Below are 115,343 nucleotides of genomic sequence, written 5' to 3'. Positions count from 1 at the left end.
ACGTGTCTGGGCCGCGGCTATTACGGGCGCCCGGAGATGACCGCCGACCGATTCGTGCCGAGCCCCTTCGGTCCGCCCGGTGAGCGGATGTACCGCACCGGCGACCTGGCCCGCTGGAACGCGGACGGCCGGCTGGAGTGCTTCGGCCGCAGCGACGGCCAGGTGAAGGTGCGCGGCTTCCGCATCGAGCCGGCCGAGGTCGAGGCGGTGTGCGAGGCCTACCCGGGCATTCGCGAGGCGGTGGTGATCAGCCGCGAGACCCCGTCGGGCGGGCACCGGCTGGTCGCCTACGTGGTGCACGAGGGCGACGGCGCCGTCCCGGACGACGGGGCCGGCGGCGTCGGCGACGTGAGCACCCTGGCCGGCGCGTCGGCCGCCGAGCTGCGCCGCTTCGTCGCGGCCCGGCTGCCCGACTACATGGTCCCGTCGGCCTTCGTGACCGTCGGCCGGATGCCGCTCGGCCCGACCGGCAAGCTGAACCGTTCGGCACTGCCCGAGCCGGAGTACGTCGGTGAGGCCTACCGCAAGCCGCGCACCGAGGCCGAGGAGATCATCGTCGCGGCTTTCGTCGACGTGCTCGGAGTGGAGCGGGTCGGCATCGACGACGACTTCTTCGCGGCGGGCGGCGACAGCCTGCGGTCCATCCAGGTGGTGGCCCGGGCCCGGACCCGGGGGCTGAAGGTCACCACCCGGGAGATCTTCGAGTGCCGCACCGCGGCCCGGCTGGCCGAGGTGGCCTCGGCCCGACCGGACGAGACGCCCGTGCTCGCGGAGGAGTCGGGCGGCGGCGTCGGCCCGATGCCGCTGCAGCCGGTCGCCCGGCAGATCTTCGAGCGCGGCGGCGGGCTGAACCGGTTCGCCATGGCCATGGCACTGGAGCTGCCCGCGGGCATCGACGAGCGCGGGCTGACCGCGACGCTGGACGCCGTGCTCGACCGGCACGACCTGCTGCGCGCCCGGCTGGTGCGCGCCGACGGGCTCTCCCTGGAGGTGCGGCCGACGGGCACCCTGCGGGCGGCGGACCACCTCCGCCGGGTGCCCTGCGACGGCCGGTGGGACGAGCCGTCCGCACTGCTGACCGCGAAGGCGGAGCTGGACGAGGCGGTCGGACGGCTCGACCCGGAGGCCGGCACGACGGCCCAGTTCGTCTGGTTCGCCGCCGAGTCCGGCGAGGGCCGGCTGCTGGTGGTGCTGCACCACCTGGTGGTGGACGGCGTCTCCTGGCGGATCCTCATGTCGGACCTCGCCCAGGCCTGGCAGCAGGTCCGCACGGGCCGGGCGCCCGAACTGCCCGCCGTCGGCACGTCGGCCCGCCGCTGGGCCCTGGCGCTCCAGGAAGAGGCGCTGACCCCGGAGCGGGAAGCGGAACTGGCTTACTGGCAGCGGATGCTGGCCGAGCCCTGCCCGCCGCTGGGCGCGCGGCCGCTGGACCCGGCGGTGGACGTGAACTCCACGGTCGACACCGTGCGGGCGCAACTGCCCGCCGAGGTCACCGAGGCGGTGCTGACCAGGCTTCCCGCCATGTTCCGGGGCACCGCGACCGACGTCCTGCTCGCCGCCCTCGCCGTGGCGGTGAACCGCTGGCAGGGCACGGACCGCCCGATCCTGGTCCGGCTGGAGGGCCACGGCCGTGAGGAGGAGCTCGTCCCGGGCGCGGACCTCTCCCGGACCGTCGGCTGGTTCACCAGCATGCACCCGGCCCGCGTCGCCGTCACGGGAGCCGACCCGGCCGACCTGCTCAGGGGCGGTCCCGCCGCCGGCACGGCGATCAAGCAGGTCAAGGAGCAACTGCGCCGTATCCCCGACAAGGGCGTCGGCTACGCGTTGCTGCGCCACCTGAACCCGCGGACCGCCGGCGCGCTCGCCGCGTGCCCGGTGCCGGACATCGGCTTCAACTACCTCGGCCGGATCTCCGGGACGGACGTGCCCGAGCACCTGCGGACGCAGGGCTGGGTGCCCGCCTCCTGGTCCGCCGAGCTGATCCCGGCGGTCGACGGGGACCTGCCCGCGCTGTCCGCGCTGGAGGTCAACTCGGTCGCCACCGACGCCGCCGACGGCACCCGGCTGCAGACCGCCTTCATGTTCCCCACCGGGGTGCTCTCCCGCGAGCGGGTCCAGGAACTGGCCGAGCTGTGGGTCGAGGTGGTGCACGGCATGGCCGCGCACGCCGCACACCCGCGGGCCGGCGGGTTGACCCCCTCGGACGCCACGCTGATCGCGGTGCGGCAGGACGAGATCGAGACCTGGGAGGAGCGCTACGGCCGGCTGGCCGAGGTGTGGCCCCAGGCCCCCGGGCAGTCCGGCATCCAGTTCCAGGCCGCGATGGCCGAGGACTCCTACGACGTCTACCACATGCAGTTGGTGCTGCACCTGTCCGGGCAGGTGGACCCGGCGCGCATGCGCGCGGCCGGACAGCGGCTGCTGGAGCGCTACCCGAACCTGCGCGCCGCGTTCGGCACCACCGCCGCCGGCGACCCGGTGCAAGTCGTGCCGGAACAGGTCGCGCTGCCCTGGCGGCACGTCGATGTGTCCGGTCGCGGCGAGGACGAACAGGACGCCGCCCTCGACGAGTTCCTCGCCGAGGACCGGGCCGACCGGCTCGACCCCGCCCGGCCGCCGCTGTTCCGCCTGGGCCTGCTCACCTGCGGACCGGAGCGGGCGAAGCTCGTCATCACGGCGCACCACACCGTCTTCGACGGCTGGTCCTCGCCGTTGGTGATCCGGGACGTGATCCGGCTGTACGCCGGGACCGGCGAGCTTCCCCAGGTCCGCGGCTACGGCGACTACCTTGCCTGGATGGCCGCCCACGACCGCGCGGAGTCGGCCGCCCGCTGGGCCGCCGAGCTGGCCGGATTCGAGCAGCCGACCCTGGTGGCCCCCGATGCCGCGCTCCTGGAGGGGGCGTCCGCCATCGGGAAGGTCGAGGTGCCGCTGTCGATCGACCAGGGACGTGAACTCGCCCGGCGCGCGGCCGAGATCGGCATCACCCTCAACACGCTCGTGCAGGGCGCGTGGGCGGTGCTGCTGTCGAAGCTGACGGGTCAGCAGGACGTGGTGTTCGGCGCCGCCGTCAACGGCCGCCCCGGCGACCTGGTCGGCTCCGAGGAGATGGTCGGCCTGTTCATCAACACCCTGCCGATCCGGGTGTTCTGGCGGCCGGAACAGACCCTGGCCGAGATCGTCACCGAGCTGCAGGACCGGCAGATGACCCTGCTCGACCACCACTACCACAGCCTGGCCGACATCCAGCGGGAGAGCGGGCTGCCGGCCCTGTTCGACACGTTCGTCGGGTTCGAGAACTACCCGATGGACCGCGAGGGCATCGTCGACGCGAACACCTCGGCGGGGCTCCGCATCGACGCCATCCGGCCGATCGCCGGCGCGCACTACGCGCTCGCCCTCGCCGCCGCCGACCCGTACCTGCGGCTCTCCCTCGACTACCAGAAGGACGTCTACTCGCTGGCCGCCGCCGAGGGCATCGCCGCCCGGCTGGTCCGGATCCTGGAGCAACTGATCACCGACCCGCACGTGCCGGTCGGCGCCATCGAGGTGCTCTCGGAGGAGGAGCGGGAACGGCTGCTGCTGGACGTCAACGACACGGCGCACCCGGTGGCCGAGGGCACCGTGCCGAGCGGCTTCGAGGCCCAGGTGGCACGTACCCCGGACGCCGTCGCGGTGATCGGGGAGCAGGAGACGCTGACCTACCGGGAGTTGAACCGCCGGGCGAACCGGCTGGCGCACTGGCTGATCGGCCGGGGCGCCGGCCCCGAGCAGGCGATCGCCGTGCGGATCCCGCGTTCGGTGGACCTGATGGTGGCCGCCTGCGCGGTGGTCAAGTCGGGCGCGGCCTACCTGCCGGTGGACCCCGAGCTGCCCGAGGACCGGGTGCGCCACATGCTCGAGACCGCCGAGCCGTTGCTGGTTCTCGACGAGGCGCTCCCGGACGTCTCGGGCCTGCCGGACACCGACCCGGAGCGTGCGCTGCTGCCGGACAACGTCGCGTACGTCATCTTCACCTCCGGTTCCACCGGCCGGCCGAAGGGCGTGCAGGTCTCGCACCGGTCGATCGTGAACCGGATGGCCTGGGGCGTGGAGCACTTCGGGATCGGTGCCGAGGACCGGCTGCTGTTCAGCACCGCGCCGAGCTTCGACGCCTCCGTGCCGGAGATCTTCGAACCCTTGCAGGTCGGGGCCGCCGTGGTGATCGCCCGCCCGGACGGGCGACGGGACCCGGCCTACCTCGCCGAGCTGATCCGGCGCGAGCGGGTGACCGGCGCGGTCTTCGTCTCCTCCCTGCTGGCGGCGTTCGTCGACGAGCCCTCGGCACGATCCTGCACCAGTCTGCGCTTCGTCGAGGTCGGCGCCGAGCCTTTCCCGGTCGCGCTGGCCGACCGGTTCGCCGAAGCGCTGCCCGGCTGCGTCGCGCACAACCTCTACGGCCCCACCGAGGCGACCGTCGAGGTGACCACGGCCCGGCACGTGCCGGGAGCGGACCGGCTGCCGATCGGCGCGCCGATCTGGAACACCCGGATGTACGTGCTGGACGCGGCCCTGTGCCCGGTCGCCCCGGGCGTCGCCGGCGAGCTGTACATCGCGGGCACCGCGCTGGCCCGCGGCTACCTCGGACAGGGCGCGCTGACAGCCGACCGCTTCGTCGCCTGCCCCTTCGGCGCTTCGGGGGAGCGGATGTACCGCACCGGCGACATGGTGCGGTGGAACGAGGACGGTCGACTGGAGTACGTCGAGCGGCGCGACTTCCAGGTCAAGATCCGCGGCCGCCGCATCGAGCTGGGCGAGATCGAGTCGGTGCTGAACGTCCACCCGGACGTCAGCAGTGCGGTGGCCGTCGTACGGGAGGACCGCCCCGGCGACCAACGGCTGATCGCCTACGTGGTGCCGGCCGACCGGGCCGATCCGGCCGGGCCGGACGTCAAGGCCCTGACGGCCCTGCTCCAGGAGCGGCTGCCGGAGTACATGGTGCCCTCGGCGCTCGTCCCGCTGGCCGAGCTGCCCAAGACGCTGAGCGGGAAGCTCGACCGGGCCGCACTTCCGGCCCCCGACTACGCCGTGGCCGCCGCCGGACGGGCCCCGCGCAACGCCAGGGAGGAGGTCCTCTGCCGGCTGTTCGCCGAGCTGCTCGGCGTGGAGGAGGTCGGCATCGACACCAGCTTCTTCGACCTCGGCGGACACTCACTGCTGGCCACCCGCCTGATCGGGCGCATCCGCGCCGAACTCGGCATCGACGTGAAGGTCACGACGGTCTTCACCAGTCCGACTGTCGCCCAGTTGGCGGAGCGGCTCGACGAACAGCGGAGGTCGAACCGGCCCAAGCTGCGCCAGATGACCAACGAGGAGGAGCGCCGATGATCCCGCTGTCCTTTGCCCAGACCCGAATGTGGTTCCTCCACCGGCTCGAGGGACCGTCCGCCACCTACAACGGCCCGCTCGCGCTGCGCCTGGAGGGCGAGCTGGACACGGCGGCCCTGGCGGCGGCGGTCGCGGACGTGGTGACCCGGCACGAGAGCCTGCGCACCCTGATCACGGAGGACGCCGACGGCACGCCGTTCCAGCGGATCCTGCCGCCGGAGGAGGCCGCCGTCCCGGTCCGCGTGGTCGATGTGGCGGCCGGCGCGGTCGACGCCGTCACGCGGGAACTCATCCGCGAAACCTTCGACTTGACCACCGATCTGCCGTTGCGGGCGACCGTGCTGCGGGTCGGCCCGCGGGAGCACGTGCTGGTGGCCGTGCTCCACCACATCGCCGGGGACGGGGCGTCGATGGCGCCGTTCCTGCGCGACCTGGTGACGGCCTACGCGGCCCGCCGGCAGGGGAGCGCGCCGGACTGGGCGCCGCTTCCCGTGCAGTACAAGGACTACACGCTCTGGCAGCGTCGGCTGCTGGGCGACGAGGCGGACCCGGACAGTCTCGCCGCGGAGCAGTTGGCCTACTGGCGCGAGGAACTGGCCGGGGTGCCGCAGCCGGTGCAGTTGCCGCTGGACCGGCCGCGGCCCACCTCGACCGACCACCGCGGCGGCCATGTCGACTTCGAGCTGGAACCGGAACTCTTCACCGGGATCGCCAAGCTGGCCGCCGAGCACGGTGCCACCGCGCCGATGGTCGCCCAGGCCGTGCTCGCGGTGCTGCTGCACCACTTCGGCGCCGGGAACGACCTGACGATCGGCAGCCCGATCGAGGGCCGCGCCGACGAGCAACTCGACGACCTGATCGGGTTCTTCGTCAACACCTGGGTCCTGCGCGTCGACCTGTCGGGCAACCCGTCCTTCGCCGAGCTGCTGGAGCAGACCCGGGTCAAGGCCCTCGCCGCGTACGACAACCAGGACCTGCCGTTCGAGCGCCTGGTGGAGCTGCTGGCACCGGAGCGCGTCACCTCGTACCAGCCGCTGTTCCAGACCATGCTGGCCTGGCAGTTCGCCTGGGGGCGGCTGGAGATGCCCGGACTCGTGGTCACGCCCGTGCCCCTGAGCACCGGAACCTCGAAGTTCGACCTGTTCTTCAACTTCGTCCCGGACCCGGCCGGCGGTGGGTACGGGCGCCTGGAGTACGCCTCGGAGCTGTTCGACCACGCCACCGCCGAGCGGCTGATCGACCGCTACCTGCGGGTGCTGCGGCAGGTGGTGGCCGATCCGGGGACTCGGCTCGACGCGGTGGACGTGCTCACCGAGGGCGAGCGCGGCCGGCTGGCACTGCTGAACGAGACGGCCGCGCCGGTACCGGCGGCGACCGTACCCGAGCTGGTCGCCGCCCAGGCGGAGCGCACCCCGGACGCGACGGCGGTGGTGTGCGGGCCGACCACGCTGTCCTACCGGGAGCTGGACGCCCGCGCCGGCCGGCTGGCCTCCGCGCTGCGCGCGCGAGGTGTCGGACCGGAGGCCCTGGTGGCCGTGGCCCTGCCGCGCTCGGCGGAGCTGGCGGTGGCGCTGCTGGGCGTGCTCAAGGCCGGCGGCGCCTACCTGCCGATCGACCCCGAGTACCCGGCCGCGCGGGTCGGCCTGCTGCTGGACACGGCCGAGCCGCTGCTCGTGCTGACCGACCGCGCCACGGCGGGGCTGGTCGCGAACGGCCGGCCGCCGGTGCTCCACCTTGACGACCCGGACCTCGACGGGCCGGCGCAGGCGGCCCCGGACGTCAGCCTCGGCCCGGACCACCTGGCCTACGTGATGTTCACCTCCGGCTCGACCGGCACCCCCAAGGGGGTCGCCGTCTCCCACGCGAGCGTGGTCAACGGAGTGCGTGACCTGCGCCGGCTGGTCCAGGTCGAAGCGGGCTCCCGGATGCTCGCCGCGACCTCGGTGAACTTCGACGTCTCCGTCTTCGAGCTGTTCACCGCGCTGACCACCGGCGCGAGCGTCGAGATCGTCCGCGACGTCCTCGAACTGGGCGAACGCGCCCACTGGTCGGGCACCACCGTCAGCGCCGTGCCGGCGGTCTTCTCCGCCCTGCTCGACCGGAGCGCCGACGACCCGGGCGGGCTCGCGCTCGACGTGGACACCGTCGTCTTCGCCGGAGAGGCGCTCCCGGGCGACCTGGTCCGCAAGGTCCACGACGTCCTGCCCGGGACCAGGGTCATCAACGCCTACGGGCAGACCGAGAGCTTCTACGCCTCCACCTTCACGGTCCCGGAGCGGTGGACCGAGTCCGGCGCGGTGCCCATCGGGCAACCGCTGGCCAATATGCGCGCCTACGTCCTGGGGCCCGAGCTGGCCCCGGTGCCGCCCGGCGTGACCGGTGACCTGTACGTCGCCGGCCCGGTCGCCCGCGGCTACCACCGCGACGGCGGGGCGACCGCCGAGCGGTTCGTGGCCTGCCCCTTCGGCGCGCCGGGCAGCCGGATGTACCGCACCGGCGACCTCGCCCGCTGGGACGAGGACGGCCGGCTGCGCTATGTCGGACGCGCCGACGCCCAGGTCAAGGTGAACGGCATCCGGGTCGAGCCGACCGAGATCGAGGCGGTCCTCGGCCGGCACCCCGCCGTCGGTCAGGCGGCCGTCACGGTGTGCCCGGACCGGATCGGCAACCCGCGGTTGGTCGGCTACGTGGCCCCCGCCGGGAACGGTGGCGCGGACCCGGGCACCGTCCCCGTGCCGGAGCTGCGGCGCTTCGCGGCCAAGCGGCTGCCGGACTACATGGTGCCCGCCCGACTGGTGGTGCTCGCCCGGCTGCCGCTGACCCCGAGCGGGAAGCTGGACCGGGCGGCGCTGCCCCAGCCGGAGTTCACCGCCACCGCCTACCGGGCGCCGCGGAACGCGGTCGAACGGGTGCTGGCCGAGGTGTTCGCCGATGTGCTCGGTACCGAACACGTCGGCATCGACGACGACTTCTTCGCCGTCGGCGGCGACAGCATTCGTTCCATCCAGGTGGTCGCACGGGCCAAGGCCCGCGGTGTGGTCGTCACCACCCGGGAAGTGTTCGAACTTCGTACCGTCGCCCGGCTCGCCGAGCTGGTCGAGGCCCGCGTCGACGAGGAGCTCGTGACGCTGGCCGAGCTGCCGGGCGGCGGCGTCGGCTGGGCCCCGCTGCCCCCGACCGCCGCGCACATGCTCGCCCTGGGCGGCGGCATCGGCCGGCTCGCCATGTCCGCGATGCTCACCCTGCCCGGCGAGATCGACCGGGCCGAACTGGTGGCGACACTGCAGGCGGTGCTGGACCGGCACGACGTGCTGCGCTCCCGCCTCGACCGGGCGAACCCGGGCCTGGTGACGGAGCCGGCCGGCAGCGTGGACGCCGAGCCGCTGCTGCGCGAACTCGCGCACGAGGGCGCCGACCTGAAGGCCGAACTGGACGCGGCCGCGGACCGGCTGGACCCGGACGCGGGCGTGATGGCGCAGTTCGTGTGGTTCACCCCCGCGACGCCGGCGGACCAGGGCCGCCTGCTGATCGTGCTGCACCACCTGGTCGTGGACGGGGTGTCCTGGCGGATCCTGCTCCCTGACCTGGTGTCCGCCTGGCGGCGGGTCCGCGACGGGCGGGCCCCGGAGCCGGCCCGGACGGGCACCTCGCTGCGCCGGTGGACGCACGCGCTGGCCGACGAGGCCGCCACCCCCGAGCGGGTGGCCGAACTGGCCGGCTGGCAGGAGGTCCTGGCCGGGGACGACCCGCTGCTCGGCGCGCGGGAGCTCGACCCGGCGCTGGACGTCACCTCCACCGTGGACACGGTCCGCGTCCAGGTACCGGCAGACGTTACGGACGCCCTGCTGAACACGGTGCCCGCGCTGTTCCACGGCGGCGTCGACGACGGGCTGCTGGCCGGCCTCGCACTGGCGCTGGCCCGCTGGCGGCGGACCCGGGGCGAGTCCGCGACCTCGGCCCTCATCCGGCTCGAAGGACACGGCCGCGAGGACCACCTGGTGCCGGGCGCCGACCTGTCGGGCACGATCGGCTGGTTCACCGCGATGTACCCGGTGCGCCTCGACGTGGCCGGCATCGACCTGGCCGACGCCTTCGCCGGAGGCAAGGCGGCCGGCCGGGCGGTCAAGGCCGTCAAGGAGCAGTTGCGGGCCGTGCCGGACAACGGCATCGGCTACGGACTGCTGCGCCACCTCAACCCCGCGACGGCGCCGGCGCTGGCCGGCCGGCGGCAGCCGCGGATCGGCTTCAACTACCTCGGCAAGTCCTCCGGCGGCGACCTCCCCGCCGAGCTGCGCGGCCTGGGCTGGGGCCTGGACGCAGCGAGCGCGGACCTGATCCCGGCACCGGACGCGGACCTGCCGGTGCTGTCCGCGCTGGAGATCAGCGCGGTGGCCGACGGGACGGCGGACGGCGAGCGGCTGACGGCCTTCTTCGGCTTCCCCACCGGAGTGCTCTCCCGCGCGGAGGTCACCGAGCTGGCCGGGCTCTGGGTGGAGGCACTGTCCGCGCTGGCCCGGCACGCCGGCACCCCCGGCGCGGGCGGGCTGACCCCGAGCGACGCGCCCCTGATCGCGGTGCGCCAGAGCGAGATCGAGACCTGGGAGGAGCGCTTCGGCAAGCTGGCCGACGTGTGGCCCGCGACGCCGGCCCAGTCCGGGATCCTCTTCCAGGCGAAACTGGCCGGGGCGTCCTACGACCCCTATCACCTCCAGTTGGTGTTCCACTTGTCCGGCCGGGTCGACCCGGAGCGGATGCGCCGGGCCGGGCAGGCGCTGCTGGACCGCCACCCGGTGCTCCGCGCCGCGTTCGTCGACCGGACGGACGGCGACACGGTGCAGGTGGTGCCGGAGACGGTGACCCTGCCGTGGCAGTACCTCGACCTCACGGCCGTCGACGAGGCCGAACGGACCGAGACCTTCGAACGGTTCCTGGAGCAGGACCGGACCACGTACTTCGAGGCGGACCGCCCGCCGCTGCTCCGGCTGGCCGTCGCCGTCCTCGACCCCGAGCGGCCCGAACTGGTGCTGACCGCCCACCACGCGCTCTACGACGGCTGGTCCACGCCGATGATCCTCCAGGATCTGCTGCTGCTCTACGCCTCCGGCGGCGACGCCTCCAACCTGCCCGCGACCCGCGACTACGGTGACTTCCTCGCCTGGCTGGTCCGGCAGGACGGGGAGGAGTCCGCCCGGGTATGGGCCGCGGAGCTCGAAGGCTTCGAGGACCCGACCGTACTCGCCCCGGGCTTCGAGCCCGCGGAGGATCAGCGCCGGGAACAGGTCGACATCACGGTCCCCCGCGACCTGGCGCGGGACCTCGACCGGCTCGCCACCGAGCTGGGCATCACCGTGAACACGCTGGTGCAGGGCGCCTGGGCGCTGCTGCTCGGCGAGCTCACCGGCCGCCAGGACGTGGTGTTCGGCGCCACCGTCTCCGGGCGCCCGCCGGCGGTGCCCGGCGTCGAAAGCATCGTCGGGATGCTCATCAACACCATTCCGGTGCGCGTCGGGTACGCGCCCGGCGACACCGTGGCCGAGTTCCTCACCGGGCTGCAGAGCCGGCAGAGCGCCCTCGTGGACCACCACCACTACGGGCTCGCGGAGATCCAGCGGTCCGTCGGCCTGCAGTCCCTGTTCGACTCCCTGGTGGTCTTCGAGTCCTTCCCCGTCGACGCGGACGGCCTCAGCGCCGCCTCCGACGCCGAGGGCGGCATCGGCTATGACGGCTTCCGCCCGTCCGCGGGCAATCACTACCCGCTGTGCCTGACGGCGGCGGCCTCCCCGCTTCTGGAGTGCATGATCCAATACGCGCCGGGGGCCTTCGACCGAGAGACGGTGGAGGTGTACGCGGCCCGCCTGGTCCGCATCCTGCGGCAGATGGCCGGTGCGCCCGGTGCGCCGCTCGCCCGGGTCGATTCCCTGGAGCAGGCCGAACGCGACCGGATCCTGACCGTGCTGAACGCGGCCGGCCCGGGCCGGGAGGTCACGCTCACCGAGCTCGTCGAGGCGCGGGTGAGGCGGACCCCGGACGCCGTCGCGGTGGTGGCCGGGGACGAGTCGCTCACGTACGCCGAGCTGGACGCGGGCGCCGAGCGGGTCGCGCATGCGCTGGCGGCGCGCGGGGTGGGTCCGGAGAGCGTGGTGAGCGTGGTCCTGCCGCGGACCGCGAGGACCGTGGTGGCCCTGCTGGGCGTGCTCAAGGCGGGCGGCGCCTACCTGCCGGTGGACCCGGCCTACGCCGCCGCCCGGCTGCCGCAGATCCTCCCCGGTGCCCGGCCGCACCTGCTCATCACCGACGCCGGCACCCGGGCGCTCGTCCCGGACACCGATGTCCCCGTCGTCCTCCTCGACGACCTCGACCGGCCGGCGGCGGCCGTGGAGGTCGGGGCACGGCGGAGGCCCCGCCCGGCGAACCTCGCCTACGTCCTCTACACCTCCGGTTCCACCGGAGTGCCCAAGGGCGTCGGCGTCGCGCACAGCACCGTCGTCAACGCCGTGGACACCATGGTCGGCCAGGCCGCCATGGAGTCCGGCCGGAAGGTGCTGCTGGCCGCTTCGTTCGGCTTCGACGTCGCCGTCTTCGAGCTGTTCTCCGCGCTCACCACGGGCGGCAGCGTCGAGATCGTCCAGGACCTGCTGGCCCTGACCGAACGCGACAGATGGGACGTCGACGTCCTCTGCCCGGTGCCGTCGGCCCTCGCCGAGCTGGCCGAGCAACTGGGCGACCGGATCGACCCCACCGCGCTGAACATCTCCGGCGAGGTGCTGACTCCGGCCCTGGCGGAGCAGGTGCGCGGACTCTGGCCGCGGGCGCGTGTCATCAACAGCTACGGCCCCAGCGAGAACTACTATGCCGTGGCCCATCTGCTGGAGCCCGGGCGCTCGTACGCCGACGGCGTTCCGGTCGGCCGGCCGTTCCCCGGGGTGCGCGCCTACATCCTCGGCCCGGGTCTCACCCTGCTGCCCCAGGGCGCCCCGGGGGAGCTCTACCTGGCCGGGGCCGGGCGCGGCTACCACCGCCAGCCCGCGATGACCGCCGAGCGCTTCGTCCCGGACCCCTACGGTCCGCCCGGGGCTCGGATGTACCGCACCGGCGACATCGCCCGCCTCACCCCGGACGGCGAGCTGATGCACCTGGGCCGGATCGACACCCAGGTGAAGATCCGCGGCTATCGCGTCGAACCCGGCGAGATCGAGGCCGTCCTGACCGCCCATCCGCTGATCGCCCAGGCCGCCGTGGTGGTCCAGCGGACCGGGGAGAACACCCCGGACCTGGTGGCCTACCTCGTCCCCGCCCAGGGCGAGACCGCACCGCCCGCCGACGAGCTGCGCGAGTACTTCGCGGGGCGGCTGCCCGACTACATGGTCCCCGCGGCCTTCGTCCGGCTCGACCGGCTGCCGCTGTCACCCAACGGCAAGCTCGACCTGAAGGCCCTGCCGGCCGCCGACATCACCTCCACGGAGCCCTTCCGGGCACCGCGCACCGCCCGGGAGAGAGTGCTGGCCAAGCTCTTCGCCGAGGTGCTCGGCGTGGAGCGGGTCGGCATCGACGACGGCTTCTTCGAGCTCGGCGGGCACTCGCTGCTCGCCACCCGCCTGATCAACCGGGCCCGGGTCGAGTCGGGGATCGAGATCCCGCTTCGCAAGATCTTCGACCTGCCGACGGTGTCCGCGCTCGCCGCGTGGACGGAGGAGGCGGCTGTGCCCGTCCGTCCCAGCCTTCGCAGGATGACCGCAGAGGAGCAGAACCAGTGATTCCGCTTTCGTTCGCGCAGCGCCGCATGTGGCTGACCCACCAGATGGAGGGCGGGGCGGAGACCTACAACATCTCCCCGGCGTTCCGGCTGACCGGCGCCCTGGACCAGGCCGCCCTCGTCGCGGCGATCGGCGACCTGGTCGACCGGCACGAGACGCTGCGCACCACCATCGTGACGGACGACCAGGGCGAGCCGCACCAGGTGATCCTCCCGACGGCCGAGGCACCGACGGAGGTGCCCGTGGTCGACGTGACGCCGGACGGGCTGGCCGGCGCGGTGGAGGAATTCATCAACCACCGCTTCGACCTGGCGGCCGAGACCCCCTTCCGGGCGGGCCTCTTCCGCTGCTCCCCGGAGGACCACCTGCTGGTCCTCCTGGTCCACCACATAGCTTCGGACGGCGTCTCGGGCGGCCTGATCGCCCGTGACATCGCCACCGCCTACGGCGCCCGGCGGGACGGTCGGGAGCCGGGCTGGGAGCCCCTGCCGGTCCAGTACAAGGACTACGCCCTGTGGCAGCGCGAGCTGCTCGGCGACGTGGCGGACCCGGGCAGCCTGGCCGCGGCGCAGGCCGAGTACTGGCGTGAGGAACTCGCCGGAGTGCCGCAGCCGCTGAACCTGCCGCTGGACCGTCCCCGCTCCGCCGAGCGCGACCCGCAGGGCGACATGGTCGCCTTCACGGTGTCCGCCGAAACCAGGACCGGGTTGCAGAAGTTGGCCGACGAGCGCGGGATGACCATGCCGATGGTCCTCCAGGCCGGTCTGGGCGTGCTGCTGAGCAAGCTCGGCGGCGGCGAGGACGTGACGATCGGCGGCCCGATGGCCGGGCGCAACGACGTGGCGCTGGCCGAGCTGGTCGGCTTCTTCGTCAACACCCAGGTGCTGCGGGTGAACCTCTCCGGCGACCCCTCGTTCGCCGAGCTGCTGACCCGGGTGCGGGAGAAGACCCTGGCGGCCTACGAGCACCAGGACGTGCCGTTCGAGACACTGGTCGAGCTGATCAACCCCGAGCGCTCCACGGCCTACCAACCGCTGTTCCAAGTGATGTCCGCCTGGCAGTCCTTCGAGACCCCGGACCTCGACTTCCCCGGCCTGGAAGTGACGTTCGAGCAGCACGTCACGCAGACCTCGCTGGTCGACCTCACCATGTTCTTCGACGTGACCGGAACCGGCGCGCTGCGCTGCGAACTCCAGTACGCGACCCAGTTGTTCGACCGGAAGACCGCCGAGGGCATCGCCGCCCGGTACGCCGGCGTGCTGGAGCAGGTGGTCGCCGACCCGCACGCGCCGGTCAGCCGGATCGGGATGCTCGTCGACGACGAGCCGGAGCGGCTGTTGCTGGGCGTCAACGACACCGCGCACCCGGTGCCCGACTCCACCCTGCCGGACGCCTTCGAGGCCCAGGTGGCGCGCACCCCCGACGCCGTCGCGGTGATCGGCGAAAAGGAGACGCTCAGCTACCGGGAGTTCAACCGTCGGGCGAACCGGCTGGCGCACTGGCTGATCGGCCAGGGCGCCGGCCCCGAGCGGCTCGTCGCCGTGCGCATCCGCCACTCGGTGGAGCTGCTGGCCGCGATCTACGCGGTGGTCAAGTCGGGCGCGGCCTACCTGCCGGTGGACCCTGACCTGCCCGAGGACCGGGTGCGCCACATGCTGGACACCGCCAAGCCGTTGCTGGTTCTCGACGAGGCGCTCCCGGACGTCTCGGGCCTGCCGGACACCGACCCGGAGCGTGCGCTGCTGCCGGACAACGTCGCGTATGTCATCTTCACCTCCGGTTCCACCGGCCGGCCGAAGGGCGTGCAGGTCTCGCACCGGTCGATCGTGAACCGGATGGCCTGGGGCGTGGAGCACTTCGGGATCGGCGCCGAGGACCGGATGCTGTTCAGCACCCTGGCGAGCTTCGACGCCTCGATCCAGGAGATGTTCGCCAACCTCCGGGTCGGTGGCGCCGTCGTCGTCGCCCGCCCGGACGGGCGACGGGACCCGGCCTACCTCGCCGAGCTGATCCGGCGCGAGCGGGTGACCAGCGCGTTCTTCGTGCCCTCGCTGCTGTCCGCCTTCATCGCCGAACCCGCCGCCAAGCGGTGCCACACCCTGCGCTGGATCGAGTCCGGCGGCGAGGCCTTCCCCGCCGCGCTGGCCGACAAGCTCGTCGAGCTGCTGCCCGGCTGCGGGGCGCACAACCACTACGGCCCGACCGAGGTCGCGGTGGAGGCCACCGCGTGGCAGCACGTGCCCGGCGCGGACCGGCTGCCGATCGGCGTCCCGTTCTGGAACGTCCGGGTGTACGTGCTGGACACCGCCCTGCGCCCGGTCGCGCCGGGCGTCGCCGGCGAGCTGTACGTCGCCGGCGTCGGCCTCGCGCGCGGGTACCTCGGACAGAGCGGCCAGACCGCCGACCGCTTCGTCGCGTGCCCCTTCGGTACGCCCGGCAGCCGGATGTACCGCACCGGTGACCTGGTGAAGTGGAACAGCGACGGGCAGTTGGAGTACCTCGGCCGCAGCGACTCCCAGGTGAAGGTCCGGGGCTACCGGATCGAGCTGGGCGACATCGAGCACGCGCTGGCCGGGCACCCCGACGTCGCCCAGGCGGCGGTCGTGGTGCGCGAGGACCAGCAAGGCGAGAAGCGCCTGGTCGGCTTCGTGGTGCCCGATCCGGACGCCGTGAAGGTCGACGCCGAAGCCCGGGTGGAGGAGTGGCGCAAGGCCTGCGACGCGAGCTACGCCGAATCCGCCGACGAGCCCTGGGGCGAGGACTTCGAGCTCTGGAAGGCGGTGTACGAGGGCCGGCCGGTCCCGCGCGAGCAACTGGCCGAGTGGCGGGACGCGGCGGTGGCGCAGGTGCTGCGCTTCGCGCCGCGCCGGGTGCTGGAGATCGGTGTCGGCTCCGGCCTGCTGCTGGCGAAGATCGTCGCCGAGGTCGAGGAGTACTGGGCCACCGACATCTCCTCCGCGGTGATCGACCGGATCCGCGAGCAGGCCGAGAACGAGGGCCACGGCGGCCGGGTCCGGCTGAGCGTCCAGCCCGCCGACGACGTCTCGGGACTGCCCCGGGGCGGGTTCGACACCGTGGTGCTCAACTCGGTGGCGCAGTACTTCCCCGGCGTCGACTACCTGGACCGGGTGCTGGGCCAGGCCCTGGACCTGCTCGCGCCGGGTGGCCGCCTGATCGTCGGCGACGTCCGCAACGCCGCCACGCTCCGGCTGCTGCTGACCGCGGAGCAGAGCGCGGCGCAGCCCTACGCCTCGCACGAGGAAGTTCGGGCACTGGTGGAGCAGGCGGTCCTCGCGGAGCGGGAGCTGCTGGTCGCCCCGGAGTGGTTCGCCGAGTGGGCGGCGGCGCGGTCCCTCACGGCCGACATCCGGCTGAAGGAGGGGCGGGCTCACAACGCGCTGACCCGGCACCGCTACGAGGTCGTGCTGCACAAGGAGCCGGCCGAGGTGCTCGACCTGGCCACGGTGCCCACCGTGTCGTGGGGCCGGGAGGTGTCCGACCTGGACGCCCTGGCCGCCCGCGCGACGCTGGAGGACGGCGCGGTGCGGGTGGCCGGGATCCCGAACGCGCGGCTGGTGGCGGAGGCCGCCGCCGTGACCTCCGCGGGTACGGCGGGTGCCGCCCTCGCCGGTCCGCCGGTGGACCCGGCGGAGCTGGCCGCCTGGGCGCGCCGGCAGGGCCGGGAGGCCGTCGTCACCTGGTCGGGCCGGGCCGTCCACGCCTTCGACGCGATCCTGCTGCCCGCACCCGCGCGGCAGACCGTCACCGGTGGATTCGTCCCCGGCGCCACCACCGGGCGGGCCTGGGCGAACACCCCCTCGCTGGCCTCGGCGACCGGTCCGCTGCTCGCCGAGTTGCCCGACTACCTGCGCGGCCGGCTGCCCTCCTACATGGTCCCTCCCGTGCTGGTGGCGCTCTCGGAGCCGCCGCTGACCCCGGCCGGCAAGCTCGACCGGCGGGCGCTGCCGGCGGAGCACACGGACGTCCTGCGGGGCGGCGGACCGCGTAACTCCCACGAGGAGACGCTCTGTTCCTTCTTCCGTGAGCTGCTCGGCGTCGAGCGGGTCGGCATCGACGACGACTTCTTCGCGCTCGGCGGGCACTCGTTCCTGGCCACCCGGCTCAGCGCGAGTATCCGCAAGGAGTTCGGCATCGACATGCCGCTGCGGACGATCATTCAGTACCCGACGGTGGCCGAGCTGAGCGCGCTGGTGCTCACCGGCCGGATCCCCGGCGGCCACGACGACGCGTTCGACGTCGTACTGCCGCTGAACCGCGACCCGGGAACCGGGAAAGAGCCGGTCTGGTTCGTCCACGGCGGCGGCGGCCTCGGCTGGGCGTACTTCACCTTCGCGCCGTACCTGGACCGCCCGGCCTACGCCCTCCAGGCCCGCGGCTCCAACGGCACCGATCCGCTGGCGGCCTCGATCGAGGAGATGGTCGAGGACTACCTCGCCCAGATGCTGAAGGTCCAGCCGGAGGGTCCGTATTTCGTGGTCGGCTGGTCCTTCGGCGGCCCGGTCGCGCACGCCCTCGCGGACGCGCTGGACCGGCGCGGGCACGAGGTCGGCCTGCTCGCCGTCCTGGACGCCCAGCCCGCGAGCGACGACCCGAAGACCGGGTACAAGCAGATCGCCGGCCGGACCAAGGAGCTGTACCGGGGCGACCTCGAAGAGGTCTTCGGCAAGTTCATGAACACCAAGAACATGGACAGCCTGCTGGACAACATGTCGCGGGTGGGCGTCAACAACCTGAACAGGATGGCCGAGTTCCACTCGCCGGTCTTCCGCGGCGACCTCCTGTTCTTCAGCGCGACGAAGGGCAAGGAAGCGTCCTACGCCCCCGACTGGGTGCCGTTCGTCGAGGGCGCCATCGAGTCGTTCGACGTGCAGGCCTCGCACAACGACCTGCACATGCCGCAACCGGCGGGACAGATCATGCGGGTCATCGCCCAGCGGTTGGCGCAGCGGTGACGTGGCAGAGCGGCAAGTGGGCGATGGGAGGTGGTCGGGATGACCGAGCCCGGCGTGACTGAGGAAGGCCGGCCGCGGGCCGTGCTGCTGTGCGTGCCGTTCGCGGGAGCGGGAGCGTCGTTCTTCCACCCGTGGCGGGCGCTGTCCGGCGACCGGTGGCGGGTCGTGGCGGTCGAACTGCCCGGCCGGGAGCGGCGCATCCTGGAGGAGCCGTACCGCGACGTGATCGAGGCGGCCAAGGGCTCGGTGGACGACGTCCTCGCCGAGATCGGCGACGCGGAGCGGGTCCTGGTGTTCGGGCACAGTCTGGGCGCCGTGCTCGCGTACGAGCTGGTGCACCTGCTGACCGCGCGTGGCGTGCCTGTCGAGCGGCTGGTCGTCAGCGGCTCCCCGGGCCCGTGGACGCAGCGCGAGCGGCGCGCCACCGGGCTCCCCGACGAGGAGTTCCTGGCCCGGGTCGAGGAGTTCGCCGGGTTCCGGCACGAGGCGCTTGACCACCCGGAGATGCGCGAACTGATCCTCCCCGTACTCCAAGCCGACTGCGAGATGCACGAGAACTACGTTCCGAGCACCGACGACCCGGTGGCGGTGCCGATCTGCTCGGTCCGGGGCGACGCCGACGGCCTGGTCAGCGCGGAAGAGGCGCGGCAGTGGCGGGACGCGACCACGGGTGGGTTCAGCCGGGCGGAGTTCCCGGGCGACCACATGTACCTGGTGGACCGCGCCCGGGACGTGCTGGACCTGATCGAGGCGGAGTCCGCCCGCGATCACTGACGTCCGGCCGATGCCCGGCGCCGGAATCCTCCGGCGCCGGGCCCCCTGGCACCATCCGATCGATCAATGGCGTCACAGCACGTCAAGGAGACGCAGATTATGGCTGAGCCGTATGTGAGCCTGCTGGACCCCGAATTCGGCGACGACCCCAACGCCGCCTTCGCGCGCCTGCGGAAGATGTCCCCGCTCGTCCGCATCGGGTTCCCCGGTGGGCCGCCGGTCTGGCTGGTCACGCGGAACGAGGACATCTGGTCGGCGCTGAGCGACCCGCGGCTCGTGGTGGACTACCAGAACGTGCCGGGACACCGCGGGCCCAGCCTCGCCGACCAGGCGATCGAGGCCCTCGGTCTGCCGGACGAGTTCCGCGAGTACCTGGCGGCCAACCTGATGCTGGTGGACGGCAAGTACCACAGCCGGCTGCGCCGGCTGGTGACGCCCGCGTTCAGCGCCAAGCGGATGAAGGCGCTGAAGCCGCGCATCGAGGAGATCTCCGACCGACTCCTCGACGCCATGGTCGCCAAGGGCGGCGGGGACCTCATCGAGGACTACTCCTCCCCGCTGACCGGCTCCGTCATCTGCGAGCTCATCGGCGTCGACGAGGCCGACCGGCCGCAGGTGCGCAAGTGGATGAACGACTACGCCAACGCCGACGTCGACCTGGCCGCGAGCATCCGCAGCCTGGTCGAGTACGTCAAGGGGCTCATCGAGCGGCGCCGGGCCGAGCCCAGGGACGACATGATCTCCACCCTGGTGCGGAAGAGCGAGGAGGGCGACGACCGGCTCACCGAGGCCGAGATCGTCTCGCTGGTGCTCGTCGTGGTGAACAACGGACACCACTCCACCGCCCACTTCATCCCGAACGCGATCCTCACGCTCTTCGACAACCCGGACCAACTGGCCCTGCTGCGTTCCAAGCCGGAGGCCCTCCCGCACGCCATGTACGAGCTGATGCGGATCGCCAACCCCGTCCCGCTCGCCGGGCCGCGTTACGCGACCGAGGACATGGAGTTTGCCGGCATCCGGGTCTGCAAGGGCGACGCCCTGACGGCCTCCCTGCACTCCGGCAACTTCGACGAGGCCGTCTTCCCCGATCCCGAACGGTGCGACGTGGAGCGCGAGGCGAAGCGCGGGCAGGGCCACCTCGCGTTCGCCGCGGGCCCGCACTATTGCCTCGGCGCGGCGCTCGCCTACCTGGAGGGCGAGGTGGCCCTCGATCACCTGCTGATCCAGCGCGAAACCCTGGAGATCGACGGCCGCCTGACCTATCACGAGCCGATCGCCGGCGGTGGCAGGCCGCTGCACGCGTTCCCGGTTCGCCTCTGACCCTTTCATCGAAACCGGGGCCGCCGCGGCGACCGCCGCGGCCGGCCCCGGTCGACTACGCCCCCTGGAGGTGGCGGTGGACATCCAGACGATCGATCACATCGAGTACTTCGCCGAGAACGCCGAGAAGGCGGCCTCGGAGCTGTGCGACCGGCTCGGCTTCGTCGTCGCCGGTCGCGGCGGAGCCCGGACGGGCCTGCGCGGATGCGAGTCCGTCCTGCTCCGCCAGCACGACATCGCCCTGCTGGTGACCTCGGCCACCAGCCCGGACCACCGTGCCGCCGAGTACGTCGAGCGGCACGGCGAGGGCGTCGGCGTGATCGCCCTGCGGGTCGACGACGCGCAGGCCGCCTTCGCGGAGGTGGTCGAGCGCGGCGCGGTCCCGGTCGCCCCGCCGGAGGTCCTCGGCCCCGAGGGGGCCCGGGTCGTCTTCGCCTCGGTGGGCGGGTTCGGCGACGTGGAGCACCGCTTCGTCTCCCGCGACCTACCGGACGGCCCGTTCGCCCCGCTGATCGAGGAGACCGGCCGGGACCGCTCGGCCGAGGGACTGTTCACGGAGATCGACCACCTCGCGGTGTGCGTGCCCGCCGGCACGCTGGAGCAGACGGTGCTCCGCTACAAGGAGATATTCGGGCTCCGGCAGACCTTCGAGGAGCAGATCATCGTCGGGAACCAGGCGATGGACTCGAAGGTGGTCCAAAGCGATTCCGGACGGCTGACCCTGACCATCATCGAGCCGGACGTCACCCGGGCCCCAGGGCAGATCGACCGGTTCATCGAGGCCCACGACGGCGCCGGCGTGCAGCACATCGCGTTCCTGACCGAGGACATCCTGACCGCGGTGCCCGCGAGCGCCGAGCGCGGCGTGCGCTTCCTCACCACGCCGTCCGGCTACTACGACGTGCTGGGGTCGCGGCTCGGCCCGATCGGCGTCCCGGTGGAGGCGCTGCGCGAGCTCAACGTGCTCGCCGACCGTGACCACGTGGGGGTCATGCTGCAGATCTTCACCAGATCGGAGCACCCGCGCGGCACCCTGTTCTACGAGCTGATCGACCGCCGGGGCGCCCGCACCTTCGGCAGCAACAACATCAAGGCGCTCTACGAGGCCGTGGACCGCCAGCAGGAGGGCAGCCCGACCGGCCGGGCCGTGTCGTAGCCGCCGGGCGGACGCCGAAGGCCGCTGCCGCGCGTTGTCCCGCCGCTCACGGCGGGGACAACGAGCGGCAGCGGCCGTTGCGAGGAGTGCTGCCGGGAGTCACCAAGAGGTCAGTGAGAACCGTTCGCTGAGTCCGCGGGCCTCGATCGCGAAGTCCCGTATTTGTTCGGCCTTGAGGATCATCTGGTCGTCGCCGTTCAGCTTGGCGATCTCGACCAGCCAGTCGTAGGTCTCGCCGGAGTGCACTTCGTACTTGTAGTGCACCTTGGACAGCAGGAACAGGACGTCCCGGAAGTTCTCCCGCTCGATCACGTTCGAGAGGGACAGGATCCGGTCCCGGTTCTCCGAGGTGAAGGGGAGTCGCTCCGGCAGGTCCGGAACGGCGCCCGGGGCGTAGAAACCGGAATCCGCGAAGGCGTCCTTCTCGTCGAATTCACCGTCGAACACCAGGTCGACGCAGAGCGCCTGCCGGCTGAGCTCGGAGAGATTGACGGCCGAGTGTACCGTCGCGGCGTCGAGGAACCAGATTTCGCCCGGCCGCATATGGATGACCGTGTCCTCGTTGGAGTGGAGGGCGAACGGATTGTCCTCCAGCACCATGAAAGTGCGGAAGTACCGGTCGAGCCCGCGGTCGAGTTCGACGAAGTCGCGGTGGGGGATGACGACGGCGTTCTTCAGGTTCCGGCTCCGGGCCATCTGGAGACGGTCGCCGTTGTACACGGTGGTGATGATCTCGTTGAGGTACGGAACGCGGTCCGCGTGCTCGGTCGGTTTCGCCGAGGAACCGTCCAGATCGCGATAGAGTCGATCGTCGCCGCTTCCGCTGGCGTTCCACAGCGGGATGTTCTTCCAGAATCCGTTGGCGAACTCGTCGTACTCCTCTTCCGCGGTGGGAACGGCGGCGAGGTATTCAAGATCGGGTGCCAGGCGTGCCGGATCCAGGTCGATCTTGCCGAGGATGTGCGAGCGCATCTGACCTCTCAATTTCGCGAGACGTGTGTGGACAGTCGCGACCAGGGGGGGACGTGGGTATTTCCACTGTCCCGTCGACAGGACAGTGGACGGGCGGGCCGGTCGGCCGTTTATTCTCCGGTCCCTTGTCACGGTTGACCTTAGGACGTTCCCCGGCGGAACGTCCATTCCCGCGCAGGGGATCGAACTCGGCTCAGCAGCCCTCTCGGCACGGGCAGTTGAACGACTTCCCCGTTAGACTCGCATTCGTGACGCATGAGGGCCGGAATGGGGCCGTGAACACGCATGGCTAATGCCGGCCGGTGGATGGCAATTGTGGTTTCGGGATCCGGATGGCATCGATCAAGAGTGGGGCGAGTACATGACTGAGTTGGAAAAGCTGGTGCGTGGTGTGCCCGATCCGGTCGTGCGCGAATTCCTGCTGATGGTGGACGACAGCGTGGTCGCGGTGCTGCCGTACGCGCTGGCCATCGCCGCGCGGCTCGGTGTGGCCGACGCCTGCGCGGCGGACGGATCGTCACCCGAGGAGCTCGCGGCCACCGTCGGATTCGGGGCGGAGCCGCTCGCGAGCCTGCTGAACGCCCTCACCGGGGCCGGCTTCTTCACCCGGGACCACCGGGGCCACTTCACGCCCACCGAGCTGGGCGGGGTGCTCAAGGCCGACTCCGCGGTGTCGATGCGGGCCACGCTCTCCAATCTGGACTCGTTCCGGTCCTGGCTGCAGGCCGCCGACGCCGCCGCGGCCAGGCAGCCGCTCCCGGCCGCCCATGGCGAGACCTTCTTCGTGGACAACGAGACCAGGCCCACGCCCGAGGCCGACTTCAACATTCGGATGAAGGAGCGGGCCAAGCGCCTGTACAGCGGCCTGGCGGACCTGCCGGTGTGGGACGAGACCCGGACCGTCATGGACATCGGCGGCGGCATCGGCACCGTGATGTCCTTGGTGCTCCAGGCCCACGAGCGGCTGAACGGCGTGCTGTTCGACCGCCGTTCGGTGATCGATCGCGCGGATCAGGACTCCCCGCTCGGTCCGGTGCGGGACCGCTGCACGCTGGTGGCCGGCGACTTCTTCGAGGAGCTTCCCGGGGGCGCGGACACCCACTTCCTGGGCAGCGTGCTGCATGACTGGGACGACGAGAAGGCGGCCGAGATCCTGCGCGCCAGCGTCCGGGCGCTCGCTCCCGGCGGCCGGGTGCTGATCTGCGAACTCGTCGTCCCCGAGACCGACGAACCCCATCCGGCCCGCTGGAGCGACCTCGGCATGCTGGTGCTGCTCGGCGGCCGTGAACGTTCGCTGTCGGAGTTCGACAAGCTGTTCGCCGGCGTCGGCCTGACCCGGTCCCGGGTGTTCCCGGTCGGCGAGTCGAGCTTCAGCGTCATCGAGGCGGTTCCGTCCGGGCAGGCCCGTCAGGCGTGACGCGGGGCCTGCCTCGACGAACGTTCGTCAGGAGTGCGCGACGGCGGCGGGACGCCGTGCCCCCAGGGCGTCCCTGAGGTCTTCGACCATCCGTGCGGCGAGGTCGCGCGGACGGTCGAAGAGGTAGAAGTGGCCCCCCGGGAAGTGGTGCAGCCGGATCGGGCGATCGGTGTGCGACTCCCAACCGCGCAGGCCCTCGATGGGAGCGGCCGTGTCGTCCGTCCCGCCGAACACGCTGATCGGCACGGACAGCCGGACCGGGGGCACGGGCCGGGGGGCTTCCAGCAGCCCGAGGTCCGCCCCGAGCAGATCGAGCGCGTAGTCCAGCAGTTCCTCGCACTCGAACACCTCCTCCGGCGTCCCGCCGAGACGACGCATGAAGTCGATCAGATGCTCGCGGTCCCGCACCGAGCCGGCGCCCGTCGCCGGCCGACCGGTCGGCGGAACGGCGGCCGTGCCGTGCGGAGTGATGCCCGAGAGGCCGAGCCACACCGGCCGCTCGGCGGGGGCCGTCGCCGCCGCGACCTCATGGGCCACCATGCCGCCCATGCTGTGCCCGAAGAAGGCGCGCGGTCCGTCGGTGACGGCCAGCACCCGGGGCACGAGCTCCCGGACCACCTCGTCGATCGAGGTCAGCGGCCTCGCCTCGCTGTGGCGCCCGCGACCGGGCAGGTCGACGAGCACCACGTCGAAGTCCTCCGGGACCTCGGCCGCCAATGGCCGGTAGAGCGGCGACGAACCGCCCGCGTGATGAAAGACAAAGAGCGTGGCGGCCGAGTTCCGGGTTTTCTGCTGGACCGTCATCCAGGTGTCGATGTGCGTGCCGTTCCGATGCCTCATGGGTGTGGAATTCCCCCTCGTGAAATAGTCACCGCCGAGGTCAATTCCGGTCGGCGGCTTCTGACTGATCCTAACCTCAAGATTTCACGAAGTGGACTGTCCGGAAGGTGACCGGCCCAGCAGAAAGTTCCGCTGACCAAAGAGAACGAGTAATTGTCGAAGTGCCTGTTTCCTCCCAGGTCGGCAACGCTTTTCAGGCGAACAGGCGTGTCGGGTCATACCCGCTTGTGCGGGTGTCGGGTGACGGCAGCGGGGTCGTCTCGCAGGCCGACGGGGTCCTGCCGGCGGAGACAGCGCGCCGCACGGGCCCGGCCTCGAAGCTCACGCGGTTCGGGCACGACCTCGTTTCTCCGGGCTCCGGAGTGCTGAGCTCCATCTTCCGGGAAGACGTGAGGTAGGGCTCACACGGTCCGGGGCCGGCGGCGCAACTGCCGCCGCCCCCATGAGCATTGCTGACAGGACCCACCGTGCTCGCGCAGCTTCCCCTGCCCCGTTTGCTGCCGGCCGAAGACCGGCGCCTGGTCGAGGGGTGCTGCCGGACTGCCATCGAACAGGTCGGCAGGTCACTCGTCGATGGTCTGGTAGAGCGTGGTCCAGAAGTCGTGGATGGCCCGCGCCGAATCGGGGGTGGACATACCGGTCTGGGTGAGCAGGATGCCGACGAGCTGGTTGCTCGGGTCGGCGTACGTCGTAGTGCCGGCTCCGCCGTCCCAGCCGAATTGGCCGATGGGCGCGTAGTCGCCGCGGTAGGTGCGCACCGCCATCCCGAAGCCCCAGCCGCCGTGCTGTCCTTGGCCGTATGACAGATGGACGATGCCGCGGGCCCAGGCGTCTCGGGCGGCCATCTGCTCGGTCGTGAGCCGGTTGGTGGTCATCAGCTCGACGGCGGACCGGGACAGGATCCGTTCGGCGCCGTGCGTTCCGCTGTTGAGCAGCATGCGGAAGTAGGCGTGGTAGTCGTCGACGGTGGAATCCAGTCCGCCGCCGCTGGACTGGAATGCCGGAGGCTTGCTGTGGTGCCCCCCTTCGGCCTGGTCCTCCGTGGTGAACTCTCCGGTCCGCGGATCGGGGGCGTACAGGGGCGGCAGCCGGTCGATCTTGTCGGCGGGCACGTGGAAGCCGGTGTCCTTCATCCCCAGCGGGTCGAAGACGCGCTCGCGCAGGAACGCCTCGAAGGACCGGCCGGTGACCCTGGCCACCAGCACCCCGAGGACGTCGTCGCTGACGTTGTACAGCCACCGCTCTCCGGGCTGGTACATCAGTGGGAGCGTGCCCAGGCGGCGCATCCACTCATCCGGCTCCACTGCCGGTAACATCCATCCGTTCTCGCCGTAGACCTTCCGCTCCAAGTACGCCCTCATCATCGACGAGCCCATCGCCGTGGTGTCCAGGCCGAGCCCGCAGGTCGAGGTGAGCAGGTCCCGCACGGTGATCGGACGCCGTGCCGGCACGGTCTCGTCCAGCGGGCTGTCGGCTCGCTTGAGAACCCGCCGGTCGGCGAGCTCGGGCAGCCACCGGTCCACCGGGTCGTCCAGCCGCAGCCGGCACTCGTCCAGCAGGACCATCGTCGCGGCGACCGCGACGGGCTTGGTCGTCGATGCCATGCGGAAGATGGTGTCCCGGCGCATCGGCGCGCCGCCGTCGTGGCGCATCGTTCCGATCGCTTCGACGTGCGTCTCCTCGTCCCTGCTGACCAGGGCGACGAGCCCGGGTATCTTCCCGGACTCCACATGTCGGGCCAGGACCCCACGCAGCCTGCGCAGCCCCGCTTCGGAGAAGCCGTCAGTGCCTTTTCCCATCGTGAATCTCCTTGTGCGAGCGTTGGCCTTGTCGAGGCCTGTCCCCGGCATGGCCTTCATGGGTGTGCATGGGCACCTGCGGCGCGTCCGCTGCGCGCGGTTCCGGGGCAATTGATGAACAGCGCATGGCAACCGGAGCCGTTGTCGTCATGAACCGCCGCCGACACGCGGCGAGAGGCGGCCGACCAGGTATGGCGCCATGGTCGGCCAGAGCCGGCAGGCGATGAAGTGGTGCTCGGCGCCCGGCGTGACGCGCTGCGCCGTTGTCAGACTGTCCTGTCTTGTCTTCCGGTGTCTTCACCGGCGGTGCGGCACTCGATGCCGTCGGTGAGCCGCTTCCGCGCACGAGCGGGTGGGCAGCCGCCCTCCGAGTGGTTCTGAGCGAACGTCTCTACGGACTCCGCCGGGTCCGCCCCCACGATTTCGTGGATCGGCGTTCCGTCCGCCGCGGCCCGTTCGAACAGGTCGGCGAGGTCTTCGAGCGTCGACGCATTGCTGTCGCCGTCGGTCGGCACGAAGTGCGCCAAGTGCCGCTCGATCGCTTCGACCGCCGTGCGGTGGCCCCCAGGAAGCGCCTCGCCCCGCGCCTTGCCCGCCCTCCAGCGCTCCTCGGGCCCGATCACCTTCGAGGCGAGACCGCTCTAGTCGCCATCGGACATGGTCAGCTTCCCGCTTCGCGGAGCTGTTCCAGCCGTTCCGCCAAGAAGCTCCACGTCTTCCAGAACCCTTCGAGGTACTCCCGTCCCTGAGCGTTGAGGGAGTGCACCTTGCGCGGCGGCCCCTTCTCGGAGGGGACCTTCTTCACGTCGACGAGGCCTCGCTTCTCCATCCTGATGAGCAGCGCGTAGACGGTTCCTTCGGTGATGTCGGAGAAACCCTGCTCCCGCAGCCGTGCGGTGATCTCGTAGCCGTAGGCGGCCTGGCCGGACAGGGATGCGAGAACGATGCCCTCCAGCGTGCCCTTGAGCATCTCCGTCAACAGCTTGGCCATGGAACACCTCCCCGTGGATCAGGCAACGGCGCCACGTACCGGTACACTGTAACGCTGACTACCGGTACTTGGCAAGACAGACTAGTGAGAGCCGGGCAGCAGCCCGGCAGAGCCTGTCGGAGCCCGGGCGGCGGGGGAGACCTCATCGCCCAGGCGGCGGGTGAGGCGACCTTCCGCGCGTAGGCCGCTCGGCCACCCCACCACGTCACCACCCTCGTCCCGGAGGGTGGCGGGCCGCGCACGTCGCGCCGCCGGAAGCGGCGTAGGCCTGGCGACCGGTCCGTACAGGTGACGGGACCTGTGCCTTGCGGCGCTCCCGGGACGCTGAGGGGGGCCGGAACCGGACGGGAAGCATGCTGAGGCGGGCACCCGCGTATGTGTCCGTCCGGGAGCGCTCGCAGGGATGGCAGCTCGGCGAACCCCCTGTCCGGGCTCGTCCGCGGACACATCCGGCCACCCGACAGGCCAGGCGGGTCTTCGGCAGTCGGCGTCAGCGACGTGGGTGAACAGATCGGTCGGCAACGCGCAAAAGTGCCGTGGCGGCCTCGGGTACGAGGTCCGCCTGCTCAAGGTAGGAGACCGCTGTGTGGAGTGATCTTCTGGCCTGTTCTTCGGTCCGGCGGCGTCCACCGGCTTGTTCCGACAGAGCGGCGCATGCTTGTCGCCGCGTACCTGTGGGGGGTGCGTTGTCGCGGAGGAGCAGGCGCAGTTCGGTCGCTGCCGGATGGTCTTCGGCGAGCGCGGTGAGCACAGGGTAGGTGTTTCTGCGGGACCTGTTGCCGGAGTGATCGAGATCGGTTCGACCGTCGTGGCTTCCCCATAGGCTCAGCAGGTCGTTCGTCAGCCGTAAAGCCAGCCCGAAATGTGCTCCGAAATTGCGCAGGCACGTGGTCGTCTGCTCGTCGGCGTCGGCGAAGAGTCCGCCCAGCGCGCACGAGGTCGCGATGAGAGAGCCGGTTTCGGCTCGAGCCATCGCGAGGTACTCATCCGGCGCGACATCGGTGCGAGCCTCGAGGGCGACCTGGGTGTTCGCACCGTCGAGCATGACGCTGACGGTCCGGAGGAGTTCGTGTGCGGCCCGCACCGCCCGGCGCGCGGGCCGGGACTCCAGCAGAGCAGTCGTGGCCATGGCCAGGAGGGCATCGCCGGCAAGGAGAGCCGCCGGTGTCCCGAAGACGGCCCGAGAAGTGGGCCGATGCCCCCGCACGGTCTCTTGGTCGATGACGTCCTCATGCAGGAGAACGAACTGGTGGACGAGTTCGGCGGCGGCAGCGGCTTGGGCGGCGGGCCGGGCTCGCGTGGCACCGGCTGCTCGGGAAGCGAGCAGTACAAGTGCCGGCCGGAGCGCCCTGCCGTTGGTTTCACGGGTGATGTCACCCCGCGAGTCCCACCAGTCGAGGTGGTATTCGGCGACCTTCCGCAACGAGTCCGGCAGACGGTTCACGTAATCTCGGATGACCGGCTGGGTCACGGCGCGACCCCAGGAAACAGGGTCGGTCTCGTCTCCACCCGGACCGTACTGTGCCTCGTCGTCGGGGCGGGTGGAGTGGCCGTCGGCCATGGAAGCCTCCGGTGTACGTCGCCATAGATACACGGAGATCGCTGTCAGGGGCGTGCGGGAGGACTGCTCCTCGGAGCCGGATCGAAAGGTTTCCCCGGACACGGTCAGTGACGCTTCCCGTGACGCCGGAGCAGGGCCGCGAGCGTAACCGCGCCGACGAGTTTGGAGACCCCACCGTCCTGGATCGGCCGCGGCTTGACCCGATGGCCAAGGTTGGTGTGTGTCTGGACCGTGGTCTGCCGCGCGGTGAGGTCGGCGAAGGCACGCTGTATCTCGCCGGGGCTCTGCTCGGCCGCCGTGAGGAAATGCAGGGCGTATTGGCCCAGGTGCTCCTTGGAGATCAGGTCCCGGAAGAGGTCTGTCAGGATGTCGCTGAGACTGTCGCGTACCGCGTCGCTCAGTTTGAGGCTCGGGTCGATGTTGCGTATCGACCCTTCGACGTTGGCCACCGATTTGCCGATGAGCGAGATCGCCGGTGCCGTCCCGATCCCCCTCTTGGTGGAGTAGCGCAGCACCGCGGTGAGGGAGACGCCGAAGTTGAGCCGGTCGAGCGCCGCGTCGGCCACGATGGGCACGAAGCGGGCCAGGTCGCTGGTGAACCCCCCCATGTTGCTCCACGGGGTGGTGGTGCCGAGACGGATCCACGCCTGGGCGAGCCCGGGGCCGTCGTTGTGGGCCATGGCGATGAAGGCCGCGAGCAGGGCCATGCTGGTACTGCGGTCGACGCGTCCCACCATGCCCCAGTCGATCAGGTACGCCTTGCCGTCCGGGGTGAGGAGGATGTTGCCGGGGTGGGGGTCAGCGTGGAAGAAGCGCTCGCTGAAGTAACAGCGGAACATGAACGCCATGATTTCGCGGGCCATGGTCTTGCGCTTCTTCTTGGAGTACTGGTCCGGTTTGATCCGGTGCGCCGCTTCCCCCTCGACCAAGGCCTGGATCATCACGCGTTCGGTGGCGTCGATGACCTTCGGCACGCGCACGGTTTTCAGGTCGTATGTGAGTTTGCGGGCGTGTTTGCAGTTGTCGGCCTCCTTGGTGAAGTCGAGCTCGTCCTCCATCGCGCGGAAGAGGGTCTCCAGCATCGCTCCGACGTCCACGACCTCGTTGAAGTGCGGGGCGACGCGCGCGATGACCTTGCCGACCCGCTGGAGGACCACCATGTCGGAGGTGACCAGCCGGGTGGAGCCCGGACGCTGGATTTTCACCACGCACGGTCTGCCGTCCGCGAGCTCGGCCTGGTACACCTGGGCGAGCGAGGCCGAGCCGAGCGGCTCTTCGGTGCGGATCCAGTTGAACCGCATCCGCCAGTGCGGCCCGAGATCCGCCTCCAGGACCGGTTCGAACGTGCTGAACGGCGAGACGTTCGCCCGGTCGGTCAGTTGGGCCAGCTCGTCCATCACGTACTGCGGCACGAGGTCAGGCCGTGTGGAGAGGATCTGCCCGATCTTCACGTACAACGGGCCCAGTTCCTCCAGTGCGGCCCGAAGGGCCAACGCCCGATATTCCCGAGTCGACTCGGCGTTCGGGGGTCGGCGTCCGCGGCTCAAGCGAGTGCGTACGGAACGCGCTGCCTCGTCGGCGAGCAGGTGCCCGAAGACGCGTACCGTCTCGGTACCGCGGCCGCCCGGCACTGCCCCCTACGCCTTCGCCGTACTGCTGCCCTTGGCTGCCTGAGCGGTGCCGTGCTGCTGGTTGTGGGACAGGGCGATCTGCTGGGTCAACGCCTGCACCTGCATCGTCAGCGCTTCAAGCGCCTCGTTGTTGCGCCTCGCCCACTTGCGGGCACCCCCACCCTTGCTCTTCCTCTTGCTGTTGAACCCACGACGCGTGGCCCGCCGCAGGTCGCGGTCGATGTCCCACGCGCGATCGAGCACGTCGTCCAGCAGATTGTTCCTGCGCCTCCTGGCCATCAAAGAATCTCCTCAATCCGCCTGTTCTCTACAAAGGGCCGGTGAGTACCGGGGACATACCCAAGGTCTCAGCCCCACACGGGTTGCGCTACTCCCCAGTCGGCTCGCTCTGTTGAAAGCGTTGAAGAGCGGCCTTGCAACGGATCTCACGCGGGCTCCCGGCCAGGTGGTCGGGTGCAATGCGATCCGGCGCCAAGTGCTTTCACAGAAAAGCCCCTCAATTACCCCCGCGCACGCCCCACACGCAAGGGAAAACAAGCGTCGAGCAGGTCATATGATTGTCAGGCCGTCGCCTCTTGCGTCACGACCGCGTGTCGGCGAGACGCCCTACCGGCAAGCACTATACGGACGTATCCTACCGGGGCACCGACTGGCGCTATCCGTCATGCCCGCTGCCGCCTGGTAGTTCAACGACTGTCAGGCCGGCAAGCCGCAGCGGAAGTTCGCGCGATCGCGCATACGCGAGGCTCAATGGGAAAGAGCGGCCGTCTGCTCACGATCGCGGCCAACAGCTCGACGAGATAGGAATCAGGCGCTTGTTGCTTTCGAAGAAGAGAGGGAGTCGGTTCACGCCTTGGTGTTTTCGGCGGGCCCTGGACGTCCCGCCATGCTCCCCAGGAGAGGAAATCTCAGAGTGCCCGCAAAGCGTCGTCCCAATGAATTCCTGCGTTCAGCCCTGGCAGAAGCACAGTGGTCGCACGCCCGCTTACTGCGCGCTGTCGCGCATCTGGCCGCTGAAGCGGACCAACACATGTCCTATGACCGCAGCGCGGTTGCTCATTGGCTCACGGGGACCGAACCGCATCCCACCACCGCCGCGTTCGTGGCCGAAGCGCTCACCAGGCAGTTGGGTCGAGTGGTGACGGTCGAGGACTTGGGATGGAAGCGCAGGCCACCCACCCGTACATCGAAGCCGGGCGAACAACCTTGTGCCGTCGATGAGTTGCTCCAGTTATGCACGGAGCTGACACAGCCGGACACCAGCCAGTCATCGCGCTTCCTGCCCTACCACCTGGACCTGGCCCAGCCGATTCCCAGGCCCTCCACGCCGGCCCGCCCCCACCGGTCACCACGGCATCCCGAGGCCGGTTGCGCCGATCTGGCGGAAGCCAGTGCGACGGAGCAGATGGCCCGCAGGTTTCTCCACGCTTTCCTCAGCTTCGGCGGAGGTCACGCCTGGCGGTCGTTGACGTGCTACCTCCACGACGAGGTATGTCGTTGGCTGCGCACGGACAGCACGACGCCGGCACACCAGCGGTTGCTGCGCGCGGCCGCCCAGTTGACCCTCGTACTCGCTCAGGCGTGGCAGGACCAACTTCGCCACTACGCAGCCCAACGACACCACCGCCTGGCCATGCGGTTGGCCCTTGAAGCGGACGCCCTCGACACGTACGCCCAGACCGTCTGTGCGATGAGTCTTCACGCCCAGGCGCTCGGCCACCATCACTTGGCCCTCCGCTTGGCGCGGAAATCCTGCGAGATTCCCTTGGGCCGGGGGCAGTGTGGGGTCCGATCCCTGCTGCTGGCCCAGCGGTCTGTGGCTCTGGCCCAGGCCGGCGACCGGCGGGGGGCTCTGGCCGACCTCGACCAGGCGACATGGGAACAGCAAGCCCAACTCGCCCGCCCCGGCGCCGAGGAAGACCCCTTCCGCACCTTTCAACTGGCCGACCTGACCTTCCTGCAGGCTCGCACCTGGTCTCTGCTGGGCGATGCCAACGCCGCGGCCGCGACTTTGAAAGTTTCGCGAGAGCACCGTCCCGCCGACCAAATACGCCTTCGAGTACTGACTGATGCCTTTCTCGCTCGACTGTACCTACGGCAACGCAATCTGGAGCGGGCTTCCGCAGCGGCGCAGTCGGCCTTCGCGGAGGAGGGTCGGCTGCGTTCGGCTCGCGCGACGCAGGCTTTAGGAGGATTACGCCGCCACCTGATCGCCTCACGCCCGAACAAGGAGATCATTGAGGTGGTTCAACGCTTTCCGCGGAGGGCACGGGCAGGTGCGACGACTACTCGAAACACCCCCGAGATGCCATCGCCCGCGCCAGAGAACAGGCACCAAAGCATCGACTGAACAACCGACCGACGTCGACGGCAGTCCGGCGCGGGGCCCTCCGTCCCAGGTCTCCACACATCTCCCCACTTTGTCCGCCCGCGCGGACGAAGGAAGGCGAACCGGTCTGCTCTGCCCCCGGCCGCCGTTCAGCACCCCACCCATTACCGTCGCCAGGGGAGGCCTATGTCTTCGCGCCGACGTGGACAACCCGCCGTCCACGACGGCGGCACCCCACCGGAACGACCCGCCCACGCCGCCCGCAGCGCCGGGGCCGTCTCCTCCCGGGCCACGGCCACCGCGCGCACGTCCGGCCGGTGCGCCTGCTCGGCGAGCAGCTCGATCCGGCCGCCGGCGGCGGACAGGGCCGTCACCCGGAACCGGTCGGGGTTGCGCGGCACCGGATCGACGGCCTGGGTCCCGATCGAGCCGGTGGAACCGAGGATCACGATCCCGCGCGGGCCACCGGGTTCGACGCACAGCGCACGATGGGGCAGATGGGGGTGCACAGTGCGACGCTCACGTCAGATGTTCCCTTCTTTCCATGTCTTCCGGGCGCGACGTTCCCCCAGCCGGAGGGCTAGCGTGAGGGTGGCGTCCGCTCTCCGTCTGCCGCGGGTGACGAACGCGGCCACGCGGAGGTGTTGGGACCTGGTCGTGCCCACGGCCGTACAGGCGGACACCCTGCGGATGGCCCGCCCACCAGTACACACGACTGCGGGCGGCTACCGAAAGCCGCCGCGTCCGCCCGGGCGTGAACGCGCTGAAAGGGCCGCGGTCGGCATCCTCGACCGCGCGGGTCAATGCGGCACCGGCCGCGCACCGACGGGCGGACACCAGGGGCCCACCGTTCCACTGTGCCCTGGGCCGGCGAGTCGCGGACCGGTCGAGAACCGCGTGCCCGCAGAGGGTCACCAGGTAGCGCGCCTCTGCTTTCGCGCCGGGGTGCATGTGCCTGCGGCAGATGAAGCCGAGGGACAGTCCGCAGTGAGCCGGGTGTGATGAGCGGGCTTCGTGCCGGCCGGAGTACGCCTGGTCGGATCTCTTGTCATCGGCCGAAGGTGGGAATGCGACTTACCGTCCATGGCACCCTGGGCGCCGCACCCCCGGGATGTTCTCGCACATCCCCCTGAACTCGGGGCGTCCGCCTGCCACGTTGACGCGAGCCGCCACCGTCCGCTCAGTCGTTCAGCCGCCGCTCGCACAGGGATCAGCGGCTTCCGAATACCGGCGTGGACCTCCCCGTACCAGTCCGTGCCCGCTGCCTCTCCCTTGTGAGGTCGATCGATGAGTTCTTCGGCAACCAGCAGCACGAAAATCGTACCGCCACTCCTGGCGTCCGTCACGGATCCGGCATCCCTGCGCGCACTGCCCGTCAAGCTTCTCGACGACCTGGCGGACGACATGCGTCAGTTCCTGATCACAAGCGTGTGCGCGGTGGGCGGTCACCTGGGCCCGAGCCTGGGTGCAGTCGAATTGACGATCGCCCTGCACCGCGTCTTCACATCACCGCACGACACGATCATCTTCGACATCGGCCATCAGGCCTATGCGCACAAGCTGTTGACGGGTCGTCAGGCGGAGTTCACCACGCTACGGCAGGCCGGTGGGTTGTCCGGATACCTCTCTCGCGGTGAATCCGAACACGATGTGATCGAGAATTCTCATGCCTCCACCGCGCTCGCCTACGCCGATGGGCTGGCCAAGGCCCGGGTTCTGAAAGGCGAGGAGAGCCGGGCCGTTGTCGCCGTCATCGGAGACGGTGCCTTCACCGGTGGGATGGCCTGGGAGGGGCTGGACAACATCGCCGCTGCCGACCGGCCGGTGATCATTGTTCTCAATGACAATGGCCGGTCCTATGCTCCCACCACGGGAGCCTTGGCCGGTCACCTGGCCGTCTTGCGCGCCGATCCCGGCGACCGGCAGACCCCCGGCCATCTGTTCATCGATCTGGGTTTGGCCTATCTCGGCCCCGTCGACGGACACGACGTCGCCGCCCTTGAGCAAGCTCTTTCCGAGGCCCGCTCGCTGCGACGACCGGTCTTGGTACACGTGGTGACGGTCAAGGGCAAGGGCTACCGGCTGGCGGAAGCCGACGAAGCCGACTGCTTCCACGCCGTCGGCGTCATCGACCCGGCCACCGGCACAGCGACGTCCTCCCCGCGGCACCGACGGCAGGCACCGGCGCCGACCTGGACCGGCGTCTTCTCCGAAGAACTGCTTGCGCTGGCCGAGGAACGCGAGGACGTCGTCGCCATCACCGCGTCCATGCTCCGGCCGACGGGCCTGCACCTGATGGCCGAGCGCTTTCCCCACCGGGTGTTCGACGTCGGGATCGCGGAGCAGCACGCGGTCACCAGCGCCGCCGGCCTGGCGATGGGCGGCCTGCTCCCGGTCGTCGCCGTCTACGCCACCTTCCTCAACCGCGCCTTCGACCAGGTCCTGATGGACGTCGCCCTGCACCGCCTGCCCGTGACCCTCGTCCTGGACCGGGCCGGTATCACCGGGCCCGACGGCCCTTCCCACCACGGGATGTGGGACCTGAGCCTGCTGGCCATCGTGCCGGGGATGCGGGTGGCCGCGCCCAGGGACGCGCGCCGCCTCAGGGAACTGCTGCGCGAGGCCGTCACCGACCGCGAAGGCCCGACGGCTTTGCGGCTGCCGAAAACGACCGCGGGTCCCGACATCGAGGTGCTCGCGCGGATGGACGGCCTGGACATCCTGCACCGCAGTGCCAGCCGCTCCCTGGACGTCCTCCTCGTCGCCACGGGACCCACGGCGACCGCGGCCCTGACCGCGGCCCGGAAACTGGAGGAGGAAGGCATCGGCTCCACCGTCGTCGACCCCCGCTGGATCGCCCCCGTCAATCCGGCCCTCGTCCACCTGGCCGCACGCCATCACCTGACCGTGACCGTGGAGGACAACACCCGGACCGGAGGCTTCGGTTCACTGCTGGCCCAGAGCTGCACGGACGCCGCGGTGACCACCCCTGTGCACCGCGTCGGACTGCCCCACTCGTTCATCCCCCACGGCACCCGTGGTGCGCTGCTGGCCGAAGCGGGGCTCGACGCGGACGGCATCACCGCCGCCGTCCTGCGCGCTCGCACCGCGTTCACCACCTACGACGTCACTTCCCTCACCGGTCCCCTCAACGGTTTGAGGGGGCCGCGATGACCACCGAACTCGGCATGCCCGTCCTGCCCCCCAAGACGCCGGTGCGGCGTCCGACCCGGCGGATCCGTGTCGGCGATGTCCCGGTCGGGGGCGGTGCTCCGGTTTCCGTGCAGACCATGACGACCACCCTGACCGCCGACGTCGATGCCACGCTGCGGCAGATCGCCGAGGTCACGGCGGCGGGGTGCGACATCGTCCGGGTCGCGGTGCCGTCCCGGGACGACGCCGACGCCTTGCCGAAGATCGCGAGGAAGTCGCCGATCCCCATCGTGGCGGACATCCACTTCCAGCCGCGCTACGTCTTCGCCGCCATCGACGCCGGCTGCGCCGCCGTGCGCGTCAACCCCGGCAACATCAAACGCTTTGACGACAAGGTGGGGGAGATCGCGAAGGCGGCCTCGGCCGCCGGGGTGCCGATCCGCATCGGCGTCAACGCCGGCTCCCTCGATCCCCGGCTGCTGGCCAAACACGGCTCGGCCACTCCGCGGGCCCTGGCGGAGTCGGCGTTGTGGGAGTGCTCGCTGTTCGAGGAACACGACTTCCGCGATATCAAGATCGCGGTCAAGCACCACGACCCGATGACGGTCATCGCCGCCAACCGCATCCTCGCCGCACAGTGTGATTACCCCCTTCACCTCGGGGTCACCGAAGCCGGGCCCGCCTTCCAGGGCAGCATCAAATCCGCCGTCGCCTTCGGCATCCTCCTGGCCGAGGGCATCGGCGACACCATCCGCGTCTCCCTCTCCGCCCCACCGGTCGAACAGGTCAAGGCCGGCATCCACATCCTGCAGTCCCTGGGCTTGCGCCCCCGCAAACTGGAGATCGTCTCCTGCCCCGGCTGCGGCCGCCTCCAAGTCGACATCCACCGCCTCGCCGCCCAGGTCGAAGCAGCCTTCGACGGCTTCCCCCACCCCCTGCGCGTCGCCGTCATGGGCTGCGTCGTCAACGGGCCCGGCGAATCCCGCGAAGCCGACATCGGCGTCTCCAGCGGCAACGGCAAAGGACAGATCTTCGTCCGCGGCCAAGTCGTCGCCACCGTCCCCGAAAACAAAATCGTCGACACCCTCCTCGAACACGCCCTCCGCCTCACCACAACCGAAGAAGACGACCCACACCCCGCGGAGGCTCCGACACCATGACCGCCCCCACCCCGGCTCTCACCACCCCTCTCGACCTCGACGCCGCGCGCCACGCCGTGGACGCCTGTCTGGACGGCTTCCTCGTCGACAAGGCCGACGCGGCCCAGGCACAGCGCATGCCCACCGAGATCACCGACGTCCTCCGCGCCTTTCTCTTCGCCGGCGGCAAACGGCTACGGCCCCTGCTGTGTTTCTGCGGCTGGCACACCGGCCCCGACACCGCCCACCCCACCGCCATGGTGCGCACCGCGGCGGCGCTGGAAATGTTCCACGCCTTCGCGCTCATCCACGACGACATCATGGATCACTCCACCACCCGTCGTGGTCGCCCCACCGTCCACTGCGCCGTGGCCCACCGCCACCGCCCCGCGCGCGGGCCCAAGGCGGCGGACCTGGGGAACAACGCCGCCATCCTCATCGGCGACTTCGCCCTGGCCTGGTCCGCCGAACTGCTCCACACCGCCGGTCTGCCCACCGGACGGCTCACGTCCGTCCTGCCGCTGGTCGACCGAATGCGCACAGAGGTCCTCTACGGCCAGTACCTCGATCTGCTGACCACCGGGGACCTCAGCGGTGACGTCGACGCCCCCATGCGCGTGATCCGCTACAAGACCGCCAAATACACCGTCGAACGCCCCCTGCACGTCGGCGCCACCCTCGCCGGCGCGTCCGCGGACGTCCTGGACGCCCTCACCGCCTACGCCCTGCCGATCGGTGAGGCCTTCCAACTCCGTGACGACCTTCTGGGGGTCTTCGGCGACCCCGACGACACAGGCAAGTCCCGCCTCGACGACCTGCGGGAAGGCAAGCACACCGTACTGCTCGCCCTGGCCCTGAAACACGCCAACGCCTCTCAGCGCGAAACCCTTCGCGAAATGATCGGCACCCCTGACCTCAGCGAGCTCGGCGCCGTCCGCATCCGCAGCATCCTCACCGCGACCGGCGCACGGGCGAAGGTGGAACGCATGATCGAAACGCGTTGCGAACAAGCCCGGGAGGCCCTCACCCGCGCACCCCTCCCGGAACCCGCGACCCAAACCCTTCGAATGATCGCCGACGCCGCCACGGTGAGGTCCTCATGACCACTTCCACGGCTCAACTCCGCCGAAGGGTCCTGCTCGCCTCTCCGCGCGGCTGGTGCGCGGGGGTGGACCGTGCCGTGATCGCGGTCGAGAAGGCCCTGGAGCAGTACGGTGCGCCGGTGTACGTGCGCCATGAGATCGTGCGCGACAAATACGTGGTGAAGACGCTGGAGAAGAAGGGCTCGATCTTCGTCGACGAGACGTTCGAGGTGCCCGAGGGCAACATCGTCAGTACCGCGTCGAAGCCCGCACCTGACGGGGGTTCAACAACGTTGTCCCGCTCCGCCGGGTACGGCGGGACGCCGGCCCGATCGGAGGCGGCCTGGAGCCGAAGGTCCTGACCGAGTGGACCGGGTGGCTGCGCGAGCGGATCGGTCGCCGGGCAGGTGTCGCAGGATATTCACGAGGGCGAACCTTTCAGCACGTTCACGTGCTCAACCGGGTGAGGGGGTTCCCCCTCCCGCCACGCCCCAACATGATGGCTGTATGGAGCCTTCGGATTCATCCCGGGAGTGGGAGGTTCCTGTGGATCTCGCCCGCCCTGCCCGGCGCCACCCACGACCTCAAAGCCGCGCGCGAAGCAGCACGACATCATCGGCGCCTGTGCACGACTGGCCCTCGAAGTCCTCGCGGACAAGGGCGACGTCGGAGCCGGCGGCACCGTGATCACCTCGATCAAGCGCCGCTCGAAGACCGAGCTGTCCGACACACACCGGGCCTCCGACAAGGTGCGGCACTGCGCATCCCGCTCCAACCGGCGTCTCCCGGGTCAAGCAATGGCACCCCCTTCTGGTGCGCCCGCCCGAACTCACGTCAGCCGCTGCCGCGGGTCTCCCCCTCATCGCCCATACATGAAAAATGTTTCCGAGCTCTCGCCGTTTCCGAATCATTCAGGTTCTACCAACCGATTGAGTCGCTGCCCCCAGGCCGCAAGGGGCCGGAATGAAGGACTGCCAAGAATGAGCAACGCAAGCGACCGTGAATGGGTCTACTCGGCAGCCGAGCTTCAGGCGCGCACCGTGGTGGGAAAACGACCCACAGGACGCCAACCACGCCGCTACACCATGGATTGGCCTGGTAAGCGACCGCAGGGGCTGGACGAGGATCGTGTTTACGAATTTGTCCGGGGGTGCGGCGGAAAGCCGTCAGGAATCGTGGGCACCCGGCTGGAAGCGCTGACTGTGGTCTGGGGGTTCATGCACAGTCTTGCGTTGAAACCGTGGGCGTTGGTCCGAGATGAGGGCGACGCGCTGATGGGTGGAGTATCGCTGGACAAAGTTCTGTCTGCGGTTTTGCCCGGAGCCCGAGTGCGGCGAGAGGCCGGGGTCGGGCTTGCCGTCGATACGCAACTGATAGTCGACTCTTGCTTGAGGCTGGCGGATGAGCGGCCGGGGGCTGAAGAGGTCGCCCGGAAACTGCATGCAGTTTGGATCAAGCTTCATTTTGCGGCGGCCGGCTGGGCCGCCGTTTCGGAGCATGACTGTGACATGCTGAGCCGTGTGGCGTCGATTTTCAACCCAAGCCTGGGTGGATTGACAGCAGCATTCACGCCGGAGACGGATGTGGAAGCCGTCAAGCGTGACCGAGTGGATGTGATGGTCGCTAACGTAGCCGTCTTGGCCTATGCCATGTTGAGGGTCGACGAAAAAACCCGTCAATTGGGCCACCGGTACCTTGCCGGCAACATGGTGTCCGGATGCACCGACCCAGCCCGTGCGGAAGTCATCGAGTATCCCGAGGCGCTGGAAACCGCAATGCACCATCCCGGTTACGAACACTATGCCCACATCGCCCGCAGGTCCTACGATGCCAGTTTGGATCGCGTGATGGGCAGCCCGGCAGAATGCGAGTGTGCCAGCGAACGTTTCCTGTTGTGGCGGACAGTGACAGCCGACGCGGTGGATCGCCTGCCCACCGACTTCAAGGGCAGTCATACCGGAAATCAGACGCTGATGATGCAGGCTATCATCGGCGCCGTGAACTCCGCTCAGCCAGAACCTCAGTGGGGAACCGAGCCTATTGAAGCACTGGCGAATTTTTGGGCCTCGCTGACATGTTACTTGCTGTCGTACGAGGGCATGTACGCGGCGTCCAAAATCTTCTGCCATTATGCAAGTCTCGAAAAGTCCCGGGACATCGTGCAGGGCGTCTACAAAGACGCCCGGCCCGTAGCGGACCCGATCTCCGACCCCGCGCTCTGGGAACGACTGATGGACGGCTGGTCGGAACCGGCACGACGACAGCAGCGCAGGGCGCACTACGAATGTACCCGCCTCCGTGGCAGCACGACCTGCCGGGATTGGCCACCTGCCCCGCCTGCCCTGCCACGCGACCTCGGCCGGCACATGCTCGATGGCGAAACAGCCGATTTCCATCCGGGGCCGAATTACCAGAATTACGTGTGGGACAGGGCGCATGAGGGGTTCTGGGCTTCCGCCTTGGCATTTGATGTCGGAGAGCGAGGAGGGTCGGTCTACTTGCTGGAAGATCCCAATTTCTGGCTGGTGACCGACAGTGGTCTGATCTTCTTTGAACTGGCTTTCAGCCACCGTAGGAAATACGAGGACGCCGGACGGGGATTGCTGCTTCACCTAATCGGCCCGGACGAGGGACGCGCGCGATGGCTGTACCGGCGGGCCACGGATCTCTACCGGTCCGTAAACGCGATCTTCGAGACCGACACGACAAATTGTGGGGAAGAGTTCGGATTGCCTGCCTCCATCATCTTTCACAGTATGAGCTTTCCCGGAACTCCACTGTGGTACCACCTTGCTCATGAACGATGATTCCAGACCGCCGAACAGAAGACGCGCCGCACACTTCGGTGATCTGGCACCGGACGAACGGCCAAGGGCTGGTTGTTCTAGTGGCGGATCCAGGTGCGTGCCGCAGCGCAATGCATGCCGGTATGTACGCGCCGCCCTCGGACTGTGCATCGAGAGGGTTTCTCTCGCATGTTCGGAGCGTCGAGTCTGAAATAGCAACCCGGGCGAACCATTGGGAGGAGGCCCTCCTCGATGATCTCGGCATTGGACAGGGCAGTGGCCTACTGCGTTGAAACCCAGCGCGGATCGGGTGCGTGGGCAATGGCACCTGATCCGCGGATACTGGAGACGGCGCTTGTTTGCCAGGCGCTCGCACCTCACCCTGGCGATGCTTGCAATGGCGGTGCGGATGGCGCGGCAAACCGCGCCCGCGCGTGGCTGGCGACAGCAAACCCGCAGAGCCATCACCCCATCGCAGCATGCGTCGAACAGGCTCTGCGGGATATTGCTCTTGGTTGGGGTAACGGAATCGATTTGACGCACCGTGATTTCGATGACCCGGTCTACTCTTCGCGTCGACTGCTCGTGCACGTCGTCGCTCTCGTTGCAGGCAGAAAAGTGTACAGCAGTCTCGACGATAGCGGCTTACGGGCAACTATCGCTTCGAGGTACGAGAAGTACAGTAGCCAGCACCTCAAACCGTGGAGTGTCGTCGAGTTACTGTCGGCACGGGGGCTGATCGAGAAATACTTCGGAAATGCGCAGGCCGCCGCGGAAGCTGTGGTGCGTATGGTGGACCAACAGAATCCGGATGGTTCATTCTTCCAAAACCCGATCAGCACGGCCATGGCCGTACTGGCGTTCCGCTCGGCAGGCATCGCGCAACACGCACGACAGCGGGCCCGAGACTGGCTGTTGGCCAGTCAGTACCCAGATGGCACCTGGCGGTTCTGTATCTGCGACATCTGGGACACGTCATTGGTTGTGCGGGCATGTGGCCGCCACCAGACCTTCCGTGACCTGTCGCTTCCCCAGGCGTTGGACTATCTCGTCGCCGCACAGAACGCCGACGGTGGCTGGGGTTTCGGTGGCGGGGCCGAGTCCGACTGCGACACGACCGCCGGTGTGTTGCTCGCCCTGAAGAACGGCCGGAGCCATCCCGACGTGGTTCGGAAGGCCGTCGGCTATCTCGTTGATCAGCAACGTCCGGACGGGTTGTGGCGGACTTGGCAGTTCGACCAGGATCCGCCGGCTCCCGACGTCGTCGCCCACGTCCTCGCCGCGCTCCATAGCTGTTCTAACCACCACCGCCTCCGGCTGCGACCAGCCCGCTTGTGGCTCTCCGATCAGTACCGCATCGCCGACGGCAACTGGCCGGCGAGCTGGTATCACAGCGCCCCGTACGCCCTCCTCGAGATAGGCCGGGCCCTCGGATTCGACCATTCTCGGGTCAGGCAGGCAGCGGAACGTATGGCTGCTGCACAGAACCGGGACGGCGGCTGGGGCCAGACTGAAGGCCAGACCAGTTGCGCATCGGCTACAGGACTCGCGCTGGCTACGCTTTCTCGATGTGGGCAGGTGGACAGGCGGGCAGATGCGGCGGTGGCCTACCTCAGCCGCACCCAACGCGAGGACGGAAGTTGGCCCGGAATCCCCGAGATGTTCGGCCCGCGACCGCTGCTCACACATATGCCCATCGAAACCCAGGCCTTCACGGCCATGGGGCTTGCGGCCTTGGGCAGTGGGCGATCATGAAATTGGTCCTGGCCGCGACTGTCCCGTCTCAGTAGCCGTGGGCCGTTGCGAGGCGGTGACCTGGGGTGGTCCCAGGTGAGTGAGACAGGAATGCTCCGCGGCACCGAGGCGCGTAACGCCGACCCTGACGGTGTCACCATCCGGAGTCATGCCCACCACCTCCCGGGTGCCGGGCACTCCCGACGGCCCCGGGTACATGGGTAACCCTGTCCTGGCCTGCACGGGCGTCCTCTACTGACCGCGGTGGCCCAGGCACCCAGGGCCGGTTCAGGGGCTGGCGATGAGCTCGCTCAGGCGCGGGGCGAGCCACGGCTTGCGGCCGCCGGCCCGCAGTCGTCCGCGCATGATCTCCTTCCACACCGGCGTGCGCCGGAAGCAGACGAGCAAGAACGCGGTCGGCGCCGCCGTGATCCGGCAATCGTAGGAGCGCGGTGGCGCGTCACGGGTCACCGTCACCGTCCCGCCGTCGACGACGACCGCGAGCCGCGGACCGCCTTTGACCGCGAGATCGAACGCCACGCTGACGCCATGCGCCTTCACCTTGTTCACGGCCAGGGGCATCATCGTCGGCATCGACTGACCGAGTACCAGGCGCGCTTCCTCCGGTCCGATCCTCCACGGGAGCCGGGCGCCCCGGGCGATGTCGAGGCCGTGGACGAGGCTCTCGCTGAGTATCAGCCCGGTCGCCGTCGCCAGGGTCAGGGCGACCTGGCCCCCGTACCAGGGGGTCGCGACCGGGGTGCACGGTGGGAGCCCCTCGGTGGCCCGCAGGAACGTCTCACCGCGCTCGGCGACGAACTCGCCGAGGTGCTGACGTTCGTCCCTGCCGAAAAGGCCGATCGACTTGGCGTTCACGGCCGTGATCCGCTCGATGAAGGGGACGTCGCCCGGCGGCAGGACACTGGCCCAGTCCTCGAACTCATCGGTGAACGCGGAGCAGTACGCCAGGTACACCGCGCAGACATGCGCGCCGACATCACCCACCGTCCACACCGGCACCCCGGAGGGCACGTCCATGTCGAGAACGCTGCGGAGCAGAAGGGCCAGGCGTGGGATGGCGGCACGCAGCGCGGCGCGGGTCTTCTCGTGCTCCGTAACGGGATCGAAGCTGCCCACGGCTCCCATGCGGCGCTCCCTCCGACAGCGGACGGCCCCGCACCCTACCGCCGGGTATCCGGAGGCGGAAGGCGTCGCGTCGCCCTCCGCCTCCGGCCCTCGGTCGGTTCCCGCTTAGTGGGCCCTTGAGCGCCTTGTCGCGGTAGGCGCAGAAGACCTCCGCCGCGTTGGTTGTAGTAGCGCCACGGCACGGCGTTCACGTGGCCGTCCACCGGCCGGAACTGATAGAGGGCCGCCTCTGGTCGGCATGGGAGGGTTTCGGCCCCGGCGCGTCCGGGTCCGGGTCCGGCACCAACGCCGACGGCCGTATCGAGATCACGGCCGGGGCTGCCGACCGCCCGCTCAACGGCCGCTACCGGCTCGTGCTTCAGCGGTGACTGGTTGCCGTGGGCACCGGCCGGCGGCCCGCCCCCTGACGTGAGTCCGGTGGGGCACCACGGGTTTCACAGGGATTTCATCGGCCACTGCCACTGTCGTCCGGTGAACTCGGCCGGCCGACCGTGCACCGCATCGGACGGCAGACGCGTAGGCCCACTACATCGGGAGAATCGAATGCGAAGAGGAAGAATCGCGGCCGCGTTAGCCGCTCTTCTGCTGACTTCCGGGCTTTCACTGGCGCAGGGTTCCACGGCGCAAGCGGCGACAGCACGGGCGACAACGGCTCCGTGCGAGGGCACGTACACGATCGTTGTCGGGGGCACGTGGAGCAGGTGGGACAACGACCGTTTCTCCGGCAACATCCAGCAGCACGTGGGGTACATGAGTGACATCCCCACCGGCCTGGGCGTCCGGTCGGGCGTCAACGAGCTGAACCGGCTGGTCCGAGAACAGCGTGCCGCGTGCCCGGGACAGCACGTCAAGATGGGCGGGTACTCCCTGGGCGCCGCGGTGGTGCACGTCTGGATCAGCGAGAACTGGCGGACGTTCGGCGGCAACGTCAACGCGATTCTCCTCGCGGACCCCAAGCGTCAGGGCGGGCCCGGCACCAACGGAAGCACCTCGCCGTGGGGCCCCGTCGTCGGCTTCCCGCTCGCAGGCACTGACCGGAACTTCGGCAACGTACCGGTCAAGTCGATCTGCTACTGGGACTACATCTGCGACGAGTCCGCCGGCATCGGGACCTACCCGAAGAACCACAACGAAAACTACTGGCCGGACTTCAACATGGATCACCACAACGACGACGCCAACGAGCAGTGGTACAACGGCGCCTGGTATCCCTGGTAACCACAGGAAGGCCCGTCGAGCGGGTGCGTGACCGAGGTACCGCCATGGCGATGACGTGGCGGTACCCGGACCGTCTTCCGGCGGAGGACCGGGGCAGCGCCGGTGTGTCACGTGGCGGACGGTGCACGCGTTGCCGCGACGAAATCGATGGTGACGCATGGCAGGCCCGGAACTCGACCCGTCGGACACGCCTTGGACCCCAGCAACCCTTGATCGCGACCGACTGCGCGGCCTAGGACGCGAGCGCCAGCGCCCTGTTCTCCACCCGCAGCCGTACGGCCAGCAGCACTGCGTTGGCGGTGGTGAAGAGGAGGGCGGTCAGCCAGGCGTTGTAGACCAGAGGCAGGGCCAGGCCCTCGGTCACGACGATGACGTAGTTCGGGTGCCGGAGCCAGCGGTAGGGGCCGCGGGTCTCCAGGGGCATGCCCGGGACGACGATCACGCGCGTGTTCCAGCGTGGGCCGAGCGACCGCACGCACCACCACCGGGCCACCTGGACCAGGGAGGTGGCGGCCAGGGCCGGCCAGCCGATCGCCGGTACGAACTGCCGGTGGGCCGCCGCGACCTCGACCAGGATGCCGACGAGCAGGCCGACGTGGAGGACGACCATGGCCGGATAGTGCCGGCGGCCGTACTCCACCCCGCCGTTGGCGGCGGCCCAGCGCGCGTTCCGCTGTGCCACGAGCAGTTCGATGCCGCGCTCCACGGTGATCACGGCGATGAGTGCCAGCAACCCGGCGGGGAGCCGGCCCGATCCCAGGTCCGTCACGATGCCATTCCTTTCGATCCTTTCGATTCCTTGCGTCGGGAGGGGGCGGGGCAGTCGCGGTTCACCAGCGGATCAGGGCGAGTTCGATGGCGAACCCCGGACCCATGGCGGCGACCAGTCCCGGCGTACCGGGCGGTGGAGGCGTCCGCATCGTCGTGTGCAGGACGTCCAGGACGGAGACGGACGAGAGGTTGCCCCGTTCCGACAGGGACCGGCGTGTGGGCTCCAGAGCCGCGGGCGGCAGACCGAAGGACCTCTCCACGGCGGTGAGGACCTTGGGGCCGCCACCGTGGACGATCCAGCTTCCGACCTGGCCCGGCAGCAGATCGTAGGTGCCGAGGAAGTCATGGACGGCCTTGGGCAGATGCTCCTCGGTGAGCGTGGGCACCTCGGGGGCGAGCAGGATCCTGAAGCCGTGGGATCCGATGTCCCAGCCAAGCACTTCCTCGCTGTCGGGGACCAGCCGGCTGCGGGAATCCACGAGTTGAGGGCCCGCCGCCGCGGCTTCGGCGCCCCGGAGTCCGCCGAAGGCCACGACCGCGGCCGCACCGTCCCCGAAGAGGCTGCCGGCGACGATGTTCGCCATCGAGGTGTCCTGCATCTGGTACGCCAGCGAGCACAGTTCCACCGCCAGGAGGACGGCCACATGGTCCGGGTGGGCCCGGAGGTAGTCGTTCAGCCGGGCGAGTCCGGCGGCTCCTCCGGCGCAGCCGTACCCGAACAGGGGAATGCGTGTGACGTCCGGGCGCAGGCCCACCCGGTGGGCCAGACGGGCTTCCAGCGAAGGCACGGCGAGGCCCGTCACGGTGGTGCTGATCACCGCGTCGACCTCGCCCGGCTCCACCCCTGCCGCCCGCAGGGCCTCCATGAGCGCGCGTTCCCCGAGTTCCAGGGCGGTCTCGTGCCACAAGCGGTTGTTCTCGGTGAAGTCGTCGAGCTCGATGAGCCGCTCCAGCGGCAGGGCGAAGTGCCGTGTGGCCACCCCGGCGTTGGCCTGGATCTTGTGCAGCATCAGGATCCCTGTTTGGGATTCCATCAGTGTGGTGCGCGCCAGGGCGGCCATGATGTCCTCCTGGCGGTACCGATGGGGTGGTACGGCCGTCTCGATCGCGGTCACCCTGGGCAAGGGTTCGTCCGGCCCCCAGGCGAAGCCCTCCGTGAACCGACTCATTGACTCAGCCTTCTCCTTCCTTCGCGTGTGCGGTCATCCCGCGTACGGCCGTCCGCCGTGTGATCCATCGCCGTGCGATCCGACTGCCCTGGGGCGTCCACCAGTTGGCCGGTCCCAGAGCCGCCATGACAGCGGGGACCAGGACACCGCGTACCAGGACGGCGTCCACGAGGGCACCGAGAGCGATACCGATGCCGATGAGCTTGAGGAGCGCGACATGGGACATGCCCATGGCGGCGGTCGAGACCGCCACGGCCGCGGCTGCCGAGGTCATCAGCCGGCCCGTGCGCGCGATGCCGTCGACGATCGAGCCGCGGTTGTCATGGCTGCGTTCGTACTCCTCGCGGATGCGGCCGAGCAGGAAGACCTCGTAGTCCACCGACAGGGCGAGCGTGATGAAGAGGACGAACAGCAGCGTGGAGGCGTCCAGCGCACCCGGTGCGGTGAAATCGCCGAGCACGGCACGGCCGTGGCCGTCCTGGAAGAGGAGGACCATCGCCCCCAGGCCGGCCCCGAGGCTGACGGCCGCCACGGCCACGGCCTTGAGGGGGGCGACGGGGGAGCGGGTGAACAGCCCGAGGAGCACCATGAGTCCCACCGCCAGGAGCAGCCCGCACGTCGGCAGGGCGCCGCGTACCGCGGTCGAGCTGTCCGCGATCTCCGCGGCCCGTCCGCCGACCGCCACGGCTCCCGGCGCGGGTTCCTCCCGCACCCTCCGCACCAGCGCCTCCGCCTCGGACGTGCCGGGTGGCGCGGCGGAGGCGACCAACAGCACGGCGGCCTCCCCCCGCCCCGCCGAGGCGGACCGGACGGTGCGTTCCACGCGTACGCCCGCCACGCCCGGAAGACCGTTGAGGCGTGCGGCGTAGGCCGGCGCGGCGTCCCGCGCCCGGGGGCCGGTCACCACCACGGACAGGACGCGCTCGGGCGGGACGGCGAACTCGTGGCCCACGCGGGCGGCGGCGGAGGCCGCCGACGCGGACGGGGGCAGGGTGCGCTCGTCCACAAGGCCCAGCCTGGCGTGGGTGAACGGGACCGCCATCAAGACCAGGGCAAGGACCGCGAGGCCGCCGGCGAGGACAGGCCGCGCGGTGACCGCGCGTGCCGTCCTCCGCCAGAAGCGGCTGTCGTCCCCGGTGTCCGTACGCCGCCACCGTGCCAGCGGATCCCACGCCTCGACGCGCGGGCCGAGCAGCCGAAGACAAGACGGCAGCACCAGCAGGGCGACGAGCGCGGACAGCACGGTGACGACCATCCCCGCCAGGGAGAGTCCGCGCAGCAGAGGAACGGGAACCACCATGGCGGTGGCCAGACAGGTGGTGACGGCGGCCGCGGAGAAGGCGACCGAACGGCCGCTGGAGCGGAGAGCGGCGGTCAGCGCCGTTTCCCGGTCCACGCCCCGGGCCATCTCCTCGCGCACCCGGGCCAGCAGGAAGAGGCTGTAGTCGACGGCCATGCCGAGCCCGACGGCGGAGGCGGCGCTCACCGCGACCCGTGACACATCGGTCCACTGGGCCAGCACCCCCAGGACCGGAAGCGTGCAGCCGACGGCCGTCACGGCCACGAGGACCGGCAGCAAGGCGGCGACGACCGATCCATAGGCGAGGACCAGGAGGAGGAAGAGCACCGGCGCCGCGATCAACTCGGCCCGGCGCAGGTCGTGTTCGATCGTCTCGTCGATCTCCCGGTTGGTCCAGACCTCACCGCTCGGCTCCACGCGGACCCCCGGAGCGGCGGACCGTGCGGCGGCCACGACATCGGGGGCCGCGGTCTTGCGTTCCTTGTCCGTCCCCCTCAGGCGTACGCCGATGAGCAGGGACCGGCCGTCCTTCGACCGCAGCCAGGTGTCGCCGGTCGTCCCGGCGGACCACACCGCCCGTACGTCCGGATGCCGGGAGAGGGTCTTCACCACGGCCCCGGCGTCTTCCCGGACCGTCCCCGTCCCGCCTCCCTCGCCGGGCCGGTCCACGGTGAGCAGCAGATCGGGCGAGGGCACGCCCAGCCGCTCGGCCTGCCGCCGGGCTCGCCCGGCCTCGGTTCCCGTGGCGACGGCGCCGCCTGTGCCCAGTGCCGAAAGTGCGACCGGGGCCAGTGCCCAGGCGCACACCGCGGCGAGCACGGCGCACACCACTACGAGCCACGCCCGCCGCCGTACCGCGTCCACCCGTGTATCCCTCCCGCCCGCCGGGCCCGTACCGTCGTCGGATCCGCTCAGGGAGCCGTGAAGAGCAGGACCGCGTTCTGGCCGCCGAATCCGAAGGAGCAACTGATTCCGGCCTCCGCGGCCGTCGCGCGAGGGTGCCCGGCCACGATGTCGAGCTTGTGGTCCCCGTCCTGGTGCGCGAAGTTCGCCACCGGCGGGACGGCTCCGTGCCGCAGCGCGAGGACCGTGTAGGCCGCCTGGACGGCTCCGGCCGCCCCGAGGGTGTGGCCGATGACGCCTTTGGACGCGGTCACCGGTGGTGCGTCGGCTCCGAAGACACGCGTGAAGGCCGCTGCCTCGGAGGCGTCGCTGAGGGCGGTGGCGGTGCCGTGCGCGTTGACCAGCCCGATGTCCCGGGGGCCGCACCCCGCGTCCGCCAGGGCGGCGGAGATGGCCCGGGCCGCCCCTTCCCCTCCGGGGTGGGGAGCCACGGGATGGTACGCGTCGGATCCGGCACCGTAGCCGCGCAGCAGGGCGAGGACCCGTGCCCGACGGGCGCGCGCGGTGGCGGGCCGCTCCAGGACGAGAACGGCGGCGCCCTCGCCCAGGACCATTCCGTCCCGCTCGGCGTCGAACGGACGACAGGCGAGAGCCGGCTGCTCGCGCCGCCGGGACAGGGCCCGCATCCGGGTGAAGCACGTCGTCGCCATACGGGAGCGGGCCGACTCACTGCCGCCCGCGAGGACGATGTCGCAGGTCCCCGAGCGCAGCAGGTCGCGTGCGACCCCGATGGCGGTCGCGCCCGAGGCGCAGGCACTGGAGGTGGTGAAGCTGGGGCCGTGCACACCGAGATCGATCGCGACCTCGCTCGCGGCCATGTTGGGTACGCTGCGCGGCAGGGCGAGCGGCGAGACACGCTCCGGCTTTCCGGCGCCGAGACGGCTGAACTCGTTGACGTAGGAACTCAGGCTGTTCGACCCGACGCCGAGAATCACTCCGACACGCTCTCCCCGCCAGGACGACGGTTCGAGCCCGGCGTCGACGACGGCCCGCCGTGCGGCGATCAGGGCGAACTGGATGAAACGGTCCGTTCGGCGGGCACGGAGCCGGCCGAGCTCCCCGTCGACGTCCAGGTCGCGGACCTGACAGGAGAAGTCGACGGGAAGGCCCGCCAGTTCGGGGTCGGTCGCGGCGAGTGAACGGCCCCGGCACAGGGCCTCCCAGTTCGCCGACATCGTGTGCCCCGCGGGGGTCACCAGGCCGAGGCCGGTGACGGCTACCTCAGACCGCACGCGCGTTCCGGAAGGCGCGAGCCGCCTCGGCGAGGGTGGAGGAGGGAGCGAGGTCCAGTGCGTCCTCGGGCAGGACGACGGCGAACTTCTCCTCCGCCGCGACCACGAGTTCCATCAGAGACAGCGAATCCATGCCGAGGCTTTCGAACGTCACACCGGCGGAGAGGTTCTCGGGGTGCGCGTGCACGCCCAGGTGGTCGGTCAGCAAGGCCAGCAGGTTCTCGGGGAGCGCCGGCTGCTCCGCCCGGTCCGACTGCTCCGCCCGGTCCGACTGCTCCGCCCGGTCCGACTGCTCCGCCTGGTCCGACTGCTCCGCCTGGTCCGGGGACTGCGTCATGCCGGGATCTCCTGTTCTTCCGTTGCCGGGCCGGACGCCCTGCATGCGTTGAGGCGGGCGTAGATGTCACGCGCGCGGGATGCCTGTGCCTTGAGCCGTTCCATGTGCCGGCCGATGTGTTCCTGGGCCTCCCGCCCGGTCGGCCCCAGCCCGGTCGCGGTCATAACGCCGAGCGCCCGCACCAGCGGCTGGAGCACGTACTCGAGATGGACGTCCAGGTTGAAGATGCCCGCCGCGGCCACGCGCGCGGCGCGCGCCCGGAAGCCGGGGATCTCGGTGCCGGGCATCCGGAAGCCGCGGATCACGTCGGCGAGGGCGACGAGGGCGTCGTCGGGGAACGCCCGGATCGCGTCCTCGTACAGGCCCCGGTAGAAGAGCATGTGCAGGTTCTCGTCGGCCGAGATCCTGGCCATGAGCGCCTCACCGACGTGGTCCCCGCACGCCGCGCCGGTGTTGCGGTGCGCCTGCCGGGTCGCCAGTTCCTGCACCGTGACGTAGGCCAGGAGGTGCAGCGGAGTCGGCAGGTCGTTGCGGTATCCGTTGCCCACGTGCCGCATCCGCAGGTCCTCGAGGGCGACAGGGTCCACGCCCCGCCGGGCGTGGAGGTAGGCGCGCAGGACGGATGAGTGCCTGTCCTCTTCCGCCGTCCACCGGTGGACCCACGTGCCCCAGGCACCGTCACGGCCGAGCCGCGAGGCGATCTCGAAGTGGTAGCTGGGCAGGTTGTCCTCGGTCAGCAGATTGATGACCAGGGCGTCCTGGACCGCATGCGGCAGCGCCGACTGCCCCGGATCCCAGCCCGAGCCGTCCAGCGGCCCGTCGAAGTCCCTCGCCGCACTCCACGGCACGTACTGGTGGGGCAACCAGTCACGGGCGACCGCCAGATGCTGATTCAGCAACCGCTCGACAGATGGCTCCAACTCCCGCAGGACGCTTTCCGCCGTGCCAGGGGACACCCTTCACCTCTGCTGTCTCGATCGATCGCGTGTACCTACTGGTGAACGCGCCTCCGCGAGAGAGGCCACGGTGATCCACGCGATCGAGGGAAGATGAGCGGTTTGTCTGACAGGCGGGGAGGGGCGAGGTAGTCCGGAGGGCCGGTGGCTTTCGTGCGAGGGAGTCGGCGCTGTGGTGGGAACCAGGCGTGCCCCGGTGCCTATGTGACTGGGCGTCAGTCAGGTAGCGACCTCATCCGGCCTCTCGGTGGGCGCGACGCGCGCGGACAGGTCGGCCGGCCCCGGCGGCCCCGACCGGGAACGGCAGGCCTGGCGCTGACCGTCGTACACGTCGGCCCTGTGCGCCCCCTTGCTTGGAGGAGAACCACGGGCACCGGCCTGCCGGCTGAGCTCGATACCCGGCCATTTTGCTCACTGGTCGGCCACTGGCCCGTCACCGCGTCCCACCGGCCGCCGCGCCAGGCCGCCGAGGGCGTGCCCGCACCGACGTGCATGGCGTCAGGAGAGGCAGGCGTCGGTGAGAGGTACCGCGAGCGCGGCCGGCAGCGCATGGCGCATTGTGGCCCCGGGCGGCCGGGCGGCCGGGCGACCGGGCGGCCGGTGGGCCTGGGACTTGTCCGGGCGACCGGGTTCTTTGATCGGCAGGCGCAGGCCGTAGGGTGACGAGCATGGACATGCGGGTGGCGATCGAGGCCCTGACGGAGGAAGCCGAACGGCTGATCCGTGATCACGTGTGGGTTCTCACACCCGCCGACCATATCGTCGCGGCGAAGGCTGCCGCCGACCTGCGTGCCGCCGTGGGTGCGCCGGAGGCTCAGCAGGCCTTGCCCGAGGTCGTCCGGCTGGAACACCTGCGGGAGGCACTCGCCGCCGTGGCCATCGCCCTGGCCCACGTGCACGGCCGCCTGGCCTGGTTCCTCGGCGCAGCCGCCACCACGCTCACACCCATCCTGCACTGGCGCGCCATGCCCGCCGAAGACGGCCCCACCTTCGGCACCGTGCCGCCGGCCCACCAGCAGTACACGGAAGCCGAAGACGCGATCCGCCGCTTGCAGAGCACCCTCGCCGGCATCACCGCCGCTTGATCCGGTTCAGCCGGGCCCAGTAGTGCTTCGTCGGGTCACCGAGCCGATCCCACCTTGCTCACGCAGCGGCACGGGCGGACGTCGGACCCGAGGGCCGTCCGGCCGCCCCCGCGGGGCACGCGGGAGCGGGCGGACGAGCACGGTGAGCGGTGGGGCGCGTCACTCGGGAGCGGGGGCTCCCGAAGTCGTTTCCGGGGACGTGGGCGCGGCCGGGTGTTCCGCGGGGGCGGGGCGGGCCTCGATGACACGGTGGCCGCTGAAGCCCAGGGGCTCGCCGAACGACACCGGCTCCAGCCCGGCGGCTGCCAGGAGGGTCGTGAACTCCTCCGCCGTGCGCTCCCGGCCCGGGGTGAGGACCATCAGGTTGAGGTCGCTGATCGCCAGGAAGGGGTCGGTGGTGGTGTCCACCACCGGCGGGGCCACGAGCTCCACGATCAGCACCCGGGCGTCCTCGGCCATGGCGTCGCGGCAGTTGCGCAGGAGGCGTACGCACCGGTCGTCGTCCCAGTCGTGCAGCACACTTTTGATCACGTAGCGGTCGCCGCCCGAGGGCACGGAGGTGAGGAAGTCGTGGGCCATCACCTCGCAGCGGTCCGCGACGCCCGCCGCGGCGAGGGCGTCCGGGGCGCCCGCGACGCCGGTCGGGGTGTCCACCAGGACGCCGTGCAGTCGCGGGTGATGGGCCAGTACCCCGGCGAGCAGCGTGCCGGAGCCGCCGCCCACGTCCACGACGGTCCCGACGCCCGTGAAGTCGTACGCGTGCGCGAGGGCCCGGGCTTCCGCGGCGGCGCCGACCGCCATCGCGGCGTGGAACTCGGCGCCGAGCTCCGGCCGGGCGGCGAAGTGGTCGAACACCGAGCCGCCGGTGACCGACTCCACCGAGGGCCGTCCGGTGCGCACGGCCTGAAGGAACCGGCCCCAGGAGGCCCAGACGCCCTCGTCGAAGTACGGCAGCAGCATCGGCCGGACGGAGCCGGGCACGTCGGAACGGAGTGGCTCGCCCGCCGGGGCCAGCCGGAAGGAGCCGGGTTCCGTCTCCTCCACGATGCCGAGCGAGGCCAGGCCGCGCAGCAGCCTGCGGAGTGATGGGGCGTCGGTGCCCGTCAGCTCCGCCAGCCGCGCGGTGGTCAGCGTCCGTCCCGCCAGCAGGTCGGCCAGGTTCAGCCGGGCCGCCGCGTGGATCTGCTGGGCGGGGACGAAACCGAAGGCCAGGCGGTAGAGATGGGCCACCGCCATGGGGTCGGCCCCCGGGGCGGCGGGTGCCGCGGCGGGATCGGTACAGGGGTCCGTACAGGGGTCGGTGGGTGTCACGCGATTCTCGTTCCGGGAGTGCGGGGGATCGTTCAGGGGTGGTGGGGCTCGTTGAGGGGTGGGTGGGGGGGCCGTTCAGGGGTGGGGGATCGTCCAGGGTGGGGGATCGGTCAGCAGGCGGGGGAGACCGGCTCGGGGGTGAAGGTGACCGGCAGCGCGGTCAGTCCGCACAGGATGCTGATCTGCCGCCACCGCAGCCGCTCGGCCGGGACCGCCAGGGCCAGCCCGGGAAGCCGGGCCAGGAGTGCGCCGAACGCCGTCGTGGCGAGCATCCGGGCCAGGGGCGCGCCCAGGCAGAAGTGGATGCCGTGGCCGAACGCCAGGTGGGGGTTGGGGGCCCGCCGGATGTCCAGGGTGTCCGCGTCCGCGAAGACCGCCGGGTCGCGGTTGGCCAGGGACAGCCCGATGTTGACGACGGATCCCTTGGGGATCCGGGTGCCGCCGATGACGACGTCCTCCACGGCGACCCGGAGCGCGGACTGGCCGGCCGACCCCTCGTGGCGCAGCAGTTCCTCCACCGCGGACGGCAGCAGGGACGGGTCGGCGCGCAGTGTCTCCGTCTGGCCGGGGTGGCGCAGCAGGGTCAGCAGGCCGTTGCCGATGAGGTTGGTCGTCGTCTCGTGCCCGGCGACCAGCAACAGCACGGCGAGTCCGATGAGTTCGTCGTCCGTGAGGCCGCCGCCTCGCTCCTGCGCCACGACGAGGGCGCTGACCAGGTCCGGCTGCTCGTCGGCGGGTACGTCCGGGTCGGCTTCGGCGCGTTTGGCGGCCACGAGGCGGGTGAAGTAGGCGCGGAGTCTGCGGGAGCGTTCCTCGCGGGTGCGGGGACCCGCCGCGGTGGAGAGCGTGCGGGCCGCCCAGGTGTGGAACGCGGCCCGGTCCCGCGTGGGTACGCCCAGCAACTCGCATATGACCAGCACCGGCAGCGGGAACGCGAGGTCCGCGATGACGTCCGCGCGGCCCGTGGGCGCGACGGCGTCGAGGAGTTCGCCGACGAGCCGCTCGGCCCGTGGCGCGAGGTCGGCGATCCGGCGCCGGGTGAAGCCGTGGGAGACCAGCCGGCGCAGCCGGGTGTGGTCCGGTGGGTCGTTGTTGGCCATGGGGGAGTAGGCGTCGCGCATGTCCACCGCGTGGCCGAGGCGGCGCGGGTCGTTGGAGAGCCCCGGTTCGCGGAGCGCCCGTCGGGCCTCCGCGTGCCCGGAGACCAGCCAGTAGGCGAAGCCGTTCTCCTCCCGGACGTGGCGGACCGGCGGCTCCCCGCGGATCATCCGGTGCACCGTCTCGGGCTCGGTCAGCAGCCGGTACGGGCTGAAGCCGAGCAGTGGGCCGGAATCCGGCTGGGTCTGCACCTGTGTCCCCTTCGTTCCTGGGCGGCGACCGACCCGGTCACCCTCGCACCGGCGGCGGCCGGTTGTCCTCCGCCCGGGGGCCGGAATCCGGACTACGACCAGGGGCGGAGGAGCGGAGAATTCTCAGCCGTTTGTCAATGCAACGCCATGGCCAAAAAGTCAAGGTCAGGAAAAGTGGCCCCGGCACCCCGGGCTGGGTAATGTCTCAGCCAGCGAGTGGTTTAGACCAACGTCGCCCTCGCCACCCGTGCGAAAGTGACGGGATTCAAGCGTTCATGGGGGTAGGTCACGCTGTGACGAACACACTTGAGGTCGGCTGTATTAGGGTCGTGATCTGTGATCCGCGCCATCTGATGCGAGCGGGGCTGATCAGTGTCCTGGAGCGGGAACCGGACATCGCGGTGGCCGGTGAGGCGCTTCACACACGCGATGTCGCCGCTGCCGTGCGGGACCTGCGGCCCGACGTCGTCCTCGTCAATCATGACCCCGAGGCCATGGATGGCATTGCTATCGCGAAGGTCCTCAGGGAGATGCCCCCCGGCACCGCGCCGGGCGTCCTGATGCTGAGCTGCAAAGCCGAGCACAGCGAGCTGCTGTCCGCCCTGCGCGGCGGGGTCCGCGGTCTGCTGCCGGAGAACTGCGACCCCGGCTCCCTCCCCGCGGCCATCCGCGACATCGCCGGAGGGGCGATGGTGCTGAAGTCGCAGCCCGCCGTCCAGCTCATCAACCGGCTGCTGAGCCGCTCCCCGGAGGTCGCTCCGCCCCCGTCGTCCCGCCTCGCCCTGCTCACCAACCGAGAGCGCGACGTCCTGCTGCTCGTCGCGAACGGTCACTCCAACCACGTGATCGCCCAGAAGCTGTCGCTCAGCGAGGCCACGGTGAAGTCGCACCTCTACCACCTGTGCCAGAAGCTCAACCTGCGCGACCGCACCCAGGCCGTGATCCTCGCCTATGAGACGGGGCTGGTCAGACCCTGCGTGGCCTGACCGGCCGGTGGTTGCGCGCGGTGGGGCCGGCGCCGGGAGCACCCGGCACCGGCCCCACCGTCACCCCATCGTCATCCCACCGTCACCCCGCCGGCGCGAGCAGCGCGGGGTCCACATGGCTCACCGCCACCGACAGGAACGCCGCCCCGGACGCCGGATCCCCGGCGATCCAGCGAGTGAACTCCCGGCGTTCCTCGGTGACATGGAGCAGCGCGCTCTCCAGGGCCGTGCCGTAACGGGGCTCCATCAGCCGCCGGTGCCCGGCAGCGTAGCGTTCCAGCGCCGCGTCCACCGCCCGCGCGTCCCCCAGGCCGGCGTCCGGCGGCCCGTCACCCGGTCTCGTGCCGGCGAAGGCGTCCGCCAGCAGTGCCGCCTGCTCGAAGGCGTCGCTGATGCCCGTCCCGGTGATCGAGTCCTTGTGGCAGCCCGCGTCCCCGACCAGCACCCAGCCCGGCCCCCGCACCCGCCGGAAGAAGTTGAGCTGGTGGCCGGTGCCGCGCAGTCGCTCGACCCGGCGGGCGGACGCGGCCCGCTCCGCCAGGGCGGGGGCCGTGGTCCGCAGCGCCTCCAGGTAGGCGGCCTCGGGGTCCCGCCGCACCGCCGGGAACTCCGCCTGCGGGAAGTAGGCGGCGACCAGCGTGAGTCCGTCGTGCGTGCCCACCACGCCGATCAGCCGCCCGGTCCGCTCGTACACCTCGAACTCCGCGGGCAGCCCCGCCCAGTAGCCGTAGTACGCGCAGGTGCGCGGCGCGTCCTCGCGCTCCACCGCGGCGCCGAACAGCCCGGCCATGGTCGAGCGCATGCCGTCGGCGCCCACCACGAGCCGCGCCCGTGCCCCGGCCGTACCCCCTTGCGGCGTCCGGTACCGCACCCCGGTCACCCGCCCGTCCCCGGTGAGGACGTCCGTGACGGCACACCCCTCGCGGAACACCGCCCCGGACTCCACCGCCGCGTCGATCAGCAGGCTGTCCAGGACGTACCGGCGCGGCGCGAACACCGCGTCGATGCCCTCCTCCACCGGTACGGGCCCCTCCAGCCGGATGTCCCCGAGGGTGTACGAGATCCGGCGCACCGGCGGGCAGCCGGTGGCCGCGAGCCGGTCCAGCAGCCCCCACCGCCGCAGCAGCCGCAGCCCGGGCCGGTGGATGTGCTGGGTGGACAGGGTGTCGCTGGGGAACCGCGCCCTGTCCAGCAGCAGGACCCGGTGCCCGGCGCGGGCGAAGAGCAGCGCGGTCGCGGCCCCCGCGCTGCGGGCACCGACGACCACCACGTCGTAGGACTCCATCGGCTGGCGCATCCTTCCGTTGTGCGATGTGTTGCTCACGCGTCCGCCCACAGCGGTAGCTGCGGGTCCGCGCGGCCGGCGGACCGGGGACCCACGGTCACCACCACCAGCGGCTCGAGAGGGGCCGAGTGCAGGCCGAGGGCCGCCCGGACGGCGTCCGGGGCGAAGTCGCAGTGCACATGGCTCTCCAGCCCCGCCGCGGCCGCAGCCAGCGCCACCCGCTGGGCGGCCGCCCCCGCCGCGATGTTCTGCGTCCGGTACCACCGGTCGCCGGCGCCCTCGACACCGGCCCGCAGCGGGCCGCACGGCACGAGGACCGCGGTCGCGGTCCGGCACTCGTCGGCCAGCATCGGGCTCTTGGCCGCGCCGAGCAGGGCGCGCACGGCGTCCGCGCCCCGGGTCAGGACCAGCGCGTGCCCGGCGGGGTCGTACACGTGGGCACCCGTCTCCACCCCGGGGACGCGCTGCACCACCCCGGCCAGACGGACGCCGTGGCCGCCGGGCGTGTCCGTGCGCACGGCCGCGGCGGCCGTCGCGAGCAGTGCGGCGAGCGTCCGCTCCGGGACGGGACCGGGCCGGAAGCCGTAGACGGTCCGGCGGCGGGCGAAGCCGTCGGCGGCGTCCAGGGCCGCGGCGGGCAGCGCGTGGCGGGGCGCGCCGGGATCCGGGGTCCACGGCGGTGGCGTCCACGGCCCCGGCGCCGGGGCGCGGACCGCCGCGTGCAGCGCGGCCGCCTCCGCGAGGGCGGGCACGCCGGCGATGGACACCGCCCCGGGCCCGGAGCCGGGCACACCGTCGTCCCACCGCGCGGGCGCGCCCGGTGCGGTCCTCCCGTCCGGCGTGTGCAGCGCCACGACCGCGAACACGCTCTCCGTGAACGGGTCGAGGCCCAGCACCCGGTCCAACGCCTCGTCGTCGTAGCGCAGATGGACCGTGGCCGACAGCCCGGCGGCCTCGGCGGCGGCCGCCGCCTGGGCCGCCACCACGCCGGCGTCCAGGCTCTGCAGGCGGTAGCCGAACGGACCGTACTTGGCGGCGTTGCGCCACAGCACGCTGCTGAGCAGCAGGACGAACTCCGGGGCCGCCGACGGGGGTTCGCCGAGGGCGGCGGTGAGAAGCGCCCGGCCGTCGCCGTCCCGCAGCCGTTCCAGGACGTGGTGCACCGGGTCGTAGTGGGCGAGACCGGCCGGGAGGCCGTCCGCCAGGTCCCCGTGGGCGAGGTAGAGCTCGACGGGGTAGCGGGATCCGGCGGCCGCGGCCACCCGCCCGGGGGACAGCAGCACCCGCCTGTCCCGGGGCGCCTCCGCGCCGGTGCTCAGGCCGAGCGGCATGATCCCGCTCATCCAGCGCATCCTCGTCAGACCGTTGGTCTGCCGCAGCAGCCAGGACAGGCGCGGCAGCGGATCGCCGGAGTCCGGGCCGCCGGCGACGGGAAGCACGTACGGGACCGCCGCCGGGTAGCGCTTGTGGACCGGGGGGAGCCGCTCCGGGTCGGCGGCGGGCAGCGCCTCGGGCGGCCGGTGGCCGGAGTCCAGGAAGCGCAGGGCCGCCGCGCCGGCCCGGCCGGCGTGCGTGATGGTCATACGGAGGACTCCTCGGTCCGGTGCGGTGGTACGGCGGGCGCGCCGGCCGGGGGCGCGTCCGGGTGGCCGGTGACGGGCATCAGGTAGCGCTCGTCCGGTCCCGGGATCCCGAGCGCGATCTGGAACAGCGGTTCGTGCCCCGGCGGCAGGCCGAGCGCCCGGGACAGCGTCCCCGCCGCGTACCCGTTGTGGATCCGGGCGGCGAGCCCTTCGGCCGCGCTGAGGACGCACAGCCGCTGGGCGACCACGCCCGCCTCCTGGTGCAGCACCCTGAACCCCCGGTCGCCGAACACCCGTTGGGCCTCCCGGCGCGGTGCCGAGAGGAACACCACGGCGGCGACCGTCCGGTAGTCGACGTTGGCCGCCTCCGTCCCGAGCTCCGCGGCCGCGACGGACCCCACGTGGCGCAGGCCCCCGTCCGGCGTCACCCGGTGCAGCCCTGCCGTGAGCCCGGCGGCCCCGGCCGTCCAGAGGTGCGCGACGACCGGCGGCGGACAACCGTCCGGCACCGCGTCGGACGCGTACGGCGCGAGTACCGGCCCGACGGCCCGCAACAGCGACTCCGGCGGGACCGGGCGCCGCGCCGGACGGAACGCGGGGCTGCCCGAGGTGCGCCGTCGCAGACAAGCGGCCAGGTCCGGGGCGGGGGCCGGCACGGGAAGCGGTCCGACGGCCGGTCCGGCCGGCCGGGCCTCGCCGCCGGCGGCCGAACCGGCGGGCAGCCGCGCGAAGGCCCCCGGGTCCGCGTACCGGGCGGCGGCGTCCACGGCAAGGAGCTCGGTGAGCGTCCCCACGGCACCGGCCGGGGGCGCGGGCCGGCCGGGCGCCGCGGGGAGCGCGGCGGCCGGGTCCGCCCCGGCGCGGGCCGCGGAACGCCGCCGGACCGGCCGGACCGGACCGGGCCGCGCCGGGTACAGCGGCAGGACCGCCGCCATGCTCTCGGCCGGCCGCCGCACCCCCGCCAGCCGCTCCAGCGCCTCGTCGGCGAACTGGTGGTGCAGGTGTCCCCGCGCGCCCAGGGCGCCCGCGACCAGCAGCGCGTTCCCCGCCACCAGCCCGGTCTCCTGGGCGCACAGCCGGTACGCGTAGTCGCCGTACCGGAAGGCCGTCCGCCAGAACACCGTGGACAGCAGCAGGACGCCCACGGCGTCGTCGACGTCCGCGCCCAGCGCCGCGCCCAGGACGTCCCGGAAGTCCCCGGCCCGCAGCAGCACCAGCGCGTGGTGCGCGGGATCGTAGGCGTACACCCCGGCCGGCAGCCCGTCGTGGCCGGGCGTCCACAGGTACGTCTCGACGGGGGCGAAGCAGCGGGCGGACGGGGTGGCCCGGTGGTACGGCCAGCGGGCCGTCGGGCCGAACTCCGTGCGCAGCACCCCGCACGTGTAGTGCAGCAGCGCCGAGTGGAAGGCGGCGGACGGCGCGGTCACCGGGAGCGGTCCCGCCACCCCGGCCGCCGCGCGGTCCGCGCCGGGCACCCACCCCGCGCCGCCCAGCGTCCGGGGCGGCGCGGGCAGCGGGTACCGGGGCAGGCCGCCGAAGCGCCGGAACCGCTCCGGCTCCCCGGGCGAGCCCTCTTGGCCGCCGGGCGCCCGCGCCGTCATGGCGGCGTACTCGTGCAGTGACCGGTACCAGTACCGCTCTCCGGGCGTCGCGCCGGCGCGGGGCGCCGCGGCGGTCGTCCGCGGTGCTGTCACGGGCGGGTCCTCACGGCTCACGGCGGTGTCCTCACGGGATGGTCGGCTGCTCACGGACGGGGGTCTCACGGGAAGGGGTGGGGGTGGGGGTTGACGTCCTCGGGCATCAGCACCCGGTCGCGGTACCCCAGTTCGCGCGGCACCTCCAGCAGCCGGGGCAGACCGTCGACGCGCCGGTTGCGGTGGCCGAAGGTCATCGGCAGGGTCCCCGGCACCATGACCTTCACGCAGGCGAATCCGCCCGCCCGGTGTTCGGGTGTGGTCTGGTCGACGACCACGACGTCCATGCCCCGGTCCAGATAGCGGCGGAGCATCTCGTCGAGGTCGTCCCGCAGGTCCGTGTGGGCGGGCCACCGCCACTGCTCCGCGAAGCTGTCGAAGGTCCGCGCCGGGCGGTCCGCGAGCAGGAAGTCGAACCGGTCGAACGCGTCCTCGTGGCTGTAGAGCACCGAGTGGTCGCCCATCACCCGGACCAGGGAGGGGTTCCGTACCATCCGCGCGGCGCGGTCGCGTTCCGCCGCGTCGTAGAGCTTGGCGTGCTCCAGCAGGTGCGCCATCTCGTGCAGGACGTTCACGACGGCCTTCTCCGGCAGCAGCGCCGAACCGCCGGCGCACAGCACCCGGGGGCGGCCCGGATCGCGCAGGGTGTCGAGCCCCACCGCCCAGAAGCACGGCACGCCCTGCTCCAGCGTCGCCGAGTACAGCCGGATCTCGTACCCCGTCCGCTGCCGGAGGTGCTCGATCATCATCGGGATGGCGCGGTCGCGGGCCGAGCCGGGGTCGACGCGGGGGATGGGCATCCGCGCGTACCAGGTCATCAGGAAGGCGTCGCGCTCGGCCACCTCCAGCAGACCGCACAGGATCGCCTCTTCCAGGCAGCCGCCCATGGCACAGCCGTTGGAGATCTCGTAGACGAACCGCGGGTCCTCGTGGCTGTGGGCCGCGTAGTACGCGTACCGCTCCGGCACCAGCACGGGCTCGGCGCGGGCGAAGGAGTAGCCCCACACCCAGGGCATCACGAGGTCCTCGTGGTACCGCACATAGGGGAAGCCCGGCAGCTCGTACCGGTCGTCCGGGTAGAGGCCGAACGCGCGCGGGTCGACGGCACTGTCCCCCAGCTCCCGGCGGCTCGCGGTGACCGTGGTGCGGCGGCCCCTGGGCTGCTCGCCGCCGAACCGCTCCAGCGCCTCCAGCACGGCGGTCAGCCGGGAGGTGCGGTAGTCGTTCGTCCGGCCCCAGCCGTTCTGCGAGTCGTTGCCGCGCAGGGAGCTCAGCGGGGCCATGGACCGGGGCAGCGGCCCGCGGCGCTCGTCCGACACGGACGGGACGACCCCGGCGGCGGCGTCGACGTACAGGTCGTACAGCTCCCGCTCGCGTGCCACCACGTCCCGCACGCGGAAGACGTCCGGCGCGGGCTTGGGGCGCGGGACCGGGGTGATCCGCGCCGCCTCGCGGCCGTCGTCGGGCAGGCCGCCGCACTCCTCGCAGTGGGCGTACGGCAGGTAGCGGTGGGCGGTGACGGTCAGTGAGGCGAGATCGACCCGCCGGAAGACGTCGCCCGGCCTGCGGCCCCCGGCCGCGCCGCCCTCCGCCCTCCGCCCGCCGGACAGGGTCCCGTCCAGCAGGGCGACGGCGAGGCCGGCGGCCACGGCGGCGGCCGGCCGGGTGCGCAGCGGCGGCCGGTGGGCCGCCATCGCCGCGCCGTGCCGGGCCCGCAGGGTCTCGTGGTGCCCCGCCTGGCCGCGGGCGAGCCGGCGGCGCCAGTCGGCGCACCGCGCGCAGGCGTCGGCGGGGCCGGTGACCAGCGGACCGACCAGGACGGCCGTCGCGTCGGTGCGGAGCGGCAGCCAGGGGATGCCCGCCGCCGCGGCGGCCGCGCGCACCTCCGCGTGACCGGCGTCGCCCGCCGAATCGGCCGCCACCACGACGGCCGCGCAGTCGCCGAGTACGCCGGCGAGCGGCCCGCCGTCCGGGCGGACGACCCGGAAGCCCCGGTCCGCCAGGGCGTCGGCGGTCGCCCGGTCGAGCAGCCCGCCGTCACCGAGCACGGCCACCGCCCGGGGTGTCGTGGGAGCCAGGGCGTTCGTGTCGTCACGCATCGAGGAGCACCACCCGGACGATGTGCGGAGCCGCGGCGTGGACGGCCGGGGCGTGGTCGAGGTCCACGGCCACCGGCTCCAGGCCGCGGGCGCGCAGCCCCGCGACGAGCGCGTCGTGACGGCCCGTCCCCCCGGCGGCGGCCGGCAGGCCCACCGCCGCCGACGGCGCGGACGCGGACCGGCCGGCGGACCGGGACTGGTGGGCCAGGAGCAGCCGGAGGAGACCCGCCTCGGCCGCCTCGGCGGCGGCGAACCCGACCCCGTGCTCCACGAGCCCGCCGTCCGTGCCGAGGGCGAACGCGTAGGCCGTCACCCCGGCCGGCGCGTCCGCGGCGTACGCGATGACCTCCTCTCCCGTCGCGCGGAGCAGCGCGAGGAACCGGTCCGCAGCCTCGGTGAGTTCGAGTGCGCCGGTCTCCAGCCGGTCCGCCGGGCGGGGAGAGGTCCCGGCGAGCGGCCGCAGGCAGTGGTCGAGCAGCGCCCGTTCCACAGCGGCGGCCCGGGTGGGCCCGGCGGCCGTGCCCACGGGCAGCGGCGTGCCGTCCCCGGCCGGTGCGAACACCGCCGACGCCGGCACCGGACGGCCCGTGCCGTCCGCGAGGGACCGGCCCGGCACCCGCCCGCCCTCGTCCGCCGTGCGGCGCGGGTCGTGGCAGCGGACCGCGTGCGCGGCGAGCCCCTGCCACAGGGCGGCGTCACGGGCCTGCGGGAAGTCGGCGCCGGCACCCCACACGGACAGCGGAGCGGACGGGCGGTGCGGGTCGGCGACCGTGAGGCGGACGACGCGCAGGGGGAACTGCTCGAAGTGCTCCTCCGCCGGGGCGCCGAGCACGCCGAGCCGGTCGTCCGTCAACGGGCGGACACGGTCCGCGAGTTCGGCGCCCTCCGGCAGGGCCGCCGCGGCGTCCGCGGCCCGCCGCCCGGCCGTGAGCGGGTGCGGGGCCAACGTGTGGGAGGCGATCAGCAGCGTCTCCAGGTCGATCCGCACGGTCCGCGCGGCCGCCCCGGCGCCCGTGCCACTCGCCTCGACGCCGGTGCCGGCCGCCGCCGCCCCGGCGACGCCCGTGAGGTGCTCGAAGGCGCGGAAGACGAGGTGGTTGGCGACGATGCCGGGCACCGGACCGGTCAGGAAGCGGCCGGGCCCCGGCTCGCCGTCGTCCGGCGCGCCCAGCCGCCGCCACAGGCTCTCCCACCGCACCTCAGGCCGGTCCGGCGCACACACCGGGCCCACCCACGCCTCGTCGCCGAAAAGGGTCGCGGGGATCAGCGTGCGGCCGAGCCCGGCGCAGAGCCCGTCGAGGGCCCGCAGCAGGTCCGGGTCGGTCCGGTCGGCCGCGTACAGGACCACGTCGGCGCCCTCCACCGCGTGGCGCAGCGCCGCCGCGTCGGCCGGGTCCAGCGGGCCGGTCTCCAAGTGCTGCGCGGCGTCGCGCAGTCGCGCCTCGTCGGCGAGCCGGTCCAGGCGGTCCCGGCCCTCGTCCCGGGGGCCGGGGTCGGTGAACCGCGCCGTCAGCCGGGCCGCACCCGACAGCAGCGCTCCCTCCACCAGCGCGGTGAGGACCGCGCCCGCGCCCACCGCCAGGATCCGCGTCTCGCGGTAGCGCTGGAAGCGCAGCTCGGGCGAGGGGCGGAACGACTCGACGAACGCGATCTCGGCCGCGTACGCCTTCAACTCCTCGTCGGACAGCGTGTGCGGCTCGTCCAAGGCCACGTCCCGCACCAGGCCGGCGTCGTGCAGTGTGGCGACCAGCCGTTCGACCATGCGCCGCTGGGTGGCGGGCAGCGCGGCGGTGAGGTCGCCGACGCTGTGCCTGCCGTCGAGGTGCGGGGACAGCCGCTCCAGCCAGGCGTGGGTGGAGGCGCCCTGGAGGGTGACGACCTCGCCGCCGTTGGTGAGGAGGACGCCGTCGCCCTCGCCCGTCGGGGTGAAGAAGACCCCGGTTCTCATCCGCGGGCGTAGGGCCGCGATGGTGCTCTGCATGGTGGATGGCTCCGCGTTTCGGCTGGTCGGGACGGGTGTGCCCGCTGGTCGGGCCGGTCGCGCCCGCGGCGAATCGTGGTCTCGATCGTGTCAGTGGGGCCGTCCCCGGTCGTCCGTCCGGGGACTGCATTCCTGGCTCCGCCGGGGACGGGCGGGACGGTGGGGACTCCGACTGGAGTAGGGGCCGGTTCCTCGGATCCGGCTGATCCGGCTGATCCGGTGGGGCATTCCGGGTGTTCGGGTGCCCGGGTGTTTGGGTGCTCGGGTGCTCGGGTGTTTAAGCGTCTGGTTGTCCGGGGGCCCGGACGGTCCGGGTGTCCGGGCCCGTCGGCCCGCCGGGCTTCCCGGTGGCCGGGGTCCCGCAGGGCCGCCGGGACCGGTGCGGTCTCAGGTCCGCTGGTGGAGCCGCGTCAGGTCCTCCAGCACGGGGACCAGTTCGGCCGGCCCCGGCAGGGCCGCCAGCTCCGCGCGCAGTGCCGCGGCCCGCCCGGCGAAGGAGCCGTTCCCCAGCAGGGCCGCCAGCGCCTCGCGCAGCGGCTCCGGGCCGAACCCGGCGGGGGCGACGGCGAGCCCCGCGCCCTTGCGGGTGAGGTACCCGGCGGCCGCCTCCTCGTCCCAGTGCGGTACCGGGACCATCAGTTGCGGCACACCGTACGCGGCGGCGGCCTGGAACATCCCGCCGCCACCGTGGTGCACCACCGCCGAGCACTCCGGCAGCAGTTCGCCCGCCGGCAGCCGGTCCAGGACGCGCACCCCGGCGGGGAGCGGCGTCCCGGGGGCCAGCCGCGGATCGACGGCGGTGACCAGCTCGACGTCCAGGTCCGCGACGGCGGCGAGCACCTCGGCGACGGACGCCCCGCTCTCGCGGAACAGCCGCGCACCCCGGGTGCCGGTGGCCAGGTTCAGACAGACGCGCGGCCGCCCCGACCGGGCACGCAGCCCGTCCGGGACCGTGGCACCGCCGTCGTACGGCACCCAGCGGGCACTCTGGTACGGCACGTCCGGGGCCGTCAGCCGCATGCCGGGCGGCATCGGGTCGACCGTCCACTGGCCGAGCAGCAGGTCCTCCTCGTACGGCAGTCCGTACGGCGCCAGGATCTGCTCCATCACCTCCTCCAGCGGATCGGGCCAGCCGCCGGGTGAGGCGAGCCCCAGGTACCGCCGGGACCGGTGCCGCAGCCAGGCCACGTGGTCCCGGCCGCACAGCAGGCGGGCGTGGGCGGCGCCGCTCAGCCGCGCGGCGACGGCGGCCGGGAGGCAGAGCGGGTCCCACAGCACCAGGTCCGGGCGCCAGCGCACGGCGGCCCCGGTGAGCTCCTCCAGCAGCGGGCGGAGCGCGGCGATGGCCCGCGTCGTCCGGTACCAGACACCGCCCCAGTCGGGGCAGTCGCCGGTGCCGATGGCGAGCCCGCCTCCCGGGTGGTCCCGCAAGGCGGGGTTCCGGGTGACGTCCGTGAGTTCGGCGAGTTCCACGCCCCGGCCCACGGGGACGGCCGCGAGCCCGGCCTCCGTCACCGGACGCGTCACGTCCGGGTGGGTCGCGACGCGCACCTCGTGCCCGGCGTTCCGCAGGGCCCAGGCGAGCGGGACGACGGGCAGGGTGTGGGCCGTGGAGGGAAAGACGGCGAAGAGGACGCGCACGGGTTCTTCCTTCGGGAGCTGCGGACCGCCGGGCCGCGCGGGCGTGGCGGAGAGGGCACGAGGGCCGCGGGCCTGCCGGGTCCCGCGGGGCGTCCGGGGCTACGGACGGCGGGCCGGGGCTATGGGCGGCAGACCGGGGCCCGGTGGCGCGCGCGGTACCAGTCGACGGTCTCGGCCAGGCCCCGCTCGAACGGCACCCGTGGCCGGTAGCCGAGGCGCCGCAGCTTGCCGTCGTCCACGCAGTAGCGCCGGTCGTGGCCCTTGCGGTCCGTGACCGTGCGCACCGCGCTCCAGTCGGCGCCACAGGCGTCCAGCAACAGCCGGGTCACCTGACGGTTCGTCAACTGAGTGCCGCCGCCCACGTTGTAGACCTCGCCCGCGGCCCCGCGTTCGAGTACCAGCCGCAAGGCCCGGCAGTGGTCGGAGACGTGGAGCCAGTCGCGGACGTTGCCCCCGTCGCCGTACAGGGGCACACGGCCGCCGGCCAGGAGCGTGGTCACGAACCGCGGTATCAGCTTCTCCGGGTGCTGGTGGGGCCCGTAGTTGTTGCTGCACCGGGTGACGCGCACATCGAGGCCGTGGGTGCGCGCGTAGGAGAGCGCCAGCAGATCGGCGGCGGCCTTGGTGGCCGCGTACGGCGAGTTGGGCGCCACCGGCGACTCCTCGGTCCAGGAGCCGTCCTCGATCGACCCGTACACCTCGTCCGTCGACACCTGGAGGAAGCGGCGGGCCCCGGCCGACAGCGCGGCGTCCAGGAGGGTCTGCGTCCCCAGGACGTTGGTCCGGGTGAACGCGCCGGCGTCGGCGATCGACCGGTCGACGTGGCTCTCGGCGGCGAAGTTGACCACCACCGTGCCGGGCCGGACCAGTTCGCGGACCAGCGCGGCGTCGGTGACGTCACCGTGGACGAAGCGGAACCGGGGGTCGGCGGCGACCGCGTCGAGATGGGTACGGTCGCCCGCGTACGTCAGCGCGTCGAGGACGGTGACCTCGACGTCTGCGGGGACCTCGACGTCCGCGGGCGCGGCCGGCCCGAGGAGGTCACGGACGAAGTGCGAACCGATGAAGCCGGCCGCGCCGGTGACGAGGTAGTGCGTGCCGGTCATGACGAGATGTGCACCTTGCTGTGGTCGCCGAGGACGAGACGGTGGGAGGCGGGCACCCGGGGCGCGGGCGACACCTGGACGTGGCAGCCGATGAGCGACGCGTCGACGCGGCGCACACCGGTGATGGAGGAGCCGTTGAGGACGATGGAGAACTCGATCTCGCTGTCCTCGATCCGGCAGTTCTCGGCGATCGCGGTGGACGGGCCCACGTAGGAGTCGACGACGACCGACCCGGCGCCGATCAGGGCCGGACCGACGATGCGCGAGCCGCGCACCTCGGCGCCCGCGCACACCCTGACCCTGCCGATCAGCTCGCTGTCGGCGCTCACCGAGCCGGCGACGTCCGGTTCCAGGGTCTCCAGGACGCAGCGGTTGGCCTCCAGCATGTCGTCGACGTTGCCCGTGTCCTTCCAGTACCCGGTGATCACGGTGGGCCGGACGTCCCGGCCCCGGTCGAGCAGCCACTGGAGGGCGTCGGTGATCTCCAGCTCGCCGCGGGCCGAGGGGGAGACGGCCCGCACGGCCTCGTGGACGACCGGAGTGAAGAGGTACGCCCCGACCACGGCCAGGTCGCTCCGCGGCCGCCGGGGTTTCTCCTGGAGGCTCAGCACCCGCCCGTCCGCGGAGAGTTCGGCGACGCCGTAGGCGGACGGGTCCGCGACCCGGGTGAGCATGATCCGGGCGTCCGGCCGGTCCCGGCGGAACTCCTCGACCAGCGGGGTGATGCCCCCGACGATGAAGTTGTCGCCGAGGTACATCAGGAAGTCGTCGTCCCCCAGGAACTCCCGGGCGATCAGCACCGCGTGGGCCAGCCCCAGCGGCCGGGGCTGCGGTATGTAAGTCACCTCCAGACCGAAGGCGGAACCGTCGCCCACGGCCCGGCGGATCTCGGCGGCGGTCTCGCCGACGACGACGCCGACCTCCTTGATGCCGGCCTCGGCGATCGCCTCCAGCCCGTAGAAGAGCACGGGCTTGTTGGCGATCGGGACGAGCTGCTTGGCGGACGTGTGGGTGATCGGGCGCAGCCGGGTGCCGGCTCCTCCCGCCAGGACGAGGGCTTTCACGGCACTCCTTTCGGGGGCGGGGTCCTGGACGGTTCACGGGTGGGGTGAACGGGTCGGGTTGCCAGGTGGGGTGGAGGGGGTGCGGAGGAAGGGGATGAACGGGTGGGGGAGGGGGGACGAGGCGAACGAGGAGGGGCCGGGTGGGGGCCGGGTCGGCCGGTCACCGGCGGTCCGGCGAACGTCCGGGCGGGCGCGCGGCGGCACGCGGCCGCTCAGCCGTCCGCGCCGCGCCCGTGCGACGGCGACGGCCCGTTCCCCGTGGTGGCCGCCGGCCGCAGACGAACCGGCAGCGTCAGCAGACCCCGCATGTCGCCCACCGGGCGCCACGCCTGCGGCCGGTCCGGATCCGCGAGGGCCAGGCCCGGGTGGCGGGCGAGCAGCGCGGTGAGCACGGTCTCCGTCTGGAGGCGGGCCAGCGGCGCGCCCAGGCAGAAGTGGACGCCGTGCCCGAAGGCCAGGTGGCCGCCGCCGCGCTCGCGGGTGATGTCGAGCCGGTCGGGCCGGGGGCAGAGCTCCGGGTCCCGGTTGGCGGCGGTGAGCGAGACGCTCACGATGTCGCCCGCCCGGACGGCCACCCCGTCGAGCTCGACGTCCTCCCGTGCGACCCGCAGCGTGGTGCGCCCCAACGCGCCTTCGTAGCGCAGCAGTTCCTCGACGGCCGACGGAGTCAGCTCCGGCCGGCGACGCAGCACCGCGAGCTGCTCGGGGTGGCGCAGCAGCGCGTCGACCGCATTGCCGATCATTCCGGTGGTGGTCTCGTGCCCGGCCACCAGGAGCAGGACCAGGAGTCCGACGAGTTCCTCGTCGTCGAGCCGTCCGTTCTGGTCGTGTGCCACCAGCAGGGCGCTGAGCAGGTCGGGCTGCTCGTCCGGGGGCAGGCCGGGACGGACGTGCGGGCGCTTGGCGGCGACCAGGGAGGCGAACCACCGGTGGAGCCGGCGGGTGCGCTCGGCCGGACCGGCTCCCCCGCCCGCTCCCGGGCCGGCGACCGTGAGCATCCGGGCGGCCCAGTCCAGCAGCGCGCCCCGGCTGCGGTGCGGCACCCCGACCAGCTCGCTGATCACCAGGACCGGGAGGGGGAAGGCGAGGGCCGGCACGAGGTCGACGACGGTCCCCTCCCCGTCGTCCGGGAAGGCGTCGAGCAGCTCCCGGGTCAGCTCCTCCACCCGGGGGCGCAGCGCGGCCACCCGGCGCGGAGTGAAGGCCCCGGCGATCAGCCGCCGCAGCCGGGTGTGGTCCGGCGGATCGCTGTTGACCAGCGGGAGGAAGAAACTGTCCGCACCGGAGACCCCGTAACCGGCGCCGCGGAGCGCCTGTTCCGCGTGGCGCGGGTCCTTGGAGAACCGTGGGTCCAGCAGCACGGACCGGGCCTGCGCGTGCCGGGTGACCAGCCAGAACTCCAGGCCGTGCGGGTTGCGTACGCGGTGGGGGCCCGGCGTCTCGCGCAGCCGCGCGTAATACCCGTGCGGGTCGGCGAAGAAGGCCGGGGTGTCGATGGCGACCGGAGTGTCGGTGGTGGCCGGAGCGTCGGTGGTGTCCGGGGTGACGGTGGCGTCCGGGATGTCGATGGTGACCGGGCAGCGGAGGGCGTCCGGGGTACCGGGGGCGTCCGGCGCGTTCACACCGCCGCCCGTGCCACGAGGGATTCCAGGAAGTCGGCGGCGGCGGGGGCGCCTCCGGCGTGGGTGATGTGGGTGCTCATGGTGTGGGCGTGGTGGGTGTGGTCGGGGTTGTCGAGGATGGTTTGTGCGGTGGTGCGGAGGGTGTGGGGGGTGATGTGGTCGCGGTGGAGGGTGCGGCCGAGGCCGAGTTGGGTGAGGCGGTCGGCGTTGGCGCGTTGTTCGCTCATCTGGGGGATGGCGAGCATGGGGACGCCGTAGGAGAGGGCTTCCATGACGCTGCCCATGCCGGCGTGGGTGATGAAGAGGTCGGCTTGGCGCAGGATGCGGAGTTGGGGGACGTGGCGGTGGATTTCGATGTGGGGTGGGACGTCGGTGAGGTGGGTGGTGGTGATCTGGTCGCCGACGGCCATGACGACGTCCCAGGGGAGGTCGCGGAAGGCGTCGACGCAGTGTTGGAAGAAGGTGAGGTTGTCGTTGTGGATGGTGCCCAGGGACACCAGCACCAGCGGCCGGCCCTCCCCGCCCTCCCGACGCACCCACTCGCCCTCCGAGGCGCGCCGGGCGAGGCACGGCCCGACGAAGCGGACGTCGTCGCCGAACGTCTCGCCGTGGTACTGGAACTCTCGCGGGACGAACACCAGCGCGGGCCCCGACTCGCTGCCGGTCATCAGCTCCTTGGGCCCGATGGGCGACTTCAGCTTCCCCAGCAGGGCGGCGATCCCGTGGAACACCCGCACGATCGCGGGGTTCGCCGGGTCGACGTCCGTGTGCTGCTCCGCCAGGGACCACTCCGCCCCGGCGGCGAACGTCGTCCGGTACGGCACGGCCGGTATGCCGCGGCGAGCCGCCGCGAGCCGGGCCGCCCACCCGGACGGGTCGTCGTAGACCACCAGGTCGGGGCGGTCGGCCGCGAAGGCACGGTCCAGCGGGGGGAGGACGGCCAGGGTCTCGCGCAGCAGGTCGCGCAGGACCTTGGCGAGGTCGTCGCTGCCGAAGCGGTCGGGGCGTTCGGCGGCGCTGTCCTGGGCCGGCAGCCCGTCCATCGTCGACTCGTAGCGGATGGGCACGGCCCCCGCCTCGGTCACGGCGGCCGTGAACCGGTCGGTCGTCGCGAAGCTCACGCGGTGGCCGCGGGCCGTGAGCTCCTCCACCACACCGAGGGCGGGGTTCACATGACCGTGGCCCGGGAGCGCGAAGAAGGCGATGTGCGCCGCCCGCCCGGGCGTCCTCGGCGTCTGCCTGGGCGTCGTCGGTGGCCGCCCGGGCGTCGTCGGCGTCTGTCCGAGGGGCATCGTCGGCTGTCCCGGGATCATCGCCGCGCCTCCGCCTTCGCCAGAAGGGACTCGATCACGTCGGCGGCGGCGGGGGCGCCTCCGGCGTGGGTGATGTGGGTGCTCATGGTGTGGGCGTGGTGGGTGTGGTCGGGGTTGTCGAGGATGGTTTGTGCGGTGGTGCGGAGGGTGTGGGGGGTGATGTGGTCGCGGTGGAGGGTGCGGCCGAGGCCGAGTTGGGTGAGGCGGTCGGCGTTGGCGCGTTGTTCGCTCATCTGGGGGATGGCGAGCATGGGGACGCCGTAGGAGAGGGCTTCCATGACGCTGCCCATGCCGGCGTGGGTGATGAAGAGGTCGGCTTGGCGCAGGATGCGGAGTTGGGGGACGTGGCGGTGGATTTCGATGTGGGGTGGGACGTCGGTGAGGTGGGTGGTGGTGATCTGGTCGCCGACGGCCATGACGACGTCCCAGGGGAGGTCGCGGAAGGCGTCGACGCAGTGTTGGAAGAAGGTGAGGTTGTCGTTGTGGATGGTGCCCAGGGACACCAGCACCAGCGGCCGGCCCTCCCCGCCCTCCCGACGCACCCACTCGCCGTCGAACTCACGCTCACGCCAGCACGGCCCGACGAAGTGGAAGTCCTCGCCGAACGTCTCGCCCTTGAACTGGAACGCGCGCGGTATGTAGACCAGCGCGGGCCCCGACTCGCTGCCGCCGAAGAAGTCCCCCGCCGAGAGCGGCGACCCCACACGCTCCAGCATGGTGCCGATCTCCGCGAACACGGCGTTCAGGTCCGGGTGCTCCGGCCGGAACTCCGCGTACTCCCCGTCCGTCCCGAGCGACCAGTGCTCGTTGGCCGCCAGCGTCGGGATGCTGCGCACGGCGGGAACGCCCCAGTTCTCCGCGAGCAGCCTGCCCGCCCAGCCGGACAGCCCGTCGTAGACCAGGACGTCCGGCCGGTCGTCGGCGAACGCCCGCTCCAGTTGGGGGTACACGGCCTCGGTCTCCCGTACCAGACCGCGCAGCACCTGGACGAAATCCCCGGTGGTGAAGCGGTCGTTGTCCTCCAGCTCCGTCATCGACGCCCGGGTCCGCCCCATCGTCGTCTCGTACGGCACCAGGGTCGCGCCGGCCCGCTCGACCTCGGCGCTCTGGCCGGCCGTCACCGCGTAACTGACGCGGTGGCCGCGGGCCACGAGTTCCGCGACGATCCCCACCGTCGGATTGACGTGACCGGTGCCAGGAATATTGAAGAACGCGATATGGGACATCGAGCCACCTGTATTTCCGGACGGGCAGAACTGGAATCAGGTGCGCACCGTAGCAAAGGAGCACGACCGTCCGTACGCGTTCGTGAGCGCCATCACCGACGTACAGCGGGAGTTGAGGCCGTGTATCGCACTCGGGTAGGAGACGGCCGGTCCGGCTCCCACTCACACGGCGGATCAGAATCCATCTGGGCGGCTGAAGAATTCCGCCGTGTGTCCCGGACACCATGGCGGCGGCTGCCCGGCCGACGGGCGGCCCCGGTGACGGTTTTCCCGTCCACCGGAATTCTTTCCCTTTCCAAGGAGGCATCATGCCCGTCGCCGAACTGCTCGCCGACGACCTGCTCGAGCTGGACGCCCTCACCGAGGACGAGCTGCTCAAGGACGAGACCGACAACAACGAGGCCCAGGCCATCATGTGCGCCTGCTGCTGCTCCTGGTGCGGCTGCTGAGTATCGGTCCTGATGCACGTTCTCCCGGGAGGCTCCGGCCTCCCGGGAGGCGCACAACGTTCGGAGAGCGACATGGCAAACGAACAGAACTGGGGAATGCCGCCCGTGCAGCGGCCGGCCCTCGGGATCAAGCGCCTCCTCCTGGTCGGCACCGGGTCCTCCAACGCGGCCTTCCTCCCGCTCTGGGTGAACTGGTTCCAGGTCGGCTATCCGGACGTGGAACTGCGCATCGTCCTCACCCGGTCCGCCCAGCGCTTCGTGACGCGTGAGGGCCTCTCGGTACTCACCAACCGGCTTGTCTTCGAGGACACCTGGTCGGAGGAGCCCCAGCACCGCAAACTCCACGTGGAACTCGCCGCCTGGCCGGACGCGGTCGCCGTCTACCCGGCCGGCCTGCACTTCATCGCCCGTCTCGCCCAGGGACTCGCCGACACCCCCGTCACCATGGCGCTCCAGTGCACCGACGCCCCCATCGCGCTGGCCGCCGCCCTGCCGCCGGGCGGCTGGGAGAGCGCCGCCATGCGCGACCACCGGGCCCGCCTCGCCGAGCGCGGGAACGTCGTGCTCCAGCCGCCGGTCGTGGGGCTCAGCATGACCACCGGCCGTCACGACGGCAACCAGCCCGACACCCTCCCCAACCTCCTCCGGAGCCTCGAAGCGCTCCGCGCCCGCCGGGCCGCCGCGCGCGAGGAGACCGAGGAAACCAGAGAGGCCGAAGAGACCGGGGAGGCGAGCGGTGACCGCGCCCGGTGACCGAAACCGCGCCGGGCACGTGGCGGTCTTCACCGCCGCCGCGCACAGCCACATCAGCCCGCTGCTGGGCACCGTGACGGAGCTGGTGCGGCGCGGCCACCGGGTCCACTGGGCCACCACTGCCCGGTTCGCCCCGCTGGTCGAGGCGGCGGGGGCCACCCCCGCCGTCTTCCGCTCCACCCTGCCCACCGACCCGGCCGCCTGGCCGTCGGACGTCCGGCGGCTGCCCCTCGTCCACCTCGCCGACGCCCGCGCCACCCTGCCGGAGCTGGCCGCCCGCTTCGCCGGGGACCGTCCCGACCTCGTCCTCACCGAGGACCCGGCCGGGGCGGGCAGCGTCCTCGCCGCACGGTGGGGCGTCCCGGCGACACAGGTCTGGACGTACCTCGCGGCCCGCACGCACTGGTCGCTGGTCCCGCCGGGCACCCCCGCCGCCAACCCCGCCGCCCCCGAATTCCTCGCCGGACTCGACGCGTTCCTGGCCGAGGCGGGCCTGCGGACCGGGGCCCGGGAACACCTCGACGCCGCCCTCGCCGGCGGACTCGTGCTCCTCCCGCGCTCCTTCCAGCCCGACGGAGACGCCTTCGGCCCGGAATACACCTTCGCCGGGCCCGCGCTCGCGCCGCCGCCGGACGGGCCGGGCTGGTCGCCGCCCGCGGACGGCCGGCCGGTCGCCCTGGTGTCCCTGGGCTCCATCGACCACGCCCACCCCGGGTTCTTCACCACCGTCGCCGCGGCGTTCACCGGTCTCGCCTGGCACGTCGTGATGTCCGTCGGCGACCGCCTGGACCCGGCCGCCCTGGGCCCGCTCCCGCCGAACGTCGAGGCACATGCCTGGGTGGACCAGCGGGCCGTGCTGGAACACGCCGCGCTGGCCGTCCACCACGGAGGGATGGGCACCACCATGGAGTGCCTCCACCACGGCGTCCCGTCCCTGGTCGTGCCCCGGCTCCCCGAACAGGCCGACAACGCCCGGCGCGTCCGCGAACTGGGCCTCGGCCTGACGATCCCCTTCCGCTCCGTCACGGCCGCCGCTCTGCGGCGGGCCGCGCTCGGTCTGTACGGCCACGCGGGGGTACGGGCCCGGGTGCGCGCGATGCGCGCGGAGATCGGGCGCTCGGGCGGCGCGCGCGCCGCCGCCGACGCCGTGGAACGGCTGCTCCCGACGGCATGACCACCGAACTGACGACGGCATGACCACCGAAGTGATCGGCGACGGCTTCCTCGCCCGCCACCTCCGCCGGCACCTCACCGCGGACGCGCCCGCGACCATCCTGGCGGCGGGTGTCTCGGACCCTTCGGAGACCTCGCCCGCGCGCTTCCGCCGCGAGGCGGAGCTGGTGTCCGCGACGGCGCGCGAATGCCGCGCGCGCGGCCGGACCATGGTGTTCCTCTCCTCCGCCTCCTCCGGCCTCTACGGCCGGGACGGCCTTGGCCGCGAGGACGTCCCGCCCGCTCCCCGCACCCCCTACGGCAGGCACAAACTGTCCATGGAGGAGCTCGTGGCCGGCTCCGGCGCGCCGTGGCTGACGCTCCGGCTCAGCCATGTCGTCGGCCCGGGGCAGAACCCGGACCAGCTCCTGCCCTCGCTGGTGCGCCAGATCCGCTCGGGCACGGTCACCGTCTACCGGGGAGCGCGCCGCGACCTGCTGGACGTCCGGCACTTCACCGTGATCCTGGACCGGCTGCTCGCCCTGGGGGTGCGCGACCGCACGGTCAACGCGGCCTCCGGCGTCCCCTTCCCGGTGGAGGAGATCGTCACCACCCTGGAGACCAGGCTCGGCCGCCGCGCGCACCGGGCCTTCCTGGACGTGCCCCGCGAGACCGGCCGGATCTGCACCCGGCGGCTGCGCGCCCTCGTCCCGGAGGCCGCGGAATTCGGCTTCGGCCCCGGCTACCTGGCGTTCGTGGCCGGCCGCCACGTCCCCGCGGCGGCCGGGGCGCCGGGGGACCGTACGGCCGGGCCCGCCAACTTGCCTACCGGCGGATGCTGCGGGTGAGCCAGGGCGTGAGCGACAGGTGCGTGATCAGCTCCTTGTAGGTCTCGTCACCGGGCAGCGGGACGACCAGCCACTGCCCGGGCGGAAAGAACCGCCCCTTCACGAACGCCAGACCGCCGTACACCGCCCGCAGGAAAGCCGGCACGGCGTCCCGGGGGACGTCGTGGAATTCCACCCCGTCGACGGTGACCGTCGCGTCGTCCTCCGGAAAGATCCGCACATTCACCGACGGCGAACCTGCCAACTCGACATACGCCTCGTGCGGCAGCGAGCCGTCCGGATCGAAAGCCGTGAACATCGCGGCCGACGAACGGCGCGAGGTCATATCCGCGCCGATGTCGTCCGACACGGAAATACGCACACCGTATTCCTCCGCGATGTCGCGGATGGCGACGACGGCGGCCTCGGTGGTCGGGAGATGCGGGTGAGTCATGACGGAAATCATGCCCTATTCCGGGGGTCCGACGCCACGGGAGTTTCCCGGATTTCCGGCCCCTGTCCGGGAATTGTTCTCCGCGCACCGAGGCGCTCACGGCCGACGGACGGCGGCCGTCTTCGAGGGGATCGAGACCTCCGCGCTGCCCGGGGACGCCCAGGGTCTGCGGCGCCGCGCGCGGCTCCATCCGGCGACGACCGTCACGTCACCATGTCGCGGCAATGACCGGAGCGGTGGCGGGCAGACCGGCCCCGGCCGTCGACGCCGGGCCGGGCCGCACGCCGGGCGCTCGCAGCAGCGGACCGGGACGCCGCGAGCCACCGGCCGACTCCGGCCCGGCCCCCCGGCATCCTGACGGCCTTGGCACGCCCCGCCGATCCTCACGAGCCCGGGAACGGCCGGGCGCGACAGGACGCGTCACGGTCATGGCAGATCACCGCTGCCTGCAAGGACGCCGGCAGTCCCTTCCGGGCGGCGTCGAACCGCCCGAGCCGCCGGACGACGCCACGCCGGGTGGCAGGCGGTTGGTTTTCAGACCGGCGACCCGTAATCGGCCAACATCGGCGACCGATCGTGACAGGTGTCGTTCACGCGCTGTAACTTCCGGTGGCGCTATGAGCGCGGCGGGGGAGTGCCGGTGGGTGCTCCGACGATTGGAGTGCACTCCGGTGCGGCATGGAGGGGCGTGCGTGTTACTCCCGGACTTCTCATCCCGTGGTCTCGCGACGCTGAGCCAGGGGGCGGCGGCCAAGCCGTCGGGACGGCGCAGGGTGGAGATCGACTGGGACAACGGGGTCAAGCTGCCGGCCGTCGAGGTCCGTCCCGGTATCGCCGTGAGCGCCGACATCGGCGTCACCGCCAAGCGGTTCAAGGATGTCGACGGAGAGACCGTCAAGCAGGAGCACCCGGTGCTCGGCGAGGAGGAGTTCGCCACGGAGATCGACCATCTGCTCTCCCTGATCGAGTCGACCTTCGTCGGCAAGCGGCTCGTGGCCTTCTTCGGGTCCTGCCGTCCCCTGCCCAGCGCCAATGGAACCCTCGCGGGCGTGTATTCGGCCAATGCCATACGGGGCATCAATCCGCGGGCGCTCATGGCGCGTCCGGCGAGCGATCCGGCCCAGCGCGTCACCGTCAATCTCGTCATCCTGCAGAACCAGACGTTCGACGACAACTGCCATGAGATCGGCCGTTACGGGCATAACGGCTACGGCGCCTTCGCCACCGTCGTCATCGGTACGCGCAGCGGCCTCCTGGTCGATGACATGTGCATGGCGCCGGAGATCGGACTGGCCCACGAAATGGTCCACGCCGTCCATATCCTGTCGGGAAGTCTCCACCTGTCCGACCACGCGTGGGACAGCGGGCCGGTCGACAGTCCCGAGACCCTGGCGAAGAACCTGCTCGTCGCCCAGACGGGGACCACCGTCGAGACCCTGGAGAAGTGGCGGGCCCCCGCCAACCAGGACGCGTGGAACAAGCTGTCCCCCGCTGCGAGGAAGCAGATCGACGACCTGCGCGCCGAGCACTCCCGCCTGCTCGACCTGGCCAAGCGGATCCTTCAGCCGGTCATGCCCGCAGGGGCCCAGCCGGGCGAGGTGTTCTTCCAGCGGCCGATCGTCTCGCTCGAGGAGACGAAGACGACCGGCAGCGATGTCACGGCGCTGTGGGTCCGGGGCGTCCGGCAGGAGGCCGACCTCCGCCGGCTCGGCACCTCCCGGGCGGAGATCACCTCGGACGAGGTCGCGGCAGCCGACATCAAGCGCGTCGAGGAGTACGGCAGGAAGAACCCCTCCGACAAGGCCGTCCCCGAAGCGCTCAAGCGCGCCAAGGAGATCCGGCAGCTCCGCCTTCAGGCCCGTGATCTGAGCGAGGCCCGGCTGAGCCGTGCCATGCACCTGCCGCACCGTGCGTCCTACGTCCCCACGCGCGCCAAGCTCACCCCCAACGGGGTGCGCCTGCTGATGAACAGGCCGTTGCACCTGACCAGGCAGCGCAAGGACATCCCCAAGCAGGCGTTCGAGGGCAAGGCCCCGTTCAGCGCCCTCGTCGCCGCGCTCCCGGCCGATTCCACAGCGCCCGGCGAGCCGACCCCGGTGGCCGACATCCGCGAGTACGTCGCCGCACTCCAGGCGTGGGACTCGGGCGCCCCCGCCGCGACCAGCGGCTCCGGCTGGCGGCCGGGCGACCACCCGGTGCGTGACTGCACGACCCGGAAGCCGCTGACCACGGTGTCGGTCGACCCCGCCACCGTGCCCCAGCCGGTGCGCGAGCTGGCCACCGCCGTCGCCCAGGACGCGCTGAGCCACCCGGACACACCGGCCAGCACGCTGGAGAACGAACGCCTGCGTCCGGCCGCGCCGGTGCCCATGCCGCCGGCCCGGTGAAACGGCGCCGCGCCGTACGAGCGCGGGAACCCCGGCGCGTGCATCCGGCGCGTGAACACAGCACCAGACCACCCGAGAAGACCACCGTAGGAGTCGCGGCATGCCTGCCCTGTCGTTAGCAGCGCTGAGAGCACGGGCCGATGAGGCTATGGCCCAGGGCGAGGCGTTCACCCTCTCCGAGGAGGAGCTGGGGCTCGACGGGGCGCACGAGTTCTTCGCCGACCACCTCGGCGGCGACCTGGTGGTGCGGGCGCCGGTGGAGTACGACGCCGGTGCGCTGCGGCTGACCGGAGCCGTGGAGCTGGCCGGGTTCGGCGTGCTGGAGGGCGTCGAGGTCGGGTTCACCGCCGATGCCCAGGGCCAGTCGGTGGCCGGTGTGCAGGTCGCCGCCATCCTGGACACCTGGGAGATCGACAGGCCCTACCTGTCGGTCTCGCTCGACGGGTTCCGCACCGGGTACGGGTTCGACGCGGCGGTGCTGCTCGTCGGAGCCGGTGCCGGGCCCGACGGGGCGACCGGCTCCTGGGCGTCCGCCGGTCTCGCCTTCAGCGTGCGCTCCCGGCGGGCGTGCCTGCTGGTCCGGGGGCCGGACGACGACGGCGAGTTCGAGCTGTCCGGTGCCTTCTCCGGCGGCTTCGGACTGCCGGACCTGGCGTCCCTGACGGAGCTGCCCGGCCTGGCGGCCGTGGCGGCCGCGGACCTGGTGCTGCCCGACGAGGTCCCGGTCCCGGTCGGTATCGCCGAGGTGAGCCTCGTGTGCGGGGCCAACCCCGGGGCGGGCGGCATGCGGTGGATGCGGCTGCGGGCCGGGCTCGCCGGGGCCGACTGGTCCCTGGTACCGGACGTGCTCGCCCTGGACGGGCTCTCGGTGACGTACGGCATCGGCTGGGACGAGCCCGGCCTCGGCCTGGAGCCCCGCTGTCTGGTCTCGGCCGAGCTGGGCGCCACGCTCCACATCGCCGGCAGCACCCTCGCCGCCACCGTCTCCCTCCCCGAGCTGGTGGTCACGGCCTGGCTGGACGCCCCGTCCGACGTCGACGAGACGGAACTCGGCGAGCGCCTCGCCGGGTCGGGTATCGCCGCCGGCGTCAGGGTGTCCGCCCTGTCGGCCGTGGTGCGGGTGCGCGACCTGTCGTACACCCTCTCGTTCGCGCTGGACACGGACTGGGCCTTCTTCGACCAGGTGACGGTCGACGCGGTGGCCCTGGAGGTGTCCGGGAAGGGCGCGGCACCGGACCTGGTCGCCCTCACCGGCGCGCTGGACATCGGCGGGCAGCCGCTGCTGCTGGAGGCCCGGCGTGGTCTCGGCACCGGCTGGATGATGTCGGTGCGCTCCGGCAGTGTGGAACTCGCCGGACTCGCCGCCTGGTTGGAGGCGACGTTCTCGGTGCCGCTGCCGGAGGCCGTCTCCGGCCTGGTGCTCGACGGCATCTTCCTGACCTTCCAGCCGGAGACCCGCAGCCTGGCCCTGGGCTGCAGCGGCACCTTCCCCCTCGGCGAGGCACAGGCCACCCTGGCGCTCGACGCGCACCTGACGCGCCCCCCGGCCGGAGGCCGGTACGAGGCCGTCTTCGAGGGCCGGCTCTCCGTGGCGACGGCTCCGGTCGACGGCGTCTCCCGCGTGCTCGACTTCACCGTCGACTACTCCTCCGGCGCGGCCGGCGGAACGCTGACCGCGACTTGGGCGGGGGATCCCGGTATCGGGGCGCGGGAGGTGGCCGCCGCGCTCGGGGTGAGCATTCCGGACGGAATTCCCGAAACGCTGCTGCCCACCCTCACCTCGCTCGCCCTGCGGCGGGACGCCACCGGCCGCCTGCTGGTGGCCTCGGCGACCCAGGACGGCGGCGGCGTGGTGATCGCCTCCGTGCCGGGCGAGCCGGCCGGACTGGTCCTGTTGGTCAAGGCGGCCCTTCCGGCCCGGCTTTCGGACCTGCCGCTGGTCGGCGGCGAGATCCCCGCCGGGGTCGACATCGGCGTGTCCGGCGTGCAACTGGTGGTGAACAACCGGGGTCTGACCGCAGGGCAGATCGAGGCGGTCAACGCGGACCTGGCAGCCGTGGAAGCCGCCTCCGGGCGGGCGTACCCCCGGCTGCCCGAGCCCGCCGAGGGGCTGCCCCCGGGAGGGGCGCTCACCGTGCCGTACGACATCGCCGGGCAGCCCCGCGAACCGCTCACGCTGGTGCTGGGCGGCGGCACCGGGCTGCCGGCGGTGCGGTCCGCCGCCGGGGGAGCCCGCGTCTCGGCGGACGTCGGGCGGTCCTTCGGGCCCCTGTACGTCCACCGGATCAGCGTGGGCTACCACCAGGGCAAGGTGCTGGTGGTGTTCGACGCGGCGCTGGGCACCGCCGGCCTGACCGTCGCCGCCATCGGCCTGGGCCTTGCCCTGGACGTGGACACCATGACGGTCACCCCCTGCCTGGAAGGGCTCTTCGTCGACCTGGACCGTCCGCCCCTGCGCGTCTCGGGGGCCCTGGTCAACCGCGCCCCGGAGCCTCCCGTCGAGCTGATGATCGGCGGCATGGTCGTGGTGCAGTTGCCGAAGCTCGGGATCACGGCGCTCGGCGCGTACCAGCGGCGGGAGGGCGAGAAGGCTTCGCTGTTCCTGTTCGGCCGTGCCACCGCGCCGATCGGCGGCCCGCCGCCGTTCCGGGTGACGGGACTCGCGGCCGGCTTCGGGTTCAACACGAGCCTGCGCATCCCCGAGTTCGACCAGGTCGGCGAGTTCCCGCTGGTGGCTGGCGTGCAGGACGGGCTGCCGGAGAACCCCCTGGACGTGCTGGACCTGCTCACAGGGCACTGGGTGACCCCGCGGCAGGGCCAGATGTGGGGAGCGGCCGGGGTCGACTTCACCTCCTTCGAGTTCATCAGCGGCCGGCTGCTGCTGACCCTGGAGGCCGGCGAGGACCTGACGGTGGCGCTGCTCGGCACGGCCCGCGCCGCGTTCCCCCGGACCGGCCGGGCCTACGCCAAGGTCGCGCTGCGACTGAGGATCGTCTACCGCTCGGCGCGCGGCGAGTTCGCGGCCACCGCGCTGCTCCACGACTCGTACGTCATCGACCCCTCCTGCGTGCTCACCGGCGGGTTCGCGTTCTTCATGTGGTCCGGTGCCAGCGACCACGCCGGGGACTTCGCCCTGACCGCCGGCGGCTACCACCCGCAGTTCCGGGCTCCCGCGCACTACCCGCAGGTCCCCAGGCTCGGGTTCACCTGGTCGCTGGGTGCGGTGGACATCAGCGGCACGGCGTTCTTCGCCCTGACCCCGTCGGCCGTCATGGCCGGCGGCACCCTCGACGTCCGCTACTCCGCGGGGCCGCTGAGCGCCTGGCTCACCGCCTACGCGCACCTGCTGATCAGTTGGAAGCCCCTGCACTTCCGAGCGGGCATCGGCATCCGCATCGGGGCCGCGCTCAAGCTCGCGTTCGTCACCGTGCGCGGGGAGCTGAGCGCCACCCTCGACCTGTGGGGGCCGCCCACCGGTGGCCGGGTGACCGCCAAGTTCACCTTCATCAAGGTCAGGATCGGCTTCGGCGCCCGGGAGACGAGGGCCAGGGAACTGACCTGGTCCGAGTTCACCGAACTGCTGCCCCCGCCCGAGCAGGTCCTGCGGATCGAGGCGAGCGAAGGGCTGCTCGCGGACGCCGAACCGCCCGAGGGCCGCACCGCGTCCGATCCGGACGCCCCCTGGCTGGTGGACGCCGGCGGGTTCTCCTTCGTCGCCGAGACGTCCGTACCCGCGTCCCGGGCCGCCTTCCAGGGCGAGGACCGGCACACGGGCGAGGCGCTGGACATCCGGCCCATGGGCGGCGCCGGCGCGGCGAAGCGGATCCACTTCACCGTCGTGGTCAGCCGCAACCTGGCGGCCCGCGGCAGGGCGCCCCGCTGGGAGCCCCTGGCCGACGACGGAGCCTGGCGCGCCGAGCCCGTCCTCGGCGCGGTGCCGACCGCCCTCTGGGGAACGCCGGGCGGCGACCTCCTCGACCCCGGACAGCGGCTGCTGCACGGCCGCTGCACCGGCCTGCGGGTCACCGTCCCGCCGCCGGTGTCCACGGCCGAGCCACTGGAACCGATCGCCTCCGCCTCCCTCCGCCACGAGGAGATGCCGGTCGCGGCCGGGCCGTTGGACCCCGCCGGACCGCCCACCGGCGACCGGCTCGTCCCGGCACCCGGCACGGGCGTGAACACCGTCGTCACGACCGTGGCCGCGACGGCGACGGCGCAGGCCCGCAGCCGGCTCGCCACGGCCCTGGCCGGACTGCTCGACCCCCTCCCCGACGCGCCGCTGAGCGCGTTCGCCGCCCACGCCGCGGAGTACGGCCTGCCCGCCGACCCGCTGCTCCGCGCGACCGCCGCCGGGCACGCCGACCACGGGACGTCCGCATGACCACCGCCGACCAGGAGGAACCCACCATGGGGGGCAACGGGGCCACGGGCCCGGCGAGCACGACGGCACACCGCCGGGAGGCGTCCTTCACCCTGCGCCTCGGCGACGACCTGATCCCCGCCGTGAAGGCCGGGCAGTTCCGGATCACCGCGCGGCAGGAGATCGAGGACATCGACACCGGTGGCCACCTGCGGGACGCGGTCCGGGAGTTCGAGGTGCGCGCGCCCCAGTTCGTGCTGCCCCCGGACACGGTCCACGCGGTCAATCCGGCGCCGGGCGCCGCCGGCGGCCTGGGCATGACGCTGCCGCACGCCACGCTCGGCGGCCGGCTGCTGCCGTGGCTGCGCGACATCGACCCCGAATGGGTCGGCACCGGCCCCGTCGCGCCGCGGGCCCCCTGGCTGGCGCTGCTGGTCTTCGCGGCCGGTGAGCTGCCCGGCGACCCCATGGCCCTGGGGGAGACCGACCGCATGACCGTCCAGGACCTGCTGTGGCCGGCCACACCCGAGCCCGGCGTCCTGCGGCCCGCCATCCCGCGGCTGCAGGTCGAGGCGGACCCGGCGACCGAATGCGCCACGATCCGGGTCCCCGGCGCCGTGTTCGCCGCCGTCTGCCCCCGTTACGACGAGCTGCGCCACCTCGCCCACACCCGTACCGTGCGCGCCGACACGGGCCTGCGCGGCGAGGCACTCGCGGCCGGCGAGTTCTCCGTGATCGTCGCCAACCGGCTGCCCAGCCCCGGCGACGGCCGGCACGTCGCCCACCTCGTCTCCCTCGAAGGCTGCCAGGCCGCCCTGGACGCGGCGGCCGGCGAGGATCCGGCGGACGTGCGCCTGGTGTCGCTGCACCACTGGTCCTTCGACTGCCTGCCCGAGGAGGGCGCCGGCTTCGCCCCTCGCGTCCACGACCTGCTGTACGACGACGAGGACGGCGGACGCCCCCGCGACCTGCTGCTGCGCCTGCCGGTGCCCGCGCCCTCGGAGGACCCCGCGCAGGCCCGCGCCCGGGAACGCCTGGAACAGGGCTGGGTGCCGCTGCCGTACCAGGTGGCGTCGGGCGAGGAGACGTACGCCTGGTACCGCGGACCGTTCACCGCGACCCCCGCGCAGCCTCTGCCCGAGCCGCCCGAGGACGGCTGGACGGACGCCGGCCAACTGCTGGGCTACGACCCGGAGTGGGGCGTGCACGACACCGGCCGGGCCTCCGCGTGGTCGCTCGGCCGGGCCCTGGCCCTGGCCGACGACGACTTCGGCGCCGGCCTGAGCGCCTGGCGCGGCCGCGCCCGCTACCGGTCCGCCCTCGTCGCGCAACGCCTGGCCGCGGCGGGCCCCGACGCCGGTGAGGCCGAACTCGCCCGCCTGGCCGGCCCCCGCGCCACCGACCGCGCGCTGGAGACGCTGGCCCGCGCGGGAGCGGCCGAGCGCCTCATCCGTGCTCTCAACGACCCGCCGGCAGCGCGCGCCACGCGCACCGTCCCCACGCCCCGGCCCGCACCGCCGGCCCGGCCGCTGCACCGCGTCCTGGCCGAGGACCGGGCCCTGCCCGTGCTGCGCGAGGCGCTGCGGAGCGCCCTGGACACCGACGGCGAGCGGCTGGCGGCCTGGTTCGCCCGGCTGCGCCTGCTCCACGACGTGCCCTTCGCCCAACTGGTGCCCTCCGAGGCGATGCTGCCCCCGGAGTCGCTGAAGTTCTTCCACGTGGACCACGGCTGGCTCGCCGCGCTCCAGGCCGGCGCGGAGAGCCTCGGCGTCACGGGCGCCACCGACACGCGCCTCGCCGCACTCGCCGCCCCCTGGGCCGGTTCCACCAGGACGCCCGACGACTCCTGGCCGCGCGCCGGGCTGCTGATCCGCTCCGCACTGACACAGGAGTGCCCGGAACTGATCGTGCGCGCATGGCAGAACGGCGAACCGGTGACGCTGCTGCGCCGCAGCGCCCTGGAGAACGACGTACTGCTGGTGCTGTTCGACCGGGTGCCCGACCAGGTGGAGCTGTCGGAACCGCCCGAGGGGCTCTCCTTCGGTATCGACCCGCACCCCGTCGACGGAGTGCCGGTGCTCAACCTGCGCAGCCTCGGAGCGGGCGGCGTCCCGGCCGGCACGACGCTCGAGGGCGTGTACTTCCCGCAGGACCCGGGCGAACACGGCATCGGCGCCCATCTGCGCCCCGACCCGCAGGGCCGGCGCGTCCTCGACCTGCGGCCCGGCGACGCCGACGGCCTGCTGCGCCGGCTCACCGCACGGCTCACCGAGGCGGGACAGCCCGCCACGGCGTCCCCGGCGGTGCTGGCCCTGCAACTGGTCAACGCACCGTTCCGCCAGACGATCCTGACCGACCCGCGTTCCGGGGGAAGCCCGTCATGACCCAGCCCAGCCCGTTGTACGTCCCGGTACAGGTCGACGCCCTCGTCGTCAACGACCAGGTGCGCATGGGAGAGAACTTCCAGCGCTGGCAGGCCAATTACGCGCTGACCCGATTCCGGCTGTCGCCCGAGCCGCCGCCGTTCGGCAACATCGACACCGACTTCGCGACCGACCCGGCGCGCAACGGCGTCTACCTGCAGTGGCAGTTGCCGCAGGCGCTCACCGAAGGCGCCCAGGACCACCCGGACAAGGACGTCTCCTTCCCGCGGGTGCCCAACCGGTGGCTGGTGATCCGCACCCACGGCGCCCCGGGCGCCGAGGCGCGCGACATGACCGCCTGGCTCGTCGAGAGCGACCACCTCGACCCGGTGACCGGCACCAGCCCGTACGCCGCGCCGGACGGCACCCCCACCCGGATCGGCCGCCGCATCGACCTGGCCGCCGGGGAGTGGACCGAACCCGGGCCGCCCGACGGCGGGCTGTTCCTCACCGCGATCGGGCCCGGCGTGCCGACGTTCGCGGTGTACCAGCCGTACAACGAGAACGTGTTCTCCCTCCACGACACCATGGAGGGCCTCGACCCGGCGCAGGAGTGGACCGTCGGCTACCTGGTCGCCGGCTGGTACGGCGACCCGGGCGCCGACCCGGTCGCGGCGGCCGGCGACGCGCTCGGCGAGCTGCTGACCGAGTTCGACTGGACGCTCGGCACCGGACGGGGAGACACCGGACCGGGAGACACCGGACCGGGAGATGCCGGAAGCACGGGTGACACCGGCGGCCGCGACACGCCCGTCGCACCCGCCTCGTGCGGCATCTTCCACGGCACCGTACTCGGCCTGGGCTGGCACGCCCACGGGCCGCTGCCCGAGTCGCCCCGCCCCGACGCGGTCGCCGTCGCCCTCGGCCACACCAGTGCGCACGCCTCCTCGTTTTTCCAGCAGGAGGCCGAGCCCCCGGACGCCCCCGGCCTCGCCGGTTTGCTCAACCTCTGTCAGCGCGGGCTGCTGGACACCGCCGACGAACCCGACGGCGCCTTCACCGAGGCCCGCGCCACCTTCGCGTCCTGGTTCGTACCGACCCCGGCCGGCCACCGGTGGACCCTGGAGGCCGACCCCGACGCGCCCGAGGAGGAGCGGGCCGGGGCCCGGCGCGGCCACGCGGCCCTGCTGGCCGAGCTCAACGCCGCCCAGGCCGCGCACGACGAGGCCGCCCGCGACCTGGCGGCAGCCCGCCGCCGGGTGTACGACCTGTGGTGGGCCGAAGGGCTGCCGCTCGTCCCCGAGTTCGACCCCGACGGGCAACTGGAGCCGGGCGCCTACCGCGGCGAGGTCACCGCCCGGCTGCGCGCGGCCGAGGAGGAGGCGGCCCGCTGCGAGGAGGCGCTCGCACAGGCCCGCCGGCGCATCCCCTGGGGCCGCACCCAGGGCGAACTCGACACGTCCGTCGCCGACTACCTCGGCGACCGCGCGCCCGGATTCGTCCTCAAGCGCGAGGTGCTGCCCGACCTGTACCGGGCCATGGACCCGGTCGTCGCGCTGCGCTGCACCGAGGAGGACCAGCAGGCCAGGCTCGCCGCCGAGCAGGGTCTGCGCTGCCGCCGCGCCGGGGAGCTCGTCCGCGGTGTGTACCTCGACGCCGAGCGCACCGTGCTCGTCGCGGCGCCTCCGAGCGCCGTCCCCGTTCCGCCCAACCTGCCCGCCCTGCCCGCCTCGCCCGACGGACTCCTGCCGCTCCTCACCGAGTTCCACCACCTCGACCCGGCCAACGCGCCCGCCCTCGCCCGCGCGGCCGGGCGCCCGGAATCGGACGTCGCCGCCCTGCGCTCGGCCATGGCCGACCCGCGGACCCGTGCCGACGGCCTGGCCCCCGCCCTGGGCACCACCCCCTGGCGACAGGCGTGGTCGCCGCTGTTCTTCCAGTGGGAGGTCGACTACTACCCGATCGCCTACGCCGACGACGACGCCGTCACCGACCCCGCCGCCGCGAACTGGGAGTTCGACGGCGACCACTACCGCTGGAACGGACACGGCGCCGGCCGTACCCCGCTGACCCTGCGCGGCCGGCAGTTCCTCACCCCCACTCCCGCCCAGACCTTCGCCGACGCCCTGCGGCACGCCGCCGCCGACCGCTCCGGCCCGTACGCCGACCTGCTGAACTCCCTGGCCGACCAGGCGGCCGGGGCCGACCTCATCGCGCAGACCCTGGACGGCTTCGGCGACCAGCTCCAGGCGCGCGGCCCCAACGCCGCGGTGCACCTCGGCGGCGGCTCCGGGGCGCGGAACGCCGCGCTGGACGACCGGGTCACCCGCGAACTGCCGCCGGACCCGGGCCCGTTGCCGCGCCCGTTCACCGGCTGGGCCCCGTCCCGCTTCCAGGAGATCCGCTCGGGCCAGTTCGCGTTCACCCGCCTGAACGTCGTCGACCGCTTCGGCCGCGGCCTGCCCGTCGTCATCCCGGACGAACTGGAGCTGCGCGACACCATCGGCCAGGGCACCCCGGCCCACCAGTTCCGGCCCGGTTTGCCCGACGACCTGAAACCCGGCTGCGCGGACGGCCGGCCCGTCACCGTCGTCGACCAGGACCCCCACCGGTTCGTCGAACTCAAGCCCCGGCTGCCGCAGCCCGCACGGACCCGCCTGGACCTCCTCTCCGCCCACGACGACACCCACGTGCCGGACGAGGACGCCGCCGCGGAGGCGATCTGCGCCTGGCTGGTGCCCAACCACCTCGACCAGGCGCTGCTCTGCTACGCACCGGACGGCGCACCGCTCGGCTCGGTCGCCACCAGCGTCATGCCGGACGGCACCACCGTCCCCCGCTGGCTGCCGCTGCCCGGCGCCGCCCCCGCGCCCGATCCCGCCCACGGGCACCTGTACGAGCTGGTCACCGCGCTGCTCGCGCTCGACCGGCCGACGCTGAGCACGTTCCTGCGCGGCGTGGACCGGGCCCTGACCACCATCGCCCCCAGCGGCGACCAGGACCCGCCCACCACGCTGAGCCGCCTGCTGGGCCGCCCGCTCGCCCTCGTCCGGGCCCGGGTACGCCTGGACCTGGACGGTCCGGCCCTCCCCGACCCGTCCTGGCGCAACCTGCTGGACCCCGCCGCCCCCGAATACCCCCGCTACCGCTGGCCCGTCCGGCTCGGCGAACGCGACCAGCTCGGCGACGGCCTCGTGGGCTACTACCAGGAGCGCGACTACACCGGGCTGCACACCGTCCTGGCGGAGGACGACCTCGCCGACCTGGCCGACCCCCACGACTACCTGCGCCCGATCGGACCGGGCCACGGCATGGCCCTGCCGGCCCGGCCGCCCCGCGACCACGACGCGACGAGCACCGCCCACGTGACGCTGCTGCTCGACCCGTACGGCGCCGTCCACGCCACCACCGGCATCCTGCCGACCGCACAACTACGTGTACCGTCCCGCGCCTTCGAGGAGTCCCTGGGCGCCCTCGCGGCGGGCTTCCGGTTCGGCCCGATGCTCACCGTCCAGGCCCCGGACACCACCGCCCTGGTCCTGCCCCGCCCCGCCGACCGGCACGGCCGGTGGACCTGGGCCCAGCCCGCCCCCGGCGGCGGCGCGGCCTCGTTCCCCGTCGACCGGGCGGACGCCGCACCGCGGTTCCCCTTCGCCCGCCCGGTGCTGCGCACCGGCCACCTCCAGCTCCAGCCGTCCGAGGAAGGACCCACGCCGTGACCACGGAGCCGCCGGAGAACCCCACGTACGCGATCGCCTCGGGCGCCCTCGACTACGCGGTGCTCACCACCCCGTTCCCGCTCCAGGCAAGCCCGCCGAGCGGCGGCGGCCCGTCCGTGGCGCGGATGAACGTCGTGGTCTCCGCGCCGCCCGGCGACCCCGTCGCCTGCACCCGGATCGTTGCCGAGATCCCCATCGGCGACGGCGCGACCTCGCTGGTCGGGACCGCGGACGGGATCACGGCCACGCCCCCGGCGGGCTGGAGCCAGGAGGTCACCGTCACCGGGAACACGGCCTCGGTGACCTTCACTCCGCCCGGGGAGGAGTTCGTCTTCGACCAGGACGGGGCCACGCTCACCATCGATGGTCTGCGGATCAACCGGGAGCCGGGCCACGCCACGGTCCGGTTCATGGAACACCTGGCCGGTGAGCCACAGCCGACGCCGGTGACACTGCCGCTGGAGAAGTGGCCGTACCGGCCGCCGGTCGACGCCGGTTCGCCCCACCGCTTCTCGGCCCGGCGGTGGTCGACGGGCGGCGACCTCGACTCCGCGCCGGCGACCGAGGTGACCGCCGGGCAACGGGTGGTGCTGGCCTGGCAGTTCCGCGAGGGCGTCGAACGCCACCTGTTCAGCCGGCCGCTGGACGCCGACATGGCAGAACCGGGACGGGACGTGTCGGCCCTCAGCCGCGTCGACTCCGAACCGGTGGTTCGCGCCACCACCTTCACCCTGCGCACCAAGGTCGTCGCCACCGGCGAGACGGTCTACGACACCGTCACGGTCACCGTGGCCGCACCCCGGTTCGCGGGTCTGTCCGTCGGGGAGATCGCCGCGGGCAGCGGCGGCACGGTGACGTTCCCGGAAGGGGCGACGGTGGGCACGGGGCTGACCGTGCGGGGGACGGTCACGGCGAACGCGGGGCTGACGGTCGAGGAGACGTTCACGACGGAGGCCCAGTTGGTGGCGGAGCAGGGCATCACGGTGGACGGCGCGGCGTCCGCGCCAGGGACGACGACGGTGGCCGGGGGAGAGGTGGTGGCCGGGGGCATCACGACCAAGGACCTGACGGCCAAGCAGACGGTGAAGATGATCAACACGGGGGGCCGGGTGACCAGTGCCACGGGCATCACCTCGTCCACCGACGCACTGCTGGTGGGCTATCTGATGCAGGGGTCCCACGTGGGATCCGGCCGGCTCACCGTCACCGCGGGAGATCGCCAGATCGGGGCGTACGCCCACTGGACGCACCACAAGGCCGACGCCCTCTTCCTGCCCCTCCGGGCCCGGGAAACGGCACAGTACGCCTCCAACAAGCCCATCGACATGCGGGACCTGTACTTCACCCTCGCCAGGTTCGGGGGCGCTCCTTCGTCCGACCCGTTCCCCCAGGTGAAAGGCACCGACCGATGACCCGCCGCGCCCCATTGACCGCATCGGCCGGCCCCGAGAGCAGTGATCCGCCGCTCGACTACGCCGCCCGCACCGTGCCCGATCCGCTGGAGGCCGACCTGTCGGGGCCATCGGCCGCCGAGCTGTCGGTCGTCGTCTCCAATCGCGGCTTCACGGCGGTGCGTTGCTCGTCGATCGTGGTCGACCTGCCCGTCGGCAGCCGGCCTCGCGACCTGCTCGCCACGGGGACCGGCATCGGGGCGTCGGTCGCCACGTCGGGGTGGGCCAAGACCGGCGAGACGGCCGGACCCGACCAAGCATGCTTCGAGTTCCGGCCCGTCTCCGGCGAGGCGGAGATCGCCGCCGACCCCGTCACGTTCACGTTCACCGGCCTGTCCGTCAACAGCGCTGTCGGCGTGGCCTATCCGCGCATCACCGAGACCTCGGCCACCGGTCAGGACCCGCTGCTGCCGCGCGAGCGCTTCGTCCGGCTGCCGAAGTTCCCGGCCGGGGTCTCGGCCGCCCCTTCCACCGGCACCAACCTGCGGGTGTACGCGGGCGAGCAGCCGGCCGACGGGCGGCCGCCCGCCGTCCGCGTACCGCACGGCAGCAAGGTCACCGTGGTCTGGGACCCGGCACCGAACGTGGTGCGGCGCCTGCACCACGAGGACCAGGCGACCGGCACGGAGATCGCCGACGGGCAGACCAGTGTGGTGTGCGGCCCGCTGTACCGGGAGACCACCTTCACCCTCCAGACCGTCGCGCAGGTCGAGGGGCAGCCCGTCAGCCGCTACGACAGTTGCACGATCCAGGTGGACGTCCCGGAGTACCGCGCGGTGATCCTTCCGAACGGAAGTCTCACCGACGTCGCCTCGGCCGGGCTCCGCATCACGTCGCCCGTGACGGTCGCCGGAACGCTCACCACCGAGGGACCGCTCACCGTCACGAGCACGGCCTCCATCAGCGGCGAACCGCTGGACGCCCCGCTGATCGAAGCGAGCACCACACGGTTCACCGGCGCCATGGACGTCCACGGAACGTTCACCGTGGACGGCCTCACTGCCGCGAAGGTCACCACGACCAGGGGCCTCACGACCACCGGCCGGGTCGACATCCTCAGCGCCACGCCCACGACGCTGGCGACGTCCGGGAGCCAAACCTTCACCACCGACGGCCTCATCCTCGCCAACGCCGACGACAACGAGGACCTCGAACTGTGGGTGACCACGCCCTCGTACACGTACAAGACCTGGACCTGTGACAGGGTCGGGACCCTCATCGCACCGGTGCGGGCCGGGGACACGGTCAGTTGGGGCGCCACCGGGCCCGGCGGCGGTTTCGGTTTCCGCTGGTACGCCTTCGGCATCTGACGCCCCTCCGCCCCGCCACCGAGGAAGACGCCATGACGACAGCACCCCTGCTCACCCACACGCTCACCACCCGTCCCAGCCCCCTGACCGCCAGCCCGCCCACCGGTGAGCTGTTCCTCGCCGACCTGTCCCTGCTGGTCTCCAACCCGCGCCCCGAGCCGGTGCGGTGCGGCCGGATCGCGATCTTCCTGCCGGTCGGCACCAGAGGAGCCGACCTCGCCGCGACCGGCGTCGGCATCGTGGCCACGGCGAGTCCGCACACCTGGTCGGTGGTGGCGGTGCAGGAGGACGTCCTGATCGCGGTCGCGCAGAACGGCAGCGCGGAGTTCCCGCCGTCGGAGCACGGCCGCGAGGACCAGCCGACCGCGAGCCTGACGATCAGGCTCACCGGCGTCAAGATCAACCGTATTGAGGGCACCGCCCCCGTCCGCGTCATCGAGACCAGCGCCCTGCCCGGACAGCCCGAGGCCGAACGGGCCGTGGAACTCGACGTCTTCAAGGGCCGATACCCCGGCCGTGCCCGGCGCGCCACCGCCCGGCGCACGTCCGCCACGGCCAACCTCAGCGCCCGGCGCGGAACCCCCACCGCCCCCGACCCCCGCCCGGCGACGCTCGTTCCGGCGTCCACCCGGGTCGTCCTCGACTGGCAGGGGCCCGAGGGCGAGCACACGCTGTACTCCACGCCGCACCCCGAGGGGATCGGCGTCACCTTCCCCTACGAAACGTTCCCGCTGGAACGCGACGAGACGTTCGTGGTCAGGACCACGACCGGGAGCGTGGACCGCTACGACTCGGTCACGGTGACCGTCAGCACGCCCGTCCTGAACCGCCTGCGCGCCGACGCGGTGACCGGCGCTCCCGTCCCCACCCTGGACGCCGCCTCGGTGACCTGCACGGACACGGTGACCGCCACGGGCCCGGTCCGGGCCGAGAAGAACGGCACGGTCACCGGCACCGTCACCGCGCACTCGCCCGTCACCACCCGGGGCCTGGAGTCCGCCGGACCGGTCACGGCGGCCGCCCCCGGCTCCCGGCTCACGGCCGACAGCCTGGAGGTGGCCGGCCTGCTGCAGAGCGACGACACCCTGGAGGCGCGCCAGGGCGTGGTGCGGATCCTCGGGGAGCCGACCGTCGAATACGCGCGGAACGTGCAGGGGACGGCCCGGACGGACGGGTTCCTGATCGCCTCGGGCGAGCACGCGCACCTGCGGCTGGGCCTGCGGGCCCCGAAGGACGCCAAAGCCTACGACTCCGGCGATGGTTACAGCGGCCACGGCACCGCGGCGTTGCCGGTGTCCCGCGGCGACGGCTACACCGGCCAGACCGTGTTCTCGCCGGACGACAACAAGGCGCTCTACATCTTCCACCCGATCGGGGAGGAATAAGGCGGAGCCCGGAGCCGCCGAGACGCGTCGGCCCGGTGTGCGGGAGGTCGTAGGGGCGCGGGTGCTCGTCACCGAGGCGGACGGCGGCCTCGTCCCCGTGGGTGGCGTCGCGCAGGATGGCGGCAGTGCCGCGCCCGCCGGGCGGGCCGGTGAGGACGGGGCATGGGGTTATGGCCGACGGCGTCGAGGCGTGCGCCGGCCATGGGGCGGAGCTCGGGGATGAGGGGGTTTCGAGTTCGTCTTCGACCCGCCGGCGCGGCCTTTGCCGGCCGGTGATCTCGGCGTTCAGAGTGTTGCCCGGAGCGTCGACCGTTTCGCGGTCAGCGAATACGCGCGATGGTGCGTGATCGTGGCTCCCGCTAGCAGGGCGGATAAGACGGGTCGCTCTGGTGTGCCAGGTGCGACCTGTTCGTGTGGAAAAGAGGTGATCGCATCATGTGGTGGCTCGTCCTTCGAGAGGCTGCCTGGTAGGCCCGGACGGCTTCTCCCGCTTACCGGACGGCTTCTCTCACTCAGGGGCGTTCATGACTTCCTTGCCGGTTGTGCCCGGAGCGCCGCCGACCCTGCCGGGAGGTGCCGGGTGGCCGGGCGATGCGGTGGCGGTGGTGGGGGTGGGCTGCCGGCTGCCCGGCGGGGTCGTGTCGCCGGACGGGCTGTGGGAGGTGCTGGAGCAAGGCCGGGACCTGGTGGGGGAGGTGCCGGAGGACCGGTTCCCGGCCGCGTGGATGGTGTCTCCCGGCCGCCGCAGGCCGGGCAAGTCGTACACGGCGGCGGGCGGTTTTCTGGAAGGTGACATCTCCGGGTTCGACGCCGAGTTCTTCGGGATCTCTCCCAAGGAGGCGTCCCGGCTCGACCCTCAGCAACGCCTGTCGCTGGAGTGCGCGGTGGAGGCGTTCGACGACGCCGGCATCGATCCGGCGAGGCTGGCGGGCGGCGACACCGCCGTGATGATGGGGGTGTCCACCCACGACTACGCGGACCTTCTCCAGCGACGCACCAGGGCGTCGAGCCCGTATGTGATGACGGGCGTGGCGGCGTGCAACACCGCGAATCGCGTCTCGTACGTCTTCGACCTCCGGGGGCCGTCCGCGGCGGTGGACACCGCGTGCTCCTCCGCCCTGCTCGCGGTGCATCAGGCGTGTGAGGCGCTGCGGTCGGGGCGCAGCTCGCTGGCGCTCGCCGGCGGGGTGAACGTGCTGCTGAGCCCCGGCGGTTTCGTCGGGTTCTCGCAGGCGTCCATGCTCTCGCCCACGGGCCGGTGCCGGCCGTTCGCGGCGGCTGCCGACGGGTTCGTACGGTCCGAGGGCGGCGGGGTGTTCGTGCTCAAGCCGTACGCCGCGGCGCTGGCCGACGGCGACCGGATCCACGCGGTCGTCCTCGCGAGCGGCGTCAACGCCGACGGCCGTACGGCCGGCCTCGCGCTGCCCAGCGCGGACAGTCAGGAGGAGCTGCTGCGCCGGGTGCACGCGGAGGCGGGTGTCGCCCCGGAGGACGTGGTGTACGTGGAGGCGCACGGCACGGGGACACACGTCGGGGATCCGATCGAATGCCGCGCGCTGGGCCGGGCGCTGGGCCGTCGGCGCGAGTGCGGTCTGCTGCCGGTCGGCTCCGTGAAGTCCAATCTCGGGCACATGGAAGCCGCTTCGGGTGTGCCGGGGCTGCTCAAGGCCCTGCTGGTCCTGCGCGAGCGGCGGATCCCGGCGACGCTGCACGCGACACCGTTGAGCGAGGTCATCGACTTCGCCGGCATGGGGCTGGAACCCGTGACCGCCATGCGTCCCCTGGGCGGCTCCGGGCGCGGCGTGGTGGGCGTCAACTCCTTCGGTTTCGGCGGCGCGAACGCGCATCTGGTGCTGGCGGCGCCGCCGACTTCGCGGGAACAGGGCCCTGAAGAACGGCCGGTGGTCACGATCCGCGGACAGCGAACGGCAGCGGTGCCGACGGGCGGCCGACTGCCCGTCCTGGTCACCGCCCGCACCCCCCAGGCGCTGACGGAGGCGGCCGGCCGGTGGGCGGAGCACCTGGAGCAGAGCGGTCCCGGGGAGTTCTACGACGTGGCGTACACCGCCTGGCAGCGCCGGGCGCGGTACGAGCAGCGTCTGGTGGTGCTGGCCGAGGGGCCGGGAGAGGCGGCCGGGGCCCTGCGCGCCGCGGCACGGGGCGAGACCTCCGCCACGACGGCTGCGGTGAGCGCACCGGCGGTGACAACCGGCCGTATCGCGTTCGTCTTCGCCGGCAACGGTTCCCAGTGGGCCGGGATGGGAGCGGAGCTGATGGCGGCCGACGACGCCTTCCGCGAGGAAGTCGGCGCGCTGGACGCGGAGTTGTCGCCCCTCCTCGGCTGGTCCGTGCCGGAGGAGCTGGCCGCGCCGGCCGACGCGGGGCGGTGGGCGCGGACGGAGGTCGCCCAGCCGCTGCTGTTCGCGGTACAGGCCGGGCTGGTCGCCGCCCTGAAGGCGCGCGGCATCGAGCCGGCGGCGGTGACCGGGCACAGTGTCGGTGAGGTGGCGGCCGCCTACTGCGCCGGTGCCCTGAGCCGGGCGGACGCGTGCCGGGTGATCGCCGAGCGGGGTCGGGCACAGGCGGTCACGGCGGGAGCCGGGCGGATGGCGGCGGTCGGCATGAGCGCGGCGGACGCCGGAAGGCTGCTGGAGCAGCCCGCCTACACCGGGCGGCTGGTGATCGCCGGGATCAACAGCGACCGCGACGTCACAGTGGCCGGAGACGCGGCGGCACTGGCCGTACTGGAAGGCGAACTGACGGGCCGCGACGTCTTCTTCCGGGACCTGGGACTCGACTACGCCTTCCACAGCCCGGCGATGGACGCCCTGGACGTCCCGCTGAAGCAGGCACTGGCCGGCGTGGAGGCGGGCGCCGGCCGTATCCCGATGTACTCCACCGTGACCGGTACCGCGTTCGGCGCCATGGTGCCCGATGCCGCGTACTGGTGGCGCAATGTGCGGGAGCCGGTCCGGTTCGCCGACGCGGTGAGGGAACTGACCGGCGCCGGCGGGTGCGACGTGCTGGTGGAGATCGGGCCGCGCCCGGTGCTCGGCGCCTACCTGCGGCGTGTCGCGGCCGGTGCCGGCCGCCCGGTCGCTGTCGTGCCCACGCTGTCCCCGGCGGGTCACGGACCGGCGGCGCTCGATGCCACCCTGGCGCATCTGCTGGCGGCCGGAGCCCAAATCGCCGTGGACCGTTTCTTCCCCGTGCCGGGGAAGATGGTGCCGGGGCCCGCCTATCCGTGGCAGCGGGAACGGCACTGGACCGGCAGCACCACCTGGTGGCGGGAGCCGGCCGTGGAGGACGTGCCCGCGGACGCGGAGCACCCGCTGCTGGGAGCCAGGCAGACCTCCGTACACCCGGCATGGCAGCAGGAGATCGAACCCCAGGTGCTGACGTGGCTGGCCGATCACCGGGCGGGGCCCACGGTGCTGCTGCCCGGCGCCGCCTACGTGGACATGGCGCTGTCCGCCGGCCGGCAGGTGTTCGACGGGCCGGCGGAGGTCACCGGGCTCACGATCCTCAGGGCCCTGACGCTGCCGCTGGACGACCCGGCGATGGACGTACGCCTGCACACGACGCTCTCCCCGGACGGTGCGTTCACCGTCGCGAGCCGCACCGGCACGAACGGGGACTGGACGGAACACGCCCGGGCCCGGGTGCGGCTGCTGCTGCGGGAGCGGCCGGACCGGCTGGACGTGGAGGAGATCCGTGCCCGGCTGTCCGCGGCGTCCACGGGTGACGAGCTTTACAGCGTCTGCGCGGAGGCGGGGCTGTACCACGGGCCCGCCTTCCGTACCGCGACCGGGCTGCTGGCCGGCCCGGGGGAGGTGCTCGGCACCTACGCCGCGACGTTGGAACCGGACGAGCGGCACGTGGCCCACCCGACGACTCTGGACGGCGCCGTGCTCCCGTTCGTGGCGCTGCTCGGCGTCGCCCACGACCGGCCGGTCCCCTACCTGCCCGCCGGGGTCGAGGCGGTGCGGTGCTGGAAACCGCTGCCCGCCCGGGGGCTGGCCCATCTGCGGGCCCGGACGGTCACCGAACACGAGGCCGTCTGGGACATGACCATCACCGACACCGACGGCGAGGTCGCCCTGGAACTGCTGGGCTACCGGGCCCGGCGCTTCGACGGGGTCCTCCCGTCCGGGCTGGTCCGGCTGACCGAGGTGCTGCGGGCGGCCCCGCTGCCCGGCACCCCGGCCGGTCCCTCACCCCTGCCGTCCCCGGGGGAGATCCTGGCGGCGACCACCGGGGAACCGCCCGGCCCGACCGCACACCGGCACACCCGGCCCTACGCCCGGCTCCAGCCCGTCCTGCTGGACCTGGCGGCCCACTTCACCGCCGCCGCGGTACGGGAACTGCTGCCCGGACAAGCCGACTTCACCCTCGACGACCTGTGCGCCGCCGGTGTGCGCCCCCACCGCCGCCGACTGCTGCGCACGCTGCTCGACCTGGCCACCCGGCGCGGCGTGCTGCGCGCCGACGCGGAGGAGAGCCGGTGGCGTCCGGCCGTCGAACCCGCCCCGGGGCGACGCTTCGCCGAGGCGATGCGCGAACTCCCCTCCGAGTCGGTGACCCTGCACACCTACGGGGTCTGCGGACGACACCTGGCGGAAGTACTGCGCGGCGCCGCCGACCCGCTGGAACTGCTGTTCTCCGACCCCGACTCCGTGGCCGCCCGCTTCTACGACAACGCGCTGCCCCTGCGCTTCCACCACCAGGTGGCCCGGTCGCTGCTGCGTACCATCGTGGCCCACTGGCCGGAGGACCGGCCGCTGCGCGTCCTGGAAGTCGGCGCCGGCACCGGCGGCGCCACGGCGTACCTCCTGCCGGAACTGCCGCCGGGGCGCGCCCACTACACCTGCACGGACCTCTCCCCGGCCTTCTTCCCCCAGGCCCGCAACCGGTTCGCCGACCACGAGTTCGTCGACTACCGCGTCCTCGACCTGGACGCCGACCCGGCCGCCCAGGGCTTCGCCCCGGCCTCGTTCGACCTGGTGATCGCCTCCAACGTCCTGCACGCGACCCGCGACCTGAAGGCGGCGCTGAGCCGGGTCGCGGACCTGCTGGCCGACGGCGGCCACCTGCTCGCCGTCGAGACCCACAACCACCACCTGCTGGCACCCGTCTTCGGGCTGCTGGACTCCTACTGGGCGGCCGAAGACACCCACCTGCGTCCCGACGGCCCCCTGCTGCCCCGCGAAACCTGGCCGCGGGTACTGGAGGAATGCGGCTTCTCCGGCACGGTACAGGCCGGTGAGACCGGCGAGCCCATGCGGAGCGACTACTCCGTCATCCTCTCCGCGCGCCGCCCCCGGGCTCTGTCCGCCGGCACCGGTGTCCCGGACCCGGAGCGTACCGGTGACCGGCAGGCGCGGCGCTGGGTGGTGGTGGACGGCCTGGAGACCGGGACCGGTGCCGCCGCACGGGAGGCCGACGCACGGACAGCGGTGATCGCCGCGCTGCGAGCGTCCCAGGGGCCGCACACCGTGACCACCCATGGCGCCGCGGTCCCGTGGACGGGCCTGTTCTCCGCCGGCCGAGGCCCGGCCGACGTCGTGGTGCTGATCGGCGACGAGCCGGGACCCCCGGCCGCCACCACCGAGCGAGCCGTACGGTGCCTGGCGGTGCTGCGGGACATCGCCGCGGCCTGCGCGGAGGCCCCCGAGGGCCCCGAGGTCACGCTGTGGCTGGTCACGCTCGCCGGTCACGGCAGCGGCCACTGTCCGCCGTCGGCTTCCGGCGCCGGGGCGGCGGCCTGGGGCGCCGCCCGCACCCTGGCCAATGAGCAGCCCAGGCCGACGGTGCGCAGGATCGCCCTCACGGCCGGGGGACAGCAGGCGGACGCCATGGACGTCCTGGCCGCCCGTCTCGTGGAGGAAATGCTCGCCCGCCCCGAGGACGACGAGGTCCTGCTCACCCCCGGCGGCCGGTTCGTCACCCGCGTCACGCCCCTGCCCCCGGCCTGCTCTTCGTCCGCCGACGTGGCCACCACCCCCTACACCCTGACCTTCGACGAACCCGGCCACCACTACCGGCTCGGCTGGACCGCCACGACCGTGCCCGCCCCCGGGCCGGGAGAGGTGGTCGTGGAGGTCGCCGCCACCGGGCTGAACTTCCGCGACATCACCACCGTCACCGGCCTGGTGCCCGCCCCCGCGCTCGACCGCAGGCCGGACGTGGCGGCCCTCGGCCTCGAGTGCGCGGGAACGGTCACCGCGGTCGGCCCCGGCGTCACCCACCTGGCCGTGGGCACGCGGGTCGCGGGCCTGGTCATGGGCTGTTTCGGCTCCCACGCCCTGGGCAACGCCGACGGCTTCCTGCCGATCCCCGACGCCATGACGTTCCCCGAGGCGGCCACCCTGCCCCTCGCCTTCCTGACCGTGCATCACGGACTGCGTCACCTCGCCCGCCTGGCCGAGGGCGAGACACTTCTGATCCACGGCGCCGCGGGCGGGCTCGGCCTGGCCGCCCTCCAGTACGCCCAGCGCGTGGGGGCCCACGTCATCGCCACCGCCGGCAGCCCCCCCCCAAACGCGACCTGCTGCGTCTGCTCGGCGTCGAGCACGTCCTGGACTCGCGCAGCCTGCACTTCGCCGAACAGGTACTCGAACTCACCGGCGGCGAGGGCGTGGACGTCGTACTGAACTCCCTCGCCGGGGAAGCCCTCGTCCGCGGTCTGGGCCTGCTCAAGACCCAAGGCAGGTTCGTGGAGGTGGGCAAACGCGACTTCCTCCTCGACAACCCGCTGCCGACGGCCGTCTTCCAGCGCAGCGTCTCCTTCTTCGGCGTCGACGTGTCCACCCTGCTCACCGGCACCTCGGCGCTGGGCCACGCCCATCTGGACGCCATGCGGGCCGAAGTGGCCGCCGGCCGCTACCACCCGCTGCCCCACCGCACCTATCCCGCCTCCCGCATCCACGAGGCGTTCGCCCTGCTCCAGCACTCCCGGCACAGCGGCAAGGTGGTCGTCACCTTCGACGAACCGGTCTCCGTCCGGCAACAGGAGGCCCGCGCACCGCTGGACCCGGACGCCACTTATCTGATCACCGGCGGCCTCGGCGGATTCGGCGCGGCCACCGCCCGCCATCTCGCCACGCGCGGCGCCCGCCACCTCACCCTCATCAGCCGCCGCGGCGGCGACGCGCCCGAAGCCCCCGCCCTCCTCACCGGTCTACGGTCCCTCGGAGTGCGGGTGGCGGCGCACGCCGCCGACGCCGCGGACCCCGAGGCCCTACGGCGCGTCCTGGAGCGCATCGACGCCACCGGCCGGCGGCTGGCCGGAGTGGTGCACGCCGCCATGGTCCTCGACGACGCCCCGCTGACCGAACTGACCGATGACCGCCTGCGCGCCGTCCTCATCCCCAAGATGACCGCCGGATACCTCCTGGACGACCTCACCCGCCACAGGAACCTCGACTTCTTCGTCGTCCACAGCTCCGTGGCCGCGCTGGCCGGCAACATCCGCCAAGCTCCCTACGCGGCCGGCAACACCGCCCTGGAAGCCATGGTGCGCGAGCGCCGCCGCGCCGGCCTGCCCGGCCTGGCCGTGCAATGGGGAGCGATCGCCGACACCGGCACCCTCCAACGCAGCGGACTGGCAGCCGAACTGGCCGCCATGGGCCTGGACGGCCTCCGCGCGGGCGAGGCACTGCCCGAGCTGGACCGCCTACAGGCTCGCGGTGACGCCCCCGTCGCCGCCGTCGGCCGGGTCGACTGGCGCACCCTGCGCCGCTTCCTGCCCGCCCTGGCCTCCCCCCGCGCCGCCGCCCTGCTCCCCGGCCCCGACGAGGCGGAGGCCGACGACCGCCTGCTCACCGCCCTGGCCACCGCCACACCCGAAGAAGCCCTCCGCCTGGTGGAGGACACCCTGGTCGAGCTACTGGCAGACGTGCTGCAGACCACCCCCGACCGCATCGACCGCACCCGCCGCCTGGACCAGCTCGGACTCGACTCCCTGATGGGGGCCGAACTCGCCTCCCTGATCGGACGACGGCTCGGCTGCGACATTCCCCTCATGGAAATGGCGGGCATCACCACGCTGCCCGCCCTCACCCAGCGCCTCCTCAGCCGCCTGGACCACCGCCCCGCCGAACCGCCGCCGGGCACGACCACCGCTGCCGCGCCGGCGGGGCACCGGAAAGCCTGATCAGCCGACGCGCTTTCAGCGGTCAGCCGGTCAGCCGGTCAGCCGGTCAGCCGGTCAGCCGGTCAGCCGGTCAGCCGGTCGGGCTCGACGAGAGAGCCCTGCCGGCGGGCGTATTCGGCGAAGGCGGGCGATCGGAACGACGGCGGCACCGGTAAACGCCACGGAGCGCCACGAAGCCGGGGAAAGGGTCCCAGGCCGTGCGGAGGCTCGACAACCGCCGCTTGCCGGGCGGGCCTTGTCGATTCGCGGGCTGAGGTGACAGGGGGACGTGGACGTCGTCTCACGGGCTGAACCGATCGAATGCGTCATCGCCGATCCGATCGGATCGGAAGAACCTCACGGACAGTCTCGAGGACTTCGCCTGCTTGTTGCGCGAAGAGACACCGGCCGGTGCGCGGCGACCTTCGCCCTCGTGCTAGCCGACCAGCACACACCCCTTCCGTAGTACCGTCCGCCGACGATGTGCCGGGGGCGCGCCGGCATGGCGATGCGCCGGTCTAGTGGGCGGCGCTCCCGCGTCACCCGATGGGCGGGTTTGCCTGTCGCGGGTCCGGACGGGGATCTGTCGGCCTCCAGCATGGGAGGAGCGCGCCTCCGGTAGCACGGTCGCTTCGCTCCTCGTCGCCGGGGGACGTTCCCCGCCTGAGAGGAAGGGCCTTGGCGGCCCTTCGAGGGCGGACAGCACGGCAGTTGGCCAGGTCCGGCAGACCCATACAGCGGCCGTTCGCGGTGAGCGGTCGGTGACGGCGAAGGGATGGCGATGAGCACTGCCCACGCGGCTGCTACAGGTGATGAGGACTCCGCCCGCCCGATCAGAACGGTCGCGGGGACCGGGGACGCGGCGTTCGGCGGGGACAAAGGTCCCGCCGGTGCGGCCCGGTTGAACGGTCCGTACGGGATCGTGGTGGACAGCACGGGAACCCTGTACTTATCCGATCACCACAACCACCGGGTCAGGAAGGTCTCGACCGACGGGAAGATCAGGGCGGTCGCGGGGACCGGGGACGCGGGATTCGACGGGGACGGCGGCCCTGCCACTTCGGCTCGGTTGAACTGTCCGCGCGAGGTGGCCGTGGACAGCGCGGGCGCCGTCTACATCGCCGACGCCAGTAACCATCGCGGCCGACGGGACGATCAGCACGTTCGCCGGCACGGGCACCGGGGGCTTCGGCGGTGACGGCGGTCCCGCCACCGAGGCCCTGTTGAAGTACCCGCACGGAGTGGCGGTGGACGGCGCCGGTGCCGTCTACATCTCCGAGTGGGGCAACCACCGGGTCCGGAAGGTCGGGACCGACGGGACGATCAGTACGTTCGCCGGCACGGGCACCGGGGGGTTCGGGGGTGACGGCGGTCCAGCGGACGCGGCCCGGTTGAACCACCCGCAGGGAGTGGCGGTCGACGCGGCGGGCGCCCTCTACATCGCCGACTGCGACAACCAGCGGGTCCGGAAGGTCGCGGCCGACGGGACGATCAGCACGTTCGCCGGCACGGGCGTCGCGGGCTTCGGCGGTGACGGCGGCCCGGCCGCGTCCGCGAAGCTGTACAACCCCATGGGAATGGTCGTGGACGGCACCGGCGCCCTCTACATCGCCGACTGCGACAACCACCGCATCCGGAAGGTCACGGCCGACGAGAAAATTCACACGGTCGTCGGCGCGGACTCGGCGGGCTTCGACGGTGACGGCGGCCCGGCTGATTCGGCCCGGTTGAACATGCCGTTCGGGCTCGCCGTGGACTGCGTCGACGCGCTGTACATCGCCGACTTCAGCAACCACCGGGTTCGGAAGGTCGCGGCGCCGGGGATGGCCGGGCTGCCCGAGTCGGGCACGGTGGTCTGCTGGGCCAACGTCCGCAGCCGACTGCGGATGGCGGTGGTCCGGGAGTCCACCGTGGACGGGGCCGAGATCCACCAGACCCTCCCCGCTCCCAGGGACCATCAGCGGTGGCGGCTGGTCGTGGCGGGTGAGCACGACGGAGAGGTCCTGTACAGGATCGAGAACGTGCGCAGCGGCAAGGTCCTGGAGGTCGGCGGACCGCGGGAGACGCCCTGGGCGGTGGTCGCGCAGCGCGCCTACGAGGGTGCCGAGGCGTGTCACCAGCAGTGGAGGCTCATCCCGGTGGGCCCGGTGAACGGCAGCCCGCGGAGGTACGAGCTCGCGAACCGCGGCAGCGGTCTGCTCCTGCAGACCGGCACGAACGCCCGCGCGGTGATCAAGCAGGACGGAGCGGAGGGCGACCACCGGGGTCGGCAGTGGCAGTTGCTTCCGGTGTGACACGGGAGGGGGCAGGGGCGGCTTCGCCCCTGCCCCCTCCCGCCCGGTGGCTCGCTATTTCGACCCGGGCGGGTTGTCGGCGGTCGCTTTGGGTGCCTTGCCGGCGTCCGGCGCCTTGGGGGCCTCCGGGGTCTTCGGGGCCTTGGCGTAGTCGCTCTTCCTCGGCATCTGCAGGTCCTCGTCCTTCCGGAGGTCGGGGTCGCCCTTCACCGTCGAGCTCGACCGCTGCATCCCGTCGGCTGCCGCCGTGGACACCGAGTGGGCATCCTTGGCGAACCGGGCCTGCTCACCGGCCGATTCCTGGGTGGTCTTGATGAAGGAGCCGAGGAAACCCAGGATGACGCGCGCTTCGGGTGACTGCTCCTGCACGATCTTCGCGCGGGAGGACGCCCCGTGGATCGCGCCGTCGAACAGGCTCGTGCTCTTGTCGTCGTACGTGTCGTCGTCGGCGTCCTCGAAGTCGACGTCCGCACCGGGCCGCGCCTTGGCCCCGGCCCGCACGGAGAAGAGCCCCGCGCTCCGGTCCCCGAAGTCGAAGATGTTCTGGAACACCATGCTGGTCACCCCTGGTCGTCGTCGTGGCGGCACCGCCGCCGGCTCAAGGCTGCTTGTGCAGCGACCGGTCGCTGTCGGTCAGGCTTTGGTGGTCGAACATCGTGTGGTGGACGTCGAGCGCGGAGACGACCTCGGCCAGCCCGTGCACGAAGAAACCACCGCCGTCCAGATCGAGGTCGCCGATGGGGCGGGCGACCATCCGGTCGAGGCCGGGGTAATCCCCCGGCTGAGGCGGCGACAGGACCGCCACCGGCACGGCGTAGTACACCGCGATCAGCCCCGAGAGGGCCACCGGGATCTCGTAGCAGTAGTGCTTGTGACAACGCCGCTGCGTGACGATGGTCTCCACGCGGCCGCCCGCGGGGACCTCGCCGGAAATCTGCGACCTCGACGCCCAACTGGTGGTCAGCGAGCCGCTGACCGACGCCGCGATGCCCAGTGCCAACTGGGCGTTGAGCGTGGCGGTACCGGTCGCGCTGCCCGTGGTCGTGAAACCCACCGAGTTCGTCACGGTGTTCGACGCGGAGTTCGTCGCCGCGTTCCGCACGGAATTCTCGGTGGTGTTGGCGTTGTCCGTTCCCATGTTGTCTTTGCTGCTCTTGCTGGTCACCGTGTTCGCGTTCTTGTTCGTCACCTCGTTCTGGCACTGCGTCTGCAACTGCGACTGGAGGTCCAGCCGGAGCTGATTCTGCAACTGCAATTGCAGTTGTGCGCTGATGGTGCCGCCGAAGGTGAGCTTGGCGTCTGCCGAGAGCGACCATGAGATGCCGTTGGACACGGTGAAGTCGACCGAGTCGGTGAAGGTCATCTTGGACGTCTGACTGCGGTTCACGTAGGTGCGTGAGGAAAACGTGTCGGGCGGCGGCGGGCCGATGTCGCACCGCTCTTCGATCAGCGGTTCCCCGAGATGCATATAGGCGATCCAGCCCAGTTGGAACGCGGTCACGGAACCGGGCAGGCTGCCGAAACGCTGCTTGTTCACGGAAAACCCGATGGGCTTGTGCCGTACGCCGTAGTCGTCGACGTAGACCAGGTTGGGGTGGTTCAGGACGGACTGCCAGTCGATGCCGAGTTCCCGGAGGTTCTTCTTCGTGAGCGGCTGGCGCTTGGCCCGTCCCAAATTGAACGCGTTGGAAGACATTCCCTGCCCTCGTCTCATTTCGGCCGGACCTCGTCCGGTGAAATATAAACAGGAACATGTGCGCGTCTGCGAAAATCGAAGCTAGCACGGAACCCGGCACCCGGGAAGGCGTTGATGTGAAAAGCGCTCAATCGGGTGGCAAAGCTTCGCGGGGTGCTCGACTCCCCTGATCGGACGGTAATTTGAGGGGCTGCCGCTCACATGACCGGCGAATCTCCGGCGATGCCGCCGGCCGAAAAAGGCCGGTCTTGCGGTAATGCCATTTCACCGGTTTCCGCGCGAATGCCCGAAGCGGTGAGTGATCAAGCGGCGAATGCTCGAAGCGGCGAATGCCAGAAGCATTGTTCTCCACACCACGACCGAGTGAGGATTCCGCGATGTACACCCAGGAACGCACCGCGATGTCGAATTTGGTGGTCGGCGGCCCGGTAGCGGTGAACAGCTACGACAACGCGATCGTGGCGGCGCTGGTCGAGAACCGGCCGGTCATGCTCGTCCACGCCTTCAACGGCGGCTACCTCCGGCCGGCCGAACTGGCGGAGGCGAGCCACGACAAGGGCGTCAAACTGGCCACCGCGCTCGACCCGGCCACCAAGGAGGCGAAGGGCCACCTCTGGTACATCACCCCCGCCGGTTTCTTCGGGCAGCGGCCGCTGTACTTCCTCGAGAGCGCCGCCGGCCAGGTCTCGCCCCAGCCCGCCGGAACGGCCCAGTCCACCGGAGTGGCCCAGCCCACCGGAATCTCCCAGTCCACCGGAGTCGCCCAGGCGGACGACGGCCGCGGCGACGACGGCGTGCCCAAACCGCGCCGCAGGCGCGTCACCGTCCACCAGGAGGCCCCCAAGAGCACGGCCGACACCGTCCAGGTGGGTCTGCCCGACAAGGTCGACGACAAGTGGCGCGGGAAGAACGGCGCACCCGAGGACACCCAGCTCTGGGTCGTCACGGTGACGCCGTGGGGCGGGATCACCTTCGTGCCGATCACCCACCCCGACGCCATCCTCGGGTTCAAGGACCACGCGGTGGCGGCCGACAGCGAGGTGCGCCTCACCTACAACTGGGGCGGGGACTTCACCGGGACGATCATCAACACGTTCTACCCCCGGCTGCCCAGCGAGTGGAACGTCCCCTACCACCACGTCTTCACGTGACCGGCGGGCACTGCCGCGTCCCCTTCGCCCCGAGCCCGCGCCCCAACCGCCTGGAAGAGCTGGAAGAGGCAGCCCGATGCCCGTGCCCACGGAAGACCTGAAGCTGACCATCGTCAACGCCGCCACGGGGCAGACCCTCGCGGTCAGGGCCGCGCCGGGCGCGGACGGGGCACTCGTCGTCCGCGATGTCCCCGACGGCGGCCCGGACCCGGAGCAGTGGCGGCTCACGCCCGTGCGGACCGCGCAAGGCGGCCCGGTGCCGGAGGAGCAGTCCTACCTGATCCGCAACGCCGCCGGCGGCAAGGTGTTCGACGACCCCGCCGCCGCGGACCGCGGCGTCCGCCAGTGGGACGCCGCCGCCGGCGACAGGAAGGGCCAGCAGTGGCGGATCGTCCCCGTCGAGGGCGAAGCGGGCCTCTACCGCGTCGAGGGTTTGTCCGACGGCGCCGTGCTCGACCTCGCCGACCCCGGCGACGAGGACACCCGGGTCGTGCTGCGCGCGTACGACGACAGCGCGGAGAGCCAGCGGTGGAGGTTCGTCCCGGCCGAGCCGGAGCGGACCGGTGACCCGGTGCTGCGCTGGGCACCGGTGAGCCACTGGAACGGTCGCCGGTCCTGGCGGCTGACCCGCTCGGCCGCCCTGCGGCCCGTACCCGGCGCGACGCCCCCCTTCAGCGACATGCTGCTGGTTCTCGCGGAGTTCGGGAGCGACCGGGACGCCGGAGGGTGGACGTGCGAAGGGCCCGCCCGTCCCGTCGGCGGGCCACCCGTCCGGTGGGCCGGCCCCGGCGACCGGTTCCTCGCCGACACCACGGGAACGGGACGGGTGGACATCGTCGGCATCGAACCCGCCAAGGGCGTCGTGGCGTCCTCCGGCCGAGGTGACGGCACGTTCGACGACCAGCGGGTCCTGCACCCACCCGTGCCCTCCCCGAGCCCCGCGGACCTGTGGGCCCTCGCGGACACGACGGGCAGCGGCAGGCCCGACGTCGTCGTGCTCGCCGCCGACGGTGTGCGGGTGTCCCCGCAAGCCGAGGACGGGACGTTCGCGCCGGCGGGCGGTGAGCCGGCCCTCGCCGCGTTCGGGCACGGACCGCAGGCCGGTGCATGGCGGAGCGACCGACACCCCCGCCTCCTCGCCGACACCACCGGCGACGGACGGCTCGACATCGTCGGCTTCCACGGCGACGGCGTCCGGGTGTCGCTCCAGGACGAGGACGGCGCGTTCGCACCGCTCGCGGACGAGCCGGTCCTCCGGGCGTTCGGCCACGACGAGGAGGCGGGCGGCTGGCTGGGCGACAGGCATCCCCGCTTCCTCGCCGACATCACCGGCGACGGCCGGCTCGACATCGTCGGCTTCCACGACGACGGCGTCTGGGCGTCCCTTCAGGACGAGGACGGCACGTTTTCCGAACCCTTCTACCTCCTGGACGACTTCGGGGTGGACCAGGGGTGGGGTTCCGCCGAGGAGCACCCGCGGTTCCTGCTGAACACCACCGGTGGCGGGGGAGTGGACATCGTCGGGTTCGGCCCGCAGGGCGTGGTCGTCTCACGCGGGCGCGGTGACGGGACGTTCGAGCCCGCCGAGCTCGTCCTGAACGACTTCGGACGCGCCCAGGGCTGGACGGGCGAGAAGCACCTCCGCTTCCTCGCCGACGTCACCGGGGACGGCGACCCGGACGTCGTCGGCTTCGGCGACGAGGGGGTCTGGGTGTCGGTCAACCGCGGTGACGGCCGGTTCGAGCAGGCCCGGTTGGTGTGCCGCGGGTTCGGGTACCACGACGACGCCGGCGCCTGGCGGGCCGGCCGCCACCCCCGCTTCGTCGCCGACGTCACCGGTGACGGACGCGTCGACATCGTCGGCTTCGGCGGACCGGGTGTGTACGTGGCCCGCAACCTCTTCCGTCACTTCAGGACCCGGTAGCCGGGCGAAAACGGCACCGTCCCGGGGCCGTTCCACGGCGTCGCCTTCTCCGTCGCTCGCGCCCCCCGCCGGCGTGGGCGAGCGCTACCGGCCGGGGAGCGGTACCGGCCGGCGCGCCGAGGAACGGCTCCTCCGCCTCGTCGCCGCGGGCCGGGGTCTCCTCCGGCCCGCAGCGGCCTTCCGTACCTGACATGGCAACCGCGACTTTGTCGTGTGCCGCAGGGCCGTTGGCTAGGTTCGCCGATGTTGCAGACGCTATCCCCTGACGAAAGGCGTGTCATGCGCAAGCCAGCGGCGTTCCTGTCGGCGGTCTTCCTGGCGGTGGGCTTCCATACGGCCATGGCCCCGCAGGCCTCGGCGGCCGGCCCCAACTGGGGAGAGCTCTTCACCCCGGTCGGCCCCGGGAGCTGGTACCCCGGGAAGTGCGCCACCCCCAAGGGCAACAGCACGGCCAACGGGACCGTCGTCACCCTGTGGACCTGCACGGGGGACGAGCTCCAGAAGTGGGACCGCGACGGCTACCAGATCGTCCACAAGGCGAGCGGCAAGTGCCTGACCCCGCGGGGCGACGCGTACGACACCAACGGCGCGGTGCTCACCCTGTGGCCGTGCGACAACAGCGGCGACAACCGCAGCCAGCAGTTCTGGTCGGACGACTGGTCCATCAAGACCAACTACTCGGACAAGTGCCTCACCAACAAGGGCGGTTCGTCCGGAAACGGCACCTACCTCACCCTGTGGACCTGTGCCTCGGACTATCCGCCGGAGCAGCACTGGCTGATGCGGTACTGACGGGCGGCGGCACTCCGGGGGACGGAGTCCCGCCGGCGGTCCGGCCGTTGCCGGCGGCGGCTCTCCGGGGGGCTTCCCGCGCGGCACGGGCGGGCCGTACGCCGCGGCCGGCGGACCACGGCGGGCGACGGGAGCCCCCGCACCCGAGCCCGTGGGTTCGGCTACCGCGCGTCCGGGGCCGTCGGCGGTCCGGTGCGGTGTCCGCCGGCCGACGACACGCGCTGGTAGCGGGCCCGGCCCGCCGCCGCGGCCGCCGTCAGGGGCACGGTCAGGAGCGCCGCCAGCCAGAACAGGGGCCGGTAGTCGTGCGCCTGGGCGGTGGAGGCCGCCAGCCCGCTTGCCGCGGCGCTGCCCCCGTACAGGGCGACGCCGAACATGGCCACGCCCGTCGCGCGGGCCGTCGGGGACAGCGCCGTCGCCCACGACTGGATCGTGGAGTGCATGAACGACCAGCCGCCCCCGAGGAGAAGGGCGACCACGACGAGCGCCCCGGTGGACTGGCTGTACCCGGCGACCAGGTAGGCCACGGCCATCTGCGCCCCGCCGGCCACGATCAGGCCCACCGGGGACCATCGGCCGACAAGCCGCTTGACCACCTGCGCCGCCGCCGTGGAACCGACCCCGTACAGGGCCGCGACCGCGCCGGCCAGGGCGGTGGGCACCCCGCGCGCCTCCAGGGCCGGGGCCAGGAAGGTCAGGAAGCCGAGGAGCACGGCCCCTTCCAGCATCGCCACCGCCATCACGTACCACTGCCACGGCGAGGACAGGACCACGCGGAAGGGCGCCGACAGGGAGGCGGACGGTGCCCGCTCGGGCTCGGGCAGCCGGCGCAGGGCCACCGCCAGGCAGGCGGCGAGGACACCCGGCAGTGCGAAGACCAGCCGCCACGTGAGGTAGTGCGCCAGCGCCCCGGCGACGGCCGTGGCCACGGCGGTGCCCAGCGCGAACGCGGTCATCAGCTCGCTCAGCGGGCGCTGCCGTGTCGCGGCGGGCACCGTGTCGCCCACGTACGTCAGGGAGGCGGCGATGGAGGCGGCGAAGAACGCGCCGGCCAGGGCGCGGGCCGCGATCAGCACGGGGGCACTGGGGGCGAGGGCCGAGGCCAGGGCGGCCGGTGCCGCGCCGGTGAGCGACACCCGCATCACCCACACACGGCCCCAACGGTCGCCGGCCGCCCCCCATACCGGCTGCATCAGCCCGTAGGCGAGGTAGTAGCCGCTCGCGGCCAGCACCACGGTGGGAAGCGGGGCCCCGAGCTGCGGGCCGATCAGAACCAGCATGGGGGCGATGCAGAAGCGGTCGAAGTTGCTGACGAATCCGGCGGTGTACAGCAGCCGCAAGGAGGCCGCGGGCAACGTCGCAACCGGGGGCGGAGCAGTGGTGGTCACGGGGCGGATGCTCCCTTCCGGGAGGGCTCGGCGAGAACGGATGACGGACGGACCGGTCCTGGACGGACGCGGCCCGGCCATCAGTTCAGCACCGGACCCCTCGGGGCGGAGACCGCCGGCTATTACCATCTCTCACACCCTGCCGTTCCGGCATCGCGCCTGGTGGCGGCAGCATCATCACAGGGCGACCGCGGCCGGGCGGACGCCCGCCGGCCGGAGGGGAAGCACCATGACGCGCGGGAGGCCGTCACCCCCGGACACCGGCGCACCGCCCATCGCGGACCCGGGTGCCGTACCGTCCGCGGCCGGCCGCCGGCGCGGTGGCCGGTGAGCACCGCGCCCCTGCCGCCGGGCGGGTCCCCCCGCCGCGAACTGGGGGCCTTCCTGCGGTCCCGCCGCGAACGGCTGACGCCGCGGGAGGCGGGCCTGCCGGACGCCCCGGGCCGCCGGACGCCGGGGCTGCGGCGGGCCGAGGTCGCGGAGCTCGCCGGCATCAGCGTCTCCTGGTACACGTGGCTGGAGCAGGGCCGGGCCCGCACCTCGGAGCAGGTGCTGCGCGCGGTGTCCCGCGTACTGCGGCTGGACGCCGCGGAGACGGCGCACGTCCTGTCGTTCGTGGAGGAGAGCAGGCCGCCCGCCGACGCCCCCACCTGGGTGTCGCCCAACCTGCTCACCCTGGTGCGGGCCATGACACCGCACCCCGCCGTGGTGCTCGACCCGCACTGGGACCTGCTGGCGTGGAACGCCGGATACGCCGCGCTGCTGACGGATCCGGCCCGGCTGCACCCCAGGCGGCGCAACCTCCTCTGGCTGGTGTTCCGCTGGCCGCCGGCCCGCACTCTGCTCGCCGACTGGGAACAGGAGGCCCGTGCCCTGCTCGGCCAGTTCCGGTCCCGGGCGGCCCGCCGGCCGAACGATCCGCGGTTCGCCGAACTCGTCACCGAGCTGCTGGCCGACGCCGACGCGGCCCGCTGGTACGAGCGCCGGGAGACGGCCGGTTTCGAGCCCGCGGTCCGCCGCTTCCGGCATCCGACCGTGGGTGAACTGCGCCTGCGGTACGTCAAACTGGCCGCCGTGGACGAGCCCGGTCACCACTTCCTGGCCTACCTGCCCGACGACCGGGACTCCGAGGACGCCCTGCGCCGCCTACGGGCGGACGGATAAGTCACCGGGGCCGTGGCGACTGAGGCCGCCGAGGGCGCTTGGCGACGGGGGCGGCCCGCGCCGCCTCACCGCCCCCTCGCCTCAGCGGGCCTCCGGCGGACCTACTCGTCTCCTCCGACCTCTTCCAGGAACGGGACGATCGCGTCGATGAAGTGCTCGTTCCGGTCGCCGGCCACCATGTGCCCCGCACCGGCGACGTCGACGCGCCGCGCCCGGGGGACCGCGTCGCAGAACTGCTCGGCGACGTCCGCACGCACGACATCGCTGATCCCGCCGCGGACGAGCAGGACCGGCACATCGGCGCGGCGTGCGGCGGTGAGGAGGCGGTCGGCCATGCCGGGCGGGTCCATCCGTCCCGCGAAGCTCTCCGGCATCCGGGGGTCCCAGTGCCAGACCCAGCGATCGCCTTGCCGCCGCAGGTTCCTCCGCAACCCTTCGGTGTCGTCCGGGCGCGGGCGGTGCGGCAGGTGGGCGGAGACCGCCGCGGCCGCTTCCCCGAGGCCGGCGAAGCCGTCGGGCCGGCCGCGCATGAACGCGACGATCCGGCGCACGCCGCGGGGGTCGGGCCGGTGGGCGACGTCGACGAGCACCAGAGCGCGGACGGCCGCCCTGGGCGCCTCGCCGGCGGCGAGCAGCGCGCTCAGGCCGCCGAGCGAGGCCCCGACGAGCACCGGCCGGCCGCCGAGTGCGGTGACGAGCGCCCGGACGTCCTCGGCGAACAGGCCGAGGTCGTAGTCGCCGTCGGGAGACCACCCGCTGCCGCCGTGCCCGCGCAGGTCCGGGGCGACGACCCGCCACCCCAGCGCGGCCAGCCGGGGACCGGCCCGGTGCCAGGCGTACCGCGTCTGGCCGCCGCCGTGGAGCAGGACGAGAGGCGGCGCGGCCGCCGCGCCCCAGACGTCCGCGGCGAGCAGGACCCCGCCGCCGCCCACGAAACTCCGGGCGCGGGACGGCGCGCCGGCCGTCACGCCGTGCCCCGGGTGCGCAGCGGTGCGAGGAACCGGTCGCGGTGAGGGGCCGCGGCCGCCGCGGCGAGCGCCACGTCCAGCGCGAACACGGCACGCGCGAGAAACCGGTCGTCGTCGATCAGGCCCGCGACCCACTGGTGCAGCGCGCCCACGCACGAGGTGGCGACGGCGGCGGCCAGCGCGTCCGTGTCGACGTCGGCGCGCAGGAGGCCCTGGGCCCGCGCGTCCGCCATCGCCCGGCGGAGCTGGGTGAGCGGACTGCGGCGGAACACCAGGCCGCTCGCCTCCCACTCGCGCACCATGTGGCGCGAGACGACCGGGTCGCTCACGAACAGCCGGACGGTCGCCGCCACGACCTGCCGCGGGTCGAAGGGCCCCTCGGCGGCTCCCCGCGCCGACGCCGCCAGGTGGCGTTCAAGCGTCTCCAGAAAGCCGGCGGCGAGCGCCTCCCAGATCCTCTCGCGCGGTCCGATGAGGTTGTAGACGGTGGCCGGTGCGACCCCCGCCCGCCGGGCGATCCGCTCGGTGCTGATCACCGAATCCGGGTTTTCCCGCAGGAGTTCACGCGTGGCGTCGAGGATCCGGGCGCGTCGCTGAGCCTTCCGCCGCTCGCGCAGCCCTCCGTCGGCCGGCCGCATAAGCTCACGCCCCTTCCGGAAATTTGGAGACCTCTCCAAGTTTCCGGGCCGCCTCCGAACGCGGTCAAGAGGCGGGCGCCGGGTTCCCGGCCGGTCTACGCGTTCCGCCCCGTCCCCGCCCCATCGGGAGCGGTGGGACGGAGCCCGGAGCCTCGACGGCCGGCCGCGCCGTGCCGGTTCAGGCGGGGGCGTAGGCGCGGGCTGTGACGTGGTCGTGGACGAGGCGGGTGAAGGCGCGGGCGGCGGCGGGCTGGTAGGCGCCCTCGCGGGTGAGCAGGGTGACGGTGCGGGTGGGGAGGGGTGGGTCGAGGGGGACGGGGGTGAGGTGGGGGTGGTCGTGGGTGATGGCGTCGGGCAGGACGGTGGCCAGACCGGTGCGCCGGACGATTTCGGTGAGTGCCTGGATGGAGTTGGCTTCCACGGCGATGCGCGGGCGGACCCGGTGGCGGGCGAAGTAGGCGTCGATGTGCCCCCTGGTGGCGAAGTCCGCGCTGAGCAACGCCAGTTGCCGCTGATTCAGGTCGTGGACCGGCAGGGGGCGGCGGTCGCCGGTGGGGGGCCGCTGTGCCGCGGTGACGAGGCTGAGGGTCTCGGTGAACAGCGGTGCGGCGGCGATGCCGGGCAGGTGCGTACCGGAGAAGGCGATCCCCAGGTCGACCTCGTCGCCGGCCAGACCGGCTTCGATGCGGTCCTGGGTCGCTTCGGTCACGGTCAGGGTGATGCCCGGGTGGCGGGCATGGAACCCGGCGGCGACCGGGCCGACGAGGTAGGCGGTGAAGGTCGGAGTCACCGCGAGGCGGAGGTGGCCGCGGGAGAGGTCCCGCACGTCGTGGACGGCCCGTTCGGCGGCGGACAGGTCACGCAGCGCCCGGCGGGCGTGCTCGGCGTAGACGGCGCCGGCGTCGGTGGGCCGCACGGTGCGGCCGGTGCGGTCGAGCAACTGCACGCCCAGGGTGCGCTCGAGCTGTTTGATCTGCTGGGAGAGGGTGGGCTGGGAGACGCGCAGGTGCTCGGCGGCGCGGGTGAAGTTGCCGTGTTCGGCGACGGCGAGCAGGTAGCGCAGGTGACGCAGTTCCAAGGCGGCCATAGGCCTCACTATAGATGCGAGCAATGGAAGGCATGGGAAGCAACTCTTGGACACTATAGGTCCAGGTCATGCATGGTGGATTTCGTCGGCCCCCGGGCCCGACGGCCACCGGAAGGGAGTGACCCATGCAGGACCTCACCGAGGGCGTCGCGCGGTTCCAGCGCGAGGTCTTCCCGGCCAAGGCGGACCTTTTCTCCCGCCTCGCCGCCCACCACACACCGCACACGCTGTTCATCGGCTGCTCGGACGCCCGTGTCGTACCGGAGCTGATCACCCAGGGTGAGCCGGGTGAGCTGTTCGTCGTCCGCACCGCGGGCAACCTCGTCCCCGCCTACACGC

72 protein-coding genes and 3 pseudogenes (2 of these 75 cut by a window edge) are annotated in these 115,343 nt (G+C 72.3%); 39 read left to right on the top strand and 36 right to left on the bottom strand.

Translation table 11 applies throughout. The annotated features are described in order from the left end of the window. The 6 genes from ACZ6X9_RS09305 to hppD form a co-directional block, all read left to right on the top strand. Nucleotides 1-5,367, top strand: partial view of an amino acid adenylation domain-containing protein gene (locus tag ACZ6X9_RS09305; protein ID WP_469777321.1) — the 3' portion only. 2,403 nt of this gene lie to the left of the window's left edge; the window shows 5,367 of its 7,770 coding nt (coding positions 2,404-7,770); the start codon falls outside the window, past its left edge; it ends in the stop codon at nt 5,365-5,367. Beyond that, nucleotides 5,364-13,121 carry an amino acid adenylation domain-containing protein gene (locus tag ACZ6X9_RS09300; protein WP_469777320.1) on the top strand — a complete coding sequence of 2,586 codons (7,758 nt, stop codon included), beginning with the start codon at nt 5,364-5,366 and terminating at the stop codon, nt 13,119-13,121. The genes ACZ6X9_RS09305 and ACZ6X9_RS09300 overlap by 4 nt, the downstream gene beginning before the upstream one ends. Beyond that, entirely contained in the window at nt 13,118-18,094 is a 4,977-nt protein-coding gene (locus tag ACZ6X9_RS09295; protein WP_469777319.1) for a non-ribosomal peptide synthetase, read from the top strand. Before ACZ6X9_RS09300 ends, ACZ6X9_RS09295 begins: the two co-directional genes overlap by 4 nt. Before the next feature lie 39 nt (nt 18,095-18,133). Beyond that, nucleotides 18,134-18,868, top strand: coding sequence for a thioesterase II family protein (locus ACZ6X9_RS09290; protein ID WP_469777318.1), 735 nt, complete (start codon nt 18,134-18,136; stop codon nt 18,866-18,868). 99 nt (nt 18,869-18,967) lie between these two features. Continuing rightward, a complete protein-coding gene (locus tag ACZ6X9_RS09285) occupies nt 18,968-20,191 on the top strand; it encodes a cytochrome P450 (RefSeq protein WP_469777317.1) in 1,224 nt (407 codons plus the stop codon). Nucleotides 20,192-20,267: 76 nt separating this feature from the next. After that, nucleotides 20,268-21,347: a 4-hydroxyphenylpyruvate dioxygenase gene (gene hppD, locus ACZ6X9_RS09280; protein ID WP_469777316.1), complete on the top strand. Its 1,080-nt coding sequence runs from the start codon at nt 20,268-20,270 to the stop codon at nt 21,345-21,347. A gap of 99 nt (nt 21,348-21,446) precedes the next feature. On the opposite strand, the gene ACZ6X9_RS09275 is transcribed toward hppD, so the two are convergent. Continuing rightward, entirely contained in the window at nt 21,447-22,319 is an 873-nt protein-coding gene (locus tag ACZ6X9_RS09275) for an aspartyl/asparaginyl beta-hydroxylase domain-containing protein (protein WP_469777315.1), read from the bottom strand. 361 nt (nt 22,320-22,680) lie between these two features. Between ACZ6X9_RS09275 and ACZ6X9_RS09270 the strand changes: the two genes are divergently transcribed. Beyond that, nucleotides 22,681-23,736, top strand: coding sequence for a methyltransferase (locus tag ACZ6X9_RS09270; protein WP_469777314.1), 1,056 nt, complete (start codon nt 22,681-22,683; stop codon nt 23,734-23,736). A 27-nt stretch (nt 23,737-23,763) separates the two neighbouring features. Here ACZ6X9_RS09270 and ACZ6X9_RS09265 read toward each other — a convergent pair whose 3' ends face one another. The 7 genes from ACZ6X9_RS09265 to ACZ6X9_RS09235 all read right to left on the bottom strand — a co-directional run bounded on the left by ACZ6X9_RS09265 (nt 23,764) and on the right by ACZ6X9_RS09235 (nt 30,837). Further along, nucleotides 23,764-24,576 carry a thioesterase II family protein gene (locus ACZ6X9_RS09265; protein ID WP_469777313.1) on the bottom strand — a complete coding sequence of 271 codons (813 nt, stop codon included), beginning with the start codon at nt 24,574-24,576 and terminating at the stop codon, nt 23,764-23,766. Between the two features lie 563 nt (nt 24,577-25,139). Then, nucleotides 25,140-26,375 (bottom strand): serine hydrolase domain-containing protein, encoded by a 1,236-nt coding sequence (locus ACZ6X9_RS09260; protein ID WP_469777312.1) that lies wholly within the window; start codon nt 26,373-26,375, stop codon nt 25,140-25,142. A 266-nt stretch (nt 26,376-26,641) separates the two neighbouring features. Continuing rightward, nucleotides 26,642-26,998 (bottom strand): DUF1048 domain-containing protein, encoded by a 357-nt coding sequence (locus tag ACZ6X9_RS09255; protein WP_469777311.1) that lies wholly within the window; start codon nt 26,996-26,998, stop codon nt 26,642-26,644. Between the two features lie 38 nt (nt 26,999-27,036). After that, nucleotides 27,037-27,366 (bottom strand): PadR family transcriptional regulator, encoded by a 330-nt coding sequence (locus ACZ6X9_RS09250; RefSeq protein ID WP_469777310.1) that lies wholly within the window; start codon nt 27,364-27,366, stop codon nt 27,037-27,039. Nucleotides 27,367-27,856: 490 nt separating this feature from the next. Next, the gene (locus ACZ6X9_RS09245) at nt 27,857-28,927 is read right to left on the bottom strand and encodes a polyprenyl synthetase family protein (RefSeq protein WP_469777309.1); all 1,071 of its coding nucleotides are present in this window, start codon (nt 28,925-28,927) and stop codon (nt 27,857-27,859) included. Nucleotides 28,928-29,031: 104 nt separating this feature from the next. Further along, nucleotides 29,032-30,420, bottom strand: coding sequence for an ABC1 kinase family protein (locus tag ACZ6X9_RS09240; RefSeq protein ID WP_469777308.1), 1,389 nt, complete (start codon nt 30,418-30,420; stop codon nt 29,032-29,034). A 144-nt stretch (nt 30,421-30,564) separates the two neighbouring features. Further along, entirely contained in the window at nt 30,565-30,837 is a 273-nt protein-coding gene (locus ACZ6X9_RS09235; RefSeq protein ID WP_469777307.1) for a hypothetical protein, read from the bottom strand. Nucleotides 30,838-31,471: 634 nt separating this feature from the next. On the opposite strand from ACZ6X9_RS09235, the gene ACZ6X9_RS09230 reads away from it, so the two are divergent. Then, nucleotides 31,472-32,908, top strand: a complete 1,437-nt coding sequence (locus ACZ6X9_RS09230) for a hypothetical protein (RefSeq protein WP_469777306.1) — start codon at nt 31,472-31,474, stop codon at nt 32,906-32,908. 203 nt (nt 32,909-33,111) lie between these two features. On the opposite strand, the pseudogene ACZ6X9_RS09225 reads toward ACZ6X9_RS09230, so the two are convergent. Further along, a pseudogene (locus ACZ6X9_RS09225) lies at nt 33,112-33,396 on the bottom strand (1-deoxy-D-xylulose-5-phosphate reductoisomerase); the annotation flags it as partial. A 778-nt stretch (nt 33,397-34,174) separates the two neighbouring features. Here ACZ6X9_RS09225 and ACZ6X9_RS09220 point away from each other — a divergent pair. From ACZ6X9_RS09220 to ACZ6X9_RS09190, 7 genes and pseudogenes are all read left to right on the top strand, one after another. Beyond that, nucleotides 34,175-36,061 (top strand): 1-deoxy-D-xylulose-5-phosphate synthase, encoded by a 1,887-nt coding sequence (locus ACZ6X9_RS09220; RefSeq protein WP_469777305.1) that lies wholly within the window; start codon nt 34,175-34,177, stop codon nt 36,059-36,061. Continuing rightward, entirely contained in the window at nt 36,058-37,200 is a 1,143-nt protein-coding gene (gene ispG / locus ACZ6X9_RS09215) for a flavodoxin-dependent (E)-4-hydroxy-3-methylbut-2-enyl-diphosphate synthase (protein WP_469777304.1), read from the top strand. Before ACZ6X9_RS09220 ends, ispG begins: the two co-directional genes overlap by 4 nt. Next, the gene (locus ACZ6X9_RS09210; protein ID WP_469777303.1) at nt 37,197-38,282 is read left to right on the top strand and encodes a polyprenyl synthetase family protein; all 1,086 of its coding nucleotides are present in this window, start codon (nt 37,197-37,199) and stop codon (nt 38,280-38,282) included. The genes ispG and ACZ6X9_RS09210 overlap by 4 nt, the downstream gene beginning before the upstream one ends. Then, nucleotides 38,279-38,512 (top strand): annotated as a pseudogene (locus ACZ6X9_RS09205) (4-hydroxy-3-methylbut-2-enyl diphosphate reductase); the annotation flags it as partial. The gene ACZ6X9_RS09210 and the pseudogene ACZ6X9_RS09205, both read left to right, overlap by 4 nt. 284 nt (nt 38,513-38,796) lie before the next feature. Beyond that, nucleotides 38,797-38,947 (top strand): annotated as a pseudogene (locus ACZ6X9_RS09200) (IS5/IS1182 family transposase); the annotation flags it as partial. A 294-nt stretch (nt 38,948-39,241) separates the two neighbouring features. After that, complete coding sequence (locus ACZ6X9_RS09195) at nt 39,242-41,068, top strand: hypothetical protein (RefSeq protein ID WP_469777685.1); 1,827 nt, start codon at nt 39,242-39,244, stop codon at nt 41,066-41,068. Nucleotides 41,069-41,299: 231 nt separating this feature from the next. Beyond that, nucleotides 41,300-42,802, top strand: a complete 1,503-nt coding sequence (locus ACZ6X9_RS09190; protein ID WP_469777302.1) for a prenyltransferase/squalene oxidase repeat-containing protein — start codon at nt 41,300-41,302, stop codon at nt 42,800-42,802. Between the two features lie 267 nt (nt 42,803-43,069). Here the strand turns inward: ACZ6X9_RS09190 and ACZ6X9_RS09185 are convergent, their stop codons facing one another. Further along, complete coding sequence (locus ACZ6X9_RS09185; protein WP_469777301.1) at nt 43,070-43,927, bottom strand: maleylpyruvate isomerase N-terminal domain-containing protein; 858 nt, start codon at nt 43,925-43,927, stop codon at nt 43,070-43,072. 191 nt (nt 43,928-44,118) lie between these two features. Between ACZ6X9_RS09185 and ACZ6X9_RS09180 the strand changes: the two genes are divergently transcribed. Both ACZ6X9_RS09180 and ACZ6X9_RS09175 read left to right on the top strand, forming a co-directional pair. Beyond that, nucleotides 44,119-44,295, top strand: coding sequence for a hypothetical protein (locus ACZ6X9_RS09180; protein ID WP_469777300.1), 177 nt, complete (start codon nt 44,119-44,121; stop codon nt 44,293-44,295). A gap of 175 nt (nt 44,296-44,470) precedes the next feature. After that, nucleotides 44,471-45,145 (top strand): cutinase family protein, encoded by a 675-nt coding sequence (locus ACZ6X9_RS09175; protein ID WP_469777299.1) that lies wholly within the window; start codon nt 44,471-44,473, stop codon nt 45,143-45,145. Nucleotides 45,146-45,377: 232 nt separating this feature from the next. Here the strand turns inward: ACZ6X9_RS09175 and ACZ6X9_RS09170 are convergent, their stop codons facing one another. The 6 genes from ACZ6X9_RS09170 to ACZ6X9_RS09145 all read right to left on the bottom strand — a co-directional run bounded on the left by ACZ6X9_RS09170 (nt 45,378) and on the right by ACZ6X9_RS09145 (nt 51,813). Further along, entirely contained in the window at nt 45,378-45,905 is a 528-nt protein-coding gene (locus ACZ6X9_RS09170; protein WP_469777663.1) for an isoprenylcysteine carboxyl methyltransferase family protein, read from the bottom strand. A 70-nt stretch (nt 45,906-45,975) separates the two neighbouring features. Next, on the bottom strand, nt 45,976-47,085 hold the full coding sequence (locus ACZ6X9_RS09165) for a type III polyketide synthase (RefSeq protein WP_469777298.1): 1,110 nt from the start codon (nt 47,083-47,085) through the stop codon (nt 45,976-45,978). A 4-nt stretch (nt 47,086-47,089) separates the two neighbouring features. Then, nucleotides 47,090-49,249: an MMPL family transporter gene (locus ACZ6X9_RS09160; RefSeq protein ID WP_469777297.1), complete on the bottom strand. Its 2,160-nt coding sequence runs from the start codon at nt 49,247-49,249 to the stop codon at nt 47,090-47,092. 47 nt (nt 49,250-49,296) lie between these two features. Then, the gene (locus ACZ6X9_RS09155; protein WP_469777296.1) at nt 49,297-50,520 is read right to left on the bottom strand and encodes a beta-ketoacyl-[acyl-carrier-protein] synthase family protein; all 1,224 of its coding nucleotides are present in this window, start codon (nt 50,518-50,520) and stop codon (nt 49,297-49,299) included. After that, nucleotides 50,510-50,857 carry an acyl carrier protein gene (locus tag ACZ6X9_RS09150; RefSeq protein ID WP_469777295.1) on the bottom strand — a complete coding sequence of 116 codons (348 nt, stop codon included), beginning with the start codon at nt 50,855-50,857 and terminating at the stop codon, nt 50,510-50,512. The genes ACZ6X9_RS09155 and ACZ6X9_RS09150 overlap by 11 nt, the downstream gene beginning before the upstream one ends. Further along, the gene (locus tag ACZ6X9_RS09145) at nt 50,854-51,813 is read right to left on the bottom strand and encodes an acyl-ACP desaturase (RefSeq protein ID WP_469777294.1); all 960 of its coding nucleotides are present in this window, start codon (nt 51,811-51,813) and stop codon (nt 50,854-50,856) included. The genes ACZ6X9_RS09150 and ACZ6X9_RS09145 overlap by 4 nt, the downstream gene beginning before the upstream one ends. Nucleotides 51,814-52,481: 668 nt before the next feature. Here ACZ6X9_RS09145 and ACZ6X9_RS09140 point away from each other — a divergent pair. Further along, complete coding sequence (locus tag ACZ6X9_RS09140) at nt 52,482-52,898, top strand: hypothetical protein (protein ID WP_469777293.1); 417 nt, start codon at nt 52,482-52,484, stop codon at nt 52,896-52,898. A gap of 159 nt (nt 52,899-53,057) precedes the next feature. Here the strand turns inward: ACZ6X9_RS09140 and ACZ6X9_RS09135 are convergent, their stop codons facing one another. Both ACZ6X9_RS09135 and ACZ6X9_RS09130 read right to left on the bottom strand, forming a co-directional pair. Then, nucleotides 53,058-54,209: a methyltransferase gene (locus ACZ6X9_RS09135; RefSeq protein WP_469777292.1), complete on the bottom strand. Its 1,152-nt coding sequence runs from the start codon at nt 54,207-54,209 to the stop codon at nt 53,058-53,060. Nucleotides 54,210-54,319: 110 nt separating this feature from the next. Beyond that, entirely contained in the window at nt 54,320-55,558 is a 1,239-nt protein-coding gene (locus tag ACZ6X9_RS09130; protein ID WP_469777291.1) for a cytochrome P450 family protein, read from the bottom strand. Nucleotides 55,559-55,887: 329 nt separating this feature from the next. Between ACZ6X9_RS09130 and ACZ6X9_RS09125 the strand changes: the two genes are divergently transcribed. Next, nucleotides 55,888-56,544, top strand: a complete 657-nt coding sequence (locus ACZ6X9_RS09125) for a LuxR C-terminal-related transcriptional regulator (protein WP_469777290.1) — start codon at nt 55,888-55,890, stop codon at nt 56,542-56,544. Between the two features lie 82 nt (nt 56,545-56,626). On the opposite strand, the gene ACZ6X9_RS09120 is transcribed toward ACZ6X9_RS09125, so the two are convergent. The 11 genes from ACZ6X9_RS09120 to ACZ6X9_RS09070 all read right to left on the bottom strand — a co-directional run bounded on the left by ACZ6X9_RS09120 (nt 56,627) and on the right by ACZ6X9_RS09070 (nt 73,158). Beyond that, a complete protein-coding gene (locus tag ACZ6X9_RS09120) occupies nt 56,627-57,829 on the bottom strand; it encodes an NAD(P)/FAD-dependent oxidoreductase (RefSeq protein WP_469777289.1) in 1,203 nt (400 codons plus the stop codon). 35 nt (nt 57,830-57,864) lie between these two features. Next, nucleotides 57,865-59,412, bottom strand: a complete 1,548-nt coding sequence (locus ACZ6X9_RS09115) for a SagB family peptide dehydrogenase (RefSeq protein WP_469777288.1) — start codon at nt 59,410-59,412, stop codon at nt 57,865-57,867. Then, nucleotides 59,409-61,106 (bottom strand): SagB/ThcOx family dehydrogenase, encoded by a 1,698-nt coding sequence (locus ACZ6X9_RS09110; protein WP_469777287.1) that lies wholly within the window; start codon nt 61,104-61,106, stop codon nt 59,409-59,411. The genes ACZ6X9_RS09115 and ACZ6X9_RS09110 overlap by 4 nt, the downstream gene beginning before the upstream one ends. Before the next feature lie 65 nt (nt 61,107-61,171). Further along, the gene (locus ACZ6X9_RS09105) at nt 61,172-63,205 is read right to left on the bottom strand and encodes a TOMM precursor leader peptide-binding protein (protein ID WP_469777286.1); all 2,034 of its coding nucleotides are present in this window, start codon (nt 63,203-63,205) and stop codon (nt 61,172-61,174) included. After that, nucleotides 63,198-65,186 (bottom strand): hypothetical protein, encoded by a 1,989-nt coding sequence (locus ACZ6X9_RS09100; protein WP_469777285.1) that lies wholly within the window; start codon nt 65,184-65,186, stop codon nt 63,198-63,200. The genes ACZ6X9_RS09105 and ACZ6X9_RS09100 overlap by 8 nt, the downstream gene beginning before the upstream one ends. Nucleotides 65,187-65,573: 387 nt before the next feature. Beyond that, nucleotides 65,574-66,827, bottom strand: coding sequence for a nucleotide disphospho-sugar-binding domain-containing protein (locus tag ACZ6X9_RS09095; RefSeq protein ID WP_469777284.1), 1,254 nt, complete (start codon nt 66,825-66,827; stop codon nt 65,574-65,576). Between the two features lie 119 nt (nt 66,828-66,946). After that, nucleotides 66,947-67,933, bottom strand: a complete 987-nt coding sequence (rfbB, locus tag ACZ6X9_RS09090) for a dTDP-glucose 4,6-dehydratase (protein ID WP_469777283.1) — start codon at nt 67,931-67,933, stop codon at nt 66,947-66,949. After that, nucleotides 67,930-68,997: a glucose-1-phosphate thymidylyltransferase gene (locus ACZ6X9_RS09085; RefSeq protein WP_469777282.1), complete on the bottom strand. Its 1,068-nt coding sequence runs from the start codon at nt 68,995-68,997 to the stop codon at nt 67,930-67,932. Before ACZ6X9_RS09085 ends, rfbB begins: the two co-directional genes overlap by 4 nt. 212 nt (nt 68,998-69,209) lie before the next feature. Next, nucleotides 69,210-70,619 (bottom strand): cytochrome P450 family protein, encoded by a 1,410-nt coding sequence (locus ACZ6X9_RS09080; RefSeq protein ID WP_469777281.1) that lies wholly within the window; start codon nt 70,617-70,619, stop codon nt 69,210-69,212. Then, complete coding sequence (locus ACZ6X9_RS09075) at nt 70,616-71,932, bottom strand: macrolide family glycosyltransferase (RefSeq protein WP_469777280.1); 1,317 nt, start codon at nt 71,930-71,932, stop codon at nt 70,616-70,618. The genes ACZ6X9_RS09080 and ACZ6X9_RS09075 overlap by 4 nt, the downstream gene beginning before the upstream one ends. Then, entirely contained in the window at nt 71,929-73,158 is a 1,230-nt protein-coding gene (locus tag ACZ6X9_RS09070) for a macrolide family glycosyltransferase (RefSeq protein WP_469777279.1), read from the bottom strand. Before ACZ6X9_RS09070 ends, ACZ6X9_RS09075 begins: the two co-directional genes overlap by 4 nt. 308 nt (nt 73,159-73,466) lie before the next feature. Between ACZ6X9_RS09070 and ACZ6X9_RS09065 the strand changes: the two genes are divergently transcribed. The 4 genes from ACZ6X9_RS09065 to ACZ6X9_RS09050 all read left to right on the top strand — a co-directional run bounded on the left by ACZ6X9_RS09065 (nt 73,467) and on the right by ACZ6X9_RS09050 (nt 76,360). Then, on the top strand, nt 73,467-73,607 hold the full coding sequence (locus ACZ6X9_RS09065) for a hypothetical protein (protein WP_469777278.1): 141 nt from the start codon (nt 73,467-73,469) through the stop codon (nt 73,605-73,607). A 72-nt stretch (nt 73,608-73,679) separates the two neighbouring features. After that, a complete protein-coding gene (locus tag ACZ6X9_RS09060; RefSeq protein WP_469777277.1) occupies nt 73,680-74,360 on the top strand; it encodes a flavoprotein in 681 nt (226 codons plus the stop codon). Next, nucleotides 74,344-75,534, top strand: a complete 1,191-nt coding sequence (locus ACZ6X9_RS09055; RefSeq protein WP_469777276.1) for a macrolide family glycosyltransferase — start codon at nt 74,344-74,346, stop codon at nt 75,532-75,534. Before ACZ6X9_RS09060 ends, ACZ6X9_RS09055 begins: the two co-directional genes overlap by 17 nt. A 19-nt stretch (nt 75,535-75,553) precedes the next feature. Beyond that, on the top strand, nt 75,554-76,360 hold the full coding sequence (locus ACZ6X9_RS09050; protein WP_469777275.1) for an NAD-dependent epimerase/dehydratase family protein: 807 nt from the start codon (nt 75,554-75,556) through the stop codon (nt 76,358-76,360). Here the strand turns inward: ACZ6X9_RS09050 and ACZ6X9_RS09045 are convergent. Further along, on the bottom strand, nt 76,338-76,793 hold the full coding sequence (locus ACZ6X9_RS09045; protein ID WP_469777274.1) for a hypothetical protein: 456 nt from the start codon (nt 76,791-76,793) through the stop codon (nt 76,338-76,340). The genes ACZ6X9_RS09050 and ACZ6X9_RS09045 overlap by 23 nt on opposite strands. Nucleotides 76,794-77,485: 692 nt before the next feature. On the opposite strand from ACZ6X9_RS09045, the gene ACZ6X9_RS09040 reads away from it, so the two are divergent. The 11 genes from ACZ6X9_RS09040 to ACZ6X9_RS08990 all read left to right on the top strand — a co-directional run bounded on the left by ACZ6X9_RS09040 (nt 77,486) and on the right by ACZ6X9_RS08990 (nt 104,196). After that, nucleotides 77,486-79,180, top strand: coding sequence for a hypothetical protein (locus tag ACZ6X9_RS09040; RefSeq protein WP_469777273.1), 1,695 nt, complete (start codon nt 77,486-77,488; stop codon nt 79,178-79,180). 100 nt (nt 79,181-79,280) lie between these two features. After that, complete coding sequence (locus tag ACZ6X9_RS09035) at nt 79,281-83,561, top strand: DUF6603 domain-containing protein (RefSeq protein ID WP_469777272.1); 4,281 nt, start codon at nt 79,281-79,283, stop codon at nt 83,559-83,561. Further along, entirely contained in the window at nt 83,558-85,924 is a 2,367-nt protein-coding gene (locus ACZ6X9_RS09030; RefSeq protein ID WP_469777271.1) for a hypothetical protein, read from the top strand. The genes ACZ6X9_RS09035 and ACZ6X9_RS09030 overlap by 4 nt, the downstream gene beginning before the upstream one ends. Beyond that, nucleotides 85,921-89,622, top strand: coding sequence for a hypothetical protein (locus tag ACZ6X9_RS09025; RefSeq protein ID WP_469777270.1), 3,702 nt, complete (start codon nt 85,921-85,923; stop codon nt 89,620-89,622). The genes ACZ6X9_RS09030 and ACZ6X9_RS09025 overlap by 4 nt, the downstream gene beginning before the upstream one ends. After that, a complete protein-coding gene (locus ACZ6X9_RS09020; protein ID WP_469777269.1) occupies nt 89,619-91,034 on the top strand; it encodes a hypothetical protein in 1,416 nt (471 codons plus the stop codon). Before ACZ6X9_RS09025 ends, ACZ6X9_RS09020 begins: the two co-directional genes overlap by 4 nt. After that, nucleotides 91,031-92,383: a hypothetical protein gene (locus ACZ6X9_RS09015; RefSeq protein WP_469777268.1), complete on the top strand. Its 1,353-nt coding sequence runs from the start codon at nt 91,031-91,033 to the stop codon at nt 92,381-92,383. Before ACZ6X9_RS09020 ends, ACZ6X9_RS09015 begins: the two co-directional genes overlap by 4 nt. 32 nt (nt 92,384-92,415) lie before the next feature. Then, a complete protein-coding gene (locus tag ACZ6X9_RS09010) occupies nt 92,416-93,768 on the top strand; it encodes a hypothetical protein (protein ID WP_469777267.1) in 1,353 nt (450 codons plus the stop codon). 524 nt (nt 93,769-94,292) lie between these two features. After that, entirely contained in the window at nt 94,293-100,421 is a 6,129-nt protein-coding gene (locus ACZ6X9_RS09005; protein ID WP_469777266.1) for a beta-ketoacyl synthase N-terminal-like domain-containing protein, read from the top strand. Next, nucleotides 100,316-101,923, top strand: coding sequence for an SDR family NAD(P)-dependent oxidoreductase (locus tag ACZ6X9_RS09000; RefSeq protein ID WP_469777662.1), 1,608 nt, complete (start codon nt 100,316-100,318; stop codon nt 101,921-101,923). Before ACZ6X9_RS09005 ends, ACZ6X9_RS09000 begins: the two co-directional genes overlap by 106 nt. 754 nt (nt 101,924-102,677) lie before the next feature. Next, nucleotides 102,678-103,100: an NHL domain-containing protein gene (locus ACZ6X9_RS08995; protein ID WP_469777265.1), complete on the top strand. Its 423-nt coding sequence runs from the start codon at nt 102,678-102,680 to the stop codon at nt 103,098-103,100. A 25-nt stretch (nt 103,101-103,125) separates the two neighbouring features. Beyond that, nucleotides 103,126-104,196, top strand: coding sequence for an NHL domain-containing protein (locus ACZ6X9_RS08990; RefSeq protein ID WP_469777264.1), 1,071 nt, complete (start codon nt 103,126-103,128; stop codon nt 104,194-104,196). 54 nt (nt 104,197-104,250) lie between these two features. On the opposite strand, the gene ACZ6X9_RS08985 is transcribed toward ACZ6X9_RS08990, so the two are convergent. After that, complete coding sequence (locus ACZ6X9_RS08985; protein WP_469777263.1) at nt 104,251-104,751, bottom strand: hypothetical protein; 501 nt, start codon at nt 104,749-104,751, stop codon at nt 104,251-104,253. 43 nt (nt 104,752-104,794) lie between these two features. Continuing rightward, nucleotides 104,795-105,892, bottom strand: coding sequence for a hypothetical protein (locus ACZ6X9_RS08980; protein WP_469777262.1), 1,098 nt, complete (start codon nt 105,890-105,892; stop codon nt 104,795-104,797). A 377-nt stretch (nt 105,893-106,269) separates the two neighbouring features. Between ACZ6X9_RS08980 and ACZ6X9_RS08975 the strand changes: the two genes are divergently transcribed. From ACZ6X9_RS08975 to ACZ6X9_RS08965, 3 genes are all read left to right on the top strand, one after another. After that, on the top strand, nt 106,270-107,043 hold the full coding sequence (locus tag ACZ6X9_RS08975; protein ID WP_469777261.1) for a hypothetical protein: 774 nt from the start codon (nt 106,270-106,272) through the stop codon (nt 107,041-107,043). Between the two features lie 76 nt (nt 107,044-107,119). Next, nucleotides 107,120-108,967: an FG-GAP-like repeat-containing protein gene (locus tag ACZ6X9_RS08970; RefSeq protein ID WP_469777260.1), complete on the top strand. Its 1,848-nt coding sequence runs from the start codon at nt 107,120-107,122 to the stop codon at nt 108,965-108,967. Nucleotides 108,968-109,246: 279 nt separating this feature from the next. Next, nucleotides 109,247-109,759 carry an RICIN domain-containing protein gene (locus ACZ6X9_RS08965; RefSeq protein ID WP_469777259.1) on the top strand — a complete coding sequence of 171 codons (513 nt, stop codon included), beginning with the start codon at nt 109,247-109,249 and terminating at the stop codon, nt 109,757-109,759. Nucleotides 109,760-109,920: 161 nt separating this feature from the next. On the opposite strand, the gene ACZ6X9_RS08960 is transcribed toward ACZ6X9_RS08965, so the two are convergent. Next, nucleotides 109,921-111,147: an MFS transporter gene (locus ACZ6X9_RS08960; RefSeq protein WP_469777258.1), complete on the bottom strand. Its 1,227-nt coding sequence runs from the start codon at nt 111,145-111,147 to the stop codon at nt 109,921-109,923. A gap of 327 nt (nt 111,148-111,474) precedes the next feature. On the opposite strand from ACZ6X9_RS08960, the gene ACZ6X9_RS08955 reads away from it, so the two are divergent. Then, on the top strand, nt 111,475-112,311 hold the full coding sequence (locus ACZ6X9_RS08955; RefSeq protein WP_469777257.1) for a helix-turn-helix domain-containing protein: 837 nt from the start codon (nt 111,475-111,477) through the stop codon (nt 112,309-112,311). Between the two features lie 101 nt (nt 112,312-112,412). Here the strand turns inward: ACZ6X9_RS08955 and ACZ6X9_RS08950 are convergent, their stop codons facing one another. From ACZ6X9_RS08950 to cynR, 3 genes are all read right to left on the bottom strand, one after another. Further along, nucleotides 112,413-113,279: an alpha/beta fold hydrolase gene (locus ACZ6X9_RS08950; RefSeq protein WP_469777256.1), complete on the bottom strand. Its 867-nt coding sequence runs from the start codon at nt 113,277-113,279 to the stop codon at nt 112,413-112,415. Then, entirely contained in the window at nt 113,276-113,917 is a 642-nt protein-coding gene (locus ACZ6X9_RS08945; protein ID WP_469777255.1) for a TetR/AcrR family transcriptional regulator, read from the bottom strand. The genes ACZ6X9_RS08950 and ACZ6X9_RS08945 overlap by 4 nt, the downstream gene beginning before the upstream one ends. 178 nt (nt 113,918-114,095) lie before the next feature. Continuing rightward, nucleotides 114,096-115,004: a transcriptional regulator CynR gene (gene cynR / locus ACZ6X9_RS08940; protein ID WP_469777254.1), complete on the bottom strand. Its 909-nt coding sequence runs from the start codon at nt 115,002-115,004 to the stop codon at nt 114,096-114,098. Nucleotides 115,005-115,129: 125 nt separating this feature from the next. Between cynR and ACZ6X9_RS08935 the strand changes: the two genes are divergently transcribed. Beyond that, nucleotides 115,130-115,343, top strand: partial view of a carbonic anhydrase gene (locus ACZ6X9_RS08935; protein WP_469777253.1) — the 5' end (the start) only. It continues 464 nt past the right edge of the window; 214 of the gene's 678 nt are visible here — the first part of the coding sequence; the start codon lies at nt 115,130-115,132; its stop codon lies beyond the right edge, outside the window.

The sequence above is a fragment of the Streptomyces sp. NPDC052910 genome, assembly GCF_055585605.1.
This window is presented reverse-complemented; position numbering and strand designations above follow the sequence as displayed.

Excerpts from the sequence above, each read along its gene's own strand:
- ACZ6X9_RS09300 (WP_469777320.1), top strand. The coding sequence starts at position 5,364 with ATGATCCCGCTGTCCTTTGCCCAGACCCGAATGTGGTTCCTCCACCGG.
- ACZ6X9_RS09290 (WP_469777318.1), top strand. The coding sequence starts at position 18,134 with ATGACCGAGCCCGGCGTGACTGAGGAAGGCCGGCCGCGGGCCGTGCTG.
- ACZ6X9_RS09285 (WP_469777317.1), top strand. The coding sequence starts at position 18,968 with ATGGCTGAGCCGTATGTGAGCCTGCTGGACCCCGAATTCGGCGACGAC.
- ACZ6X9_RS09275 (WP_469777315.1), bottom strand. The coding sequence starts at position 22,319 with ATGCGCTCGCACATCCTCGGCAAGATCGACCTGGATCCGGCACGCCTG.
- ACZ6X9_RS09270 (WP_469777314.1), top strand. The coding sequence starts at position 22,681 with ATGACTGAGTTGGAAAAGCTGGTGCGTGGTGTGCCCGATCCGGTCGTG.
- ACZ6X9_RS09265 (WP_469777313.1), bottom strand. The coding sequence starts at position 24,576 with ATGAGGCATCGGAACGGCACGCACATCGACACCTGGATGACGGTCCAG.
- ACZ6X9_RS09260 (WP_469777312.1), bottom strand. The coding sequence starts at position 26,375 with ATGGGAAAAGGCACTGACGGCTTCTCCGAAGCGGGGCTGCGCAGGCTG.
- ACZ6X9_RS09250 (WP_469777310.1), bottom strand. The coding sequence starts at position 27,366 with ATGGCCAAGCTGTTGACGGAGATGCTCAAGGGCACGCTGGAGGGCATC.
- ACZ6X9_RS09245 (WP_469777309.1), bottom strand. The coding sequence starts at position 28,927 with ATGGCCGACGGCCACTCCACCCGCCCCGACGACGAGGCACAGTACGGT.
- ACZ6X9_RS09235 (WP_469777307.1), bottom strand. The coding sequence starts at position 30,837 with ATGGCCAGGAGGCGCAGGAACAATCTGCTGGACGACGTGCTCGATCGC.
- ACZ6X9_RS09220 (WP_469777305.1), top strand. The coding sequence starts at position 34,175 with ATGAGTTCTTCGGCAACCAGCAGCACGAAAATCGTACCGCCACTCCTG.
- ispG (WP_469777304.1), top strand. The coding sequence starts at position 36,058 with ATGACCACCGAACTCGGCATGCCCGTCCTGCCCCCCAAGACGCCGGTG.
- ACZ6X9_RS09210 (WP_469777303.1), top strand. The coding sequence starts at position 37,197 with ATGACCGCCCCCACCCCGGCTCTCACCACCCCTCTCGACCTCGACGCC.
- ACZ6X9_RS09195 (WP_469777685.1), top strand. The coding sequence starts at position 39,242 with ATGAGCAACGCAAGCGACCGTGAATGGGTCTACTCGGCAGCCGAGCTT.
- ACZ6X9_RS09190 (WP_469777302.1), top strand. The coding sequence starts at position 41,300 with ATGATCTCGGCATTGGACAGGGCAGTGGCCTACTGCGTTGAAACCCAG.
- ACZ6X9_RS09185 (WP_469777301.1), bottom strand. The coding sequence starts at position 43,927 with ATGGGAGCCGTGGGCAGCTTCGATCCCGTTACGGAGCACGAGAAGACC.
- ACZ6X9_RS09175 (WP_469777299.1), top strand. The coding sequence starts at position 44,471 with ATGCGAAGAGGAAGAATCGCGGCCGCGTTAGCCGCTCTTCTGCTGACT.
- ACZ6X9_RS09165 (WP_469777298.1), bottom strand. The coding sequence starts at position 47,085 with ATGAGTCGGTTCACGGAGGGCTTCGCCTGGGGGCCGGACGAACCCTTG.
- ACZ6X9_RS09150 (WP_469777295.1), bottom strand. The coding sequence starts at position 50,857 with ATGACGCAGTCCCCGGACCAGGCGGAGCAGTCGGACCAGGCGGAGCAG.
- ACZ6X9_RS09140 (WP_469777293.1), top strand. The coding sequence starts at position 52,482 with ATGGACATGCGGGTGGCGATCGAGGCCCTGACGGAGGAAGCCGAACGG.
- ACZ6X9_RS09120 (WP_469777289.1), bottom strand. The coding sequence starts at position 57,829 with ATGGAGTCCTACGACGTGGTGGTCGTCGGTGCCCGCAGCGCGGGGGCC.
- ACZ6X9_RS09115 (WP_469777288.1), bottom strand. The coding sequence starts at position 59,412 with ATGACCATCACGCACGCCGGCCGGGCCGGCGCGGCGGCCCTGCGCTTC.
- ACZ6X9_RS09105 (WP_469777286.1), bottom strand. The coding sequence starts at position 63,205 with ATGCGTGACGACACGAACGCCCTGGCTCCCACGACACCCCGGGCGGTG.
- ACZ6X9_RS09100 (WP_469777285.1), bottom strand. The coding sequence starts at position 65,186 with ATGCAGAGCACCATCGCGGCCCTACGCCCGCGGATGAGAACCGGGGTC.
- rfbB (WP_469777283.1), bottom strand. The coding sequence starts at position 67,933 with ATGACCGGCACGCACTACCTCGTCACCGGCGCGGCCGGCTTCATCGGT.
- ACZ6X9_RS09075 (WP_469777280.1), bottom strand. The coding sequence starts at position 71,932 with ATGATCCCGGGACAGCCGACGATGCCCCTCGGACAGACGCCGACGACG.
- ACZ6X9_RS09070 (WP_469777279.1), bottom strand. The coding sequence starts at position 73,158 with ATGTCCCATATCGCGTTCTTCAATATTCCTGGCACCGGTCACGTCAAT.
- ACZ6X9_RS09065 (WP_469777278.1), top strand. The coding sequence starts at position 73,467 with ATGCCCGTCGCCGAACTGCTCGCCGACGACCTGCTCGAGCTGGACGCC.
- ACZ6X9_RS09060 (WP_469777277.1), top strand. The coding sequence starts at position 73,680 with ATGGCAAACGAACAGAACTGGGGAATGCCGCCCGTGCAGCGGCCGGCC.
- ACZ6X9_RS09050 (WP_469777275.1), top strand. The coding sequence starts at position 75,554 with ATGACCACCGAAGTGATCGGCGACGGCTTCCTCGCCCGCCACCTCCGC.
- ACZ6X9_RS09045 (WP_469777274.1), bottom strand. The coding sequence starts at position 76,793 with ATGACTCACCCGCATCTCCCGACCACCGAGGCCGCCGTCGTCGCCATC.
- ACZ6X9_RS09035 (WP_469777272.1), top strand. The coding sequence starts at position 79,281 with ATGCCTGCCCTGTCGTTAGCAGCGCTGAGAGCACGGGCCGATGAGGCT.
- ACZ6X9_RS09030 (WP_469777271.1), top strand. The coding sequence starts at position 83,558 with ATGACCACCGCCGACCAGGAGGAACCCACCATGGGGGGCAACGGGGCC.
- ACZ6X9_RS09025 (WP_469777270.1), top strand. The coding sequence starts at position 85,921 with ATGACCCAGCCCAGCCCGTTGTACGTCCCGGTACAGGTCGACGCCCTC.
- ACZ6X9_RS09015 (WP_469777268.1), top strand. The coding sequence starts at position 91,031 with ATGACCCGCCGCGCCCCATTGACCGCATCGGCCGGCCCCGAGAGCAGT.
- ACZ6X9_RS09010 (WP_469777267.1), top strand. The coding sequence starts at position 92,416 with ATGACGACAGCACCCCTGCTCACCCACACGCTCACCACCCGTCCCAGC.
- ACZ6X9_RS09005 (WP_469777266.1), top strand. The coding sequence starts at position 94,293 with ATGACTTCCTTGCCGGTTGTGCCCGGAGCGCCGCCGACCCTGCCGGGA.
- ACZ6X9_RS08995 (WP_469777265.1), top strand. The coding sequence starts at position 102,678 with ATGGCGATGAGCACTGCCCACGCGGCTGCTACAGGTGATGAGGACTCC.
- ACZ6X9_RS08985 (WP_469777263.1), bottom strand. The coding sequence starts at position 104,751 with ATGGTGTTCCAGAACATCTTCGACTTCGGGGACCGGAGCGCGGGGCTC.
- ACZ6X9_RS08980 (WP_469777262.1), bottom strand. The coding sequence starts at position 105,892 with ATGTCTTCCAACGCGTTCAATTTGGGACGGGCCAAGCGCCAGCCGCTC.
- ACZ6X9_RS08975 (WP_469777261.1), top strand. The coding sequence starts at position 106,270 with ATGTACACCCAGGAACGCACCGCGATGTCGAATTTGGTGGTCGGCGGC.
- ACZ6X9_RS08970 (WP_469777260.1), top strand. The coding sequence starts at position 107,120 with ATGCCCGTGCCCACGGAAGACCTGAAGCTGACCATCGTCAACGCCGCC.
- ACZ6X9_RS08965 (WP_469777259.1), top strand. The coding sequence starts at position 109,247 with ATGCGCAAGCCAGCGGCGTTCCTGTCGGCGGTCTTCCTGGCGGTGGGC.
- ACZ6X9_RS08945 (WP_469777255.1), bottom strand. The coding sequence starts at position 113,917 with ATGCGGCCGGCCGACGGAGGGCTGCGCGAGCGGCGGAAGGCTCAGCGA.
- cynR (WP_469777254.1), bottom strand. The coding sequence starts at position 115,004 with ATGGCCGCCTTGGAACTGCGTCACCTGCGCTACCTGCTCGCCGTCGCC.